The sequence below is a fragment of the Veronia nyctiphanis genome (genome assembly GCF_004116385.1).
In the GTDB taxonomy this organism is placed as follows: domain Bacteria; phylum Pseudomonadota; class Gammaproteobacteria; order Enterobacterales; family Vibrionaceae; genus Veronia; species Veronia nyctiphanis.
On sequence record NZ_PEIB01000002.1, the window covers coordinates 288358 to 375478 of the forward strand.

Annotated in this window: 79 protein-coding genes and 16 pseudogenes (1 of these 95 cut by a window edge); 41 read left to right on the forward strand and 54 right to left on the reverse strand. The window is 44.6% G+C overall.

Annotated elements, in window-relative coordinates; translation table 11 throughout:
• The 11 genes from CS022_RS03175 to CS022_RS03225 form a co-directional block, all read right to left on the reverse strand.
• Positions 1 to 69, reverse strand: partial view of an SAM-dependent methyltransferase gene (locus CS022_RS03175; protein ID WP_129121060.1) — the 5' portion only. It extends 1176 nt beyond the left edge of the window; the window shows 69 of its 1245 coding nt (coding positions 1–69); the start codon lies at positions 67 to 69; the stop codon falls past the left edge of the window.
• Positions 70 to 71: 2 nt separating this feature from the next.
• A complete protein-coding gene (locus CS022_RS03180; protein WP_129121061.1) occupies positions 72 to 809 on the reverse strand; it encodes a DUF1365 domain-containing protein in 738 nt (245 codons plus the stop codon).
• The gene (locus CS022_RS03185; protein WP_129121062.1) at positions 806 to 2089 is read right to left on the reverse strand and encodes an NAD(P)/FAD-dependent oxidoreductase; all 1284 of its coding nucleotides are present in this window, start codon (positions 2087 to 2089) and stop codon (positions 806 to 808) included. The genes CS022_RS03180 and CS022_RS03185 overlap by 4 nt, the downstream gene beginning before the upstream one ends.
• On the reverse strand, positions 2086 to 2817 hold the full coding sequence (locus CS022_RS03190) for an SDR family NAD(P)-dependent oxidoreductase (protein WP_129121063.1): 732 nt from the start codon (positions 2815 to 2817) through the stop codon (positions 2086 to 2088). Before CS022_RS03190 ends, CS022_RS03185 begins: the two co-directional genes overlap by 4 nt.
• A complete protein-coding gene (locus CS022_RS03195; RefSeq protein WP_129121064.1) occupies positions 2814 to 3263 on the reverse strand; it encodes a nuclear transport factor 2 family protein in 450 nt (149 codons plus the stop codon). The genes CS022_RS03190 and CS022_RS03195 overlap by 4 nt, the downstream gene beginning before the upstream one ends.
• The gene (gene phrB / locus CS022_RS03200; RefSeq protein ID WP_129121065.1) at positions 3256 to 4710 is read right to left on the reverse strand and encodes a deoxyribodipyrimidine photo-lyase; all 1455 of its coding nucleotides are present in this window, start codon (positions 4708 to 4710) and stop codon (positions 3256 to 3258) included. Before phrB ends, CS022_RS03195 begins: the two co-directional genes overlap by 8 nt.
• A gap of 40 nt (positions 4711 to 4750) precedes the next feature.
• Positions 4751 to 5566 (reverse strand): MerR family transcriptional regulator, encoded by an 816-nt coding sequence (locus tag CS022_RS03205; RefSeq protein WP_129121066.1) that lies wholly within the window; start codon positions 5564 to 5566, stop codon positions 4751 to 4753.
• Positions 5556 to 6509, reverse strand: a complete 954-nt coding sequence (locus CS022_RS03210; protein ID WP_129121067.1) for a YbgA family protein — start codon at positions 6507 to 6509, stop codon at positions 5556 to 5558. Before CS022_RS03210 ends, CS022_RS03205 begins: the two co-directional genes overlap by 11 nt.
• Positions 6510 to 6680: 171 nt before the next feature.
• Positions 6681 to 7682: a peptide antibiotic transporter SbmA gene (gene sbmA, locus CS022_RS03215; protein ID WP_129121068.1), complete on the reverse strand. Its 1002-nt coding sequence runs from the start codon at positions 7680 to 7682 to the stop codon at positions 6681 to 6683.
• Positions 7683 to 7937: 255 nt separating this feature from the next.
• The gene (locus CS022_RS03220) at positions 7938 to 9440 is read right to left on the reverse strand and encodes an EAL domain-containing protein (protein ID WP_129121069.1); all 1503 of its coding nucleotides are present in this window, start codon (positions 9438 to 9440) and stop codon (positions 7938 to 7940) included.
• A gap of 235 nt (positions 9441 to 9675) precedes the next feature.
• Positions 9676 to 10029: a hypothetical protein gene (locus CS022_RS03225; RefSeq protein WP_129121070.1), complete on the reverse strand. Its 354-nt coding sequence runs from the start codon at positions 10027 to 10029 to the stop codon at positions 9676 to 9678.
• A 408-nt stretch (positions 10030 to 10437) separates the two neighbouring features.
• Here CS022_RS03225 and CS022_RS03230 point away from each other — a divergent pair, with 408 nt between their 5' ends.
• Positions 10438 to 11862: a GGDEF domain-containing protein gene (locus CS022_RS03230; RefSeq protein ID WP_129121071.1), complete on the forward strand. Its 1425-nt coding sequence runs from the start codon at positions 10438 to 10440 to the stop codon at positions 11860 to 11862.
• Positions 11847 to 12659, forward strand: coding sequence for a putative bifunctional diguanylate cyclase/phosphodiesterase (locus CS022_RS03235; RefSeq protein ID WP_129121072.1), 813 nt, complete (start codon positions 11847 to 11849; stop codon positions 12657 to 12659). The genes CS022_RS03230 and CS022_RS03235 overlap by 16 nt, the downstream gene beginning before the upstream one ends.
• Positions 12660 to 12721: 62 nt before the next feature.
• Here the strand turns inward: CS022_RS03235 and CS022_RS03240 are convergent, their stop codons facing one another.
• The 3 genes from CS022_RS03240 to CS022_RS03250 are packed head-to-tail and all read right to left on the reverse strand — an operon-like array spanning position 12722 to position 14260.
• The gene (locus CS022_RS03240) at positions 12722 to 13267 is read right to left on the reverse strand and encodes a YaeQ family protein (RefSeq protein ID WP_129121073.1); all 546 of its coding nucleotides are present in this window, start codon (positions 13265 to 13267) and stop codon (positions 12722 to 12724) included.
• Positions 13268 to 13277: 10 nt separating this feature from the next.
• On the reverse strand, positions 13278 to 13580 hold the full coding sequence (locus CS022_RS03245; RefSeq protein WP_129121074.1) for a GIY-YIG nuclease family protein: 303 nt from the start codon (positions 13578 to 13580) through the stop codon (positions 13278 to 13280).
• Between the two features lie 41 nt (positions 13581 to 13621).
• Positions 13622 to 14260, reverse strand: a complete 639-nt coding sequence (locus tag CS022_RS03250) for a YceH family protein (RefSeq protein WP_129121075.1) — start codon at positions 14258 to 14260, stop codon at positions 13622 to 13624.
• A gap of 315 nt (positions 14261 to 14575) precedes the next feature.
• Here CS022_RS03250 and CS022_RS03255 point away from each other — a divergent pair, with 315 nt between their 5' ends.
• Together CS022_RS03255 and CS022_RS03260 are read left to right on the forward strand one after the other, a co-directional pair.
• Positions 14576 to 15049: a bactofilin family protein gene (locus tag CS022_RS03255; RefSeq protein WP_129121076.1), complete on the forward strand. Its 474-nt coding sequence runs from the start codon at positions 14576 to 14578 to the stop codon at positions 15047 to 15049.
• 299 nt (positions 15050 to 15348) lie between these two features.
• Positions 15349 to 15783: a DUF3069 domain-containing protein gene (locus tag CS022_RS03260; protein ID WP_129121077.1), complete on the forward strand. Its 435-nt coding sequence runs from the start codon at positions 15349 to 15351 to the stop codon at positions 15781 to 15783.
• A gap of 56 nt (positions 15784 to 15839) precedes the next feature.
• Here CS022_RS03260 and ppiC read toward each other — a convergent pair whose 3' ends face one another.
• Both ppiC and nhaD read right to left on the reverse strand, forming a co-directional pair.
• Entirely contained in the window at positions 15840 to 16121 is a 282-nt protein-coding gene (gene ppiC / locus CS022_RS03265; RefSeq protein ID WP_129121078.1) for a peptidylprolyl isomerase PpiC, read from the reverse strand.
• Between the two features lie 142 nt (positions 16122 to 16263).
• The gene (gene nhaD, locus CS022_RS03270; RefSeq protein ID WP_129121079.1) at positions 16264 to 17697 is read right to left on the reverse strand and encodes a sodium:proton antiporter NhaD; all 1434 of its coding nucleotides are present in this window, start codon (positions 17695 to 17697) and stop codon (positions 16264 to 16266) included.
• 655 nt (positions 17698 to 18352) lie between these two features.
• Here nhaD and CS022_RS03275 point away from each other — a divergent pair.
• From CS022_RS03275 to CS022_RS03285, 3 genes and pseudogenes are all read left to right on the forward strand, one after another.
• Positions 18353 to 19321 carry an ABC transporter substrate-binding protein gene (locus CS022_RS03275; protein ID WP_129121080.1) on the forward strand — a complete coding sequence of 323 codons (969 nt, stop codon included), beginning with the start codon at positions 18353 to 18355 and terminating at the stop codon, positions 19319 to 19321.
• A 15-nt stretch (positions 19322 to 19336) separates the two neighbouring features.
• Positions 19337 to 20248: an ABC transporter permease gene (locus CS022_RS03280; RefSeq protein ID WP_129121081.1), complete on the forward strand. Its 912-nt coding sequence runs from the start codon at positions 19337 to 19339 to the stop codon at positions 20246 to 20248.
• A pseudogene (locus CS022_RS03285) lies at positions 20245 to 21038 on the forward strand (ABC transporter ATP-binding protein). The gene CS022_RS03280 and the pseudogene CS022_RS03285 overlap by 4 nt, the downstream one beginning before the upstream one ends.
• Positions 21039 to 21094: 56 nt before the next feature.
• Here CS022_RS03285 and viaA read toward each other — a convergent pair.
• The 3 genes and pseudogenes from viaA to CS022_RS03300 form a co-directional block, all read right to left on the reverse strand.
• Positions 21095 to 22542: pseudogene (gene viaA / locus CS022_RS03290) on the reverse strand (ATPase RavA stimulator ViaA).
• Between the two features lie 8 nt (positions 22543 to 22550).
• Positions 22551 to 24200 carry an AAA family ATPase gene (locus CS022_RS03295; RefSeq protein ID WP_129121082.1) on the reverse strand — a complete coding sequence of 550 codons (1650 nt, stop codon included), beginning with the start codon at positions 24198 to 24200 and terminating at the stop codon, positions 22551 to 22553.
• A 245-nt stretch (positions 24201 to 24445) separates the two neighbouring features.
• Complete coding sequence (locus CS022_RS03300; protein ID WP_235869216.1) at positions 24446 to 25318, reverse strand: sulfurtransferase; 873 nt, start codon at positions 25316 to 25318, stop codon at positions 24446 to 24448.
• Between the two features lie 397 nt (positions 25319 to 25715).
• On the opposite strand from CS022_RS03300, the gene CS022_RS03305 reads away from it, so the two are divergent.
• The 3 genes and pseudogenes from CS022_RS03305 to CS022_RS03315 all read left to right on the forward strand — a co-directional run bounded on the left by CS022_RS03305 (position 25716) and on the right by CS022_RS03315 (position 28017).
• Complete coding sequence (locus tag CS022_RS03305) at positions 25716 to 26870, forward strand: HD-GYP domain-containing protein (protein ID WP_129121083.1); 1155 nt, start codon at positions 25716 to 25718, stop codon at positions 26868 to 26870.
• Between the two features lie 194 nt (positions 26871 to 27064).
• A pseudogene (locus tag CS022_RS03310) lies at positions 27065 to 27486 on the forward strand (DUF3010 family protein).
• Positions 27487 to 27543: 57 nt separating this feature from the next.
• On the forward strand, positions 27544 to 28017 hold the full coding sequence (locus CS022_RS03315; RefSeq protein WP_129121084.1) for a methylated-DNA--[protein]-cysteine S-methyltransferase: 474 nt from the start codon (positions 27544 to 27546) through the stop codon (positions 28015 to 28017).
• Positions 28018 to 28051: 34 nt separating this feature from the next.
• Here CS022_RS03315 and CS022_RS03320 read toward each other — a convergent pair whose 3' ends face one another.
• The 6 genes and pseudogenes from CS022_RS03320 to pdsO all read right to left on the reverse strand — a co-directional run bounded on the left by CS022_RS03320 (position 28052) and on the right by pdsO (position 31705).
• Positions 28052 to 28450 carry an HMG-box domain-containing protein gene (locus CS022_RS03320; protein ID WP_129121085.1) on the reverse strand — a complete coding sequence of 133 codons (399 nt, stop codon included), beginning with the start codon at positions 28448 to 28450 and terminating at the stop codon, positions 28052 to 28054.
• The gene (yidD, locus tag CS022_RS03325) at positions 28450 to 28671 is read right to left on the reverse strand and encodes a membrane protein insertion efficiency factor YidD (RefSeq protein ID WP_129121086.1); all 222 of its coding nucleotides are present in this window, start codon (positions 28669 to 28671) and stop codon (positions 28450 to 28452) included. Before yidD ends, CS022_RS03320 begins: the two co-directional genes overlap by 1 nt.
• A 1-nt stretch (position 28672) precedes the next feature.
• Positions 28673 to 28888, reverse strand: a complete 216-nt coding sequence (locus CS022_RS03330) for a DUF4177 domain-containing protein (protein ID WP_129121087.1) — start codon at positions 28886 to 28888, stop codon at positions 28673 to 28675.
• Positions 28889 to 29137: 249 nt separating this feature from the next.
• Positions 29138 to 30403: pseudogene (locus CS022_RS03335) on the reverse strand (UDP-N-acetylglucosamine 1-carboxyvinyltransferase); the annotation flags it as partial.
• Between the two features lie 43 nt (positions 30404 to 30446).
• Positions 30447 to 30932 (reverse strand): GNAT family N-acetyltransferase, encoded by a 486-nt coding sequence (locus CS022_RS03340; RefSeq protein WP_161569546.1) that lies wholly within the window; start codon positions 30930 to 30932, stop codon positions 30447 to 30449.
• A gap of 26 nt (positions 30933 to 30958) precedes the next feature.
• On the reverse strand, positions 30959 to 31705 hold the full coding sequence (pdsO, locus tag CS022_RS03345; protein ID WP_129121090.1) for a sortase-associated OmpA-like protein PdsO: 747 nt from the start codon (positions 31703 to 31705) through the stop codon (positions 30959 to 30961).
• A 610-nt stretch (positions 31706 to 32315) separates the two neighbouring features.
• On the opposite strand from pdsO, the gene CS022_RS03350 reads away from it, so the two are divergent.
• The 5 genes from CS022_RS03350 to CS022_RS03370 all read left to right on the forward strand — a co-directional run bounded on the left by CS022_RS03350 (position 32316) and on the right by CS022_RS03370 (position 36790).
• Complete coding sequence (locus CS022_RS03350) at positions 32316 to 32678, forward strand: hypothetical protein (RefSeq protein WP_129121091.1); 363 nt, start codon at positions 32316 to 32318, stop codon at positions 32676 to 32678.
• Between the two features lie 185 nt (positions 32679 to 32863).
• Positions 32864 to 33559: a proteobacterial dedicated sortase system response regulator gene (gene pdsR, locus CS022_RS03355; RefSeq protein WP_129121092.1), complete on the forward strand. Its 696-nt coding sequence runs from the start codon at positions 32864 to 32866 to the stop codon at positions 33557 to 33559.
• The gene (gene pdsS, locus CS022_RS03360; protein ID WP_201746196.1) at positions 33556 to 35754 is read left to right on the forward strand and encodes a proteobacterial dedicated sortase system histidine kinase; all 2199 of its coding nucleotides are present in this window, start codon (positions 33556 to 33558) and stop codon (positions 35752 to 35754) included. Before pdsR ends, pdsS begins: the two co-directional genes overlap by 4 nt.
• Positions 35755 to 35899: 145 nt before the next feature.
• A complete protein-coding gene (locus tag CS022_RS03365; RefSeq protein WP_129121093.1) occupies positions 35900 to 36508 on the forward strand; it encodes a glutathione S-transferase family protein in 609 nt (202 codons plus the stop codon).
• 75 nt (positions 36509 to 36583) lie between these two features.
• Positions 36584 to 36790, forward strand: coding sequence for a DUF3283 family protein (locus CS022_RS03370; protein ID WP_129121094.1), 207 nt, complete (start codon positions 36584 to 36586; stop codon positions 36788 to 36790).
• Between the two features lie 10 nt (positions 36791 to 36800).
• Here the strand turns inward: CS022_RS03370 and CS022_RS03375 are convergent, their stop codons facing one another.
• The 3 genes from CS022_RS03375 to CS022_RS03385 form a co-directional block, all read right to left on the reverse strand.
• A complete protein-coding gene (locus CS022_RS03375; RefSeq protein ID WP_235869217.1) occupies positions 36801 to 37532 on the reverse strand; it encodes a class I SAM-dependent methyltransferase in 732 nt (243 codons plus the stop codon).
• 141 nt (positions 37533 to 37673) lie between these two features.
• The gene (locus CS022_RS03380; RefSeq protein WP_129121095.1) at positions 37674 to 38339 is read right to left on the reverse strand and encodes a cupin domain-containing protein; all 666 of its coding nucleotides are present in this window, start codon (positions 38337 to 38339) and stop codon (positions 37674 to 37676) included.
• Positions 38340 to 38570: 231 nt separating this feature from the next.
• Positions 38571 to 40394: a DEAD/DEAH box helicase gene (locus CS022_RS03385; protein WP_129121096.1), complete on the reverse strand. Its 1824-nt coding sequence runs from the start codon at positions 40392 to 40394 to the stop codon at positions 38571 to 38573.
• Between the two features lie 472 nt (positions 40395 to 40866).
• On the opposite strand from CS022_RS03385, the pseudogene CS022_RS03390 reads away from it, so the two are divergent.
• Positions 40867 to 42842 (forward strand): annotated as a pseudogene (locus CS022_RS03390) (exoribonuclease II).
• Positions 42843 to 43452: 610 nt separating this feature from the next.
• Positions 43453 to 45397: pseudogene (gene glgX, locus CS022_RS03400) on the forward strand (glycogen debranching protein GlgX).
• Between the two features lie 60 nt (positions 45398 to 45457).
• Here the strand turns inward: glgX and CS022_RS03405 are convergent.
• The gene (locus CS022_RS03405; protein WP_129121099.1) at positions 45458 to 45679 is read right to left on the reverse strand and encodes a hypothetical protein; all 222 of its coding nucleotides are present in this window, start codon (positions 45677 to 45679) and stop codon (positions 45458 to 45460) included.
• A gap of 125 nt (positions 45680 to 45804) precedes the next feature.
• Here CS022_RS03405 and CS022_RS03410 point away from each other — a divergent pair, with 125 nt between their 5' ends.
• Together CS022_RS03410 and CS022_RS03415 are read left to right on the forward strand one after the other, a co-directional pair.
• Positions 45805 to 46680, forward strand: coding sequence for a LysR family transcriptional regulator (locus CS022_RS03410; protein ID WP_129121100.1), 876 nt, complete (start codon positions 45805 to 45807; stop codon positions 46678 to 46680).
• 176 nt (positions 46681 to 46856) lie between these two features.
• Positions 46857 to 47321, forward strand: coding sequence for an NlpC/P60 family protein (locus CS022_RS03415; RefSeq protein WP_201746197.1), 465 nt, complete (start codon positions 46857 to 46859; stop codon positions 47319 to 47321).
• Here CS022_RS03415 and CS022_RS03420 read toward each other — a convergent pair.
• Positions 47318 to 47863: a hypothetical protein gene (locus CS022_RS03420; RefSeq protein ID WP_129121102.1), complete on the reverse strand. Its 546-nt coding sequence runs from the start codon at positions 47861 to 47863 to the stop codon at positions 47318 to 47320. The genes CS022_RS03415 and CS022_RS03420 overlap by 4 nt on opposite strands.
• Positions 47864 to 47925: 62 nt before the next feature.
• Positions 47926 to 48084: a hypothetical protein gene (locus CS022_RS24780; RefSeq protein WP_161569547.1), complete on the reverse strand. Its 159-nt coding sequence runs from the start codon at positions 48082 to 48084 to the stop codon at positions 47926 to 47928.
• 890 nt (positions 48085 to 48974) lie between these two features.
• Between CS022_RS24780 and CS022_RS03425 the strand changes: the two genes are divergently transcribed.
• Positions 48975 to 49361: a hypothetical protein gene (locus CS022_RS03425; RefSeq protein WP_129121103.1), complete on the forward strand. Its 387-nt coding sequence runs from the start codon at positions 48975 to 48977 to the stop codon at positions 49359 to 49361.
• Positions 49362 to 49624: 263 nt separating this feature from the next.
• Here CS022_RS03425 and CS022_RS25815 read toward each other — a convergent pair.
• From CS022_RS25815 to CS022_RS03455, 7 genes and pseudogenes are all read right to left on the reverse strand, one after another.
• Positions 49625 to 50116: pseudogene (locus tag CS022_RS25815) on the reverse strand (methylated-DNA--[protein]-cysteine S-methyltransferase); the annotation flags it as partial.
• A 30-nt stretch (positions 50117 to 50146) separates the two neighbouring features.
• Positions 50147 to 50668, reverse strand: a pseudogene (locus tag CS022_RS27135) (bifunctional transcriptional activator/DNA repair enzyme AdaA); the annotation flags it as partial.
• Positions 50669 to 50757: 89 nt separating this feature from the next.
• Entirely contained in the window at positions 50758 to 51330 is a 573-nt protein-coding gene (locus CS022_RS03435; protein WP_129121105.1) for a DUF6151 family protein, read from the reverse strand.
• 28 nt (positions 51331 to 51358) lie between these two features.
• On the reverse strand, positions 51359 to 51742 hold the full coding sequence (locus CS022_RS03440) for a nuclear transport factor 2 family protein (RefSeq protein WP_129121106.1): 384 nt from the start codon (positions 51740 to 51742) through the stop codon (positions 51359 to 51361).
• 363 nt (positions 51743 to 52105) lie between these two features.
• Complete coding sequence (locus CS022_RS03445) at positions 52106 to 52852, reverse strand: sulfite exporter TauE/SafE family protein (RefSeq protein WP_201746198.1); 747 nt, start codon at positions 52850 to 52852, stop codon at positions 52106 to 52108.
• 5 nt (positions 52853 to 52857) lie between these two features.
• Positions 52858 to 54369 (reverse strand): CoA-acylating methylmalonate-semialdehyde dehydrogenase, encoded by a 1512-nt coding sequence (locus CS022_RS03450; RefSeq protein WP_129121107.1) that lies wholly within the window; start codon positions 54367 to 54369, stop codon positions 52858 to 52860.
• A 107-nt stretch (positions 54370 to 54476) separates the two neighbouring features.
• Positions 54477 to 56412 (reverse strand): annotated as a pseudogene (locus CS022_RS03455) (bifunctional 5-dehydro-2-deoxygluconokinase/5-dehydro-2-deoxyphosphogluconate aldolase).
• Positions 56413 to 56822: 410 nt separating this feature from the next.
• Between CS022_RS03455 and CS022_RS03460 the strand changes: the two are divergent.
• Positions 56823 to 57650 (forward strand): MurR/RpiR family transcriptional regulator, encoded by an 828-nt coding sequence (locus tag CS022_RS03460; protein ID WP_129121108.1) that lies wholly within the window; start codon positions 56823 to 56825, stop codon positions 57648 to 57650.
• A 10-nt stretch (positions 57651 to 57660) separates the two neighbouring features.
• Here CS022_RS03460 and iolG read toward each other — a convergent pair whose 3' ends face one another.
• The 5 genes and pseudogenes from iolG to CS022_RS03485 form a co-directional block, all read right to left on the reverse strand.
• Positions 57661 to 58647 (reverse strand): inositol 2-dehydrogenase, encoded by a 987-nt coding sequence (iolG, locus tag CS022_RS03465; RefSeq protein WP_129121109.1) that lies wholly within the window; start codon positions 58645 to 58647, stop codon positions 57661 to 57663.
• A 37-nt stretch (positions 58648 to 58684) separates the two neighbouring features.
• A pseudogene (gene iolB / locus CS022_RS03470) lies at positions 58685 to 59508 on the reverse strand (5-deoxy-glucuronate isomerase).
• Positions 59509 to 59771: 263 nt separating this feature from the next.
• Positions 59772 to 61409, reverse strand: coding sequence for a serine hydrolase domain-containing protein (locus CS022_RS03475; protein WP_129121110.1), 1638 nt, complete (start codon positions 61407 to 61409; stop codon positions 59772 to 59774).
• Between the two features lie 187 nt (positions 61410 to 61596).
• Positions 61597 to 61869: a hypothetical protein gene (locus CS022_RS03480; RefSeq protein WP_129121111.1), complete on the reverse strand. Its 273-nt coding sequence runs from the start codon at positions 61867 to 61869 to the stop codon at positions 61597 to 61599.
• Positions 61870 to 62036: 167 nt separating this feature from the next.
• The gene (locus CS022_RS03485; RefSeq protein ID WP_129121112.1) at positions 62037 to 63113 is read right to left on the reverse strand and encodes a LacI family DNA-binding transcriptional regulator; all 1077 of its coding nucleotides are present in this window, start codon (positions 63111 to 63113) and stop codon (positions 62037 to 62039) included.
• A gap of 115 nt (positions 63114 to 63228) precedes the next feature.
• Here CS022_RS03485 and CS022_RS03490 point away from each other — a divergent pair, with 115 nt between their 5' ends.
• Entirely contained in the window at positions 63229 to 64263 is a 1035-nt protein-coding gene (locus CS022_RS03490; RefSeq protein ID WP_129121113.1) for a phytanoyl-CoA dioxygenase family protein, read from the forward strand.
• Positions 64264 to 64408: 145 nt separating this feature from the next.
• Here the strand turns inward: CS022_RS03490 and CS022_RS25825 are convergent, their stop codons facing one another.
• From CS022_RS25825 to CS022_RS03515, 9 genes and pseudogenes are all read right to left on the reverse strand, one after another.
• Positions 64409 to 64666 (reverse strand): substrate-binding domain-containing protein, encoded by a 258-nt coding sequence (locus CS022_RS25825; protein ID WP_235869218.1) that lies wholly within the window; start codon positions 64664 to 64666, stop codon positions 64409 to 64411.
• Positions 64667 to 64719: 53 nt separating this feature from the next.
• Positions 64720 to 65427 carry a LacI family DNA-binding transcriptional regulator gene (locus CS022_RS03495; protein WP_235869219.1) on the reverse strand — a complete coding sequence of 236 codons (708 nt, stop codon included), beginning with the start codon at positions 65425 to 65427 and terminating at the stop codon, positions 64720 to 64722.
• A 174-nt stretch (positions 65428 to 65601) separates the two neighbouring features.
• On the reverse strand, positions 65602 to 65727 hold the full coding sequence (locus CS022_RS27140; RefSeq protein WP_268967856.1) for a hypothetical protein: 126 nt from the start codon (positions 65725 to 65727) through the stop codon (positions 65602 to 65604).
• Between the two features lie 48 nt (positions 65728 to 65775).
• A pseudogene (locus tag CS022_RS27145) lies at positions 65776 to 65958 on the reverse strand (sugar ABC transporter substrate-binding protein); the annotation flags it as partial.
• Positions 65901 to 66566, reverse strand: coding sequence for a substrate-binding domain-containing protein (locus CS022_RS03500; RefSeq protein WP_268967857.1), 666 nt, complete (start codon positions 66564 to 66566; stop codon positions 65901 to 65903). The gene CS022_RS03500 and the pseudogene CS022_RS27145, both read right to left, overlap by 58 nt.
• Positions 66567 to 66659: 93 nt before the next feature.
• Positions 66660 to 67463, reverse strand: a complete 804-nt coding sequence (locus tag CS022_RS03505; RefSeq protein WP_129121114.1) for an ATP-binding cassette domain-containing protein — start codon at positions 67461 to 67463, stop codon at positions 66660 to 66662.
• Between the two features lie 25 nt (positions 67464 to 67488).
• Positions 67489 to 68313, reverse strand: a complete 825-nt coding sequence (locus tag CS022_RS03510; protein ID WP_235869220.1) for an ABC transporter permease — start codon at positions 68311 to 68313, stop codon at positions 67489 to 67491.
• A 14-nt stretch (positions 68314 to 68327) separates the two neighbouring features.
• The gene (locus CS022_RS25830; RefSeq protein WP_235869221.1) at positions 68328 to 68627 is read right to left on the reverse strand and encodes a hypothetical protein; all 300 of its coding nucleotides are present in this window, start codon (positions 68625 to 68627) and stop codon (positions 68328 to 68330) included.
• A gap of 25 nt (positions 68628 to 68652) precedes the next feature.
• On the reverse strand, positions 68653 to 69543 hold the full coding sequence (locus tag CS022_RS03515; RefSeq protein WP_129121115.1) for a TIM barrel protein: 891 nt from the start codon (positions 69541 to 69543) through the stop codon (positions 68653 to 68655).
• A gap of 384 nt (positions 69544 to 69927) precedes the next feature.
• Between CS022_RS03515 and iolD the strand changes: the two are divergent.
• The 12 genes and pseudogenes from iolD (at position 69928) to CS022_RS03565 (ending at position 79640) form a co-directional block, all read left to right on the forward strand.
• Positions 69928 to 71780 (forward strand): annotated as a pseudogene (gene iolD / locus CS022_RS03520) (3D-(3,5/4)-trihydroxycyclohexane-1,2-dione acylhydrolase (decyclizing)).
• An 87-nt stretch (positions 71781 to 71867) separates the two neighbouring features.
• A pseudogene (locus CS022_RS03525) lies at positions 71868 to 73045 on the forward strand (Gfo/Idh/MocA family protein).
• 83 nt (positions 73046 to 73128) lie between these two features.
• Complete coding sequence (locus tag CS022_RS03530) at positions 73129 to 74100, forward strand: PfkB family carbohydrate kinase (protein ID WP_235869222.1); 972 nt, start codon at positions 73129 to 73131, stop codon at positions 74098 to 74100.
• A pseudogene (locus CS022_RS03535) lies at positions 74093 to 74952 on the forward strand (5-deoxy-glucuronate isomerase). Before CS022_RS03530 ends, CS022_RS03535 begins: the two are co-directional and overlap by 8 nt.
• 30 nt (positions 74953 to 74982) lie before the next feature.
• A pseudogene (locus tag CS022_RS03540) lies at positions 74983 to 75815 on the forward strand (class II fructose-bisphosphate aldolase).
• 9 nt (positions 75816 to 75824) lie between these two features.
• Complete coding sequence (locus CS022_RS25835; RefSeq protein WP_235869223.1) at positions 75825 to 76091, forward strand: hypothetical protein; 267 nt, start codon at positions 75825 to 75827, stop codon at positions 76089 to 76091.
• A gap of 37 nt (positions 76092 to 76128) precedes the next feature.
• Positions 76129 to 76185: pseudogene (locus CS022_RS25840) on the forward strand (hypothetical protein); the annotation flags it as partial.
• A 21-nt stretch (positions 76186 to 76206) separates the two neighbouring features.
• Positions 76207 to 76992, forward strand: a complete 786-nt coding sequence (locus CS022_RS03545; protein WP_235869224.1) for a Gfo/Idh/MocA family protein — start codon at positions 76207 to 76209, stop codon at positions 76990 to 76992.
• A gap of 215 nt (positions 76993 to 77207) precedes the next feature.
• Positions 77208 to 77615: an NUDIX domain-containing protein gene (locus tag CS022_RS03550; protein WP_129121116.1), complete on the forward strand. Its 408-nt coding sequence runs from the start codon at positions 77208 to 77210 to the stop codon at positions 77613 to 77615.
• 131 nt (positions 77616 to 77746) lie between these two features.
• Positions 77747 to 78259 carry a GNAT family N-acetyltransferase gene (locus CS022_RS03555; RefSeq protein ID WP_129121117.1) on the forward strand — a complete coding sequence of 171 codons (513 nt, stop codon included), beginning with the start codon at positions 77747 to 77749 and terminating at the stop codon, positions 78257 to 78259.
• Positions 78260 to 78272: 13 nt separating this feature from the next.
• A complete protein-coding gene (locus CS022_RS03560) occupies positions 78273 to 78686 on the forward strand; it encodes a gamma-glutamylcyclotransferase family protein (protein WP_129121118.1) in 414 nt (137 codons plus the stop codon).
• Positions 78687 to 78767: 81 nt separating this feature from the next.
• Positions 78768 to 79640, forward strand: coding sequence for an HAD-IIB family hydrolase (locus CS022_RS03565; protein ID WP_129121119.1), 873 nt, complete (start codon positions 78768 to 78770; stop codon positions 79638 to 79640).
• A 240-nt stretch (positions 79641 to 79880) separates the two neighbouring features.
• On the opposite strand, the gene CS022_RS03570 is transcribed toward CS022_RS03565, so the two are convergent.
• Complete coding sequence (locus CS022_RS03570) at positions 79881 to 80264, reverse strand: hypothetical protein (protein ID WP_129121120.1); 384 nt, start codon at positions 80262 to 80264, stop codon at positions 79881 to 79883.
• Between the two features lie 497 nt (positions 80265 to 80761).
• On the opposite strand from CS022_RS03570, the gene CS022_RS03575 reads away from it, so the two are divergent.
• The 4 genes from CS022_RS03575 (at position 80762) to CS022_RS03590 (ending at position 84639) form a co-directional block, all read left to right on the forward strand.
• Positions 80762 to 82771 carry a putative bifunctional diguanylate cyclase/phosphodiesterase gene (locus tag CS022_RS03575; RefSeq protein ID WP_161569549.1) on the forward strand — a complete coding sequence of 670 codons (2010 nt, stop codon included), beginning with the start codon at positions 80762 to 80764 and terminating at the stop codon, positions 82769 to 82771.
• Between the two features lie 267 nt (positions 82772 to 83038).
• Complete coding sequence (locus CS022_RS03580; RefSeq protein ID WP_129121122.1) at positions 83039 to 83605, forward strand: P-loop NTPase family protein; 567 nt, start codon at positions 83039 to 83041, stop codon at positions 83603 to 83605.
• 12 nt (positions 83606 to 83617) lie between these two features.
• On the forward strand, positions 83618 to 84226 hold the full coding sequence (locus CS022_RS03585) for an acyltransferase family protein (RefSeq protein WP_129121123.1): 609 nt from the start codon (positions 83618 to 83620) through the stop codon (positions 84224 to 84226).
• Positions 84226 to 84639, forward strand: a complete 414-nt coding sequence (locus tag CS022_RS03590; RefSeq protein WP_129121124.1) for a hypothetical protein — start codon at positions 84226 to 84228, stop codon at positions 84637 to 84639. Before CS022_RS03585 ends, CS022_RS03590 begins: the two co-directional genes overlap by 1 nt.
• Positions 84640 to 84644: 5 nt before the next feature.
• On the opposite strand, the gene CS022_RS03595 is transcribed toward CS022_RS03590, so the two are convergent.
• Positions 84645 to 85022, reverse strand: coding sequence for a hypothetical protein (locus CS022_RS03595; protein WP_129121125.1), 378 nt, complete (start codon positions 85020 to 85022; stop codon positions 84645 to 84647).
• A gap of 294 nt (positions 85023 to 85316) precedes the next feature.
• Here CS022_RS03595 and CS022_RS03600 point away from each other — a divergent pair, with 294 nt between their 5' ends.
• The 3 genes from CS022_RS03600 to CS022_RS03610 all read left to right on the forward strand — a co-directional run bounded on the left by CS022_RS03600 (position 85317) and on the right by CS022_RS03610 (position 87075).
• Positions 85317 to 85805 carry a GNAT family N-acetyltransferase gene (locus CS022_RS03600; protein ID WP_129121126.1) on the forward strand — a complete coding sequence of 163 codons (489 nt, stop codon included), beginning with the start codon at positions 85317 to 85319 and terminating at the stop codon, positions 85803 to 85805.
• A 51-nt stretch (positions 85806 to 85856) separates the two neighbouring features.
• Positions 85857 to 86087 (forward strand): hypothetical protein, encoded by a 231-nt coding sequence (locus tag CS022_RS03605; protein WP_129121127.1) that lies wholly within the window; start codon positions 85857 to 85859, stop codon positions 86085 to 86087.
• Between the two features lie 565 nt (positions 86088 to 86652).
• Positions 86653 to 87075: an MFS transporter gene (locus CS022_RS03610; protein WP_129121128.1), complete on the forward strand. Its 423-nt coding sequence runs from the start codon at positions 86653 to 86655 to the stop codon at positions 87073 to 87075.
• Positions 87076 to 87121 lie beyond the last annotated feature (46 nt).

Genomic DNA, 87121 nt, shown 5'->3' on the forward strand with positions numbered 1-87121 from the left:
CAGTATCTTTTGGGCATACATATCTTTTTTCGTTAACGGTAGGCTTTGTTGAATATCACTCGAATACATAGTCACTCCTTGGCCTGATCTGGGTGGGAATAAAAACGAGCCCCTTTAATCCAGAGCTTTGCTGCTTGCCAATAAATTAAAATTATTACTTTTGCAGTCATAAACGGGGTCTTCAAGAGAAGTTTTGCCAACTCCCCGCTTGTAAATGCTTTCTTTTCAAGTGCCAAAGTGGCATCAAACTCTCTGTCACCTCTGTGTGTTTCAAGGTGAACAAACGCTTTTTTGCCCAGAGGGCGAAGCTTCCATTGATACTTCTGTTCTATTGGATTGAAGGGGGAAACATGAAACTCCTTATCATTTTCCCACTTTGCCCCAGCGGGAACAGCGTAATAGTGGCGTTGATTCCAAGGGGTATTACTCACTTCCGCAAGCATATACCGCCAATTTCCATCCTCGTCGTACAAATAGAAGAAGTTGACCGGGCTAAAGTAGAGCCCTAGGTATCGCAGATGACAAAGCGCAAGTACCTTGCCTTTCAGACGGTCCCCTGTCAGTTCAAATACCTTGTCCTGACAAGCCTGTTTTGTATCTTCCCTGCCATCGAGATAATCAGAGGCGTTAAAGGCTGACAAGCCCCATTTACCTATTCTAAATCCCCGGACGTTCATCGCCAGACGCTCAATCTCATCGAGATCAATCACTGGCATGAAGATGTCATATTTGAAGGTATGGCTGACGGGGGTGAATCTCCGGTGCCTCACAACACCGGTATATAAACCGCTGCCGATAGCATCCGTCATGACACAAATCTCAGAGGTTGTTCAATGTTTTGAATACCTTCAATGACGTCAGTGGCACTTCTTACACCGTCCTCATGGAAACCGTTGTACCAGTAAGCACCGCAAAACCAGGTGTTATTCAGGCCTGATACTTTAGATTTGTGTTTTTGCGCTGCTATCGCTGCGCCATTGAATACTGGGTGCTCGTAATTGAAAGAGCGAAGGACTTTGTCTGGGTCAATATCTTGTGTCTGGTTCAACGTGACACAAAATGTCTCTGTTGAGTTAAGCTGTTGCAAAATATTCATATCGTAAGTTAGAGACGCGAGCTTATTGTCTCTGTCTTCACTCATACCAAGATAGTAATTCCAGCTCGCCCACGCTGCTTTCCTTTTGGGTAGCATAGACGTGTCAGTGTGTAAAACGACCTCATTCGACTGGTATTCAAGTGCACCCAGAATAGTTGATTCATCTTTAGAGGGAGAATCAAGCAACTTGAGCGCTTGATTGCTATGACAAGCAAAAATGACCTGATCAAACCTTTCGCTCTCTTTCTCCGTGACAAGAGTTACACCACTCTGGTCACGTTTGACTGTTTGAACAGGGGTGTTGAGCCTGATTCTCGATTCAAACGCCGGAATCATTTTGCGAACATACTCTCTGGACCCGCCAGGAATGACATACCACTGTGGACGATTGGCAATGTCTAGCAGTCCATGGTTGAAGAAGAATCTCACGAAGAAACTCAGCGGGAAACCACGCATGTCTGACAACGTCGATGACCAAATGGCAGCGCCCATTGGCAGGATATAGTTTTCGCAAAAGTAGTCGCTAAAACCATTGGCCTCCAAAAAGTCTCCGAGCGTGTGTTCTGACTTATTCAGGGCATCAGTCTGTTGATATGCATCTTTAGCGAGCTTATTGAAACGCAAAATTTCACGGATAAATAAGTAGAACTTTGGATTGAATATATTTCGCTTCTGAGCAAACAAAGAAAAAACAGTATGGCCATTGTACTCGAGCCCATTCTCTGCATTGTGAACACTGAAGCTCATTTCAGTTGGTAACCCCTCAATGCCGAGTTCAGCTAACAGCTTCTGAAATCTAGGGTATGTACGGTCGTTGTAGACAATGAAACCTGTGTCTATGGCATATTGACCGCTTTCAACCTCAACATCTATGGTTGCAGTATGTCCACCCACATAGTCGTTTGCTTCGAAGACGGTAATATCATGCTCTTTATGCAAATAATGCGCGCAGGTCAGGCCCGAAATACCGGACCCGATGATAGCTATTTTCATGATGCATTCCTAACTAGCCTTTTGACCAACACCAACTGTAACCAAACAGGAAGTGCGGCAATGAATTTGAGAATAAAACTGAATCTTCTCGGAAAGTGAATTTCTTCTTTTTGTTTTTCTAACCCTTTACGAATGGTGTCTGAAGCCTCTTCAGGCGTAACCATCATTGGCATCGGAAAGTCGTTTTTATCTGTCAGAGGCGTTCTCACAAACCCCGGTGATATGAGTGATACAGTCACACCCAGATGGCTTAAATCTACTGACAGCGATCTGGCTAGGTAGCTTATGGCGGCTTTGGAAGCGCCATAAGCTTCCGCTCGTGGCAGGCCAAGGTACGAAGCCGTAGACCCCATTAATGCAATGTGAGTACCGTTCGTATATGTCTTCTGCAATACCTCAAGGCAATTCACCACACCAAACACGTTGGTGGTGAACACACGTTGAAATAAATCTGCGTCGACCAGCCCACCCTCAATGTATTCACAAGTGCCAGCGTTAAGAATGATCAGGTCTAAATTACTATCGATGCTGACCAATGCTTCTTCACAGGCTTTTTTGTCTGAGGTATCGAATTGCAATGTACTCAGGTTTTCAAATCTCTCAGCTAAAGCATCAAGCGTCGCCATGCTGCGACCACAACCAACAACCTTCCATCCTGACTTCGCATAATCTTCGGCAAGCTTGAGCCCGATGCCTGATGAGGCACCGGTAATGAGTACTGATTTCATTGCCCCAACCTTTTCTTCAGAAACTTCACTGTCGGACCAAGCACGGGAACCGCCTCGTACAGCATGGCGCCCAAGTCGAAAAAGTCTCGATGGTGCGTGACCTTGCCGTTTTTGAATGTCAGCATGGTAGAGCCTTCGATAGCACGCAACTTACCGCCAGCTAACTTTGGGTGCGCGAGGGTCATGGTCCAGTTGACGAAAGCTATGTCGCCACTCGCTGCGTGATTGTGAACCTTGAACTTGCAATCGATAATGTTTTCGTAGAGAGAATCAAAGTAGCGGCTTAAATTCTCGAAGCCCTCTATACGATGGGCAGGGTCCTCGAACACCACATCGTCGCTGTAAATCGTATCCAGAATTGCCAGATTATTTTTCCCTAATGCCTCATAGACAGTAACAAACTGCTCTACTGGGCTCTTTTCACTTACAGCTATGCTATCAATCATGCTCACGCTCTTTGCTCACTGGTGTGATTCTTGGCAGCTTCGAAAAAGGAAAGTGCCTCCTTTCTCGCAACGCATGATCAACTATGGGTTTGGGATAAGAGAGAGAAACATCAGAACCATAATTTTTGTGATATGGATCGTGAATAAATTTTTCAGGAATATTCTCTAACTCTTTGACCCATCTACGAATAAAAATTCCTTCAGGATCAAATTTTTTGCTTTGAGTGAACGGGTTGAATATGCGGAAATAAGGTTGAGCATCTAACCCGACGGATGCAGACCACTGCCATCCGCCGTTGTTTGCAGCGAAATCGCCATCAATGAGCTTTTGCATGAAGTAGCGCTCTCCCCACCGCCAATCGATGTGTAAATCTTTGACGAGAAAGCTCGCCACGATCATGCGCAGCCTGTTGTGCATCCAGCCGGTTTCATTCAATTGGCGCATACCAGCGTCAACAATCGGAACGCCCGTTTTCCCCTGCTTCCAGCGTTCGAAAAGTATTTCGTCGTGCTTCCATTCAATGTTTGACTCCCAAGAGAGGCAAGCTTTCCCCTTGCTCAGGCTTGGATTGGAAGCAGTCACATGCTGATAGAACTCTCGCCAAATGAGCTCAGATAGCCATACTTGAGGACCTTGTTTACTGTCATCAAAAGCATTTGGATGTTCGGTCAGTAATCTTGCCAAGCATTGCCTAGGCGATATAGCACCAATGGCAAGGTACGCAGAGAGCTGACTGGTCGCTGGCTCTGAAGGTATGTCTCTCAACGCATCATAGCTAGTTACCCTGTAACTACAATAATCACGAAGACGTTGAATAATGGTATTGTCGTCGACTGGCCAACTCACTGAATCTTCATACCAATAACGTAGGTCTATTTCTTTGGCATCTTCAATCAGTGCTTTCGTTAAAGCCGTTGGAGATATAGGTAATGGTGGCTTTACGGGAGAATAATCTGTCGATTGAACCAGCTTAAGCCAAGCCCGTTTGAACGGAGTGAATACCTGAAAAGATTTCCCGCCGCCAGTAAGAACAGATCCCGGTGGAAGGATACATTTACCGTGAAATGCATGAAATCCTGTTCTTGTTAGACTCAATGTGCCTGCAACGGCATTATCTCTGTCTACTTCATCAAATTCGTAATCGATATTACAATAAACATCTGACACCTGATATTGCTGACATACTTCTGCCAGATATGCAGGCAAACCGGAAAAATCATCAACCACTTTAAATAACAGCGGAATATTCAACGCAGCAAGGTCATTGCGAAGCACCTCGAGGCGCCGTTGAATGAAGTCTGCCTGACGAGGTGATAGGTCATGTTGTTTCCACTGCTCTGGCGTCGCAGTGTAAAGAGCAATTGTCGGCTCTCCAGTTTTGCATGCCTCATGTAATGCAGGGTTGTCTTTGACTCTCAAATCTCGTCTGAACCAAACTAATTTCATCAACGCACTCCTGTCGTCATTTGCATGTTGTTAGGCCAAGTCATTGCAATCTCAAATCTTTCAATTGCTCCGGGTGTATATCGATACAGTCACCAACAAACAAAAGTTGTATGTTCGGTAACAGTTGGACTTTCGTCGTCTCTGTCAACACATTCGTTGGCAATGCATTGTCGGAGTGAATTACCAGAGTTGTCTCTTTCGTTTTCGCTAACGAGCCTGCAATGAGACGCGGTGAGGTAATGGGCGACATTAGCTGATTGACATCGAACCCGTTAATCACCAGTTCATAAGCTTTCAGTGCAACCTTGTATTCTGCCCCACTGTCAAGCGTCACCAAGAGACACGGTTTTTTATTCTTTTCTTGCTTTCTCTTGCTGGTGAAAGTGGTCAACAAGCAGGTGATAGCGCTTTGCCATACATTTTCGTAGAGATCTCTCACTGCTGGTTGCGCCTTGAAAATGTGACTTTCCAGTGGTGATATAAGACGAGATTTGAGCACCGAAAAAGGGTACTCCCTGAATGCAGTCGACAAAATATTATGGATCCCTGATAAGTCGACGGTCTCTATCGCTTTTGTCAATTGTTCCACTTCGCCAAGCTCTCCATCACCATGACTGAGTTGCTCTTTCGAGCCGATCAACGGCTTAACTTGACTTATCGCTACACCTTTATCTAACCAACCCAAGATTTCTCGGATCCGTTCCACATCGTTGTTACTGAAAAGACGGTGACCTTTCGGTGTCCTCTGGGGCGTCAACAACCCATAGCGCCGTTGCCATGCTCTGAGCGTGACAGAGTTGACGCCAGTTAAAGCAGACACTTCACCGATCCCCATTAAGGTTTGCTCAGAGGCCATATCTAAGTCTCAAAGAATCTGGATAGGGCTTGAGGTATTTTTGACTGGCAATGTATGCATCTGGATACAACGACAAATGGTGATTGATCAGCGTCAAGGGCACTAAAAGTGGCATTTCACCGACACGGTAAGCAAGAATCAGCTTAGCCAGTTCAGCTTTCTGCTGCTTATCCAATGAGCGCTTGAAGTAACCTTGCAAGTGCATCAGCACATTGGTGTTATTTTTTCGGCTTGCCCGTTGCGCAAGAGCTTGCATGAAACGGGTCCTGTACTCGAGGTAAAACTCGTCGATGTCGTACTCAGATATTTTGGCAACAAAACTACCGAGTTCGCGGTATTCCCTTGGGCAGTGAGCCATTAAAATGAGTTTATAGCGAGAGTGAAATTCAATGATCGCGCGTCTCGTTATCCCCTCAGACATCGAGTCATAAAAATCTCGAAGCGCGAAAAGTCGGAAGACAAAATTCTCTTTCAAAACCGGATCGTTTAGACGGCCGTCTTCTTCAATCGGTAACCAAGGCATTTTTTCCATCAGTGCTTTTGTATAGAGCCCTACCCCGATTTTCTCCGCGGCGACGTAGCCGTTTTCACGGTAGACTTTGACTCGCTCCATTCCGCAAGTGGGAGATTTGGCACAAACAACATAACCACACAAATCCATCTGCGAAAGTTGATTCGCCTTGTCTTCACTGAAGCGAACCATTTTCTCCGTATGATCGATTTCGTTGTTTTTTGTGTCTACCAGACGAATTTGGTCGTCATGCTCTAACAGGCGAATAGTAGGTCGGGGCACAGGAAGACCTATTGCCATTTCAGGACAAACAGGAACGTACTCAACGAAGTCTGTGAGTTCGCTGCACACAAAGTTACTTCTCTTGTGTCCGCTATCAAATCGGACTTTTTCGCCAATGACACATGCACTGACACCAAGCTTAATTTTCATTGAATCCCCTCAAACTTGTACAACGTTTTATGTTTGTACAAGTAGAGAAAGCAAAACGATCACTTTTGTACAAAAAAAAAAATTGTACAACTTAATGCAGTATAGAAAAGAAATAAAAAAAACGCCTTACTTGCGAAAGTAAGGCGTTGAAATTGCGAAGTATAAATATGTCTAAACGGGTTCTTCAGCATCTGTATCAAAGGAGGCATCAATCTGCTGTTCGAACGCTTTGAGTCGTTTGTAAATCGACATTAATTCCACGATGGTGCTCCATGAATGAACAAGAAACTGAAATGAATCCTCAACCTTGCCAAACGCACGCAGAATCTGCTGTAAAACTCCCAAAGTGATCACGCCAGATACAATGGTAGGTCCAAGCGCAATATACGGGACGATCATGGTATACTGGATATAGGACCATTTTGCGATATCGAAGTACAGGTAATGTCGGTAAAGGTTGAAGTAGTTTTTTCTAACGTTAGTAAAGAGCTCAGTGACCGTTTCTGGTTGCGCCCTACTTTGATGATCTTCGCCAAATACCAATTCTTTCCTGTATGCGGCTTCAACCTTTTGGTTTTTAAATTCCAGCCCAGGTAACTTTATACCGACGATGGCGAGCAGCACTGTTCCCAAGATGGCAGAGATAATGGCCATGTAGACTAATGAGCGATCAACAGGGCCTATCCAAGGTAACTCAGTAACATTCTCACTCAATGTCCACAGTATCGGTAGAAAGGCCACCAGCGTCATGATTGAACGCATAAAACTGACCCCTAACCCCTCAACAATTCTGGCGAAGCGCATAGTATCTTCTTGAATCCGTTGAGCAGCACCTTCAACATGACGAATTCGGTGCCAGTGCGACATATAATAGTTGTTCATCGCGGTTCGCCATCTAAACACGTAATGTCTAACGAAAAATTCAAGACACACCGCAATGATGATGTAGACGGAGACAATGTTGAAGAAATCTAAACAACTGTCGAGAAACTCATCAAAACTCACCGCATTGGGTTTCCCCAACGCTTTTTGAATCAAGTTATAAAATTCGCCGAACCATTCGTTTACCTCTACGTCAATTTGGACTTTGTACCATGTCACGTACAAAATCAGAACTGTGCCGACGATTGACCATAAGAACCATCTCTTATCCAAAAAAAACGACTTAAACATTATCCCCTCCTCACCTTTTTGGCTTCCCTGCATCGGAGAAATGACGCCAATTAATATATAAGTCAACATTATGACTATTTTTCTGAACACCTAATAATAACCATAGACCACAAAAATTATTTGTTAATAAATTGACACTATTAATATTTTTATTATTTGATATGTTAATTTTCGCATCTAATTATCTGGATAATTGAAACTTGATTAAACTGTTCGAAGAGTTTATTTGAGGAAAAAAGAAGGAATATATTCGTTTTAATTTTCACGAGAAATAAAGCTACCGCGTTCAAGTAATAGCTTGAACTCACCAAAACTCATGGGTTCACCAAAAAAGTCTCCCTGAAGCATTTCCACACCAGCATTGACCAAGTAGTCAGCCTGCCTCTTATTCTCCACGCCTTCAGCGACAATGCTAAGATCAGATGTTTGAGCAAAGGCAATGATCGCATCAAGAATCGACGTGTTGCTTGATTCAAAACCAATCGTCTTAACGAACATATGATCGATTTTAATCGTATCAATATTTAAGCTCTGCAAATAACTAAATGCGCCATACCCCATACCACAATCATCAAGCTTTATTGACATGCCCTCGTCACGAAGGGTTTCTATTGTTTTCGCTGCTTTTTCAATATTTTCAAAAGGTGTTCGCTCAGTAACTTCCAATGAAATCACACGGTAATCCAATCCAGACTTGCTTATTTTTCTGAGAAGTTTCTCTGCAACTTTTGTTTTCTCAAGGTAGGCAGGGGGTATATTCACGCTAGCAAAAAAGTGAGGCGATAATTCAATTGAAGAAAGTTGTTTAAGAACATTATTTATCAGTTGTTCGGTAATTTTGTCTATCAGTCCATCTTGCTCTGCCAAGGGGATAAAACTGTTTGGTAATATCACGTTCCCGCTTTGCGTGATCCACCTGAGCAACACCTCTGCGCCGACAATCCGATAACCGTTCCCCTCTGGAACAACTATCGGTTGATAAAACGGTTTCAAAGCACGTTTGTCTATCGCTTCAATGATCAAATTTTGCAATATACTGCTGTCAGATTGACTTAGTGTAATAAACATGATGATTAACATACATGACATTGTCAGGATTAGTGCTAAGTACATCGGCGTAAATCCGACAAATTGGAATCTCGCCTCGTCGGTATAAAATACCGATACCTCTATGTTATCGGTGTAATGAAACCGGTATTGGTGCTTTTGTTCATCTTGTCGAACAGATATCAGGTTTATTGCATTATCCTTGACCTTTACTTCTGCAGAAAGGCAGTCTTCGCAGCCATCCATAATCGGCCTGGTTAGCTGAACAGTCAGGGATAAGGTGCCATTGTTAGAATTCAGTTCAATCTCTCGAACCTGTTGCTGAAAAACGAACCAGATTACTGTTGGTGAGGCGAACGTCACTATGCTATCGCCTGACGATCTATTGATTTTCTTCTCACGTCCAGAGACACATGAAGGAGAGCCATTAGGTGTGAAGTCGGCGTGTTTCACTGACGGATAAGTCGAGGCGATCATTTCAAGCACTTTCAACGTGTTGTCATTGCAAGTCGAAAGAGGTGAGGTAATAGCAAGAAACTTTTGCAATGTAGAATAATCAAGCCCCAGCAATTGTGAAGATAGGGATGATTTCATTGACGTAAGATTTCGGTCGGCTACCCATTGACTGATCGGGAGATATGCGGCAAAACCCAGAAATATTGACATAAATACAGCAACAAATGCAGTCTTGCGTTTCAGTGATAGATTCACCAACCCTCCACAGTAAACTTTTTGAGATTGACAACCATTGCTTGGACTGAAAAAGCCAACGGCACCGTTATCTGAAAATTAGTTTTATTATTATCAGGATAGTAGTTGGTTCTAATGAAGAAAGGTGAGATTGAGATAAGATTGATTTGAAATTATTAGTTTGCAGACGCCGATTAACACACTATGACCATTTGAATCATAAATGAGCAATGCAGCGCCTCCTAAATTAGCGGCTTCATATCGCGAGCCTGATATTCGACGATAACGAATCTTCGACCTCTTTAGCCACTTGGAAAAGTCTTGGATCTTTTATAAAACCGCCATCAAACTGACCAATGAAAGACAGCGCTTCTGCTTTGCTTCCCTCTCCGATCATATTTAGTTGACTGCAGATTTCACCAGATTCAAACCAACCTGAATGATAGGATGAATGATCGTTACCTCCTACTGAGGACGGCCTTATCATTGGTGAATCGTGTGGTTGAAACCACACCACTGCTCTGCCGAAAACCCACGTTTGACCATGGCTGTGAGCAGCATAGCGGGTCATACAGTCTGAGTAGAGCATTGTTTGGGAAAACGGGCGCATTCACGGTTCCTTTTTTGATGCTGATGATGGCCACTAAGGGATACATGTCAGAGTTTTTTGATTACTCTAATTTGCTGGTCGCTTCGAAGGCACTCATTTAGTGTATACAGAAGTATTTATTTTGGGGTTACAATTTTCTTAAGAAAGCAACACTCACACACTACTTATAATCCCTATTTTTCAATTCCTTATCAAAATCGCCGATTACGTAACTGGTTGCTTATCAAGCCGTTATATAAATATGGATTTTTTGCTATTTCTAGCCCAAAACTGAAAATTCAGTGATTGATTACGTCCTACAATTTTCGATTGTTCGAGACCACAAGTCGGCGAGTCTCAACGTGAAATCGCCTCTCCGGTAAATGTTCTAAAATTGAGATTATCTCCTTTTGTTGGACAGACACCGCTTTGAATCAAACCGACCCGTTTGCCAGTAACACAACCACTCACTCGGCAGAAGAGCAACATCCGAGGCTTTGGTTCATGCTGTTTACCAGTTTTGTTTGCATGCTAATTCTTTGCGTTACTTTCATGCTCTATCGTTATGTTGAAGACAGCGAGCGAGAGCATCAACTTTCAATGATGGACGGGAAACTGACAGAGATAGTCAATAGGCTCGACCAATACAAGGAGACAGATAACAAGCAAATTATGTGGTTAAGTCGCCAGTTATCGCGTTATCCCAAAATCGACCAGCGCCTTTGGATATCCTTTAGTAATGACTTGATTCGCTTATTTCCTCATTTTCAGCATGTACAATGGTTCGACAATAACCAGATGTTACGGTGGGAGACACATAACGATGAGAATAAAACCGCTGGCAGCATATTAACTGATGATCTCGACATACGATGGGACAAGGAGATTTCCTACTCTATCAAAGATAGCGGGAATGATATTCGAATAGTCATAAGTTCTCTTGGCAAGAGGAGTAAAGAACGTATTGGAACCTTGGTCATTCAGTATTCACTGAAGCGGAGGCTAGATGAGATTCAAAAAAGTGTACTTTCTCAAACGCAGCTCCTCTCCATATCGTCACAGTTACCCGCGGATTACAGGGAAACAATCGCAACACGTTTATCTGTGAGTCGCCCAATTCTTCTTGGTGAGGAGGTTTATGCGTTATATATGGAACAGCACGTTTCACCTTATCCAAAGCTTCTTTCTCTGCCCATGGCTGTTTTTATTACAGGTTTGGTGGCTGCAACTCTATGTTCAATTACCCTGTATTTACTCGAAATAAATTATGTCGGGCGAAGAGCTGTGTCCCGCTCGATCAGGTCGCTGAGAAGAGAACTAAAAGCCCAAAAAGAAACGGAAAACCGTTTACAGTTTGTTGCTTACCACGATCAAAAAACCCTTCTTCCCAATAGACACTCACTTGAAATGTATTTAGAGAAAGCCATTCTCGTTGAGCAAGATATTGTACTGACTTGTATCGATATCAGTAATCTTAACGAAATCAATGATATGTATGGACATCATATTGGCGAACACTTGTTATTTGATATTGTGAAGAGATTCAGAACCATCTTGCCTCGTCACGCAATGATGGCAAGGGTTGATAGCAGTCAATTCATGATATCAGTGGCAGGCATGTGTCAGTTGGAAGCTGAAATGCAGGCAAATCAGCTCAGAATCTGCCTAGAAGAAGAGTTTAACATTGAAAATAATCAGATAATCGCTCACTGCCTCATCGGTATTGCGTATCGACTTAATCGCTCGATTAACACCGAAGAATTGATTCGTCATGCAGAAACCGCCACTCACCGAGCGAGAAACTGGGAACAGGCAATATTGTTGCTTACAACCAGACAATGCAGGAACAATTAAATCAGCAAAAAACGTTAGAGCAGTCTCTACGAAAAGCGATTAACAACAACGAACTCGATATCCACTTCCAGCCGCAAGTAGATATGCAAACTCTTCAGCTAATCGGTGTTGAAGCGCTTGTCAGATGGAAATCTGAGCATGGTGCATACATATCACCGAAAAAAATTATCGAGGTTGCTGAACAGACTGGCCTGATGCAACACCTTGGTCACTGGATAATAGATAGAGCGCTAGCAGACTTCTCATACATGCTCGATCAGCGATGTGCACCCGGAAAAATGTCGATTAACCTGTCGGGAAAAGAGTTTCATAATGGGTATCTGGCTGACTATATCTTACAAACTATTCGCCGTTACGACATTCCACCTTCACGGGTGCAGATAGAGTTGACCGAACAAACCTTCATCGAAAATATTGAGGAAAACCGAGACACTCTCAACCGTCTCACACTGGCAGGAATCAGCGTTGCCATTGACGACTTTGGTACTGGTTACTCGTCGTTAGCCTACCTAAAACACTATCCTGTTGATTCAATCAAAATCGACAAGAGCTTTATTTCGGATTTGCCCAAATCGAAAGATGATCTCATCATTTGCCAGACCATGGTCAGCATGGCCAACCTGCTTTCACTCAAGGTAATCGCTGAAGGGGTTGAGACTTTAGATCAACATGAAGTACTAAAGAATATCGGCTGTAGTTACGGCCAAGGTCAGCATTATTTCAACGTAATGAAAACAGATGACATTCTCTCTATCGTAAAAGAACAAAAGGCAGGTAGAGTTTATCCAGGCTTTTGAATACAACCTGAGCAAGAGCAACAAGCGTAAAGGTTACCGCAGCAAAACTATTGGCTCTCTGTTCACGCGACTTCTTTCCATACTTCAGGCTGGAGGCTAAGCACTGTCTCTCCAATTGAGAACCATACTTGCCCATCCTCAATGGTTGATTGAATAGACATCGTTCGGACGACCTGAGCCGCTGCCGTATCTAATATCTCATCGGTGATGTTAAATACTGTCAAATTTTTGTAGTGATAAAGCTTGTTAAGATGTTGTTCTTTCCAAACCCGGGATGCATTGTCTCCATAAGTGAATAAGACAACCTGTTCCGAGAGCGAGCAAGCTTTTTTCAGGCGCTTCTCATCCGGCAGCCCGAGATCAACCCAGAGCTTTATTTCATCAGAGTAATTTTTTATCCACAACTCGGGTTCATGTTCAACGCAAAGGCCTTTCGTAAATTGCAATTCGGCATCGGCAAACAGCGTCCATGCCAAAATGCGAAGCATCATGCGTTGATCCGTCTCGGAAGGGTGTTTTGCCAACGTTACAGTGTGATCTAAATACACTTGCCTGGTCATGTCGGCGACATTGATTTGTGCTTTGTAGACGGTCGATTTTAGTGCCATAACTCTGCCCTCACTCAGTTTCCCTCAAGAGTGCTTGCCAAAAACCGATGTCTTTACACAAGCGTTCCTTGTCGTTCTTTCGTAACCGTTTAATTCGATATTCCAACTGCATGGCTTGACGTTTGCTGCCAGCACATTGGTACCACTCAAGAACTAAAGGTTGCTTACCTCTGAGATACTTAGCAGTTTTGGTGCCATTTTTCTGATGTTCTTCGAAACGACGCTTAACATCGGTCGTCACGCCGCAGTAGAGGCTCGAAGAACTTGTACGGATCAGATAAACAAACCAACCACTTTCTGATTGTTTTGTCATTAGCGTTTTGCAACGTATTGTGGGTGGGGCATCAGACAGACTCAGTGCTCTTTTAAGAATGAAAGCTCTTCTCTTAGTGCTTTTACTTCTTCTTCCAACGCGACAATTCTTGCCACGAGATCTTGGTCAACCTCTTTACTCACTACTTCTCGCGGTACAGCTACAGGCGACGATTCGTCACTATCAGTAAAAAGATGTGAGTATCTCGATTCTCGCTTGCCTGGCTCTCTCGCTAACATTTTCACTAAGCCGTTTTGCTGCATATTGCTGAGCACGCTTTCTACTTCACTCACATCAGCAAAGCTGCAAAGTCGGTTAGTTCTTGTCCTGAGTTCACCCGGTGTTTGTGGACCTCGTAATAGCATTACACAGACAATGCCCTTCTCTTGTTCAGAAAGCTGAAGGCTACCGAATTCAGTGTTACAAAACCTGTGCTGAAATTTTGTCACCCTGCTGCCAAAACCCTCGAGATCACTGACTAGCCTCATCTTCTTTAGCGCATCGAGTGTATCCATTACCTCAGCGTCAGACAGAGCATAAACTGGCTCCCTACTGCTCTTTTGATTGGCTGCATTTGTCAGGGCATTAAGCGTCAGCGGGTATTGATCCGGCGTCGTCGCTTCTTTCTCAATGAGACAACCGATAAGTCTCGCCTGATATGGTGTAAGTTGAACTGTCATGTCTGTCACCCCATCGTCTGTAATTCATTGAATTAGCGTTATATCAGCCTTACTTCACTGCAGCAATACAAGTTCAAAAGAATAGCGAAAACTGAGTACTGTTAGCGCATTATTCACTCACTTTTCAGTAGATACATGTTGAGTTGTTCTATAAACGAGAAGATGGAACCAGTCGTCAGTATTTTGACAAATTTTAACACGACGTTATATCCCTCTAGGATACACTGAAACTGAACGCAGGCCTCAGGTTCAGGGAAGACATGTTGCGGTATCTGCATGTCGTGGACGCATTGTAAAACAGGAGTTCGTAAGGTTATGTTCAAGAACAAACAGGAAACAGCTAAATCTTTGTCCGTTGTTGCAAAGAACTGCAATATTCGGGGAGAAATTCAGCTTGAAGGGGATATTCAGATCGACGGCTTTTGTGAGGGCTCCATTTGCAATGCGAATTCCGTCGTTATTTCAGCTACCGGACACTTCTCTGGCGAAATCCGCGCCATGCATGTAACAATCAATGGTTTGGTAGAAGGGACATGTATCGCGAATGACGTCGATATTTTATCCAACGGAAGAATGATGGGCACAGTGAACAGCCAACAACTCACCATTGAAAAAGGTGGCTGTCTGTCGGGTGAGAATAAGTTGGTTGAAGAAGAAGTGATGCTGTCACTAATTAAAGATGAATCTGATGAGGATGATAGATTACCAGAGTTAAAAATGAGTAGCCGAACTCAGGTAGAAGAAGATGACGAAACTGAAACCACAGCAAGCCTAGGCGCGAATCATTAAGCAATATCACAAACCTTTAAAGGTTTGTCGATTGCCTAACGTTTTGTATCAATGCGACGATCTATTGGAAGCCTCAATATATTGGCCGGCTAAACCATCTGTTTTACGGATTTGTCACAGATATAAACCCCGGTATGTAGATAGAGTTCGGGAATGCCGCTCGCTGTTCACTAAGAAAACGAGAAATGTGTTTCGGCCAGCATTTATACGCTTATTGACTGGGCGCTTTGTAACAGTCTTGACTTCTTGTCCTCCGCCGATAGCATGTACCGTCTCAAATCGACATCAGGACACAAAAAATGTCAGAACAACACGAATCTGCCCCCGAAACAGTCAACCTTGAAGACCTTTCAGAGGAACTTCAGCAAGTTATCAAGTATGAGCAGGTTCCCGTCGAAATGCACGGTATGCTGGTATCAGTGCATGAAGTCAGTGAAGCTTCTGTTCGAGAAGCATGGGATGAACTACCAGCAAGTGCTCAAAACGTATTAGATAATTTTGAACAGTTCCACGCTTTAGTAAGCTTAAGTCAGAGCTATGCGGGCGTCGACTTTCTCAGTCAGTATCAAGACGCGAAAATCGAAGACCTAGATGACAAGCAAGCAGAAGACTACAAAGCCCAACTTCTTGATCAAGTGCTGTTTAACTGCGTAAAAGACCTTTGTAAACAGCTTAAAAAGGCGCGCCTAAAACCACCGATGAAAAAAGAGTTTCGCGACATTTTCGCCAAATGATTGATTCCAGTTATTGAACTGTATTCTTCAATAAAGGTGACCACGTCACCTTTATATTACGATCGGTAAAGTACTTTGATGATGTGAAAACCAAACTTGGTTTTTACTGGCCCTAACGGCGTAAGAAGCTCACCTTTAAACACGGCTTTATCAAAGGCTGGCACCATATCTCCCTGCTTAAATTCACCCAGATCTCCACCTTTTCTTTTCGATGGACAGGTTGAGTGTTTCTTTGCAAGCTGCTGGAAATTTCCTCCTTTTTTAAGTTGAGCGAGAATATCCTGAGCCTGTTTTTCGGTCTTCACCAATATGTGTAAAGCTGCTGCACGTTTTGCCATTCGGGCACCTGTCATTTAGTCGGAAAATAAAACCGACGCATTATACCCAAGTTGCAAAGTATTGGGAGCAATGAAAGTCAGGACTGAATTTAAGAAAGGAGAAAAGTGCAGCCAATAAGCTGCACTTTCATAGAAGGTATCTTTAAGAAATGGCTTGGCTGAAAGTATCGGCGTTCAACCAGAGGTGCATGAGTATGGAAGCAACATAACCAATCATGATAATAGGCGCCCATTTCAAGTGACCAAAGAAAGTGTACATCCCTCTCGCTTGCCCCATCAATGCAACCCCAGCAGCAGAACCCAGTGATAACAGGCTACCACCAACTCCAGCAGTTAATGTAACCAGTAACCAGTTGCCCAATGACATATCCGGATTCATCGTCAATACCGCAAACATTACAGGTATGTTATCTACAAGCGCAGAAAGAATACCGACAATGGTGTTTGCCCATACAGGATCCCACTGTAAATACATGACATTGGAAACCACACTCAAATAACCGATGAGGCTCAGTCCACCGACACACATTACAACGCCATAGAAGAAGAGCAAAGTATCCCACTCTGCTAACTGAACACGGCTGAATACATCAAAAGGAACCACCGAGCCAAGACGCTTAAGGGCAGCTTCGTCCTGTTTTGCCATCGCTTTAGCACGTTTTTTTGCCAGTGAGCGTGGCAGCGTTTTTCTGAGGTAATAACCGAAAAACTGGAGGTACGCGAGCCCCATCATCATTCCGATAACAGGCGGGAAGTGAGCAGCTCCGTGGAAACCTACTGCGGTAAGTATGGTAAGCAAGAAGAGAAGGACGATACGAAGTGCCCCACGTTTCATTTCAACATGCTCTTTAACCACATCAGGTTGCTCGCGTGGAACGAAAAGCGACATGATGAAAGCGGGTATCACGTAGTTAACCACTGATGGCAAAAATAATGCGCCAAACTGCAAGAATTCAACCTGACCAGCCTGCCACACCATCAGCGTCGTGATATCTCCGAAGGGGCTAAATGCGCCTCCTGCATTGGAGGCTACAACAATGTTTACACAGGCAATGTTGATAAAACGACGGTTACTTCCCCCCACTTTAAGAATCACTGTGCACATCAAAAGCGCAGTTGTCAGATTATCGGCGATAGGGGAGATAAAAAATGAAAGGATACCGGTAATCCAAAAAAGTGTTCTGAGATCATACCCCTTGCTGGTAATCCAGGCTTTAAGCGCGTCAAACAAACGCCTTTCTTCCATCGCGGAAATGTAAGTCATTGCAACCAAAAGAAACAACATCAGTTCGGCGTATTCGAGCAAGTTATGCTCTATCGCCGTTTGCGCGACCTCAATATCGCCATAGGAGCTGTAAGTGAAACCAAGCATCAGCCAAATCAAACCCGCAGCAAGTAATACTGGCTTAGATTTTCTTAGGTGAATCTGCTCTTCGAGAATAACTAACGAATACGCGATACCAAAAATAGCTAGCGCGATGTAGCCGATATATGAATCTGTTAGGTCCAGAACCTCTGCACCTGTTTCCCCGGACGCTAAAGCACTACACGAAAAAAAAACCTGCGATAATCGCAGTAAAAATTTTCATCCTTGAATCTCCAAATAAACCGTAAGCAAAACATTTAAAAATCTTATCAATCTGGCGTGAGTATCTTTATTTTTTGGAAGCCAGACCTCTTTGGGCGACATGGTATTGAATATGTTGATTAGATTTGATGTTTTTATTATGCAGCTTGATCGCAGTCTCAAAAAAAAACCGCGTTGTAGTAAAAGTACAACTATTGAGAAAATAAATGTGGCCCCAATAACAGCTTCTAGAACAATTGAAAAGCCATCAGACTCGTTCATTTCAAGCCACAAAGTATTTACAGTGTAAAAGAATCACATGTTATTTATAAGCCATTGTTTTTAAATAATGTAAGTTTTCTACAAACTGTCATTTACTGAGCCTAATGTGAAAATCGCTTATCACTTTATGAAGTTAAGACTTGGAAAAATACTTGTCTAAGTCACATTATAATGAAAACTTCAGTAATAAATAGAGTCATAAAGGAGACGAAAAACAAAATGTTGTCCTAGCTCTGAAAATTTACATGGGCTTTGGTACTTTCTCCCAGTTTCAGACACTTCATCACAGGTAAATTGTGAATTATTCGTTATAACTGGTCTGTTAAACCCTATTTTTAAACTAATCAAAAATAATGCCTCTGCATAAAAGGGAGTACACGTCATGAAGACAAATAAGTTATTGGCATCAGCCTGTATCGCGGCCGCTTTGATCACCACACCATTTTCGTTCGCTGCAGATACTGCGAAAGTTGCTGTTTCTCAAATCGTTGAGCACCCAGCATTAGATGCTACCCGAAAAGGAATTCTCGACGGGCTTAAGAAGCTTGGTTATGAAGAAGGTAAAAACCTCGATTTCACTTACCAGACTGCACAGGGTAACCCGGCCATTGCGGTACAAATAGCACGTCAATTTGTTGGTGAAAGTCCGGATGTTTTAGTCGGCATCGCGACACCGACTGCTCAGGCGCTGGTCTCTTCTACCAAAAAAATCCCAGTTGTTTTTACTGCAGTTACTGATCCTGTTGGCGCAAAGCTCCTAAAAAATATGGATAAACCTGAGGCTAACGTAACAGGCCTTTCTGATTTGTCTCCCGTTGCACAGCACCTTGCATTGGCAAAAGAGCTTTTACCAAACATGAAATCAATTGGCGTGGTGTATAACCCAGGTGAAGCCAATGCAGTTACCTTGGTCGAGCTGCTCCGTGAAGCCGCTGAAAAAGAGGGAATAAAAGTCGTTGAGGGTACGGCATTAAAAAGTGCAGATGTTCAGTCAGCGGCACAAATTGTAGCTTCGCAATCTGACGCCATCTATGCGCCAACAGATAATACGGTCGCCAGTGCAATCGATGGTCTCGTCAATGCAGCAAATCAAGCGAAAAAGCCTGTCATTGGTGGTGCAACCTCATACATCCCTAACGGAGCGATTGCTGCACTTGGCTTTGATTACTATCAAATTGGTGTGCAAACTGCTGATTACGTTGCTGCCATCCTTAATGGCAAGTCACCTTCTGAATTACCGGCTCGCGTTGCAACGGGTTCAGACTTGGCTGTTAACCTAAAAGCGGCGGAAAAACTCGGTATCACTGTTCCAGAATCGATCTTAAAACGAGCTACAAGCGTCGAAAAGTAAGGAAGTAATTACGTTATGAATGCAATTGCATTTTTTGGCACGCTTGAAGTAGGTCTGGTTTATGGCTTAGTCGCATTGGGCGTATACCTGACATTTAGAGTGCTTGATTTTCCTGACCTAACCGTTGATGGCAGCTTCCCTATGGGAGCTGCCGTTGCAGCAACCTTGATTGTATCGGGCACCGATCCGTGGATAGCAACGTTTGCGGCAATTCTGGTTAGTTCACTCACAGGTTTGGTGACGGCATTTTTGACCGTCAAATGTGGCATCCTTAATCTGCTTGCCAGTATTCTGACAATGATTGCGGCATTTTCGATAAACATCAGGATTATGGGTCGACCAAACGTTGCCTTGCTTGGCGTCGATACCATCCTCACTCCATTCGAAAATATGGGTCTTGACCCGGTTTATGCTCGACCACTCGTCGTCGCTGTATTGGTTCTTCTCAGTGCACTGTTTGTTATTCGCCTGCTTGCCAGTGACTTCGGTCTTGGCCTAAGAGCAACAGGCGTCAACGAAAGAATGGTGAAAGCACAGGGTGCGAGCACCGCGTTTTACACCTATTTCGGCCTTGCATTGTCCAATGCCTTTGTGGGGTTCAGTGGCGCCTTATTCGCACAGACTAATAGCTTTGCCGATGTAACTTCCGGTGTAGGTACCATCGTTGTTGGTCTCGCTGCCGTTATTCTTGGCCAAACCATTCTACCCGGTCGTAAAGTGTGGGTAGCCGTTGTTGCTGTCATTCTTGGTTCAGTTCTATACAGACTCGCTGTAGCCTTTGCTTTGAGTTCCGGTATGTTTGGTCTCGAAGCATCTGACCTTAACCTCGTTACCGCTGTATTGGTTGCGTTTGCACTCATCGCTCCGAAGCTTCGTTTGCAGTATCAGAAGTCTAAAAAACTCAGAGAAGCGAGGGTGGCTAAATGATCGAACTTAAAAACATTGAAGTGACGTTTAACCCGGGTACAGTGCTTGAAAACCCTGCTTTACGCGGTGTATCAATCACAGTCCCTAAACATCAGTTTGTGACTATCATAGGCTCTAACGGTGCCGGTAAATCAACGCTTCTTGGAGCAATTACGGGTGAAACGCCTATGGCCGGAGGCAGTGTCATTATCGATGGGACTGATGTCACACGTCAGGCCGTGCATGAGCGTGCAACACTTGCAGCACGGGTTTTTCAGGACCCACTCGCGGGTACCTGTGCCTCGTTGACCATCGAAGAAAACCTGGCATTGGCTACAAACGCGGTACCGTGCGCGGTTGGAAAATGGCTCTGAGTTCAAAACGTCGCAGCGTATTCAGAGAACGGATTGCAATTTTAGGGCTAGGCCTTGAAGACAGACTAGGTGACAGTATTGGTTTGCTCTCTGGGGGGCAACGTCAGGCAGTGAGTCTTATAATGGCTACCCTCTCTGAGAGTAAACTATTGCTACTTGATGAACATACAGCCGCTTTAGACCCTCGAATGGCTGCGTTTGTTATCTCTTTGACCAAAAGAGTCATTGATGAATTTGGCCTGACATCTTTGATGGTCACTCACTCGATGAAAGATGCCCTCGCCTGCGGTGATCGCACGATCATGCTGCATCAGGGAAACATCGTATTGGATGTCGATGGTGAAGAGCGCAAAAATATGGACGTTCCTCACTTACTTGAGATGTTCAGTAAAGTCCGAGGTGAAGAATTGGCAGACGACAGCCTTCTGCTCAGCTAAATATAAGTCACGTGAAACTAGGCAGCCTTTGGGCTGCCTTTTTTAGTCTCAGAGATCTAGAAGCGTTTTACGATTCTGTTTAGCAGTGACGGACAATATTCCCAACAATGGCTGAACATCGCCATTAACTCAGGGTTACCGTACTTTGAAAGATTAATGGCATGGAATCGATTATGGCGTGCTTTCAGAGTCTCAACACGTGCTTGCAATACCACTGGCTGCTGAGGCGCGATGAAATCTGATATCACCACTAAGTCAGCATTGGCATACTTATCTGATTCCATGAGGTCGATAGCATTGTTGAGCGCCGGTTCCAGATCTGTGCCACCGTGGAAGCTATAACTTAAAAAGTCCATTGCTTCTCTTAGCCTCTGTCTCCAGTGAGTTCATAGCTAATATGGTCTGTCGAGAACAAGGTAACGACACATTCTCGGTTTTCTTCAAGTGCAATATCCAGCAATGCGTAGGCCATCGCTTTCGCCGCCTGTTCCGGGAAGCCATTCATAGAGCCAGAGGCATCAACACAGACGAGAAAAGGCCCTTTGTCTATCTCAACTTCTCGATTCGCAGGTTGAAAAGCTTTCACTTTTCTAAGCTTGCGATTGGCTCCCTGCATCCGGTATGTCATCAAACGCTTGTCAGCGAAGTTCTTGTAGAACAACACATCCAATTCTGGTTCAGCAAGAAAAAGCGCCTCAGCGGGTATCATCTTATCTAAGTGATCACTCTGGTGAACGCCAACAATATCATCAGCAACCTGATCACTTTTTTCTTCAACCAGACGTAGCTCTTCAGCTGGGCTTCTATGCAGTGAGGGGTCGTCAGTTTCATTAGCCATTCGGCCCAACTTGTCGGCAATTTCTCTCAATTCAGGGTTGTCACTCAGGAAACGAATAAAGCGCTTGAGCAACTTGACGTCACCCTTTGTCATTCTGGCCGCAGACATATCCCATAAACGGCCTGATTTAGACGGATCACCCACATCTCTTACTTCTTCAATGGTCTTGAATGTCTCAATGCGCTGATAAAGCTCGTTAAGCAGCTTTTCCTTGTGTAAGGCGAGTTCTTTTTTCTGTGCTTTTTGGATAGATGCGGTCAGATGTTGATGCCATTTGTCACAGAAGTATTCCTGAAACATTGGGTTATGATTTTTATCATTTCTGTCCAACAAGCGCCTGGCCTCAAGATAAAAATGCGAACGGCCCTCGAGTTGTTTTATTATCGTTTTAGACGCTTCATCAAACTCTCCATGGCTCAATGACACCGCTTCTTGATACAGGGACATCTCAAATTGCAGCGATTCTGTAATACAATCAGTGCTTAGTTTCCGTTTCACTGAATGACGCCACTTCCTGATATGCTGCCGAACAGCCGCCTTTGCTGCAGGACTCGCATCTGTCAGCAGCAAAATTTCCGGCTTCACCAGCAGGTCATTTACCGCTGATTCCAAGATGTTTGATTCAGTGAGCAATAAACCAAGCTGCAAGCTATCTGGGCTAAACATCGCGTCTCCTACTCGAAGTATTCAGGGAGTTTTCGAATTCGGAATGCGCTTTTATCAAAACGCACAGACAGGCGTTGTAAATCATCCTCCGCATCAGCGAGGCTGTTAGCCATGATTTCGACTAAAGCCGGATCTGCGAAGTTGTGTGGAAGGGCGGCATTGAGTTTGACTCTAGCGAGCTTGAGCAAATGTTTCGCTTCGTTCAGTTTAGCGACCGCATTTTCAGCTTTTTCTTGCCACTGCGAGAACGCCTCTAAATTTGTATCGCTACAACCAGCAATAGCAACAGGGACGGTTCTGTTGGCAATGTCTTTGATCATCAGTTGTTGTTCGGCATCAACCACAAAACGCAACATGCAGAGGTTAGGGTTTTTGTTCACATAACCATAAATGTCGCAGCTTCCTGAACGAATTTTTTTCTCGAAATCCTCGGCATCAACATAGACCCATCGCGATTCACCCTTTTCTTTTTCAGAAACCGAAGGATTGCTCTCCAAGACAACAAGTTTGATGAGGTTACTGCTGCTGTTGACCTGATATCTTCTTGACCCTTTAAGCACACAGGTAAACTTTTGCTTTCTCATGACCATTTCAGAGGTGACATGAATACCAAGTTCAGAAATGGACTCTACGGAGATTTCTGTGATGTTAGCGGCTGCATCCTTTGCGAGATCTAATGCGTGGTGCTGATCAAAAGCAACATCCCGACAGAATGCTTCCATGGTACGGATGACAATTTCTCGCGATTCCGGTGAATGCCATAAACACTCTTGCAAAAGTAACAAATCAGTAGGGTTGATTTCATTTCTGCCATTGAAGAAAGCACTGGCTTTGAGCAGACGGACAGCCTTCTTCCACCTTCTATCAGATATATAAAATAATGAATCTTTTGCGCCATCAACCTGTTTGGCCTCAGACTCAAGCATGCTTTTCAGCTGGTAGACTTTTTCAAAAACAGCATCCAGTAAGGTGATTTTGTCTATTTGCGCTTGCCAGGCTTGATACTCGTCACTCCGGATTTTCAGGCTTGAATCGATGTTGATTTTTTCGGCATGGGGCTTGTCACATAACAAACGTTTGAAGTTACTTTTTTCCTGAATGCGATTAACAAATAAACGGACCAACATTCGATCGTATAGCGCATCCAATCCGCTGTCTTCTCCGGGCAGTTCATTCGATGCAGTGATGAGTAGTCGCATCGGAACGCGATGAACTTCATTACCGTTTCTGAAAGTTCTCTCGTTAACCACCGTCAATAATGTGTTAAGTATCGCTGGGCCCGCTTTCCATATTTCATCGAGAAACACCACATCTGCAGTTGGCAGGTATCCTTCAGTAAGGCGCACATACTTTCCATTGTCTTTCAAATCTTGGATAGAAAGTGGGCCAAACACTTCTTCTGGCGTGGAGAATCGCGTCATCAGGTATTCAAAATACTGGCTCTGGTCAAACGCCTGTATCAACCTTTTTGCAATGTAGCTTTTAGCGATGCCGGGAGGACCGAGTAAAAAAACACTTTCGCCAGCAAGTGCCGAAAGCAAGCAGAGTCGTATGGTATGATCACGTTCGAATACCCCTTCAGACAGTGCTGATACCAAGTTCTGGATACGTTCAGGCAGGAGCGCGGTATTCGTTTTAGTCGCTGCGGTATTACTCATAATGTTGTCTCGTCACCTTCGCCAACCAACAACATGTTATTAGTATTAACGAAATGTTAAACATTTGTAATTTTTATTTTGCGGCGAGACTGATACACATCATTGATTGCATAAGACTTTCTACAAAATAATTAGTCATTACATCATTTACGTGATTTGAGACAAAATTTATCATGTAAGAGGAAATTTATCAGCGTTTTTCATAGGCTAAAACCTCACTCACATACAAGAGTGTTATCAATTTGTTAAATTTTTGTTTCTTGGTTGGGACTGTCAGTCACGACAGGCAGGGTTGGATCTGCACCCCACTCGCTCCAGGAGCCATCATAAACAGCGACGCACTTCCCTTCATATTCCTCTGTCACTAAAGCAAAAATGCAGGCAGTTACGCCTGAGCCACAGGTTGAAATAAGTGGTTTTGGCTGAGAAACAAACGGTTTTAATAGGCTGAGAATCTTATCTTTGGGTATGAGTTTTCCATCGTCAATCAAAGACAAAAACGACAAATTTTCTGCATTAGGCATATGACCGCTCGCGATACCGACTCTTGGCTCGGGTACCTCAGCACGAAATCTACTTTCAGGCCTGACATCGACAACCAATGAAGTGTGTAGCTTCAACTCTTGATGGAGTGACTGTTTGTCGATAATACGGTAAGGCTTGAAGTTAGAAGTATACGTCGATGCTTGTATTTGTTTCGGAGCACCTTTGTCAGTCGGAAACCCTTTCTTCTTCCAATGTGCGAATGTGCCATTTAGCACTGCAACATTTTCATGTCCCATGACTTTAAACATCCACCAGACTCGCGCTGCACTGAATAACCCGGACTGCGAATAAATAATAAGGCTGTGATCGTCAGAGATACCCAGCTGACCCACTAAATATTCAAAGTTCTCGGATGAGGGCATCATATGAGGCAATAGCGAATGAGTATCTTTTATGACATTGTCAAAATCAAAAAATACCGAACCCGGTATTCTCTCTTGCGCCCATTCCTGTCGACAGTCTCGCCCAGCATCTGGCATAAACCAACTGGCATCAACGACCTTAAGCCCTTCATGTCCAAGATGCGTATTTAACCAATCAAGAGATATTACATTACTATCAAGCACAGACACGGCACTCTCCTTCTATTATTGCTGTGATCGTTTCGATCGGCATACATCGGTGGATTTTTATGCTGACAAGCCTATCTAATAGGCAAACTGTTCCAATTCCAATAGAAAGTACTTTGTCATTGAGCCAATAACTGGTATCGGATAGACAACCAGATCATGTTTGTATTACGTGTGATCTGTGAAAATATTCGAAACTAAGACTACACTTTTTCGATTTTTCACACTCAGTTATATCACTCAAACCCAGACAAAACTCGCAGGCACATGGATTAATTATTGAATTATCTTAAAATGTAAAGGTCAAAAAGCAAAATCGACTGCCACGACCCTTTTCGTGCAGTATGTGGGAATCAACACATGGCAAGAGTTTTTGCTGCAGAGCAACGGAGTCAGTTCAATGCTGCAAAGAGTAGCCATTGATGAATTACAAATCGGCATGTATGTCGAACAAATCGAGTCGAACAGCACTCGTACTCGCCTGAGAAAACCTGGCTTTATTCGACGTGAGGAGACAATTCAACGCCTCAGAGAGAAAAACGTCGAATTTGTTCTTGTGGATTTGTTTCAGTCGCAGTTTATGCAACCTCTCTCTCCAACGGAAACATCGGTTGGCGAACAGTCTTCTATTCCAGAAAGTATGGACTTAACAGCGGCCAAGACACTCGCCGACGAGTCAAAAAAACACCTCAGCAAACTGCTCACCAATATCGCAGACGGAACTGATTTGGAAGTTGAACCGTTGAAAGAAATCGGTAAGAACATTGTCAGTAATATCTTTGAGCGAAAAGATGCAGTTTTCTGGATTAACGGGATCAGAGAAAAAAGTACCTATCTTCTCGAACACTCGCTCGGCGTCGCGTTTCATCTGGTTAATTTCGGTCGCTATCTGGGCTTTGGTGAACAGATATTGGAAGACTTGGCGGTCGGTGGGCTTATCCATGACATAGGTAAAGTCATGGTGCGAGATGAAATCTTGAACAAAGCGGGAAAACTTGATGAGGAAGAGTTTCTTCATATGAAACAACATCAGGTTCTGTCTCAGCCAATACTGGAAAGCATGCCCTCACTGAGCCAAATCAGTAAAGACGTGAGCTTAATGCATCATGAAAAATTGGATGGTAGGGGTTACCCGAATGGTTTGAAGGACGACGATATCTCGTTAGCCGGCCGAATGGCTGGCATCGCCGATATTTATGATGCACTAACCTCTGAGAGGGTCTACAAAGCGGCAATGTCTCCCTCTGAGGCCTTTAAGATAATGATTAGCTTGACGCCTTTCCATCTCGACACCGATTTACTTAAGTCGTTTATCCGCTGCGTTGGCTTTTATCCCGCAGGTTCAGTCATCGAACTGAGCAACGGTCGAGTCGGTCTCGTTACGCATGAGAACACAGATGACATGACACGCCCGAGAGTCAAAACATTCTTCTCAATCAAAAGTGGCGGATTTCGAGAAGTTGAACACCTTGATCTGAGCAAGCGGCAAGACATTAGCATCATAAGGGGATTAACCGAGCAATCGCTAAATACCTCTTTCGCTCATTTCCGCTAGCATGATCGAACTCAGCACTGAGTCGCTGTCGGTATAATCCAAACAATGACTTAGTCTCTGGCTCTAGGCGCGAACTGAATTTGCTTAAATACTGAACGTACACACTCATCAAACACGGTCACCTGAGAATATTCGGTGACCTCACACCTCGCTTTCCCTATACTATCGGCCACCAACCTGCTACGGAAAAAATCATGAGAATTTGTGCTGTCGACTTAAAGAGCAACGATGCCAATATTTGCCTCCTCGAACTGAATCAAGCCTTTTTGAAGTGCCTGAGTGTAGAATGCGCAAGTTCACGCTTGCCAGTAATGCCGATGCACAAGAGATGCGCCAGTTTCAACGCACGTTTATTAAGCTAATGGAAGACTACAAAGTTGATAAAATCGTCATCCGTGAACGTCCAATGAAAGGAAAATTTGCGGGAAGCGCTATCGGTTTTAAAATTGAGGCCACACTGCAACTTATCGAAGAGATGGACGCAGAAATTTTAACCGCGGCAGAAATGAAAGAGTCACTGAAGCGAAACCCTGTCGATGTGTCGATGAAAGAGCTCGGTTTAAAACAGTTTCAAGAGCAAGCATTTATGACTGCTTGTGCTTACCTATATAAGTAAACTGATAAGGCTGGCCAATCCAGCTTTCTTTTTGGGACTCACTGACAAGGATCCAAAGTGACTACCTTCGTTGATTATTACGAAAGCCCGATTGGAAAACTGACGCTACTCGCTTCAGAGAAAGGCCTCACCGCGATTTACTTTGAAAACCATAAACTCCCCACATCCATCCCAGAAAATCTAATCAACAACCCAGTCACCTTTGAAAAAGTATGTGATCAATTAGATGAGTACTTCTCCGGAGGAAGAAAGGCGTTTGATATTGAGCTTGATATGGGAGGGACTGCGTTCCAGAAAAAGGTTTGGCAAGAACTAACTGATATTCCCTACGGGGAGACAATCAGCTATCAAGAGTTGGCAATACGTGTCGGAAACCCAAAGGCATCTCGAGCAGTTGGCGCTGCAAATGGGAAAAACCCGTTATCTATCATCATTCCTTGCCATCGAGTGATCGCAAAGAATGGAAAACTTACGGGATATGCGGGCGGCGTACAGGCAAAAAAATGGTTGTTGGAGTTCGAAGCTCCTTAGTCACGAATGGCAGCCAATGCTGCCACTCTTAGACTTACTGCCCGGGCGTGCTTTTTATTTCTTCGAGGATAGCTCGAGAAATATCATAGTTTTTCTGTCGGACAATTTTCTGAGAAAAGAATAACTGCGGCAGCTCAAATAAAGCCAAGCCGATGAGCACAATCACTGCAATCTCGTACCCCATTACCAGCCCTGCTACTGCTGAAATCAAAAGAAAGAGTTCAATAACAAAGACAAGGTACTTGCCGAGATAAAGGTGATGTACGCCACCAATGAAGGTCCAATTCAACGACGCATAAGTATCTGGATCTTTTAACTGCTTCGTTTGTGCTTTGTAGTACAACTTTCTCTCTGCATCAGATAGGTTTCTGACGTCTTGGGCGAGAGCTTCTTCTTTATGCTCAAGTTCTTCAATTGATTCAAATATACTCATCAAGGGATCTCATCGCGAATCTTTTCGACTAAATCGGGTTGGTTGCACCGTCTGATACGGGCCAGACCGAGTCGCCACCCCTTTATCGCACCATACTTTTCGATACACTGACACGTATATTCGGAGCATGTTGGCTCAAAATTACACTCAATGTTTAATAGCTTTTTTGATCCGCCCTTACGCTGATAAAGGCGAATCAAAGCCAATGAAAGGCGTTTCAACCTAACGACCTAAGGTAATGATGACTGCTTCTCGCGCCCAAAAAAGGAGGAAACGTTTTTTCTCGATGACCTGAAAGACAACTTGCCAGCCATCCTGTGCCAGTGTGTTTAACTCTGCTTCCATTTTTTGAACAGGAATACCGCTCGCGCCTAGTAGTATCGTACCGCAGCCGCCTTCAACAACATGAACAACTTTATACTCTTTGAAATTACTCATTTTTTCCTCGAAATAACAATTCTTTGAATCTGGGTGTGTGTTTAAGAGGGAAGGCTACATAAGGAGTATGAATCTTTCAATTACTGAGTATTGCGCCATTGCAAAGTTTTTTGATGACGTTTGAACAGTATTGAAAAAGTGCTATCGATATCAAGTTTATTGACCACTGAGAGGTGTTCGGGCTGTTTAAGTTCCATGCGCCACCGTAAAGGTAGCGAATGGAAAACTTGGTGGTAGAGAGAAGCTTATTCAGTCATTCATGTAGGTGACTTTTGCACCCAGTGACTGAAGCTTTTCAATGAAGTCTGGATGGGCACGGGTAATTGGGTCTGCATTCTTGATCTCCGAGCGACCTTCAATCTGCAAGGCGGCGATGACCAAGCCGAGTACCACACGAATGATATAAGGTGCTTCTACCACCGCAGGTCTCAATATTTTTCCGTCAGTTTTTAAAAGCCTGTGAGGATCCGCAAGGTGGGTTCTTACGCCAAACTTCATTAACTCTGATGACCAGAACAGAGCGCCCTCATACACTTTATTCCAAAACAACACTTCCCCTTTGCTCTGAATCGAAGCACCGATGATTTGTGGCAGTAAATCAGCCGGAAAGTAAGGCCAAGGCGCAGCTTCAACTTTCACATAGGTCTCTGGAGTCAGGCTGTTCTCGACAATAAAGTGGCTTTTACCGGTTGTTATTTTGTTACCCGATAAAGTCACATTTAGCCCGACCTTTCGCAGTTGCCGGACAATCAATGGCATGTCAGGTGCCACATCAGTTTCTATTTCAATAACACCGCCTGTTGCCGCACCAATAGCGGCATAGGTCGCTGCCTCGTGGTGATCATCAGGCACTTTAAATTCGACGCCGCTCAGTCGATCAACGCCCTCGACTGTGAGTATTGATGTACCAACGCCTTCGATTTTGGCACCCATTTGCTGCAAAAAATGGCAGAAATACTTCACGTGAGGCTCACAGGCAGCATTGGTTAACGTTGATACCCCCCCCGCCAAAACGGCCATCATCAAAAAAGTTTCCGTGGCAGTGACAGATTGATAGTCCATCCAAAGTGACGCAGCATGAAAGCTATCAGGCGCTTTTACATAACATTCTTGCCCATCGTAAAATACTTGGCACCCGAACGCAGAAACAACATCAAGGTGTGGGTCTATTTCTCTCACGCCCAGCGCACAGCCTTTCGAACCATGATCGAGTTTGAAGCTACCAACACGATGTAACAGCGGCGCCATTAAAAGAACCGTTGAGCGAATTCCGACTGGCATTGCAACTGTGTTATCAATCCAGTGGTTGTTTTTGTGGCAGAAGGACGCAGACTTCTCGCGCTTATCATGGATAATTTCTGCACCAAACCCTGATACGTATTTTTTTAGTTTTTCACAATCTGAGATTGGAGGGACGTTTGACAGACTTACGGTTTCGTCAGTCAGAAGCGTCCCACAAACCATGGGAAGTAGAGCATTTTTGTTTCCCGATACCTTAATCTGGCCCGAAAGTGGGAAACACCCTCGATGACTAACTTTGCCATGAAGACTTCCTTTTTTATGACCAACCGTGCGCTGGACGACACACTTTGTTGGATTGCTCCGCTAACATTTGTTGGCTTGCTATGAGTTTTAAATAACGTTTCGGTGTTATTTTGTAGCCGACCAATAAATGAAAACCATCGTGATCTTCTTGGCACACAGGGCTACACATTTCCATTCGATTGCAGCCTTTGTTTTTAAAGAACTGTGCTGCGCTATCAAGTAGTTGTGTACCGATGGTCATCTCCCGAAACGTTTCATCAACCACTAAAGCTGATATTCTCCCTGTCGGTTTATCATCATGTAAAACCGACAAAAGCTGAATAACGATGTAGCCCGAGACCAAACCACATACTTCGGCGACGAGGATCAATTGATTCTCTGATGCAATTGCATTCGCCAGCGTTTCCTTAGTTCGACACAACGAAGGGGATGAACCTATCTGACGGTTTAACATGTTGATTCTTTCTGCATCTTCAACATTAGCAACACGAATATTCATGGTTATCCCCTTTTGGTATGAAGGCATTATTTACTGGCAGTTTCTGTGTTTCCGTTAATGGCACGCAAGCTCACACGACGGTCGAAGAAATACCCCTCACGGTCACCGTTTGACTCGAGCGGGAGCTCGGCGCCATAGGCCTGAGTAGTAAGCTGAGCAGGCGAAACGCCCTGTGCAACAAGGTAATCAAAAACAGCTCTGACGCGTTTCTCGGAAAGTTGTTGATTGTAATTTTTTTGGCCCCTTACATCAGCATGGCCTTCTAAGTCCCAAAGCATATTTTCGTCCTGTCGCATAATGCCCGCCAGTTCGTCGAGCTGAGCACGGAAATGCGGCTCGATGTCAGCAGAGTTGGTGCGAAATTGGATATCCATTTGAAGGTCGAGATCAAATCGGTTTTCGCGCTGAGAAGCTCTGAGATCGGCTATTGCCAATTGTGACTCGCTATATTTTCTGTTCATCAATGCAATTTGCTGATGGTTTTCAGACAGTAATTGATTCATTGACGCCAATTCTTCCTCTTGGTCGATGCTGTAGTTTTTATAGCTGGAGACTTCTCCGATTAACCCACCAACCAGAGCACCCGCAAATGCGCCTACTGGGCCTCCTACTAGCGCTCCGAGTGCCGCGCCGCTGCCTACGCCAATATATTGTGGTTGCGTGTCTCGCTCTATATTTCCGCCTGTCGCGAACGCCGAGCCTGAAACAGCCATTAACGGAAGAGTTAACGCTACAGCAATGGTTGTTTTCTTAATTTCGTTAAATGATTTCATGAGATTGTCCTTTTCTTGTTTTTTATTAAGTGCAGCGCCCTCCGCTGCATCCGATGAAACAATTAAAACAAGACAAAAAGGCATCACCGGGGGACAAAAAGGGAAATAGCAAGGTAAAAAATGGCAAAAATATGGCAATCGAAAACCACACTGAGATCCCTTAATAAGCTAGATAGGGCTGCTCATGGAATCGGCAATAAAGCGCATTTTCAGAAAGAAAATTAAGAGAATTCTGAGATGAATAGAGAAATAGGACAGGATAAGTTATTGGTCGTGATGTTACATCACGTAAGAATCAATGATTTTTCTATCATTGAGCCACTGCGAATAGATCACTCAAGTGAGTACGCCTTGGCTCCTTGAACATGTAAATGGTGGTGTTTAAGGAGCCCTTTTTAAGTACTGAATGTTCACTTCCCTCGTTACTCAAACTTCCTGTCACTAATTTTCCGAGCTGTTTCATCTGAAAATCTGCATTTATGAATGGTTCATCGCATAAATTTTAAGTTTATAAATCAACAACAAATAATTAAAACCCAAACTATTTTCCGATTAAAAAAACAGCGTAGTTTATACATGTTTTGACTAAACGTCAGGAAAATAGGACGCAATGAAAACCTATAAAACAGGTGAGAGATACATTGAAATATTAGATAAGCACGTTTTGTCATCAATGAATGGCATTGCGGAAACTTCATCTTCACATCAATTTTCATTCGCGTTGTTTTGCTTAGAGAATTGTAAACCCTACCGAATTATAGAGATAAGCAGCGAAGTTACGTATCGCACTGTGAATCAAAACCTTCTGAAAATTGGATTCGACTGGCTGAAGTTTGAGCCCGGTGCTCACCCTAGCAATGTCGATTCTGAATTCCACTTTAGTCCAGCAAAAGAGTGGCAACTTCATCAACTCAACACCCTGAAACTCTCGTTTATGGAAACTAGGCTCAAACCAGCAAATTCATCAACATGATAATTAACAAACATCTGATCGGGATTTACTCATTGAATCCCATGCTAAATGCGTTCAATTCTGGCGTTCCAGATGATCAATTGTGGCAAAAAAAGGGCTTTTCTATAATGTTCTGCAATTAGTCTTCTACCACCGTAATATTTCGGTATAGTTCAACTAAATGTTGTTTATAAGAAAACGTATTTATGAAGCGAATTGCAATCGTCGAAGATGAACCCGCCATTCGAGAGAACTATGCGGATGTGTTGAGAAAACAAGGTTATACCGTTTCTACGTTCGCCAACCGACCTGATGCAGAAATTGCCTTTGCTACTCGCCTGCCCGACTTAGCCATTATAGATATTGGTTTACAGGAAGAAATCGATGGTGGTTTTCAACTCTGTCAGTATCTCAGAGCAAAGTCTGCAACCGTCCCCATTATTTTTCTTACTGCGCGTGACAGTGATATTGATACTGTTGTAGGCCTTAGGATGGGCGCAGACGACTATTTGACCAAAGATATCAGCCTTCCCCACCTTATGGCGAGAATCGCCGCACTGTTCAGACGAAGTGATCTTCAACAGCAAAGTCACACTGACGAGGATAAACGCATTGAACAGGGCAAGCTAGAGCTAGACTTAAACCGTATGCAGGTCAAATGGGAAGGACAAACCATCGAATTGACTGTGACAGAGTTCTGGCTGGTTCATGCAATGGCAAAACGACCGGGCCATGTACGCAGCCGTCAAGATTTGATGCAGGAGGCGCATGTCGTTGTTGATGACAGTACCATAACCTCGCATGTAAAACGTATCCGGAAAAAGTTTCTCGCCTCTGATAGCGCTTTTGACAAAATTGATACGGTCTACGGCATGGGCTACCGCTGGGATAGCGCTGAATGAAGCAGGTGCGTCGACTACTCCTCCCTGTCTGGCGCTCCCTGGCAGGGATCCGTACCAAAGTTATTTTACTTTCAACTCTGCTCTTTTTGCTCCCTGTGATTGGATACAACTACATTTGGGAACTCGAGAAGGTGTTACTTCAAGGGCAGGAGCAAACATTGATGGGCAGCGCGCGTTCTCTCGCTATGATGCTTAATCAACAACCAGTCTTACTTGAGGAACAAGCAAAAACTCAACCTCAGATAGAGCAAGGAAAAGACCTCTACGCTATCAGATTAAATCATCCAATAGTATTGGACGGTTACACGCAGGATTGGGCGCCTTATGACAAAACCTCCTTTATCTATTCGGGTAGTAGCGTCAGGTTCAGCAGAGGGCTTTATCGCTCCAAGAATTTTAATCTATCTGCGGTAACTGCCAGTGCTGAAAACAGAGTTTACCTTCTATTAAACGTTATCGATATCGCACCAATACTGAAACGTCCAGGCAGTGCCAACGTCGATAGAAACGATCATGTCGTTGTGGCGTTAACCACAAAAGCTGGAGAATTTAAACGTTATCTAATCGCTACGAATGAAAGCGGCCCGGCGCAAGTTTACTCTGTCAATCATGACACGGAGTCAGACACCAACAGCTTTCTTCAAACAAACGATTTACAGGCATTCTGGAAGGTCACAGAGACGGGTCACACGATAGAAGTGTCGATTCCAGACTGGCTTATCGGCGAAAAACTTGGGTTCGAATTCTTCAATGTGAACGATAGATTTAACCGGGAAGTCGAAACCATAGTTGGCTCAGCAAGTATTAACAGTGCAGATCGTTTGGGAACCTTCCTTGTCACTTCTCCTGACGTCGAAAAGGTTATCAAACGCATGGGTAACAATGGCACTCGATTTTGGGTCGTTGATAGACATGGCCGAGCTATTGCCAAGTCGGGAGATATTAAGAGCGCAAACGGTGTTTGGGAAACCAGTGTTAAGTATCAAGAAAGCCCTGCGGTAGTGTCGAGTTGGCTCAATATGGACTGGCTGAGCCCTATTTACTACAAGGTATTAGAGCGCCCGCCGGAAGATTTCATAGATTCAATGCAGCACGCGTCTGTTTACCGCGGTGTAGATGTTCAACAAGCACTGTTGGGTCGGCCCTATGCAAATTGGCGTATGTCTGACGATCAGAAAGCGCGTATTTTATCTGCGGCATACCCTATCTGGTTAGACGGCTCAGTCGTAGGTGCGGTCATAGCTGAAGAAACAACTAATGGTATTCAGACGCTCCGAAACAAAGCACTGGAGCAGTTATTTAATGTTCTATTGGCGGTGATTATTACAGGCGTCGTTGTTATGCTCCTTTTTGGCTCGCATATTTCCAAGCGGGTCAGGAGACTGCGCGATGAGGCGGACAGCGCGATAGATACTCAGGGACGTGTTCTGGCGCCGATATCACCAACGAATAGTCAAGACGAAATTGGTGATTTATCACGTACCATCACCAGCATGTTGAACCGACTCTCGGCGTATCACGGCTACCTCGAAAAAATGCCTTCCAGTCTTTCTCATGAACTAAGAACGCCTGTTGCCGTCGTTCGTTCATCACTTGAAAATCTGTCTATGGTCACACAGGACCAAGACCAGCAACGGTATATAGAGCGAGCTCAGGAGGGCGTATCACGTCTCGCTCTCATTCTGTCGAACATGACAGAGGCAACGAGACTCGAACAAAGCTTTGTGCATGCTGAAAAGCACACCTTCCCACTCAATGATGTCGTCAAAGGCTGTGTTCAGGGTTATGAAATGGCCTACGCACCGCACCCTATTCAAGCAAACGTTACCGACACAATCATTAGAATGAACGGTGTTCCTGAATACATCGCGCAGCTACTTGATAAACTTGTCGCAAATGCGATTGAGTTCAGCCAGACCGATAACCCTATAGACGTTACCCTCAAGCCCCTTGGCAAAGTCGCGTTTATTACTGTCAGTAACAAAGGTCCGCTTCTCGCTGAAGGAATGGGTGAGCAACTTGTTAACTCAATGGTGTCGGTAAGAGCTGAGACACAAAAGTCAGACAAACCACACTTGGGACTGGGCCTATATATTGCTCGCTTAATAGCAGAGTTTCATAATGGTTCTCTTTCAATCGCAAATCGACCTGATCAATCGGGGGTGATCGTCGAAGTACGCCTGATAATCGACTAACACGCAAAATGTCGGCAGTAATTCAGGCGCTGTCTGATTACCTCCTGTTTACTTTCGCTCTAATGCTCATAGTGTTTTCAAGACGGGTATTTCATTCGTTTTGCTATATGTTAAAAAGGAGTGTTAGTAAAACTAGGAAAGGGATATGAAGCTTTATGAGTTTGGTCCTGCACCAAGTGCAAGACGCGTCTCACTCTTTTTAGCCGAAAAGAAAATCGATATAGAACGCGTTCATGTTGATATATTTAAGGGAGATAACCTAACAGATAGCTTTAAGGCAAAAAGCCTCAACGGAAAAATCCCCCTGCTAGAAATTGATGACCATACTCACCTGTGTGAATCCATAGCAATTTGTCGCTATCTGGATCAGGCCTTTCCTACTGATAATCACCTGTTTGGCGATTCTCCTCTTGCTTCTGGGACCATTGAAATGTGGAACAGGATCATCGAAACACAAGGGCTCTACCCTGCTTTTATGGCTTTTCGACAACTAAAGGGCCAATTCAAAGACCGTGAAGACGTCATACTCGCAAAAGGTGAAGAAGCAAAAAAGCAGGTGAGCGAATTTTTACCCGTGTTGGAGCAACAACTCTCTCGACATCCTTATATTGCCGGCGATCACTTCTCAGTTGCTGACATCACTGCATATGTGTTGTGCAGTTTCACAAAAGTGTTAGGCCTTGAAATCGACCAACATGAAGCCGTAAATGAGTGGCGTGACAAGGTGAAAGCAAGACCCGCATTTCAGCGATGAATATTGCCAATATGTGTATTTTCTTCGGTCACTCTTGTAAAATTGCTGACATACGAGAATACGAGTGAGCGAAGAATGAGTCAAAATTTAGCCCTGTTACCTCCTGATAAAAAGCAATTTATCGAAATAGATAAACAAGCCGCTTATGCTGTATGGCGCATTAAAAATGGTATGGCTGATAATACCCTACTCAGTGAAGAGTTACGGACGTTGAAAGGAATGGCGCAGCAAGAGCACTTCCAGAATAGCGTTGCAAAATATCAGCAGATTATGGGCATGTAATCTCTGGGTTTCACTCAAACCGATATTCATCAAGCGAACGAAAATGTTGAAAGGAACGCGACCTATGGTCGCGTTTATTTTTGATCAGTAAAGCAACGTAATGATTATTCTCGTCACACAGCACAAAGCGGCAACTAAAGTTCAATGACTCTGCAATACGTCGCAACGTCGACATACCCACATCCAGCTTTGGATACTCTTCACTCACTTTCCCATCAAACTCGCAGGTCATCATCTTAGTGCGATAACCTTCTTTTTTGAGGTTTTTAGAACTTAGTATAACCCTGCCGCCCGGATATAATGTGTTTCTGGCTAATTCCAGGAAATGAATGAAGTTATGAATGTAACCAAGTTGCCCAACGTAGCCGCGAATCGCAAGCCAGGTGTATGTTCTTGGTAACTCAGACTGATGCTCAAAAAGACCACCAGACAACACTGACTCAAGCCCTCTTTGCTTCATGATTGCACAGGCAACAGGTGAAGTGTCTATAGAGGTCACGTCGATACCTTTCTCATGAAGGTATAGAGATAACTCTCCAGAACCCGCACCAAGGTTAAGGACATTGCGACGACAGTAAGACAAGGCAATTCTGTCGGTTTTTACTTCGTCAGGGCGTCGGAAAAAATCTGAAGTGGGCACAACTGATGCTCCATCTGATTCTCGAAAAATAATATTCCCTGATTTGTCGCCGTTGTAATAGCTTGCCAACGCTGAGCCGTAAACGTCGTCTACGTTTTCCATAGTTTTCTCCCCAATCGATGTAGAGAGAGTACCGATGCCGAATGCTCAAATCTGTCTCATTTAAAAAACAACTGGCGTAAAAGTCAGGAAATACTGCGCTTAATGCCTGATTTATCGTACACAACGATAAAAATACAGAACCTATCCCGGGTAAGGTAAATGACCGACTTTAATCCACAGCAGAGTATCTTCCTGACAAAAGGGGTTATATTCGAACATATGTGGGTTTCTCATCCATGTACCTGCAGGGTATCTTCCAAACTCGTCTCTGTATTCGCCCGAGAGAACAAAGACTTCTTCACCGCAAAAATGGGAGATGGAAAAGAAGTGTTGTCCGGCAGGCCACTGAATTAGAGCAACCTGCTCACCATTGAATTCATGTAATGTCAGCATTCTCAGGTTGCCCTGTGCTTCCGTCCACGTTGACAGCGCCATGTCGGTAAATACCGTCTTACTGTCCGTTGCGCAAAACTGATTACGCTTTTCTAAGAACAAGCACCCTGAATGCGTCATCAGCTTAAATGACTTTCCGTGCGGCACCCGCAAGTAGCAACCCTGACGCGCATTCAGTGTTTTATCATCAACAAGGAAGCGACACTCTCCATTTACCACGAGGATTTCTTCGCCCGCTGACCCTACACAATCAATCTCAGTACCGGGTGCAACCCTAACAAAACGGGTATCGTGCCCACGTGTATTTTTCTCATAAGCCAATGGCTTGTAATAAACACCTGAGAGTGAGTCCGCTTGCCAAGGTAATGATTCGGTCTTTATTACCACTCTCTGCTCAAAAAGCATGTTGTGCATGACTTTCTTTCTCCAACGCCGACTATATCTCTCTGTGATCTTTATTGTATTTTTTTGTAGCGCTAGTCTAGCGAAAGAAACAGAAGGACAAGCGTCCTAGTTATTGGACAGTGAAAGCATGTTGAAGCTTTCTTTTCTATCGGTTAGTTCAACGTTTTTCTGTTTCTCAGAACTGAAAAAAAGCGGGCCTTTACAGCCCGCTTTTCATATATAACGTTAAGTTTCGACAGTTTATGCTTCCGCGTGACGACGCTCGCCGCGGAAAGAACGTTTCTCACCACCGCGATCACGGTTGAAACGACGCTGGTCTCCACCACGATTACCACCGCGGTCATCACGACGACCACGATCACCACCACCGTTACGACGACGTGGCGGATCCATGTTTACGTGCCCCTCAACCAACTGTGCGTCAGTAGGCTTTTGGCGAATGCGAAGCTTACGAAGCTGGCCCAAAACTTCTTTAGGCATTTTCTTAGGCAGCTGAACGTAAGTGTGGCCAGGTGCAAGCTTGATTGAACCGATGAACTGTTTCTCAAGACCAAGCTCGTTAGCAATCGCACCCACGATGTCTTTAACCTGAATACCTTGCTCACGACCAACTTGTAACTGGTAAGTATCCCAATCAGCAGCGTTATAACGTGTACGGCTATTGTTACCACCATCGTTTTTACGTTCTTCACGGCGACGCTCACGGCGTTGGTTTTCGCGCTCAATCGCAGCAATTAACGGATCTGGCCCAGTGTAGAAAAGAGGACGCTTGCCTTGCTGACGCTGAAGAAGCATTGCTGCTAACGTCGATGCATCAACATCGATAGTTTCCTGCAGCTTTTCAATCAAACCAACGAAGGCTTCGAGGCTATCAGATTCTTTCTGCTGTTCAAGATCAGCAGCCAAGCCATTCAAACGTGCTTCTGCAACTTTGTCACGAAGCGGAAGTTGGATTTCTTCCATACGCGTTTGCGTAACACGCTCAATAGTGCGAAGCATACGAATTTGGTTAGTGCGAACAAGCAGGATTGCCTTACCATTTCGACCAGCACGGCCAGTACGACCAATACGGTGAATGTAAGATTCAACGTCGAAAGGAATGTCGTAGTTGAATACATGCGTAATACGTGGAACATCAAGACCACGAGCCACAACATCGGTCGCAACGAGGATGTCAATAACACCACGTTTGATGTGATCTACAGTACGCTCACGCAGAGACTGTGGAATATCACCGTGTAGTGCTGCAGCTTTGAAACCACGCGCAGACAACCAATCAGCAAGGCGCTCAGTATCTTGACGAGTTCGAACAAAGACGATTGACGCATCAGTGTCTTCAGTCTCAAGAAGACGCGTCATTGCTTCGTCTTTCTCGACACCTTTAACAACCCAGTACTGTTGTTCAACTTGCTCAACAGTACGGTTGCTACCTGCAACATCAATGCGCGCTGGATCACGAAGAAAACGCTCAACGATTTCTTTTACCATTGGAGGCATGGTCGCAGAGAAAAGCACGCGTTGTGCACTTTCTGGCGCTTGTTCCATGATCCAAGTGACGTCGTCAACGAAGCCCATTTTGAGCATTTCGTCAGCTTCATCAAGCACGAACGTGTGCACTTCATCAAGTTGTAGACGGTCACGATTAATAAGGTCTTTGACACGACCCGGTGTACCAACAACGATATGAGCACCAGAACGCAGCGCGCGCATTTGGTCAACAATAGATGCACCACCATAGATCTCAAGGACTTTAAGACCGTCGATGTTCTGGCCAAGCGTCTTAACTTCAGCCGCAACCTGGATAGCCAGTTCGCGAGTTGGCGCCATAACGATTGCCTGAGGCTTACGCTGGTTAAGGTCAAGTTTGTTAAGCAGAGGCAGTGAGAATGCAGCGGTTTTACCTGTACCCGTTTGCGCCTTACCCAAGGCATCTACACCAGTAAGAAGAGGAGGTATAGAAGCCGCTTGGATAGGGGTTGGAGCAACAAAGCCCATTTTATCAAGCGCAGACAGGATATTTTCAGCCAGTTCTAGCTGGCGGAATTCAGTAACAGATTCTTGCATTGGGATCCCAATTTATGAACTACAAAAAACGGGGCCTCTTAAGCGGTGTACAGTGATCGGTTACTGTTACAGTTCCGCCCTACACATAGGAGCTAACTCAGCTAACTGGGTGGAACGCGCTACGGGCCTCGACAAATAAGGCGCACATTCTGCGCCTTTCAGGGCCAAAAAGCCAGAAAAAAATTGAGAAAAGTCACATTTCTTAACGAGCTTGCTGGATTTTTGAGTGTTTGAGTATAAAGAACAGCCTATTTGTTGAAAACGTGATCGAATAACTGCATAAATATTCGCTAAAAAACGCAGTTTTCAAAAACTTAATAGCCTTTAATCATCTGTTCATGCTTATAAAGCAAAAATAGGTGTTGTATATGCAATGAACTTAATTTATCCCGCTGCTTTATAAGTATCCAAACTGGCAAATCAGGTGAATTTGGGTATAGTGTGTTCGACTTTTTTCTGAGACCAAACAACAATGTTTCAAGACAATCCATTACTTGCGCAACTAAAACAACAGATCAAAGAAACCATTCCTAAAAAAGAAGGCACGATTAAAGCCACCGAAAAAGGGTTTGGCTTCTTGGAAGCGGACGACAAAAATAGCTACTTTATTCCGCCTCCATATATGAAGAAAGTGATGCATGGGGACAAAGTGGTCGCCCTGATCAGAACGGAGAAAGATAAAGAGGTTGCCGAACCCGATGAACTGATTGAACAATCCGTCGAACGTTTCATCGGTCGTGTAAAGCTATTCCGTGACAAGCTGAATGTTGTTCCAGACAATCCGCAGCTAAAAGACGCAATAAGAGCGAAGACCAGAAAAGGGATGAGTCACGATGAGCTTTCAGAAGGCGACTGGGTTGTCGCGAAACTCATTCGTCACCCTTTGAAAGGCGACAACAACTTCTTCTGCGAAATCAGTGAAAAAATCACAGACGCGGATGACAAAATTGCGCCTTGGTGGGTAACGCTAGCCAAGCATGATTTACCGAATAAAGAGCCTGCACCGCAAGACTCTTGGAGCATGCTGGATGAGGGTCTTGACCGTGAAGACCTCACCGCCCTGCCCTTCATCACCATTGACAGCGCATCAACAAAAGACATGGATGATGCACTTCATACGGTGAAAAATGATGATGGCACCTTCACTCTCACTATTGCAATTGCTGATCCAACCGCATATATCGCTCCGGAAACAGAGATGGACAACGAAGCACGCGAGCGTGGTTTTACTATCTATCTGCCGGGCCGAAATATCCCGATGTTGCCTCGCGAGCTCAGTGACAATCTTTGTTCATTGATCAATGATGAACAACGCCCGACACTCTGTTGTACAGTGACTGTCGCGGCAGATGGCACTATTGCTGATGATGTACGATTCTTCTCTGCCACCATCAAATCTCAGGGCCGATTAGCTACGATGACATTTCCGATTTGATTGAAAACGGCAAATGTGAAAACTGGTCGCCTAACGAGACGATTAAAGAACAAATTGACGCTTTGCATGCGTTCGCACTGGCTCGTATCAACTGGCGTAAGACACATGCCGTCACCTTCATTGATCGCCCGGATTATCGCTTTGAACTGAGCGAAGATAACGATGTTGTTGCTATCCATATCGACCCTCGCCGCATTGCCAATCGTATGGTTGAAGAGTCGATGATCACAGCAAACATCTGTGCCGGGCGTGTTCTGAGCGAACACTTCGGCTTCGGTGTGTTCAACACCCATGCTGGATTCAATGCTGAAAAAATTGAAGACTTGGTAACACTGATGAACGAAAACGGTGCCGACGTTACCGCCGAGTCTGTTGCAACACTTGAGGGCTTCAGCGCACTACGCCGTTGGTTAAACAGCCTGGAAACATCGTATCTGGATAATCGAATCCGTAAATTTCAGGCTTACAGCCTGATTCAAAATACGCCCGCTGAGCACTACGCAATGGGGCTGGATGTGTATGCTACTTGGACATCACCTATCCGTAAGTACGGTGATATGATTAACCACCGTCTACTGAAAGCGATCATCACAGGTCAAGAGCCATCTCAGAAGCCAGATGAGGCAGTAGGTGATGAATTAGCAGGCCACAGAAAGCATCATAGAATGGCAGAGCGAGATGTTGCAGATTGGCTATACGTGCGCCTTCTCAAAGACGCTGTTGAGCAAAAAACTGAGTTCAAGGCTGAGATTTTTGATATCAACCGTGCTGGTATGCGTGTTCGTCTCCTAGAGAATGGCGCAATGGCATTCATTCCTGGCTCGTTAATCGTTGATAACAAGGAACGTGTGGAATGTAACGGCGACATGGGAATCATCTCTGTTGATGGCAATAAAGAGTTCCAGCTAGGTGATGAGATTCAGGTTGTCCTGACATCAGTGAAAGAGCCGACCCGCTCAATTGTTGGTAAGCCTACCCGCGAGTTTGCAGTGGTCGCTGAAAAAGCGGAGTAACCACAAGCCTCAGTCGAAGCCCAAAACGTAAAAATTAAAAAGCCAGACTAAGTCTGGCTTTTTTTATTCGGTACTCAAAAGAAAAAAACCGGCAAACGCCGGCTCATTGAGGTCTATTTAAGGTTGTCTGACCTTGTTAAAATTTGTCGACCCTGCACAAAAGCGGCATACCCGCTTTCAATTTTACCCCAGACACTGGTTTCCCTGTGTAAAAGTAAACAACGTAGTCATTATTGTTATGTTGTCGCTTCCATGGACGCTGGACAGAGACCAAACCATAACACCACAACTGTATGATCTTGTCTTGCGCTTAATGACCGTAGCTAACTTTTTCTCATTCACACTCTCTCATATGAGACACTTCGACAAGTAGCCATTTAAGAAAAGTCAGCAGAGTCGCTGGCGAATATTCATCATGTTTCTGTATGCAGTTCAACCAGATATCTGTTAATTCTGATACGAAGATCTGCTTCTTCCCAATTGCAATTGAATTCAATGCTCAGTGTCCGCATATTTGGAGACTCGATAGGCAAAGCTCAATTTCAATTCGCTTGTGCTCAATGACTTTGCTTAAACGATAGAGCCAAATACGCCTAACGCTGGGACTCGCATGAAAAATATGGACAATAAAACAATAACGCATCACAAAGTGCCCCAAGGCGCGACGCTTTCAGAAAACGGATGTTTTTTTTCAATTCATGCTCCTCAGGTCAACAAACTAAAACTCGCTATTTTTGACCACAATGGCACACCTGAATTTCATGATCTTGGGGCAAGAAATGGCCCGCTATTTCAAATATTTTTACCCAACATAAAAAGCGGCACGCAATACAGCTACTTCTATTCATCTTCTGATAAAGAAGTGTGGCTTATTGACCCTTACGCCAAAAAGATCAGCGCCCACCCTGTCTGTAAAAAGTCGTATGCCTCAGTAGTTACCAATAACGAATTTGACTGGCAAGGTGTTGTTCAACCAACAGTTGGCCGTGACCAAACGTTGGTGTATGAAGTTCACGTTAAAGGTCTGACTCAACAACATCCGGATATTCCCGAACCCTTCGTGTAGATACCTTGGACTTTGTCACCCTTCAATGATTGAACACTTCAAACAGCTCGGAGTGACCACTCTTCAGCTTATGCCAGTGACGGCGGCAGTCGATGAGCATCATTTAAAGCAAAAGAAACTGACCAACTTCTGGGGCTATAATCCGGTTGCATGGTTTGCACCGGACAACCGATTTGCTGTTGATGACCCAGTCACTGAAATGAAAACAATGGTCAGAGAGCTGCATCGCCATGGTTTTGAAGTCGTGCTCGATGTGGTTTATAACCACACGGCAGAGAGCGGTGAGCCAGGGCCAGTGTTTCACCACAAGTTACTTGATCCCCTGTTTTACCTTCATGGGTATGAAGGTGAATTCCAGAACTTTACAGGATGTGGCAACACGGTCGACCTTTCCCACCCACCTGCGCTCAAAACCGTAATGGACTCACTGCGGTATTGGATTGAAGAATTTCACATTGACGGCTTCCGCTTCGATTTAGCGGCAACATTAGGACGTAGAGGCGAGTCTTTTGATAATGCTGGCGGTTTTTTTCATTCCGTCTACCAAGACCCGATTGTTTCGCAAGCCAAGTTGATTGCAGAACCATGGGATATTGGACCAGATGGTTATCAATTGGGGCATTTTCCGATGGGATGGCTCGAGTGTAACGATAAATACCGCGATACGTTGCGCTCGTATTGGCATTTTAGTGGCCAAGGACTCGGCGAGTTTGCAACGCGTATTATGGGGTCTCGCGACCTATTCAGCGCTGCAGTTTGGCCAGACAAGTCTTCGGTAAATTATATCGCTTACCATGATGGTTATACCTTACAAGACTTGGTCTCCTACCAGCACAAACACAATCTCGATAATGGCGAAGGAAATCGAGATGGGCATGGCGACAACCGTAGTTGTAATCATGGTATTGAAGGCGAGACGAAAGATAGCAACATCGTTGCATTGAGGGAGCGTCAAAAACGCAATCTTATTGCCTCTCTGATGTTCAGTTTTGGTGTTCCTCACCTACTCGCGGTAGATAGCCTCTCGCATAGCCAGAAAGGCAATAATAACGCCTACTGCCAAGATAACCCGATCTCATGGCCAACATGGCAGCTAGCGGAAAGAGAGTCTGACTTCCTCTCGTGGATGGAAGCCATCATTGCATTGAGAAAGGTCTATATGATGCCTCTTATCCGTGCGTTTTCCGGACCACATCGACACACCAACAGAGTGGTATGGAGAAAACAATCCGGTCAACCGATGGAGTGGCAAGACTGGGAGAGCAAGCAAGTTATCGCCTTACACATCGGCGTAGGAGAAAAAGGACAAGAACTCATTTTTCTTGCAAACCCAACCTCCAACAACACCAAGTTCGAGCTTCCTAATAAACCTTGGCGTTGTCTAGTAGACACACGGCTTGGTCATATAGAGTCACCAGCACAACCTTTGGGAGAGAATGATTACACGCTGATCTCACATTCGATGGCGATATTGTTTTCTGACAAATAAAAAAGACCCGGGATCACTCCCGGGTCAACTCACCAATTTTCGCTAAATAGTGAGACGATTTTACTTGCGGTTCAACCTCTCTATTTCTTTTTCTACTCGCTCTTTCGTCAAACCGATGTCTTGCAAAAATGCCTGATCATCTAAACGAGCTTTTAAATCTCTAATTGCACTCTCTTCGTCACTGGCAAACCAAAACTGATTGATCTTCAATTTGGCCTGCACAAGTGTCTGCTTAATTGAATTAAGAAGGGATATTGAGCGGGAAAATTTAATGTGTTCCATGTTTACCTCCGCATTACAGCAAGCCAAATCGTTTAAATAATGTGCACTTCGGTTGTAATCATGCTAAGAATTTATTGATAAGAAAAGCGCATATTTCTTAAGGTATTCATTAGAGATTCTAATATATGAAAAATTTAGATATTGACCAACTTCGCTCACTGGTTGCAATAGCCGATTGCGGAAACTTTTCTGGCGCCGCAGACAGGGTGCATCGAACTCAATCAGCCGTCAGCCAGCAGATGAAAAAATTAGAAGCCTCTACGGGTGTTACCCTTTTCCAAAAACTCGGGCGAACATATTCATTGACCAGCCACGGCGTTCATCTGGTCAGTTATGCACGACAAATACTCGGGTTAAATGATGAAGCAATGTCCTTTTTTACCAGCCCGGAAATGAATGGCACTGTGCGACTTGGTGTATGTGACGACTACGTAAAACTCGTGTTTGACCATATTTTAAGTGGCTTCTCAAAGGCATACCCCAACATTCAGTTGTTTGTCACAAGCAACACCAGTTGGCGATTGCAAAAAATGGTCTCTTCGGGAAAGCTTGATATTGCAATCATCAATATTCTCGATGAACCCATCCTTCCTGCAGAAGCGCTTTTCACAGAAAGCCTCGTTTGGGTTAAATCAAAGAATGTAGAATATTCACCATCCAAGCCATTACCTCTTGCGGTTGAAGCTCAATGTCGATGGGGAAGAGTCGCAGTTTCCCTGCTTCAAAAAAAGGATCCCTTTTCAAGTCGCCATTACCTCGCAGATTTCCATGGTCTTACTGCCGCAGTAAGTTCAGGTCTTGCCGTTGCCCTGATATCCAGTTGCACTGTCACTGATGAAATGGAAGTTATTGATCTCATTGATTCAACGCAACAGGTTCACACAGGTATTGTGAAAAGACCGGGTATGACAGAGCCTGCGGTATCAGCAATGGCGGATTATGTTCTTCAGTGGAATGAAAAAAATCGTGGGTCGATACCGCCAACATTACGCGCAAGTTAAGCTGTAGTCAGAAAATATCTAACCAAGTCACAGATGAGACACCAATTTGTTTCGCGAGTATTGTCAATGCGATAAATGCAACCTAGACTCGTTTGCATATTTTTTAGACAGTAACGTTTCATGTGAAGATTTGTCGGTGGATTGATTTAGTTTTTTTTGCATTTCTAGCAACTGTCGTGGGTTGTAGTCAAACCGCATTTGTTGAAAAAAACGCCTCGACAAAAAAATCAGAAGCCTTTTACCCACTGCCTGAATTTGCTGCCCCTCCTACTGCTGAAAAAATACAAACTCGACTTGAGTATCTTTTTAACGAATGGAAAGGCACACCTTACAATGGGGGGAATTCAAAACGCGGTATAGATTGCTCAGCCTTTACACAGATCTCATATCGGCAACTCTTCAAAATGCATCTCCCTAGAACGACAAAGTATCAGGTCAGTTACGGCAAACAGGTGGCCTTATCTGAGATTGATACAGGTGACTTAGTGTTCTTTAAAACAAGAAGAAATGGTTATCACGTCGGAATTTATATGGGAGGTAACAGCTTTGTTCACGCATCAACATCGAAAGGGGTCACCATATCTAAATTGGATTCACCATATTGGACTCGCGTGTTCTGGCAAGTCAGACGCTATTTTTAGCTCGCTTTCACTGCCAGAGAAGAAGCATCATCACCAGCGAGGGATATGATCTTCATATTTAGGTTACTGCCCTCTGAATAACTTGCCTTATAACCCCCATGTAGCGTGTTGGAAAAGTGAGATTGAGTCGGGTACACATTAATCACACTCTGCTTCGCTATTTTAAGTGCATCGTCTGAAATCTCATCCACCGATGGCGCAATAATTAATGTACTTTCAACATCACCATAACTGACAAGTGCCGGTTTCATGATGTCTTGATTAAGCAAATCTTGGTTAACCAAAGTTACAACCTGGTGATCGCCACATCGACAACCAGATTCGAACGTGTGCACTTGTCCCAACGAAGTTTTTTGCATTGCGGAAATCTCTCTTTGTAACCTGACGATATTTCCATTTTGTATTAATGCCTGACTTAACACCTTAATAATCTTTGACTTTACTATATGTGAAAATATTTCATCACTTTCTTGCTGCCAAAGCGAAAGGTCTGCAATGCTTGCCGTATCCAGTTGCTCGAAGAAACCGATACTGACTAGCATATTTCCAGCAGCCGCAGATAATTCATCGAAAATAGCGTCTTTGCTATTTATCGCTAGCCCTTCTAGCCAGATGTCAGTGAATTCGCTGGAAAGACCAAAAGGTCAATGTTTTGGTCATGTGCTTTTTCAATCAAAGCGATATGGGTGTTTACCGATGCGTCGAGCGAATCAAGATTATACCCTACGGTAGCAATACCAACGGCTAACGATTTTTTTATCACGCGATTACCACAATTAACAGTGATTTAATCAGCCCATAACCACAGCAATCTCGCCGATACTCGGATCATATCTCACCGACCTAAAACCAAGACTGCTTAAAAAAGGCGCGAATAATACATGTTAATGTTATATCCATCAAAGTATTTTGAAGATTATTGTAACAATGTGAGTCTAAAATCTAATGGAGCGCATAGCCTGCTATCAGAGAGCTAAGACGACTTAAACACATCCCAAGCGGCCCTTAGCGCATTAAACCGACGAGCTCAGAGCTGACTAAAACGTGCCAAACCTCACATAAAAACATCTCCTTATTGAGACTAAAAAAAATAACTAGGCTTTTTTTCAATCTCAAAAGATAAATCTATGCATTTATATGACTCTAGGGTGAATCATAATTAATACATTGAATTATAAATAAGACAAAAGCATTATTATTGAACCGAATAGTTAAAGGCAGTATTAAACAATGATAATAATAACTTTTCACTAATATTCATTCATTTATATCAAAATATAAAACAAAAAAGACAATTCATGTGTTATTTATCAAACACAACTGTACGTAGATATAACAGCTAAATAATATTATTTAATTATGAGTAAATATTTTTTTGCATTATTTGAATAGTCTTCTAATCTACAAATGAACCTAACGTCAATTCTGTCATTCAATTCGAACATAAATTGTCATCAAATGACGAACTGGAAGTTTAATACGAAAGCGACAGACTCCATACAACTAAGACTAGAAGCATGGATGTAGGTTGAAAATAAGACACTTGCTAGCACTAATTAATCATTTTTTTCGACGTATTTGAATTGTTGCGTCGATAGTTATTAAGGCGAAATACGCAGGCGTTAATTTGTGTAAAACTTGAGGGAGTTACTGATGATTATTGAAGCAATAGGTGGGATTGTTGGCGGATTGTTAGGCCTAGGTGATGACAAAGGTAAGGAAGAGAATGCAGTTTCTGTGGCTGGGCCAAAAGGCGGGCATGCAGGAGCAGCTGATAATCAAGATGCCAAAATGTCAAACCATGCAGATCAAGTCGAAGCTAAAACAAAGAAATCAGGTGGCGGTGGGTTACTTGGCGGTATCTTTAATATATTCAAAGGTGTGGCGCAAAAAGTCGCTGGCTTTGCTGCGGGCATTTTTGGTTTCGGAGACTTGTATAAGAAAGCGCAAGATGTATGGCGTAATCCAACAGCACAAAACCTCGGTGAACTTATTATCGAGGGTGGAGAAAAAGGTCTTCCTCTCATGCTAAGTTATTAAGCGGAGGCGATGAGCAGAAGAAACAAGATATTATTGGGCTAGGTAACAAACTACTTGAAGTAGGTAATTTCCTAGTCGACGACCTATTGGAAGACAGCAAAGAGTCAAAAATTGTATCTGGAATGATTGATGGTATTAAGAACATTCCATTTATTGGCGGTGTAGCAGACTTCTTTCTTAGCTAACTAGTTAAGTAGGCAAGTAAAATCTAATTGGCTGGCATCACGTTCTATCTCCTCGTTTTGTTGGAGTTTGAGAGATACTTTATTCTCATGCTCCAACAGCCAGCGTTTTCTTTCCAGGCCTCCACCGTAACCCGTTAAATTTCCATTTTTTCCGATGACTCGATGACATGGGACAATAATGGCTACACGATTGCATCCGTTTGCTGATGCCACTGCCCTGACGGCTTTCGGATTATTCAACCTCTCAGCTTGTTGTTGGTATGAAGCCGTTTTACCAAATGGAATGGAAAACAACACATCCCAGACCTGTTTCTGAAAGACGGTTCCCGGTAAATCAAGCGTAACGTTAAACATGGTGCGCTCGCCAGAGAAGTACTCGTCTAACTCGATTTTTGTTTGTTTGATGTGTTTGTTCTCACCACTGACAATATTAGCTGTAAGGCGCGTTTGAAGATCACGAAACTCTGTTTCAAGCATTCTCCTATCGACAAACTCCAGCAAACACAAGCCAGCGTCCGTTGCGCAAGCAAACATTGGTCCCAAAGGAGTAGTCAATCGGCTTATTAGAATCCTGTTTTTTTCAGCGCTTTGGGTAGGCGATGACCCTAACAGTTTTTTGCAGGTATAGCCGAAACCACTGAGAGAGTCGTAACCTGCATCCATCGCAGTATCTATCGTGCTTCTACCTTCCTTTAATTCAATTAATGCATTGTTGATTCGATACATGCGCTGGAAAGCGTGGAATGTCATGCCATAGTGCAGGTTGAACCAACGGCGAACCTGTTCTGGTGCGATGTTGTTCTCTCTGAGGACTTGATCAGATATTTTCTCTTTAGGATTAACACGAACAAGCTCAATGGCTTTTGAAACAGGCTCTGGGGCTTCATTTGCATTTTCTGTTGGACGGCAGACTTTGCAGGGGCGAAAACCTGCATCCATGGCTTCTTTGTACATGGTATAAAAAACCACATTTTTTATTTTGGGCTTCCTCGCTCTGCATGTGGCGATACAAAAAATCGACGTCGTTTTAACTCCAACATAGAATATTCCAGTAAATCGTGAATCCCTTTCAAGTAGCGCCTTGTAATATGTATCTATCTGTTTTTTATCTGTAACTAGCATGGCACCACTCTTTCATTCATCTAATTAATTGCCGATAAAAACTATCAATCCTTAGGTTTAGCAACAACCGAAAACTGAACAAGTATTTTTTATTTCTTGTGCAAGACGTCGGGCTTTTTTAACGCTTTAGTTTTCGTAGGATGAAAGGCATTTGGCGCAGTGAGCCCGGAGAGCTTCCAACGCAAAAGTTTGAAGAGCACACCAAGGATCAAAGTCGCCTCAGCTTTCTTCCTTAAGGTGACTGAAACCTCTCCCGTTGCATGCCTTCTATGCACCGCGCCCAGTACGGGGCCAATCTTATTTTCTATCTCTCGCAGGTTACTTTCTATGTTGTGGTCAAAGACCCCAACAAAAGGCAAGCCGGGTATTGAATTGGCAATAGGAGTATTGCAACACGTGGTGTACCAACGGTACATACCTTTTGATCGCAACCTCAGACAGGCGAGATTTTCATGACCCTTAGTGATTTCAAATAATGCAGGGGGCATTTGCGTCAAATAGGTGCCACCAGCCGCGTCTAAAATATCGTCTCGACCTAGATGCTGAGCAAAAGATCGGCAGTCACGGCAGTAGCAAATTACCCGATTAAAACGGCGCCTTCCTATTGTTTTTGCAATCGCAGTGACTTCCTTACAATCACAAGAAAAATGCAGATCGTTCATGAATACCTCGTCAAATCACAATAATCGCTTATTTTTGTTCAAGCGTTTCCGTCCACTTTTTCCGCCAGGCAGGCGCTTCATAGTTTTCTGGCCAATATTCAACCTGGCGGGTTATCTTATTGTTTTCAATTGTATGAAAAGTGACTGCAGTGTCTGTTCGTGTCCCGTCAGTAACGGTAATGTCCGTGACTACTTGGTTTCCCTCACAAACAATACGATTGATTTTGAAATGCCAGTGGCCATTGGCTGGGTACTCGGTATTAATGGCAATGAAATTATCGCATCCTACAATTCTCTCTGATGATAATGGCCAGATAGCTTCATAATCGTCAGCTAGCCATTGAGAGGCCGCAGAAAAGTCGTTGCTCTCCATACTTTTCCAAAATGCCAACACCACATTTTTTGCATCCATCTGTAATGACTCCTTTTTTGAGTAAGAGATTACCCAAACATTGGATGTGCGCGCAGTGGAAAGTATCGGCTATGGGAGTTACCCTCATTTTTCTGTATGAGGGTATGTGAAAGGTCAGTAATAGATCAGTGAGTATTAGACATACAGTGATACAAAAAATACAACCAAAAGCGCCACTATGACGACGGTAAGTGATTTTGCACTATTATTGTCGTTGCGTGAGACCATGCTGTATCCCCCTTGTTCGCTCAAAACCGCTGCCAGTCGCAACGGATATATTGAGCACGTATCAAAAGGATGGTTCATGGTAGTCAAACACAGTGTCACAATAGCGCGACTGACACCCAGAGCAACATTGGGTGATTACCAAGCCCGCCAAATCAAAGCGACACCTGACAAAAACAGAAAGGTATAACAGAGACGGTAGACCCAAGTTTCACTGACGACATCAAGTAGCCTCGCTCCAATAGCTACCCCAACAGGGGCAAGGGGTATCAACGTCAGAGCTGTTGAGATATTGGTCAGACTTAGAAGATCTAGCCAAAGATAGGGAATCAGTTTGAAAAAATTTACCGATGCAAAGAAAACCGCCATGGTCGCAACCAGACAGCGTTTATCAAGCTTCAGCGGCAACAAGTAAATACTTGCAGGGCCACCACCTGAATGAATTGTGGTACTGGTGAAACCGCTAAATAAGCTCCAAAAATAAGCACTCAACGTTCCGGGTTTCTTTTTTGGCAGCCAATCAACCAGATAAAGAATGACGAAGAGTAAGGAAATAATGCCAACCAGAAACTCCATCTCACGGTCTCCACCGCCTTTCATGTAAATACCTGCCAACAAAATCCCAATCAGTGCTGGCATTATCATCATTTTTAGGACGCAATAATCAGCAAACTTGTAGTGATATCTGACCGCAAAAACATCCATGGCGAGTAAGGTAGGAAGCAGAATCGCCGCAGCTTGTTGCACTGGAACCGTCAGCGCCATCATAGGGACCGCAACAACGCCTAGCGCGCCCCCTAACCCGCCTTTTCCAATTCCGTAAATCAGCACAGCAGGTATCGCGGTCAGATAAAAAAGCGGATCAGAGATAAATGGCGCAGACACCTTCGTTATCCGTGTGTCGGCATAATGAAATCGCTCTTGTGTTTTTCAAGTCGGATACTGGTTGGCCAACGGCTGGTGACCGTTTTCATTTTGGTATAAAAACGAACACCGTCATTACCGTGAACGTTGAGAGGTCCAAAAATCGACCGCTTCCACCCGCCAAAGCTATGAAATGCCATTGGAACGGGAATAGGCACATTTATACCCACCATTCCCGCTTGAACATCTTCACTAAAGGCTCGAGCCGTCTCACCGTCGCGAGTAAAAATAGCGGTTCCATTACCATATTCATGCTCGTTGATGAGCTCTAAGGCTGTCTGATAGTCAGGCACTCTCACTACAGATAAAACAGGGCCGAAAATTTCTTCCTTGTAGATAGTCATCTCTGGTTTAACGTAATCAAAGAGCGTCGGGCCGACAAAAAAGCCTTTTTCATACCCATTGACCACCAGTGAACGTCCATCAACCACCAGCTCTGCTCCCGCCTGCTCACCCGCGTCAATATAAGAGATAATTTTCGCTTTGTGTTCTGCGGTAATAACAGGCCCCATGTCATTTTCTGGTCCATCCTGTCGTCCTGGGCCTGTTCTCATCGCTTGAATCTTGTCGGTCAACCTCGCCACAGCTTCATCCGCTATCTCATCACCGACCGCAACCACGACAGATAGCGCCATACATCTCTCACCAGCAGCGCCAAAGCCAGCACCCATGATGGCACCCGTAGCCATATCGAGATCAGCGTCCGGCATCAGAATGCAGTGATTTTTCGCGCCGCCCAGTGCCTGACACCGTTTACCGTGAGCTGATGCAGTGGTGTAAATGTATTCAGCTATCTGTGTTGAACCCACAAAACTCACGGCTTGGACCCGCTTGTCTGTCAGCAGCACATCAACCACCTCTTTATCACCTTGCAGTACGTTGAACACGCCATCAGGTAACCCCGACTCTTTTAACAAAGCTGCAATTTTGATTGATACAGAGGGATCCTTTTCTGAAGGTTTCAAAACAAAGCTATTCCCCGTTGCAAGCGCAATCGGGAACATCCACATCGACACCATGGCGGGAAAATTAAAGGGGGTAATACCCACACACACACCGAGGGGCTGCATCAAGGAGTGGCTGTCGACACCTGAACCAACGTTCGCAGAGTTTTCCCCTTTTAGCAGGTGAGGAATGCCGCAAGCAAACTCCACCACTTCCAGACCACGGGTTAATTCGCCCAGCGCATCAGAGTGCACCTTGCCATGCTCATCAGTGATCAGTTTTGCTAGTTCATCCATGTTCTTTTCGAGCAGAGATTTAAATTTAAACATCACTCTGGCTCGACGAAGCGGTGGTGTTTTTGCCCAATCTTTTGCTGCATCATGCGCAGCTGTAAGCGCTGCATCTGCATCATCAGGGTTACTCAATACTACCTGATGTGTTTGTGTTCCTGATGCTGGGTTATAAATAGCAGCAAAGCGTTGGCTTGGACTCTCTGACACTTCACCATTAATGAAATTTTTAACTGTTTTCATATTCATCTCCCTGACTGACTCTAAGAATGCAATTCACATTTTCGATGTTGAAACGAACCACCTTCTTAGCAAGCTAAACGGTAATTTCCTTCCAGGCTTTGATGCAGCTACTTATGGCGTCGCTTCCAGCATGCAATCATATCGATATAGTTCTGCTTTACCGCCTGAATAAACTCGTTGTCATCTATCTTCGCAGATAACCATAGGCGTGATGGTTCACCAAATAGAGTGCGGCCTACAGCAAAACCCCGGACATACTGACTCGAAGATGTCGCTTTGAATCCTTCTTCAAGCTCAACAGCAGGCGCATTCAAGCGAGTATCACCACACCGCGACAATGGGGGTCATGTTTTGAAATGAGTTCATCAGCATCTTGCCAAGTTTTCGCTGATAATGGTGGTACCTTCCACCAGTCGGGCATGATGCCCAGTTCGTAGACGCGACGCATTACAGACAAATACTGCCCGTCGCTATTCTGTGCAGGCGAGTAATCTTTTGGTAATACGACCTCAAGCAGCATGTCGTTTCCGGTCGCACAGCAGGCCTGATAGATCTCAACGATTTTACTTTCCTGCTCATTACGCAGTAATTCGCCATCCTCGGGGTGATAAAACATCAAACACTTCACAACCTGTTCCTTCGGCCAATTATTGAGATAAGTCCCTATATTGCCGTGTTCCAGTTTTAACGGGCGCGAACCGGGTAACTCCACGGGCCTACCTATCCAATACTGACCAACGTGATCATCCTTGAGGCCAGTTGCTTCATTTAACACGTCTTGGCCAAACGTGCTGTCACACAGTAATCCAGCGTTATTCTCAAGACCCGCTTCTAGTGCACCTTGCCTTGCCGCCTGCCAGATCAATTTTTTCAAATACGGAATGTGATTGATTGAGACACCTGCAGCTTCTGCCATGTCGACAAACTGTGACCGGTGATCAAACGCAATAACACACAGCTCGTCCCAGTGCTTTTCCCGTTTAGTGACACGATGTAAATGATTCAGTCTTGCATCTTTGTCCGGCCTCGGCACATCGGCAGCACGCAGTAAGTAATCATCAAGTTCTTCTTTTGTTGGCATAGCAGGTGCACAGCCGTGGCGAGAGACGACAAGTGCGCCACAAGCATTCGCATACTTACAGCTTTGCTGCCAAGATTCTCCATTGAGATAACCTCTGAGAAGCCCAGACATGAAAGCATCTCCTGCTCCAAGCACGTTCAACACATCAACCGAACGCCTGTCACTGTGATACCTTCATCAAGGTCTGACGGTATAGGCCCTGAGAAAACACTGCAGCCCAATGCTCCGCGTTTACATACAAGCTCAGCAGAGGTCAGTTTCCTCACTTCGCGCAGTGCCTCAACGGAGTCAGTGCTTCCACCAGCAATGTGAAACTCTTCTTCTGTTCCAACAATCAAATCAAAGAGGCCCAAGACGTCTTGCAACTGCTCTGTAACAGCATCAGACGCAATGAAGCGTGTTTCGCCATCACCGGGGGAGGTAAGCCCCCAAAGCACCGGCCGGTAATCAACATCCAATGCTGTTTTCACACCGTGTTTTCTCGCGTATTCCAATGCTTTTAACACAGCCTTTCTTGACTTAGGGTTGGAGAGATGGGTACCCGTAATGGCTAGACATTTAGATGATGCAATGTAATCTTCCGACACATCATCAGGTGTTATTGCAATATCGGCGCAGTTCTCGCGGTAAAAAATCAGCGGGAATGTATCTTGATCCTTAATGCCCAATACGACCAATGCGGTTAGCCTGTCTGGGTCAGTGATTAAATGCTCAGTATTCACACCTGCCCGTTCTAATTCTTCTCGAACAAAGCGCCCCATATGCTCATTACCCACTCGGGCAAGCATCCCTGATTTGAGCCCCTGAATCGCAGTACCGTATGCCACATTTCCTGACGAGCCACCAAGATATTTTGCAAATGTGCTCATATCTTCAAGTCGCGATCCTATCTGTTTTCCATACAGGTCGACTGCAACTCGCCCCATACATATCACATCCAATGTTTTGTTCTGCTCGCTCATAGGTGTTTCCTGTAAAGACGCAAATGGAACAATCATTTCATTTTAGTATTGAAGGGCGGAATCGTTACTCAGTGAGCATGGTTTGCTGTGAGTGCTCAATGTACCCCCAACATAAAATGAAACGTTTATTTCATTTTATGTTATGATCGAAATATTGGGTTCGCAACAAGATTGTTCAATATTCGCACAGGGCAGAAACGAGGAGTGAAGAATGTGAGGTGATTAGCACACCAAAAAGCTGTGACCACCAAAATATTCCCACACGTAAGAAAGATTGACTAATTCCGGATAGACATTAGAGAAAGCTTATATAAATTGTGCAACTTGACTTATATTAAGCAACAAATTGTATTTTAGTCATACACCCAGAAAGCGAATACGGAAATTAAATTTATCAACAAGGACTGAAAATGTCGTCAGCAGCAACTCTCAAAGAACTGGAAGAACAAATCTGTGATCGATTCGAGTCACTGAGCAAGAGGTTAAAGCAAGTTGGCAGGTATTTACTTGATAACCCAGAACAAGTTGCGTTTGAAACCGTCGCTGTGATAGCCCAAAATGCAGATGTTCCCCCGTCGACCCTGATTCGTTTTGCGCGAGCATTTGGTTACTCTGGCTTTAACGAAATGAAAGTTTTATTTCGAACTAGCTTGGTTGAAGGAACGAGTGACTATAAAGAACGCCTGAAAATTTATCGCGAATTGGGAGAGGATAACCTCGATCCACAAACACCGATTGATATGATGAGACAATTCGCTCGCGCAAACGCTGAAGCGCTTGAAAATATGATCACATCTATATCCGAAGATAATCTCAAAAACGCAGTGGACCATTTGAACGATGCGGGCACTATTTATGTGCTCGCCATCGGCCGCTCGTTTAATATCGCCGCTTACACCTTCTACGCATTGCGTCATTCTGGCAGACAGGCTGTGCTTATCGATGGGCTTGGCGGTATGTATAAAGAGCACATTGACATGGTTTCAAAAAACGACGCACTTATCGCCATTTCATTTGCACCCTACGCGGAACAAACAATTCAGTGTGTGAAACTAGCAGCGAAAAAAGGCTGTAAAGTCATCTCTCTGACGGATAGCTCAGTCAGTCCGCTGACAAACATCTCGGATGTCAGTTTCACTGTAAAAGAAGCGAGTGTGGAAGGTTTCCGGTCACAATCTTCAACACTTTGTATTGCACAAACACTCGCTGTTTCCCTGGCTGGCTACAAAAACGATTAAACGTGGTGAACTATAACAAGATCTTGGTGCCGGTAGAGAGTGATTCAATCGCTGCCTCTGCCAGCTCAAGCGCTTTAAGGCCATCTGAACCACTGCAGCTAAGTGCTGCCCTACCTGCAAACACATCAATAAAGTGTTGTAGCTCGATAGCGTAAGCCTGCTTATACCTTTCTAAGAAAAAGTGCATGGGTTTAGCACTGTTGCAACTCTCTGTACCCCATACATCTAGCTCAGACTCTTTGATATTATTGACCCGAATCAACCCGCGGCTGCCATGAAACTCTAAACGCTGGTCGTAACCATAGCCTGAACGACGGCTGTTAATAATCGTTGCCATCACCCCCGATTCGAACTCCAACACAATCACGCCAGTGTCGATATCCCCGGCATCCCCGATTTCTTGATCCACCATGTTAGACCCATGGGCTGTTACAGCAACCACGTCTTCACCAATCATGAATCGGGCAATATCGAAATCATGAATGGTCATATCCCGGAACATACCGCCCGATACCTTGATGTAACTGACAGGAGGCGGCGCAGGGTCGCGTGAGATGATTGTCAGCGACTCCGCTTTACCAATTTGCCCTTCTTCATAGTGCTGTCGCATTCCACTTATATTTGGGTCAAAACGCCGATTGAAACCCACCATCAGCATGGCATTATGCTGCTCAACCACCTGAAGGCAGTCACGCACTCTATCAATGCTGAGATCAATGGGTTTCTCACAGAATATGGCTTTGCCATTTTTCGCAGCTAACTCAATTAAATCTGCATGCGTATCCGTCGCAGAGCAAATAAATACCGCATCAATGTCTGAATGCGTCATCGCGTCGTCGACACTCATTACCTCTGCGTTAACCGATTCTGCTAACGCCTTGGCTGCATCCTCAAAGGGATCAATGACTGCGGCAACACGACATTCAGGATACGCGTGTATATTTTCAGCGTGTATTTTTCCAATACGACCTGCACCGAACATTGCGATATTTGGCATTTTGACTCCTTCTTGAACCCTTTACTGACAAGTTCAATTACTTAAATTTTCTCGCATACTGATCAGAGTTAACCCATTGATGGTCCTCTTCCCAACTAAACAACCACTTACGCACAGGACCAGCCATCACGTTCAGATAGTAGCTGTCATACCCCGCAATGGTTGCGACCGGGTGATAACCTCGCGGAACCATAACAACATCTCTGTCGTAAACACCATGCACTCATCCAGCTCTCTGTCGTCAGTGTAAACACGCTGAATACAAAAACCCTGAGAGGGATTAATGCGGTGATAATAGGTCTCTTCCAACAGTGTTTCGTCGGGAGGGGTATCACTGTCATGCTTATGGCTAGGATAAGAGCTTGTGCACCCTTCATCGGTATACACCTCAACAACCAAAAGACTGTCTGCCTCTTTATTATCTGGGAGGATGTTGTGCACAAACCTCTTATTATTGCCATGTCCTCGAGCTTCTGTGCCAACATCTTCGGGCGAAATAATTCTGGATTCGTAATTGGCCTCGCCCGGCGCACTGCAAATTGCCAGCTCAACATCTGAATCAGCTTCAACTTCCAGGGTATCGCCGTTTGTTAAGTAAACTGACCATGGCGGAATTCGTTCAAACGGACTCATGCGCTCACCGATTCGTCTCGGCTCGCCATCATTCAAAGTAATGGTAACAATGCCGGAAACGACAACCAGACACATCTCACTGTCCTTGTCTGATAATGTGGTTTTATCGGCCGTCTTCATCGCGCGAACTTCGAAGCCAACATATTTCCATCTGGCGCTTTCAGGGGTGATTTTTTGAATCACGCCACCATCATTGCTGACGTTAGATTTAGATAATAACTTTGACACGAAACGTTTCCTTGTTTGCTGTTTTATTTGACTTCCTCTGTGCGGCGAACCACACCCAGCGCAAGATCGCTATACCATGATTCTAGAATAGCTCAGTCATTCATATAAATAATGGAATATATATTTCGTAATCTGGCCATATGAAATGGAACAGTAGTATCCAAAGAAAGACGAATTAGGGGTATGAAAAATAAAATTGTCGTTGGTTCAGCAAAAAAGAAAAGCCCGGTATGTAACCGGGCTTCGTGCTGGCGCATAAAAGACTACGATTTAGTCATCAAGGTATCTCTTCCGCCCTGAGATAACGTTAACTGTTCACTGGCTGCATCAAAATTAATTTCGATACCAGCCTTATTAAAGGTGAACGTTGTAGGGCTAGATGCAGATAGCAGGAAAGCGCCCTGTCCCGTTGCTTGTGCCATCAGCTTGCCATCCTTCACGAACACTTTGAGATCAAGAGGAAAAGTCGGACTGCTATAGGTTCCCTCATAGCCTTTCAACACCTCCACTGCGACATCAACTGTCTTATTAATATATGGCTTACTCCAAACGAACTTGTCTGTATTCGGGCCTTGCTTGATGACAAACGATCGCTCACTGGTATCAAACACGACAGAAATACCATAATCAGCAAGTTCAAACTCATTGGCGCTTTTAGCAGAGACGGGGAAAGCCCCTTGACCTGTCGGCTTTAACATCAACGATGCGTCTTCAACATAAACAGTCAAATCCATAGGCGCAGTGTCACTGGTATAGAACCCCGCAAATTTCTCCAATTCAGCCTCCGACAAGGCTAGATAGTTGAAATTTGGTATGACGACTTCTTCACCATTTGCAGCAGCGAATAACGCGTTGCTGAGAGGCGCAGGGCTTATATTGGCGCCATTGAGCAAAACACTGACGCTTGTGCCTGAGTGAATATCGTAGGTTAGCGAAGACACGAAGTTATCAATAGCGCCGTCATGGCCATAAAGCACGGTATCATCTTTTCGTTGCTTGAATATGCCTTTACCAAAATCTTTCTTGGTTTCAAGCATAGAGGCAAGGGAGGCTTCATTTACCAACTGACCATCGAACAAAGCATGGATAAATACACTCAGATCATGCGTTGAGGATACGATAGAACCTGCACCATGCGGTATGCTCATATCAGACTGTTTATCTTTGCTCCATTTGTCTTCTGAGTAACCATATGAATAAACTTCACGAGCGTCTGGATTGATTGAACCACCGAAATAGGTATCGGTTAAACCCAATTTATTCGTAATGTATTTTTCGAGATTTGCTTGGTAACTCTTACCCGTTACCCGCTCAATGATTTGTCCCAACAAATAATAATTACTGTTGCTGTACTCAACGTTAGAGCCAGGCTCGAACAGAGATTCATAACCTTCAACCATCCTCACCATAGTCTCAACATTTTGTTTGGAGTACATGATTTCGAGGAAACGTGGATCTGTTGTAAAACTCTTGATTCCCGATGTATGGCTAAGCATCTGTTTAATGGTGATTTTGTCAGCATTTATGATGTTTGGAAAATAGTCAGACAGCTTCGTATTGAGAGTCAATTTTGACTCTTCAATAAGTTTGAAAACGAGAACGCTGGTAAAGGTTTTAGTAATCGAGCCCACTCGATACTTCAGTGTCTGGTCAGAATGAACAGCCTCGCCGTTATCATTAAGCGTTAACGTATTTTGGTACTGCTTTACGCCTTTTTTGTAAACAGCAACACTGCCGAGATATTTGTCATGTTTATTCAGTTGAGAAAAATATGTATTTAATGTATTGGCATCAATACCTGCAGTTTGATTTACACTGGTTGACTCTGACATCACACTTGTAGACATACCTAAACCCGACACTATAGCCAACGCAATAACTGATGCTTTAATCAATTTCATTTTGTTAACCCTTCCTCTATTGGATTTTCAGTATTATCTGATAGAGAAAGTTTTACATTAGGGCTTATTAATATCTCGATTTAGGAAAAGTAAATGATGAAAAGTAATGAAATGTTGATAAGGTTGTTTTTATCAAATGAAGACGGGATAAAAAAGACGCATTCAAGCGCCTTTTTCATCTCATTAACTAGCAACCGTCGCCAGAGCCACCTGCGTCACTGCCGCCAGAATTAGTACTATCGGTATTTTTAACACCGCTACTGGAGTCATGAAACCAGATTGGGGCCGTATCACCTGAGTGTACTCTCTTATCTCCCTTACTATTTTTCTTCAGGCTCATGGCCAGAAGAGAGATAATAAGCACCACAACACTCGGAAATACAGCATAATCAGGCATAATATCTGTGTAAGCCGCGATGAAAACACCAGCAAGACTTAACACCACAAACATTAAGAACATAGTAACTTCCTTATAAATTACTTTCTGCAACATTAGCCGATTATTGAATTACTTAAGAAGCGTCTTGATCCGGATTTTTGAGCTTTCTTGATGCAGTACTTATTTTTAAGAAAATGATGAGGAAGCTGATCGGATTATGCGATGTACGAAAATAAGCCAACTTATCGCTAACGTTTAGCTGCTGTCGCCCTAGGCGGTAAACTAAACGGAGTTATGACATTAATACTGGATTGATACGCAGAAATTAATGGTGTTTTTCGATAACTGTTGAGCAAAAACTGAATGGCAGCTCGCGCATCATCAGCAAGTTTGTGGTCAATCACCGCATCAATATATCGCTTTTTGAGTAAGAATGTATTTTCAGCATCCAAATCGTGCCCAATAAATATAGGGCTTTTGACACCTATATACCTCAGGCCATTGAGTATCGCACGATTGCCTCCACCAATACTGTAAACCCCACGAATTTGGTCCTTATAATAGGAGCAAGCACTGATGACATGCTTCTCTGTCGAATTTGCCAATCCCTGTCCACCACTGATGCGAATAACTGAGAGATGTGGGTACGCAGCGATGCCATCAAGAAACCCAGCTTGTCGTTGCTCCTCGCCATGGAAAGCCTCACTGCTGGTCACAGAGAGAACCTGTGCTTGGGATGTGGGCAGCCAATTGCCCAAAAGAAACGCAGCCGTTTGACCAGCAGAGTAATTATCCAAGCCAATGTATGCCACTCGCTTGCTCTCGGGGAGATCCGTCACGACTGTCACTACTGGCATTTTTTTCGATAACTTATCTATGCACTCTCTAATCTCTGGAAGATTGGATGCTTTGATAATCAAACCTTGGCATTGCTTGCGATCCGTATTGAGAATTTCTTTCGCCATTTCTTCTGTCGAAATATTTTCAAAAAAACGAAAACGGAAACGAATCTTATAAGAGGCCATCTCAGGAATAACAGCCAATATTGCTGATTTGACCTGTTCACTGAATCTCGCTGGTGTATCCATCAATAAATCAAAGTAAAACGTCCGCCCTTTTATTTGATTGACCTGATATTGACCTTCTAGCTCCTCAATTGCTTTGTGGACTTTATCAACCGTTTGAGCATGAACATTTCCCCGGTTGTTGAGTACTCGGTCGACGGTAGCCAACCCAACACCTGCTTGAGCCGCAATCTGCTTTGCTGAGAATCGCTTAATAATGAATACCTTTTTAAAAATTGTCTTTGAATTGTAGCCATTCAATAACCCTTATGGCTGTCTCAAGCCGTCAGTTTGATGATTTTTTGATGACTTTTAGCAATATGCATCAGTGTTTCAGTAGCTAGAGTGATCATTACAAACACAGGGAGGCGTTCAGATGACATTTTTTACCCATTCTTCAATTTCAGAAGCACTATCGCAGTTGGATAAACTCTGCCGTCAAGAAGCCAGTCAGCATGCATATCCGCATGCGAAGTTCATTGACAAAAATGTGGTTATCTACGATGCCTCAGCATTATTTGGAATCAGTGAATATAGAGCATTAAAAGCTGAGTTTGCCAACGTGCTTAACCATGGCCCCGGTGTGTTAGTGGTTAAAAATGCTTGGAATAACTTACATGGACTCGATGCAATGACAGATGTCTTTGAGCAAATCTTAGAAGATGAGTCTCGCCTCAATCATGGTGATCATTTCGGTCAAAAAGATGCCGTGCCGAATGGGCGGATCTGGAATGTCTTTCAAAAGTCAGCCATCAAAGCGCCAGATATATTTATCGAATATTACTCAAATCCTATCCTCAATTGGGTCAGCGAGGCGTGGCTTGGGCCCGGATACCAAGTGACAGCGCAAGTTAATGTTGTTTACCCCGGCGGAGAGGCTCAGCAACCACACCGTGATTACCATATGGGTTTTCAAGAAAAGACGCGGCTTCACGATTATCCGCAACACGTTCACCGTATGACACCAATGCTGACGCTTCAGGGAGCAGTCGCACATACAGATATGCCTATTGAAGCTGGCCCCACAATGCTATTACCTTTTTCACACCAATTGGATAATGGGTACATCAGCTTCCACCAACCAGAAATGAGGGATTATTTCTTAAACCATGCTGTTCAGATTCCTTTAGAGCGAGGGGATGCAATCTTCTTCAACCCTGCCCTTTGCCATGCAGCGGGAAAAATAAAACTCAAACTATCAACCGCTGCGGTAATTTGCTGCAAATATCGTCAGCATACGCCAAGCCGATGGAGACAGTTGATTCTCTTCAAATTTGTGAAAGTGTATACGAGGTATTACAGGGGAAATGGCATGTTGAGCACTTTGATAACCTTAAGAAATCGACGATTATTTCGGCAATCGCAGACTGTTACGCGTTTCCGACAAACCTTGATTGCGATCCGCCGATAAACGGTATGGCTCCAGCCAGTATGGCAGATATTATGATAGAGGCCATGGATAATGGATGGAGCAAACAAAAGATGCTTGAGGCTCTTACCCAGCAGCAGAGGAACAGAAACAGTTTGTTATGAGGAAACTGCCTGAGTATTAGGGTTTATCGTTTGATAGATCCACGAACCACAGGATGACAAGGCAGTGTTATTGATTGCGGCGGTAAATCCGGATCTGCAATATGAGCAAACAATGCATCTACCGTTGCTTCTACCATTTGAATAGAAGGCTGGCGGATAGTCGACAAATCATATGCGCGGCTTCCTGCGAGTTGTATATCATCAACACCGATAATGCCGACATCCTCAGGAACGCGCAGCCCGAGTTCTTGCCTGACCGCGTCCATACCGCCACACGCCATAATGTCATCAGCAAAGAAGATAGCATCAGGCTGTTCGGAACCTTGAAACAGCCTCAGCGTTGCGTTAAATCCGGCGTCGTAACTGAATTCTCCACCTCAACGACTTGCCAATAATCGCACCCTCTGTGCATCAACTGGCTGACAAAACCTCGCTGGCGTTCAAGAGACGCTGTTGTGCCAACAGGGCCGCCGACAAACGCAGGCCGCATATAGCCAGCATCCAAAACCATATCAGCCGCCATTTTTCCAGCCTCAAGGTTGTCGCAGCTCACCACCGTCACACTGTTTTCACTGGAGGTTCGACCAAAAATAGCCACAGGTGTTTTCTTGATTCTGCATGCTTCCACCAGCTCCTGTGGTAAAGATGCTGATGTGATCACCAATCCATCTACGTTGTACTCCATCACCAGCTCAACGGCTTCGCTGATGTCCATCTCACCATCAACGTTGATAAGTAGGCTATGGCAGTTACGTTTCTGTATTTCAGAGCTGAATGCACTCAGAACGGGCATGTAGAAAGGGTTGTTGAAATCGGTTACCAGAATACCAATTAAGCTTGAGCGCGATTTTATACCTCGGGCAAGGCGGTTTGGCTTATAGTTGAGCGACTCTGCAGCTTGAAGTACTTTATTACGAAGCTTCTCTGAAATACTGGCATCTGGATTAAACGCCCGCGAGACAGCAGATACTGAAACACCAGCCGCTTTTGCCACTTCCACAACAGTGACTTTACCATTCGGGTGAGTATGCGGGTCTTTCATGCGCGGTAATCCATCCAAAGAAAGTAACGTAAGGTCTGAATGACCTCAGAGATAAGAAAATAATAACTGAGAACGTTTTCAACTTCATGGTCTGGATGTCAATCTTGAGATTTGAGCCGCCCCGCTCTCAGAACAAGGCGGCTCGATGGGAAGGTTATAGAGGTAACAGGGTGATTATCTGTACTCACCTGCCAGTTTTTCAACCAAACCTACGTTGTCTTTGGTCACAAAACCCGGACCAGAGTTGATGTTGTTAGATGGGATCACGCCATAACGGTTGAACAGAGTCAGTGCCATCACAGGAACATAGCCTTGAAGGAATGGCTGCTGGTCGATACCCCACTGAATGTTACCTTTTTTAATGGCTTCAGCAATTTCACCACTCAGGTCAAACGTCCCGAAGTAGATTTTGCCCAGTTGACGGTTTTTCTCCAGTGCACGGAGCGTTGGGTGAGCAGACGTTGGACCCAGAGTCAGTACTGCGCCTGTATTTGGGTTCGCACGGAGGTAAGCCAGTACCTTTTTCTCGATACCTGTCGGATCCTGCCTGAATCGATCATCTGGCTACCGAGGTCAACACCAAGCGCATCAGCGAATCCCTGACAACGCTCAACAGACGCAGGGTTTGTGATGTAGTGGTTCACACAAAGGAAGCTAGTGACACCATCTTTCTTCGCACGTTTACCTGCACCAAAGCCCGCATCATACTCAGGTTGGCCTACATGCATCAACGCGCCCACTTTTTCGCTTTGCTCATGGGTGCCTGAGTTAATTGTAATGACAGGGATGCCTTTTTTCTCAGCTTTCGCTAAGGCGCCTTTGAGCACGTCATAGTCAGCAAGCGTGGTAATAATACCATTGGGGTTTGAAGCAACAGCTTGCTCGAGAATGCGTGCCATATCGGCTAGGTCACCCGTTGGTGGGTTACGGTACTCAACGGTGACATCCAGCTGATCGCTGGCTTCTTTGATAGCGTTTTTGATGGTATTCCACCACGAATCTGAATCTGGTGCATGGCTGACCAAGACGAAGCGCTCATTGGCTGCCATTGCTGTACCCGGCGCAAACACTGCGACACAGGCTAAAAGCCCCAGCAAAACGGACGCTTTTTTAACGACGTTGCGTATAACATTTTTCATCCGGCTTTCTCCACGTTTTGTATCCGTTACTTGAATAAAAGCTACATTAGAAGTTTTAGTAAATTGACGGTAATCCGCCAATAGATGCTCTGCTTAGTTAGCATCGGCTGAGTCAGCGCGCGCGAACTCCGCCAGTTCAGCCTCTAAGGTTTCCAGCTCCTGTCCTCCTGACATCATTTCCAGAATCTGTTCCCTGGATACTTCATCTTTTTTCCAGGAGCCCAGGCTTTTACCCCTGTTGAGGAGGGTAAATCTGTCGCCCACCGGGTACGCATGGTGAACGTTGTGAGTAATAAGAATCACTGCCAGCCCTTTGCCTCTGGCTCGCGCGACTACTTTGAGTACGTTGGCAGATTGTTTAACACCCAGCGCTGCGGTTGGCTCATCGAGTATGAGTACCTTGGCGCCAAAATGAATCGCTCGGGCGATGGCTAGACACTGGCGCTCACCGCCAGACATTGTACCGATGGGGTGCTCACAGTCACGGACATCGATGCCCATGTCGGCCATACCCGCTTTGGCAATTTCATTAGCACGCTTGGTGTCAAAGACATCGAAGGGACCCCACTTTTTGGTCAATTCACGACCCATAAAGAAGTTTCGGGTAACGCTCATAAGCGGCACTAACGCTAAGTCTTGATAAACAGTGGCAATACCTGCATCAAGCGCGTCACGGGGTGAATGAAAATCAACCGGCTTACCGTCCATCAAAAACTCACCCTCTGATGGCTTGTGAACACCGGCCAGTGTTTTGATTAGGGTTGATTTACCTGCGCCGTTATCGCCAAGAAGACAATGCACTTCACCCATTTTGACCTTCATATTGATGTCTTTCAGTGCGATAACAGAACCAAAATAACGACTGACGTTGTTGAGCTCTAATATGTATTTATCCATTTCGTCTCTCCTTCCTCGTCGTTAGTTATCGTGCACTGGTTACTTTCTTACGGATGTAGTTATTGAACAGCACCGCAATGAGCAACATGACGCCAAGGAAGACACGGAACCAGTCAGAGTCGACACCGGTAAAGAAGATGCCCATTTGAACCACACCGAATATCAGTGCGCCAAAGAATGCACCTATCACCGAGCCGTAGCCGCCCGTAAGCAATGCCCCGCCAATAACGGCCGCTATGATGGCTTCAAACTCTTTCAGCAACCCGCGGTCAGCCGCCGCTGAACCAAATTCGAGTACCTGACAGGCAGCGAAAACCGTTGCGCAGAATGCGGTAAACATGAAAAGAAGGATTTTGACGCGATCAGTCGGTACACCGACATTTTTCGCTGCATTGGTGTCACCACCCGCCGCAAAAATCCAATTCCCAAAGCGAGTGCGGAGCAAAATGAACGAAGCGATAAACGTAAGTAAGAACCACCACACAATTACCATGGGAATGCCTGACACAATTGGCGAACCGTCGTTGTACGTATCAATCAGTCCAACGTTGGCTAGCCAAATGAAAAACTCTGTCCCTATTTCGCCGCCAAATGCACCGGCAAGCCAATCCCCTTCAGCCGCATCACTGACGCCGGAGAGAATGGTTTTATTAGTAAGAAGGATGGAGAGTGCGATCGTCAGACCGCGCAGTATGAATAAAAAGGCCAAGGATACAATAAAGGAGGGTAACCCCGTTCGGACGACGATGTATCCATTGACAAAACCGATTGCCATTGCACCAACAAAGGCAAAAATAATTGCCAGCCACACAGGCCAGCCCCAGAACACGGAAGGTATTGCGATCATCATGCCCGCGAAGCCAATCATTGACCAATAGAGAGATCAAACTCTCCGGCAATCATTAGCAAACATGCACCCACTGCGATAATCCCCAGCTGTGCAGATACCGTGGTCCAGTTAAGAATTCCGTCTGCATTGAACATCCCTGAATCCCAGGCGACCAATGCAAAAAAGATAAATACCAAGATGGCGCCGGATACCGACCCCAGTTCCGGGCGCGATAGCATCCGGTTTACGATAGAAACACTGCGAACCCTTTCGTCATCAGCGCTTTTATTTTGATCACTCTGTCGTTCTGGCTGAGTTGCTTTCACCGTGGTCATTCTTAATCTCCCTGTCGCTTCAGAGTTATGCAAGAATGGTATTTTCAATAAAGACTCTGCTTTTTTCGGCATCTGTTTGAACGTCATTTTTCGCTGCTGGATCCGTATCCTGTTCCACAGTGACCCAACCAGTGAAATTAATTTCATTCAATGCCTGTTTTACAGACGAAAAATCAACGCAGCCTTCGCCAAGCGGACAAAAAATGTTTTGTCCAATTGCGTTGTAAAAATCGATGCCTTCTTTCACTGCGTGTGCATGAACGTCTTGCTGAATGTCTTTAAAGTGTAGATAGCGAACGCGGTCTCTATAGCGTTTGATGACATCAGCAGGATCCATCCCTGCATAGACACAATGGCCAGTATCAACGCATAGGGATATAAGCGAAGCAGGTAACTCATCCATCGCTCGAATAACTTCGTCTTCGTACTCGATATATGTACCTGCATGCGGATGGAGAGTGGCTGTAATGCCATTGGCATTACAAATTTCTCCAACACGTTTGAGGGTGAACATCATTTCACTCCACCTCGCGTCATCGAGTCGGGTTGCTGTTTCTTTTTGTCCTGCCTCATCAGTTCTTGGAGAGCTAACATGGTCAATCACAACCAGAAACTCTGCGCCCTGCTCTTTCAATATCCTGCATGTCGTCTCTGTCTTTTGGAGTATGCGCTTTCTTTCCTCGGGTTTGTGTAAGTAATCGAACAAAGTCCCTGCTATCAATTTGAGTTGTTGTTCTTTGAGTGCAGTTGATAACTTACCTCCGTCTGTCGGTAAGTATCCCAAGGGCCCCAATTCCGTCGCTTTGTAACCTGCAAGCGACATTTCTCTCAACACCTGATTCCATGGCGGATTCTCAGGGTTATCTGCAAATTCAATACCCCATGAACAAGGGGCATTTGCCAGATTTAACTCCACTTCATCACTCCTCACACTTCGGTTGGCTAACACTACTCAAGCGAAAGAAAACAATGACGCTGCGCTTGAAACGACCAAACCAACCCACACCAAAAATGAAACATCTCGTTAACATGCATTAAACATTTATGGGAATGTTTTCAAATTGTCAAACCAGAAAGCATCAAATTAGTACATTAAAGTGACTCAGATCATGATTAATGATTAAATTATCAGTGAATGGTGATTATTTTGCGTGCTCGGGATTGAAAACATTTTCATTACTCGTCTAATCTTTAACCAAAAGGAATAGTCAAGCTGTTAGCGCCGCTGAAAGGCTTTGTAAAAATGTCTTCAGGGGCCAACAGAAATATTGATCGCCTCAATTTGTGATGGAGCTATGTAATGGAAACGGTTCGACTCACCACTGCGGAAGCACTTGTCAAATATCTCAGTGCCCAGTACATAACGATTGATGGGAAAGAGGAGCAGCTCTTCGGCTGTGCATTTGCAATCTTCGGGCACGGCAATGTTACGTGTCTCGGCCAACAGCTTTTTGAACATCAAAACACGATACCGACATGGCGAGGTCAAAATGAACAGTCAATGGCATTAGCGGCTATTGCTTATGCGCGTGCAAACAAACGGCAACGCATAGGCATCGCCACGTCTTCCGTCGGGCCGGGGGCCGCAAATATGCTGACAGCAGCTGGCGTTGCACATACCAACAGGCTTCCTCTTCTCATGTTGGCGGGAGATACCTTTCAATCCCGTCTGCCCGACCCTGTTCTTCAACAAACGGAACATTTTAATAACCCAACCCTGACGGTGAATGATGCATTCAAAACGGTCACCCGGTATTGGGACCGCATCACCAAACCAAGCCAACTTACCGCATCATTGCCGCAAGCGATTGCCACCATGTTGGATCCTGCAGACTGCGGTCCAGTGATGATTGCCTTACCGCAGGATACGCAAGGCGAAGCATGGGATTTCCCCACATCATTCTTCGAGAAAAAAGTGCATCGTATTCGGCGTCCACAACCAGAAGCGATCGATTTAGAACAAGCGGCTGAGTGGCTCAAATCTTCCAAGAAACCACTGATAGTTGCGGGAGGTGGTTTGTTTTACAGCCGCGCAGACAAAGCATTTCTCGAGTTTGTCGACCGTCACCAAATACCGGTAGTAGAAACTATCGCTGGCAGAACTATCTTGCCCGCAGGACACCCTTTAAATTGCGGGCCTCTTGGTGCTACGGGTTGCGACAGTGCCAATCACCTTGCTGCGGAAGCCGACTGTGTGCTGGCCATCGGGACGCGACTGCAGGATTTCACAACGGCTCGTGGACCGTCTTCCAACACCCTGATCTCCGCATTATCAGTATCAATGCCTGTCGTTTTGATGCTACCAAGCATCAGGCATTGGCAGTCATCTCTGATGCGCGTGACAGTGTCACATTATTAAGCAAGACACTGGGTGACTGGGCTATTAGTGACAGTTGGAAATCAGTCGCAGTCTGTGAACGTGAAGGCTGGGTGGAGACGGTATCAAAACGCACAGAAAGCACGGACACTGCACTTCCCTCTTATGCGCAGATTGTGGGCAAAGTAAACCATTTAGCTGACGTCAATGACCGAATTATTACCGCTGCTGGGGGCTTACCTGCTGAACTGAATATGAATTGGTTGGCCTCGCAAAGCGGGCAACTGGATATCGAGTTTGGTTTTTCATGCATGGGATATGAGATCGCTGCGGGTTGGGGAGCCAAAATGGCCATGCCGGATAACGACCCGATTGTCCTTGTCGGTGACGGGTCATATTTGATGCTTAATTCGGACATTTACAGCTCTGTGTTAACGGGTCACAAAATGATCATCATTGTTTGTGACAACGGCGGTTTTGCCGTCATCAACAAGCTGCAAAACAACACAGGAAACACCAGTTTTAATAATCTTTTGAAGGATTGTGCGACCACACGCGAGGGAGAACTTCCTTGTGTTGATTTCGTGTCTCACGCCAAAGGGCTTGGCGCGAACGCTGAAAAAATTAATCACCTGAAAGACTTCGATGCCGCATTTGAGCGTGCTAAGGCATCAAACAAAACCTATGTGATTGTGACCGATATTGACCCAACACTTTGGTCGTCAACCGATTCCTGGTGGGAGGTCGGCTTGCCCGAGGTCACCGACAATGCTGATAGAGCAAAAGTCATCAAAGACTGGGAAGCAGGCAGACAACATCAGCGCCGAGGCGTGTAGACAGCATTCTCTTTTGGAGCCGGATTCTATTTCGAGCAGGGTTTTCTCTCGAGAAGAATAGCTTCGAGAGTTTAAAGAGGAAGAAACATGTTCAATGAAGAAACACGACTCGCAGCTCCCATTCGTTGGGGGTTGGTTGGCGGAGGCAGAGGCAGTGAAATTGGTCACTCTCACCGGGCTGCGGCAGTACGTGACCACCTTTTCACGTTTGTTGCTGGTGCAATGGACCTGAGTGCCGCTCGCTGTAAAGACTTTGGTAAAAGCCTCGGGTTGGATGAAGACCGTTGCTACCCTGACTACGCCACCATGTTTGCCAAAGAGGCACAACGCGATGACGGCATTCAGGCTGTTTCGATTGCGACGCCGAATTCAACGCATTTCGAAATCGCTAAAGCCGCTCTGGAAAACGGGCTTCATGTCATTTGTGAAAAGCCAGTCACGATACATGTTCATGAAGCCGAAACGTTAAAAGCGATTGCCAAGCAACACAACCGATTCTTTGCTGTGATGTATGGCTATTCCGGTTATCCGATGATCCATCAAGCCAGAGAAATGGTGCAACGCGGCGATATTGGCGAGGTGCGTATCGTTAATATGCAGTTTGCTCATGGATTCCACAGTGCCGAGGTCGAGAAATTCAGCGACGGCGCAAAGTGGCGCATGTCGCCAGAGGTTTCCGGACCTAGCTTCATTATTGGCGACTGTGGCACCCACCCTTTTTATCTTGCCTCTTTGATAACAGGTTTACAGGTCTCGTCGCTACTCTGTTCAAAACAAAGCTTTATTGAGAGCCGTTCACCGCTTGAAGATAACGCTAACATCCTTTTCAAATTCGAAGGCGGTGCAGTCGGCACACTTTGGCAAGTGCGGTAAATGCGGGTTCTATGCACAAACAGAAAGTACGTGTGGTTGGCGAGAAGGCCAGTATTGAATGGTGGGATGAATACCCAAATCAACTTCGTTACGAGGTACAGGGTGAACCCGTTCAGATTCTCGAACGTGGTATGGGATATCTCTATAACGACAGTGCTGCCGTAGGTTGCCCCCGTGTCGGCGGCGGTCACCCCGAAGGCTTTTTCGAATCATGGGCCAATCTCTATCACAGGTATGCCTTGGTGATTGATGCCATCGAACGAGGTGATACTGAGGCAAAAGACAGTCTTTGGTATCCCGACATTGAGGCAGGTATTGATGGCGTCAAAATGATCAATGCATGTGTGAAATCGGCCGATGCCGGCGCAGTGTGGGTGGATTATGACCATTAATACAATTCAACTCGCAGGCTGGGCGAAAAACAGCCAAAGACCGCTTGATGTGATATGTCTTGGCCGCGCGGGCGTCGACCTTTATGCGCAGCAACCCAATACCGATTTTCGGACATCACAACGTTTTACAAGGCGGTCGCGGGTCACCCGCCAATATTGCCATCGGGCTTGCCAAACTCAATGCCAGTGTCGGCTTTATTGGTGCCGTCTCCAGTGATGGAATTGGCGATTTCGTTTGTGAGTTTATGGCCAAACGTGATATTGACTTGTCGGGGATCCGCCATTTATCCGGAGAATACCGCACCAGTCTTGCTGTCTGCGAGCTGAAACAAGCACCGGAAGTCGTCATTTACCGAAATCTCGCCGCCGATCTGGCAATTACGCCCGCCGATATTTCGCCGGATTATATCGGTTCCGCCCGCTGTCTGGTGGTGTCCGGTACTGCACTTTCCACCAGCCCATCGCGTGAAGCAACGCTTCTCGCCATGGAAACAGCGCAGAAACACGGCACCAAAGTAATTCTCGATTTAGATTTTCGCGCCTACTCGTGGCAGGACGACCCTGCTATTCAGTATGAGCGCGCCGCACAGCTTTCTGACGTCCTGATCGGTAATCGGGAAGAGTTTTCCATCCTCACCATAGGTTCAGATGCCGACACCCAGTCACCTAACTATGTGCAAACCGCCGAAGAGTTACTGGAGGATGCCGGGTTGGAAATGGTGATTGTGAAAGCAGGCTCAGAGGGCTGCGATGTTTTTGGACGTGATAGTCATGGCGATATAACACGGCTTTCTCAAGGCGTGTTCACTGTTGAGGCACAAAAGCCTTACGGAGCCGGAGACGCCTTTGCAGCAGCCGTTATCTTCGGGTTGTTAAACAGCTACTCCCTGCATGATGCCCTGACAATGGGGGCAGCCAATGCCGCGATTAACGTGATGGGCACAACCTGTTCGGAAGACATGGCGTCGCTGCAAGAAATTATGAATTTTATATCACTACATAGTGACAGCGTCACTAATGGTGAGTATTTAGAAAGGACACAACATCATGGGTAAACACATTCCGCCTTTTGCAAACAACAATGAAGCCATCATTGACGTTAATGATGACACAACACCCTTGTGTTATTTCAACCATGTTCTGCTGAAACAGGGTGAAAGCCATACGTACGCCCTTGACGATTATGAGTCTGCCGTTGTGCTCGCGAGCGGGAGCTGCAATATCAGCGTCAGCGAAGAGAAATTCGATGGAATTGGAAAACGTTCCAGCGTCTGGGATGGTGACCCTGCTGCCGTGTATGTGCCACCCGGTGACAAGGTGACAATAACGTGCGTATCAGACAGTGCTGATGTGATGATCGCAGGTGGAAAGTACGATGCCAGTTCGGAAGATAAATCGCTGGTACCTTTTGCCATTGATCCAGATGACACGGACAAAATCCAATACGGCAGTGACGACACAAAAACACATCGCAAAATTAAACATATCCTTGGCCAGAAAAACGCAGACCAGCGAGGCCGTCTATTGGTCAGCGAATTGTTTACCGTCGGAGCTGGCGGCTGGTCAGGCTTTCCGCCTCACAAGCACGACACAGAACGCGGCAAGGAAGAAACCCGTTTCGAAGAAGTCTATCAATTCAGATTCAACCCTGACCATGGCTTTGGTGCCCAGTTTCTGTATGAACACCACAACGACCAAGGGCCTGTGTATCACGTGAAAACAGGTAGCGTGATTGCCATTGATAAGGGCTATCACCCAGTGTTGCTGCACCAGGTTACGAAATGTACTACTTCACCATCATCGTCGGTGAAAGCAGCCAATCTTTGGTGCAGTACTTTGACCCTAACCACGCCTATCAGGTCGAAACAATTCCCGGCATCAAAGATATGGTGGCTAAATTTAAATAAGGCCATGACCTAAGGATCAGGAACCGCGTTATGTTGGTCAATTTACAGGAACTGTTGTCAGAGGCTGCAATGTCTCCCGGCGCTGTCGGATGCTGCAATGTCTTTGGTATTGAAGAGGCCATTGCCATTATTTCAGCCGCTGAAGAGGCTAAACGCCCGGTTATTCTTGCTGTTAACAAAGATATGGCAGAGCTTGCAGGCGTAGAAGCATGGCGGGTTTGTTGTTACCACTGGCAAAAGCGTCATCAACAAAAGTTTGTGTTCATCTCGATCACTGTTACGAAGAAGAAATTGTTTTTCGGGCGATTCATGCCGGATTTACATCAGTGATGTTTGACGGCTCTCAATTACCTCTTGCTGAAAATATCCGCAGAACCAAACAAGTCTCAGACGTTGCCAAATCAGTGGGGGTTTCACTTGAAGGGGAGCTGGGTTCGGTGCCCTATCAGGAAGGCCGGGATTACATTAAATCTGCACTAACCGACCCGGAAGAAGCTATCGCGTATGAGCAACAAAGCGGTATAGATGCACTGGCTATCTCTGTGGGCAATGTGCACAGAATGGCCGAAGCAGGCACACCGATAAACTTCGATTTGGTCACAAAGCTCGAAGAATCAGTCTCGCTTCCTCTGGTGATTCACGGCACAACCGGCATTTCAGAGCAAGATATCCGGGCGCTGAAGCGACTTCGGATCGCCAAATTTAATGTCGGTACCACACTCAGGCAAGCATTCGGCTATGCCATTCGAAGAAACATGGATAAAGAGCCGGAGAAATACGATCGTCAATATTTCGCAGGCACAGCAATAGATTCACTGAGGCAAGAAGCGAAGCGAATCATCACCCTACTTGCGCCGGAATAAGGATAACCAATGAGCAAAGCGACAGAAAAACTGGGAAGACGACTGCGTTTGGGAGTAATTGGTGGTGGACCTAAGTCCTTTATCGGTGTTGTTCATCGCTCGGCGGCGACGATTCACGAAGAATTTGATGTGGTCGCTGGCGTGTTTTCCTCTGATCCTCAACGGTCAATGGCAGCCGGCAAATCTTTGGGGGTCAAGCGCCTTATGAAAATGCAGATGCGCTGTTTGCGGGTGAGGCAAATTGTGCGAAACCTATCGATGCTCTTGCCATTATGACGCCGAATAACAGTCATTTTGATCTCTCCATCAAGCTCTGGGCGCTGGCTTTCATGTCTTCTGTGAGAAACCATTAACAACCACGCAAGAAGACGCCAAAGCCTTGGTACAGAAAGTGCGAGAATCCGGAAAACGCTATTGTGTTGCCTATGCATATACGGGTTTTGCCATGGTCAGACAAGCACGGGCAATGATCGAAGCAGGAGAACTTGGCGATATCCAGATGGTGCAAAGCAACTACACGCAGGGGCACCTCGCCACCCTCACTGAGTCAGAGATAAATGGCACAAACTGGCACATGGATGAATCACTCGCGGGTCCCTCATTGATCCTCGGTGATATCGGCACCCACAGCTACCATCTGGCTTCTTATGTCACGGGCATGATTCCGCAATCACTCAGCGCCGACGTGACGGCACTGGTTGAGGGACGAAAAGCGGATGACTATTGCGGAATAATGATGCGCTACTCCAACAATGCAAGAGGGATGTTGTGGGTGACACAGGCAGCCGCTGGCGGTGTTCACGGTCTCTCGCTCACTGTGTATGGCACTAAGGGCGGTTTAGAGTGGCATCAGGAGCAACCGAATGAACTGATTGTTCGTCCGCTCGGTAAACCTGCTTACACACTGACGAAAGGCGGCGTAGGGTTATCAGAGCCCGCCAAGAGATTATCGCATATCGCTATTGGTCATCCGGAAGGTTATCGTGAGGCTTTTGCCAACTTGTATCTTGATTTTGCCTCCAACATCATTGATGACATGACCAGTGAAACGCCCAACCCGCTATCGTTATGGAACCCGAGTGTTGAAGATGGTGCAAAAGGAATGGCCTTTATCTTTGCAGCATTGAGTTCACGCGACCAAGACGGAAAGTGGTCTCAACTGCCTGATTTAACCTAACTCAGGGTACATTCAGTTTTTCTATGAGCTAAATGGCGTCATTATCCGGCGCCATTGTCGGTTATCTGTTATATCAATCTCAATACAATAAGGAATGGAGAGAGCGGGTTTCTCCCGCCTGTTAGAGTCAAACAACAACTCATTCACGCCCGTTATCTTATGTCAGCGTCAAACTATATCCAGCAACTACGGGAAAAAATTGGCACTATGCTATTATGGTCCCCGGTGTCGCAGCGGTCATTCTTAATGAACAAGGACAACTTTTACTGCAGAAAAAAGCAGACGGCAGCTGGAGCTTACCCGCAGGAATGATTGAACCGGGCGAATCGCCTAAAACAGCTCTGTTACGTGAAGTTGAAGAAGAAACTGGCTTTAAGGTAAGTGTTGAGAAACTGATTGGAATATTCGGTGGAGAGGGGTTCGGCTTTACTTATCCTAACGGTGATCAGGTGGAATATACCGCCATGTTATTTCGTTGCACAATAAACGGGCAATCAGAAAAACCGTTAGATAAAGAAACCGTGTCACTCGAATATTTTGACAAACATTCAATGCCTGAGCTGGCGTTACCCTACCCGTTGGATTGTCTATTTGATGATTTTGCAGAGGTCGTAATCACTTAATAAATGAAAAAATATACATTCATATTTTTTAATTATGTTAAATGCAATATACAATTTTCTGATAGATAAATTGACAGTACGATAGGAAAAATATGCAATATGTGAATCAAAATAACTAACGGAAATTAATAATGAGTTTTGAAGTTGTATTCGGTAAGAAAGAAAACGTCAGTACAATAACAGAAATATTTAATCACTATATTTTGAATTCAAACGCAAGATTTGAAACCGAACCCTTTACTATCGAGAACAGAATGCATTGGTACAGTCAGTTTTCGGTACACACACCGCATGTTCTCTTGGTTGCTAAAGAGGACGATAAGATATTAGGTTTCTGTTGCTCTCAACCTTACCGTCCTTCAGGCGCTTTTGTCGACACCGTTGAAGTCACGATCTATCTGGCTCCAGATGCAACAACAAAAGGAATAGGAACTGCGCTTTATCGATCTCTATTCGCTCATCTCAAAACACAAAATGTGCATAGCGTGCTTTCTGGTGTCGCGATGCCAAATGACGCATCACTGGCACTCCACAAGAAATTTGGCTTTCGCGAAGTAGGTACCTTTAGTCAGTACGCAAAAAAGCACGATGAGTATATTAGTTCCACCTGGTTGCAGTTACTTTTGAGTGAACAACAAGGATAGACATCGCCAAAACATGAATAAAGTTTTTGTATTTGGAACCCTTAAAGAGGGGTTTCCCAATTTTCCAACCAATAAGGGAAAGAGGTTTCGCAGAGACTTCAAAACTGTTGCCGCCTTTTCGCTTTACCTAGTTGGTGAACGATACTCACCTTGGATTATCCCTGACGCTCAACGCGGCAAGAAAATACTTGGCCAAGTATTCACCGTAAATGATCAGGTTTTACATGATATGGACCGATTAGAACGGATAACCCAACCTGATGGGTATCGAAGAATTACTACTGATGTTGTTTGTTGTGAATCGGGCGAATATTTTGCTGCTTTTCTATACACTAAGTTGCCAGAACAATTAGTAGACAGTTCGATAAGACGAAAGCTGTGTAATGAATATACTCTAGAGCATTCAACATTGTACCGTGGTAGGTAAAGCAATAATAAGTCTCACCAGCATAAAAATAATGACATTCAGCATTGATTTAAATAAACATAAGGCCTCGGCAGAAAAACGATGAACGACATATCTGATATATCAAATACGCTATTCGTAACAGATTTAGACGGTACTTTACTCAACGAGCACCAAACTCTCAGTGACGCTGCTTTATCTTTCTTCTTAGAGCATGATGCGAATCATCTTAATTTTACTTATGCTACCGCCCGCTCTCTAACCAGCAGCCGATTTGTATTGGATAGCTTGAACCTTAAGTTACCGGTCATTCTTTACAATGGCGCACAAATATACTGCCCGGTGAAACAGGAATACATTCACAGCGCTTACCTCGAACAAGATGTAGCTTCTTCCCTTATTGGTCAGTTTATTGAAGACGGCATGTCGCCTGTTGTGCATTGCATTGACGAAAACGGAGACCTTCGGGTTTACTTCCAAAATATCAGTAATCCGAGCACGGCTAAGTGGCTCAACTCACGGCTTGAACGCGGAGATACTCGTTTCAGGGCGACAACGGGCTTTTCTGAAATCACTCAATCTCATGTGATTGAAATTATGCTTGCAGATTGCCATGAGAGACTTTCGGCATACCAGCCCATGTTAGACAATGACAATATGTTGTCATACGTGCTTTCTGAAGATATCTATTCCCCCGGTCATTTTTGGTTGGAAGTCAGCAATGCCAAAGCAAATAAAGGTGATGCCGTTGCAGCCTTAAAAACGCATTTAAATCTCTCGCACATCGTGACCTTTGGTGATAACCACAATGATATCCCGATGTTTCAACGTTCTGATTGGTCATTTGCAGTAGAAAATGGCGTTGAATCCGCCCATGCTGCGGCATCTCACGTGATAGGGAAAAACACTGAAGACACCGTCATCACTCAGTTAAGAGCGATTCTGCAAAACTCAAAGACAAAACAGCCAGCATAAATAATCGGGTCGATTTTCAACACACGTTTTAAAGCTCGGTCTGACCTCTAAGTCAGCTTGTATCCGCTGTCATTGTATTGATTACAAGAAATACTAAACAGCGGACCACTCTCCGGTTACATTCAAAATTAAATCAAGCCATCGCGTAGAGCTGCTCATTAAAATCAAGTCTGGTGTTTGCCGCCAAGCAACATTTTCGATGACTTCAGTATGTAAGCAGGAGCGGAGATTGAGCAGTATTTATGCTGAGGTCATACGTTTCTCGTCTCTTATTTGAGCGACTTCCTTTGCAGCATAAAGCAGGACCAGAGCAAAAGGTAAAATAACTCTCGAGCTATTGCTGATTTGACTCTCGAAATCCAACAAATCAAGAAGGAAGAGTCCCAAAAGCACTGCTGAGACGGAAGCTACAATTGAGGTAATAAAGGACGCCTTACTGAACAGTTTATAAAGGCTGTATCCTAGCAAGCAGCCTAACGCAGCACCGACCACGCCTGCAATGAAACTATACATAAAGCCATCAAACACTATCGGCGTTTCATCGAAATAGCTGGAGAGTAGATACACCACAGCAGACACGGTTACAGTATAAAGGCTAACTTCTTTAAAAATATTTGAGCGCATTTTATCCAATTGATGATCATATGTTGTGGTTTACAACGTTAACATTAACAATCAATAACAACGCTACATTATTGTCTTTTATGGAGAAAATTCACATTAGCAGATAACCACAAAGCGATTGGCCAAACAAGTAGAGTACGCCCAACCAGCAGCCTGCGACTTTCAAATTTTGTCTAATTAAGCAATCAGTTTCATTCCCATATCTTGTACAGCATCTGATTTTGAAAGTACTTTATAATTTTTTAACTTCTAAGATATAGGCTGAGGCATGTCCGATTCCAGTGAGCCGAATCTCTAGCACATTAGCCAATTACGCGGGCATTCAAACAGTTACCTGTGTTTTTGTAGCACTCATGTTTCTGACTGAGGATGTACGCGAATTACAGAGTGTTATCATTCTGCAATCCATCGTTTTCTGTTTACTTTTTTCTGTATTTTTCATTCAGTACAAGCGCTTAAGTCATGACATTTGGTTAGTCATATCTGGCTGGCTATTTTTGACAACACATATCATGTGGTGGGTCATTACCAATGGGCTTTTTCCAATTGACCCAACCGTTATTCATCTCTCCCAACTGATTGCGATTTTGGCGTCCTTTGTTTTTTTCTATATAGAGAGTTCGACCATTGAACGCCTGTTTTCTGTAAAAGGCTTTCTGACTGATTTGTTCTTCATTATGACGGCTATCTGCATCACGCTGACAATTGTTTTTAATAATGAAGTATCAGTATTTTTGAAGAGTGAAACAGGTGATGGCCTTATTGTTATCTTCACTTTTATGTTGACGACAATATTCGTTTTGTCGGGGTGCTTTGCACTGATAGGTAGGTTATCGTCAAGTAGGATAAGTTTTTTGTATGTTGGTATGGCGATAACGACGCTGATACATACTTTCTGCCTCGCCTACCCCTATCTTTTTGGTCAACCAGAGGACATAAAAACCCTTCATTTGATCAGTTTCGTTGTACTCAGCCAATGCTGTGCTTTTGTTTCTATATTTTTGTTTCAACAAAATCGCTATTCGCAAATTAAATCAGTTCGCAGAAACAAGCTCGACGTTGCCCTTTACATGTCAATCTGCACGCTTGCTGTGTCTGTCCCTTCGGGTATGCTAATCAATTTTCTGACTGGTGTTTCACAGCCAAACCCGCAAATGCTAATGCTGACGATCGCTCTTTGCATGTTTTTTATGTCAATGCGATTTATCGAGTTGATAGCGACAATTACACGGGCCAGAAATCGTTATTTTTTAGATGCTCACTATGACCCCCTGACGAAGGTCTACAACAGAAGAGGGTTACTCTTCTCATTGGAGAACTCTCCCTTTGATGGACTGGCTATCTTCTGTGTCGACATAGATGACTTCAAATCTATCAATGACGAGTACGGGCATATCGTTGGCGACAAACTGTTGGTTGAAATAGCGATCATCCTTAAAGAGGTAATAAGCCACCTGCCACCCGAACAGGAAGACAAAATATTTATTGCAAGAATGGGGGGCGATGAATTTCTTGTTGCCATTACAAGTGATGACATCGATGTCGAAACGCTCGCTGAGTGCTGCCATTCCAAGCTAAAGGGATGGATTGAAGTCGATGGTGTTAAACTCTATTCCTCAGCCAGCTTCGGTGTCAGTCTGTGGCATCCTTCATCAAAGTTCGAACAAGTATTCAGAGCGGCTGACATTGCCATGTATCAGGCCAAAAAAAGCCGACGAGGTATACTCAATGAAAAACAAATCCAACTTACCAATATCCAATCACGGCAGTCTAAACGAGAGGTACTGCACAATGCGCTCTCTAACGGTCAGTTGACCGCATATAGTCAACCTATCTGTGAAATCAGCACTGGGAAGATCGTTGGCGTAGAGGTGTTGGCGAGAATAAATTTAGACAGTGGTCATCTGCTATCACCCGCCAATTTTATTGAATTAGTTTACGAAGGTGGTTTGGAAAACACCTTCACTGAACTACTTCTTGAGCAAATACCTGCCGCAGCCGCTGAATCACGAAAATTAAAAATCGCCATCAACACTCCCCCGCAACTGATATCTACCATTCATCAGGCTAAGTGGCTTAACCAAAAAATCATTGACGTCGGTCTCTCTCCCGAAAATACCACACTGGAGATCATAGAGCTTTCAATTGAGAACGATGAAACATCGGCATCAGTGACGTGGCTCAAAACGCAGGGCTATACCATCGCACTCGATGATTTTGGCGTGGGTTTTTCAAATCTCGCGCGCTTGGGAAACCTGCCTATAGACATCGTCAAACTGGATAAATCACTACTCAGTATTACAGACGCCAAAGCAAAATTACTGGCACAACAAACCACCGAAATGGCTCATCAAATGGGCATGAAAGTTACAGCCGAGGGCATTGAAACCAGAGAGCAGTTTGATTTTGCGAAGCAAATTGGCGTTGAGTATATTCAGGGGTATTACATAGGGCGCCCTCAAGCTATGCAATTTCAACTTAGCCAGCTTAATGAGATTCTGGTCTGATCCTTAACTTATTTTGATCATCTACGCGAGTTCTTGGTAAACATATCGGGCCCTTGAGACTGAACGAGAGCCCTCTACGCCAGTCAGCTACCCACATTGATAGTGAATGTGTTGCTCACAACTTAAAATTTCTGGTTCTGTTGGTAATTAAAAACCGCAAACGTAGAGTCTGCACTTGGTTCCACTTTATGAAAAGAAGCTTTGAGTAGATACTAAAATCACGCTCTACTGTGTCCCCCCTTTCTACGCGATTTTTGAGGTTACTTGATGGATGTCATTGTAATATTTGGGCCTCCAGCAGTAGGTAAAATGACGGTGGGTATGGCGCTCGCTGAACAAACAGGTTACCGACTTTTCCACAACCACATGACTCTTGAGTTGGTTAACAACTTCTTCGAGTTTGAAGACCCTGAATTCTGGCCTTTGGTCCGTCAAATCAGGGAACAACTGTTTGCAGCCATTAAGCATAGCGATATGAAGGGCCTCATCTACACCTTTGTGTGGGCATTGGATGAAGAGAAAGATCGCCAGTCTCTTGAAAAATATTGCGCGGCTATGGGCGTGTCAGTGGAAAACGTCTTATTTGTTGAGCTTACCGCAGATACCTATACCAGGCTGAACCGTAACAAAACCGAGCTTCGCTTGGCTGAAAAGAAATCGAAGAATAACCTTGAGAAATCTGAAGCTAACTTGCTGGATTTTGACAATAAACATCAGATGAATTCAGCCGACGACTTTATATATCCGAACCATATCAAAATAGATAACTCTGACCTCAGCCCTCAGCAAACTGCCGAGAAAATCGCGCTACACTTTGAACTACCACGTAAATAACGTTTCTTTCTAATGGTTAAAGACAAGCCGGAACGACGCTACGACCTCGATTGGTTGCGAGTCATTGCCGTACTTTTGCTGATCGTTTATCACTGTGCCATCGCATTTCAGCCCTGGGCGCACAAGATTTCGTTTATTCAGAATGTAGAACTGATGGAGGGGCTCTGGACGGCAATGGAAGCTATGAATATATGGCGTATCCCACTGATCTTCGTCATCTCTGGTTTTGCATTCGCCAGCGCCATGAGAGCAAGATCTGTAAAAGAAGCACTGATTGAGAGAACGACAAGAATTTTAGTGCCTGCCGTTTTTTGTTCCTTGTTATTGGTTCCGTTGCAATTTTTCGTTTTTCAGCACTACGAAAATATACCGCTTAGCTACCATGCAGAGCCTTCCTACACATGGTTTCTACTCAATATCTTTGTGTATGTATTACTGACCGTTACCCCGCTACACTGGCTCAAGAATAAAAATGAATTACCTGCCATGCCTACGTTACTTTCGTTGCCTGCACTATTCGTGCTGGAGGCGATATTTGTCACTCCAGAGATGTACGCCAATTTCTATATGACGATGCACGGCTTATATTGGGCTTTGCCGCATTTATTTTTGGTATCTTAATGGCTAAATCAACCTACCAAAGTTGGTACAGCTTGAGCTTATTATTTCCATTATTTATGGTGACAGCGGCTGGTCTATATATCGCCCGAGTGAAGGGGTTTACAATCGCGACAGCGCCAATTCTCACCGCTGTCGAAGCAAGTCTATGGATTCTTTCAGCACTGGGAACGGGGCACCGCTACCTCAATAAACCCAATCGCTGGCTTCCTATGTTAAGTCAGTCAGTTTACCCCGTTTACCTTGTTCATATGCTTATTCTGTTCTTACTGAGTACTCTGTTGCTACCGCTCAGTGTTGAAGCAGGAGTTAAGTTTGTCTTGCTCACAACAATGACATTCTTACTCAGTTTTAGCGCATATTTGGTGCTAAAAAGGCTTCCCGTCGTTCTATTATTCTTCGGGGTAAAATACTAAAGAAATCAGTCGCGCTCATCACGAGTCACGACAGCGAGAATAGGAAACTGACTGCTTCCAAAATCGGCAATTACGATAAACTCTTCTCGTGCGTCGACGTCTTCACGAATGCTTCTCGGGTAACGTGTACTCTGATCAGCCATGACAGCCGTAATATGTTTTTCCTCAAAAACATGCCGAATGCTGTCTGTGTTTTTTATCGTCAACTGCACATACCTTTCCCCACACTCGTTACTCATCAAAGTACCACTCACAACTTTAAAGTAACCAGCAAGAGGTTTTTCCCAGCTGTTCTCCCGAAACGAGGTGTTATTTTGTAAGGTACCTTCATATTCAAGTTTGCTGTTGCAGGTCGCGAAAGAAGGGCTGGACAACAGCATCATGCTGAAAACCAACAGTGAAGATACGCCTTTTCGATAACTGATGCGGGTTGATTTCTTAATAATTAACTCCACGAAAACATTAATAGAACAGTGTTTCTAATGCGTCAGAGAGATTAACATTAAAGCAGACAATAAAAAATTCCTCTCTTCAAGTAGCGCACAGTTTGGCGGGTAAACCTTGGTTTATCAGTGACGCAACTCGAGGAAGTTCATCCTCCCCAGATGAATGAGTAACGCTAACGCTACACTCTCATTCGGATGATGAGTCGCTAAGTTGACGCAAAAAGAGAGATAATGAAAGCCAATATTTACGCTGAACGTGTGTTTTTAAGGCAATTAACAGCAGACGATACAGATGATTTGATGAAAACCTATGGCAACCCCCTCACCATGGAGTTTGGTTCAGATCCGGTTTTCACCTCAACAGCCATGGTCTCGCAACTGCTAAAAAGTATGGAGAACTTTGCGCAAAACCATGCATCTTACGAATGGGGAATCGTTACCCAAGATACCGGAGAAGTCATTGGTACTTGTGGTTTTCATAGTTTCTCGCCCTGCCGGACCGAGTGTGAAGTGGGTTGTTTATTGAATTCTGAATTTTGGCGACAAGGATATATGTCCGAAGCCCTATCTGTACTCTTCAGTCATGCAAAGTCACTAGGCGTTGAGCGACTCTTTGCCAGCATAGATCCAAATAATTACCGCTCAATCGGGCTATTTTGTAAACTCGGATTTACTATCGATCATCAGACATCTCGCTTTTCTTTATGCTTGGGACGTTGAGTTTTGCATATCAAATCGAGGTTACGACTTACCCTAAAAAAGAAACACGATATGGCATTGATTAAGGATCTTCGCCGTCAACCTGTTTGGCTGCCTGTCGTTTATATCGGTCTGGGAATAACAGCGAGTATTGTCGGATTTATCAGCCACGATACATTTTTCCTCACTGACTTTTTATTATTTGCTGGTGGAGGATTACTGGCACTGGGCTGTGAAAAGCACGTTACACGGTCAATTCGTAAAACCGCTCTCGAACTGTATAAAAAGCAAAAGCACACGTGAAACACCGCGAAAGACACATAAATCTGATCATTTCAGTTTTGTGACAACCATTAGACTTTACTAATTATAGTTATAAAGATGATAACTATTCTTATTTAGTTCGTCGTATTTATCTTGGATCAAGGTTTTACATCATCGTCGCATCTCGTAAAGTTAGGCCTAAGCTCGTTTCGCATCTTACGAGTAGCCTGACGGAGATATATCATGTCGAACCTAACCACAGCTGAACTCTCTGAACCCAACAAAAAGAAAAGCCTGCTACAACACTGGCGAGAACAATCTCCTCAAACTAGGTTCTTCTTTTTGTCAGTTTCTTTTTCAATCTCAGCTTCTACATGGTATACCCCTACCTTGTCTTGCACCTCGAATCAGGCGTCATGATAGGCGCTGCATCTATTGCCGTAATATTGGCTGCACGAACCTTTTTTCAGCAAAGCTTGTTTATCCTAGGTGGAGTATTATCCGACTGATTTGGAATGAAGAGGTTACTGGTTGCGGGAACATTTTTACGCGCAGCTGGTTTTATTGGGTTTGCTTTTGTTGTGGTCTCATCGCAGCAGCCTGTATGACAGGACTTGCAGGCGCCCTTTTTACTCCCGCAGGACAAGCGTATTTTTCATCGCCAGATATAAAATCTCGACCTCTATTCGGGCTAGTGGCAATTACTCGAAAGGCGGGATATCTCGTCGGACCCGCACTTGGTTATGTTCTGTTCAAGATTGATTTTTCTCTGATATGTCTGACCTCAGCAATTCCTTTTGTTGTATTTGGTCTGATATTTATGAGGCTTGACGTCGATCCGCTGGTCAAAACCACTGCCCAAGCAAAAGGATGGTTTGATGGCGTGAGTCATGTTTTCAAAAAGCGTCGTTTCCTTATTTTCTCATCAACACTGTCTGTCTATTTTCTTTTCGTAGGACAACTTTTCTTCACGCTTCCCATGGAAGTCAAACTCAGAGGCGGTAGTGAAAATATGCTCATTGAATAGCCACCGATTTACTAGACACTTTTGAGCCTTTCTTTGTACTGCTTTT

Bases quoted from the DNA above. Each gene is read 5' to 3' on its own strand.
- CS022_RS03180 (WP_129121061.1), bottom strand. From the start codon at position 809: ATGACGGATGCTATCGGCAGCGGTTTATATACCGGTGTTGTGAGGCAC.
- CS022_RS03185 (WP_129121062.1), bottom strand. From the start codon at position 2,089: ATGAAAATAGCTATCATCGGGTCCGGTATTTCGGGCCTGACCTGCGCG.
- CS022_RS03190 (WP_129121063.1), bottom strand. From the start codon at position 2,817: ATGAAATCAGTACTCATTACCGGTGCCTCATCAGGCATCGGGCTCAAG.
- CS022_RS03195 (WP_129121064.1), bottom strand. From the start codon at position 3,263: ATGATTGATAGCATAGCTGTAAGTGAAAAGAGCCCAGTAGAGCAGTTT.
- phrB (WP_129121065.1), bottom strand. From the start codon at position 4,710: ATGAAATTAGTTTGGTTCAGACGAGATTTGAGAGTCAAAGACAACCCT.
- CS022_RS03205 (WP_129121066.1), bottom strand. From the start codon at position 5,566: ATGGCCTCTGAGCAAACCTTAATGGGGATCGGTGAAGTGTCTGCTTTA.
- CS022_RS03210 (WP_129121067.1), bottom strand. From the start codon at position 6,509: ATGAAAATTAAGCTTGGTGTCAGTGCATGTGTCATTGGCGAAAAAGTC.
- sbmA (WP_129121068.1), bottom strand. From the start codon at position 7,682: ATGTTTAAGTCGTTTTTTTTGGATAAGAGATGGTTCTTATGGTCAATC.
- CS022_RS03225 (WP_129121070.1), bottom strand. From the start codon at position 10,029: ATGCGCCCGTTTTCCCAAACAATGCTCTACTCAGACTGTATGACCCGC.
- CS022_RS03235 (WP_129121072.1), top strand. From the start codon at position 11,847: ATGCAGGAACAATTAAATCAGCAAAAAACGTTAGAGCAGTCTCTACGA.
- CS022_RS03240 (WP_129121073.1), bottom strand. From the start codon at position 13,267: ATGGCACTAAAATCGACCGTCTACAAAGCACAAATCAATGTCGCCGAC.
- CS022_RS03245 (WP_129121074.1), bottom strand. From the start codon at position 13,580: ATGACAAAACAATCAGAAAGTGGTTGGTTTGTTTATCTGATCCGTACA.
- CS022_RS03250 (WP_129121075.1), bottom strand. From the start codon at position 14,260: ATGACAGTTCAACTTACACCATATCAGGCGAGACTTATCGGTTGTCTC.
- CS022_RS03255 (WP_129121076.1), top strand. From the start codon at position 14,576: ATGTTCAAGAACAAACAGGAAACAGCTAAATCTTTGTCCGTTGTTGCA.
- CS022_RS03260 (WP_129121077.1), top strand. From the start codon at position 15,349: ATGTCAGAACAACACGAATCTGCCCCCGAAACAGTCAACCTTGAAGAC.
- ppiC (WP_129121078.1), bottom strand. From the start codon at position 16,121: ATGGCAAAACGTGCAGCAGCTTTACACATATTGGTGAAGACCGAAAAA.
- CS022_RS03275 (WP_129121080.1), top strand. From the start codon at position 18,353: ATGAAGACAAATAAGTTATTGGCATCAGCCTGTATCGCGGCCGCTTTG.
- CS022_RS03280 (WP_129121081.1), top strand. From the start codon at position 19,337: ATGAATGCAATTGCATTTTTTGGCACGCTTGAAGTAGGTCTGGTTTAT.
- CS022_RS03295 (WP_129121082.1), bottom strand. From the start codon at position 24,200: ATGAGTAATACCGCAGCGACTAAAACGAATACCGCGCTCCTGCCTGAA.
- CS022_RS03305 (WP_129121083.1), top strand. From the start codon at position 25,716: ATGCTGCAAAGAGTAGCCATTGATGAATTACAAATCGGCATGTATGTC.
- CS022_RS03320 (WP_129121085.1), bottom strand. From the start codon at position 28,450: ATGAGTATATTTGAATCAATTGAAGAACTTGAGCATAAAGAAGAAGCT.
- CS022_RS03330 (WP_129121087.1), bottom strand. From the start codon at position 28,888: ATGAGTAATTTCAAAGAGTATAAAGTTGTTCATGTTGTTGAAGGCGGC.
- CS022_RS03340 (WP_161569546.1), bottom strand. From the start codon at position 30,932: ATGAATATTCGTGTTGCTAATGTTGAAGATGCAGAAAGAATCAACATG.
- pdsO (WP_129121090.1), bottom strand. From the start codon at position 31,705: ATGAAATCATTTAACGAAATTAAGAAAACAACCATTGCTGTAGCGTTA.
- CS022_RS03350 (WP_129121091.1), top strand. From the start codon at position 32,316: ATGAAAACCTATAAAACAGGTGAGAGATACATTGAAATATTAGATAAG.
- pdsR (WP_129121092.1), top strand. From the start codon at position 32,864: ATGAAGCGAATTGCAATCGTCGAAGATGAACCCGCCATTCGAGAGAAC.
- pdsS (WP_201746196.1), top strand. From the start codon at position 33,556: ATGAAGCAGGTGCGTCGACTACTCCTCCCTGTCTGGCGCTCCCTGGCA.
- CS022_RS03365 (WP_129121093.1), top strand. From the start codon at position 35,900: ATGAAGCTTTATGAGTTTGGTCCTGCACCAAGTGCAAGACGCGTCTCA.
- CS022_RS03370 (WP_129121094.1), top strand. From the start codon at position 36,584: ATGAGTCAAAATTTAGCCCTGTTACCTCCTGATAAAAAGCAATTTATC.
- CS022_RS03375 (WP_235869217.1), bottom strand. From the start codon at position 37,532: ATGGAAAACGTAGACGACGTTTACGGCTCAGCGTTGGCAAGCTATTAC.
- CS022_RS03380 (WP_129121095.1), bottom strand. From the start codon at position 38,339: ATGCACAACATGCTTTTTGAGCAGAGAGTGGTAATAAAGACCGAATCA.
- CS022_RS03385 (WP_129121096.1), bottom strand. From the start codon at position 40,394: ATGCAAGAATCTGTTACTGAATTCCGCCAGCTAGAACTGGCTGAAAAT.
- CS022_RS03405 (WP_129121099.1), bottom strand. From the start codon at position 45,679: ATGGAACACATTAAATTTTCCCGCTCAATATCCCTTCTTAATTCAATT.
- CS022_RS03410 (WP_129121100.1), top strand. From the start codon at position 45,805: ATGAAAAATTTAGATATTGACCAACTTCGCTCACTGGTTGCAATAGCC.
- CS022_RS03420 (WP_129121102.1), bottom strand. From the start codon at position 47,863: ATGCTAGTCAGTATCGGTTTCTTCGAGCAACTGGATACGGCAAGCATT.
- CS022_RS03425 (WP_129121103.1), top strand. From the start codon at position 48,975: ATGATTATTGAAGCAATAGGTGGGATTGTTGGCGGATTGTTAGGCCTA.
- CS022_RS03435 (WP_129121105.1), bottom strand. From the start codon at position 51,330: ATGAACGATCTGCATTTTTCTTGTGATTGTAAGGAAGTCACTGCGATT.
- CS022_RS03440 (WP_129121106.1), bottom strand. From the start codon at position 51,742: ATGGATGCAAAAAATGTGGTGTTGGCATTTTGGAAAAGTATGGAGAGC.
- CS022_RS03450 (WP_129121107.1), bottom strand. From the start codon at position 54,369: ATGAAAACAGTTAAAAATTTCATTAATGGTGAAGTGTCAGAGAGTCCA.
- CS022_RS03460 (WP_129121108.1), top strand. From the start codon at position 56,823: ATGTCGTCAGCAGCAACTCTCAAAGAACTGGAAGAACAAATCTGTGAT.
- iolG (WP_129121109.1), bottom strand. From the start codon at position 58,647: ATGCCAAATATCGCAATGTTCGGTGCAGGTCGTATTGGAAAAATACAC.
- CS022_RS03475 (WP_129121110.1), bottom strand. From the start codon at position 61,409: ATGAAATTGATTAAAGCATCAGTTATTGCGTTGGCTATAGTGTCGGGT.
- CS022_RS03480 (WP_129121111.1), bottom strand. From the start codon at position 61,869: ATGTTCTTAATGTTTGTGGTGTTAAGTCTTGCTGGTGTTTTCATCGCG.
- CS022_RS03490 (WP_129121113.1), top strand. From the start codon at position 63,229: ATGACATTTTTTACCCATTCTTCAATTTCAGAAGCACTATCGCAGTTG.
- CS022_RS25825 (WP_235869218.1), bottom strand. From the start codon at position 64,666: ATGGCGTGTGGCGGTATGGACGCGGTCAGGCAAGAACTCGGGCTGCGC.
- CS022_RS03495 (WP_235869219.1), bottom strand. From the start codon at position 65,427: ATGAAAGACCCGCATACTCACCCGAATGGTAAAGTCACTGTTGTGGAA.
- CS022_RS03500 (WP_268967857.1), bottom strand. From the start codon at position 66,566: ATGAAAAATGTTATACGCAACGTCGTTAAAAAAGCGTCCGTTTTGCTG.
- CS022_RS03505 (WP_129121114.1), bottom strand. From the start codon at position 67,463: ATGGATAAATACATATTAGAGCTCAACAACGTCAGTCGTTATTTTGGT.
- CS022_RS03510 (WP_235869220.1), bottom strand. From the start codon at position 68,313: ATGATGATCGCAATACCTTCCGTGTTCTGGGGCTGGCCTGTGTGGCTG.
- CS022_RS25830 (WP_235869221.1), bottom strand. From the start codon at position 68,627: ATGACCACGGTGAAAGCAACTCAGCCAGAACGACAGAGTGATCAAAAT.
- CS022_RS03530 (WP_235869222.1), top strand. From the start codon at position 73,129: ATGCGCAGCAACCCAATACCGATTTTCGGACATCACAACGTTTTACAA.
- CS022_RS25835 (WP_235869223.1), top strand. From the start codon at position 75,825: ATGAGCAAAGCGACAGAAAAACTGGGAAGACGACTGCGTTTGGGAGTA.
- CS022_RS03550 (WP_129121116.1), top strand. From the start codon at position 77,208: ATGGTCCCCGGTGTCGCAGCGGTCATTCTTAATGAACAAGGACAACTT.
- CS022_RS03555 (WP_129121117.1), top strand. From the start codon at position 77,747: ATGAGTTTTGAAGTTGTATTCGGTAAGAAAGAAAACGTCAGTACAATA.
- CS022_RS03560 (WP_129121118.1), top strand. From the start codon at position 78,273: ATGAATAAAGTTTTTGTATTTGGAACCCTTAAAGAGGGGTTTCCCAAT.
- CS022_RS03565 (WP_129121119.1), top strand. From the start codon at position 78,768: ATGAACGACATATCTGATATATCAAATACGCTATTCGTAACAGATTTA.
- CS022_RS03570 (WP_129121120.1), bottom strand. From the start codon at position 80,264: ATGCGCTCAAATATTTTTAAAGAAGTTAGCCTTTATACTGTAACCGTG.
- CS022_RS03580 (WP_129121122.1), top strand. From the start codon at position 83,039: ATGGATGTCATTGTAATATTTGGGCCTCCAGCAGTAGGTAAAATGACG.
- CS022_RS03585 (WP_129121123.1), top strand. From the start codon at position 83,618: ATGGTTAAAGACAAGCCGGAACGACGCTACGACCTCGATTGGTTGCGA.
- CS022_RS03590 (WP_129121124.1), top strand. From the start codon at position 84,226: ATGGCTAAATCAACCTACCAAAGTTGGTACAGCTTGAGCTTATTATTT.
- CS022_RS03595 (WP_129121125.1), bottom strand. From the start codon at position 85,022: ATGATGCTGTTGTCCAGCCCTTCTTTCGCGACCTGCAACAGCAAACTT.
- CS022_RS03600 (WP_129121126.1), top strand. From the start codon at position 85,317: ATGAAAGCCAATATTTACGCTGAACGTGTGTTTTTAAGGCAATTAACA.
- CS022_RS03605 (WP_129121127.1), top strand. From the start codon at position 85,857: ATGGCATTGATTAAGGATCTTCGCCGTCAACCTGTTTGGCTGCCTGTC.
- CS022_RS03610 (WP_129121128.1), top strand. From the start codon at position 86,653: ATGACAGGACTTGCAGGCGCCCTTTTTACTCCCGCAGGACAAGCGTAT.